General features: G+C 42.2%; 98 protein-coding genes. 34 read left to right on the forward strand and 64 right to left on the reverse strand.

Going from position 1 to position 115,343, the window contains the following annotated elements; translation table 11 throughout:
• Positions 1-972: RagB/SusD family nutrient uptake outer membrane protein (locus HMAT_RS16900; protein ID WP_104384051.1), on the forward strand; the 972-nt coding region annotated here is incomplete at its 5' end.
• A gap of 76 nt (positions 973-1,048) precedes the next feature.
• On the opposite strand, the gene HMAT_RS16905 is transcribed toward HMAT_RS16900, so the two are convergent.
• The 4 genes from HMAT_RS16905 to HMAT_RS16920 form a co-directional block, all read right to left on the reverse strand.
• On the reverse strand, positions 1,049-1,414 hold the full coding sequence (locus tag HMAT_RS16905) for a hypothetical protein (RefSeq protein ID WP_158655972.1): 366 nt from the start codon (positions 1,412-1,414) through the stop codon (positions 1,049-1,051).
• 26 nt (positions 1,415-1,440) lie between these two features.
• Positions 1,441-2,184 carry a MauE/DoxX family redox-associated membrane protein gene (locus HMAT_RS16910; protein WP_104384053.1) on the reverse strand — a complete coding sequence of 248 codons (744 nt, stop codon included), beginning with the start codon at positions 2,182-2,184 and terminating at the stop codon, positions 1,441-1,443.
• A gap of 578 nt (positions 2,185-2,762) precedes the next feature.
• Positions 2,763-3,851 carry a hypothetical protein gene (locus tag HMAT_RS16915; RefSeq protein WP_104384054.1) on the reverse strand — a complete coding sequence of 363 codons (1,089 nt, stop codon included), beginning with the start codon at positions 3,849-3,851 and terminating at the stop codon, positions 2,763-2,765.
• Positions 3,848-4,540 carry a hypothetical protein gene (locus tag HMAT_RS16920; protein WP_104384055.1) on the reverse strand — a complete coding sequence of 231 codons (693 nt, stop codon included), beginning with the start codon at positions 4,538-4,540 and terminating at the stop codon, positions 3,848-3,850. The genes HMAT_RS16915 and HMAT_RS16920 overlap by 4 nt, the downstream gene beginning before the upstream one ends.
• A 460-nt stretch (positions 4,541-5,000) precedes the next feature.
• On the opposite strand from HMAT_RS16920, the gene HMAT_RS16925 reads away from it, so the two are divergent.
• From HMAT_RS16925 to HMAT_RS16935, 3 genes are all read left to right on the forward strand, one after another.
• Positions 5,001-6,041, forward strand: a complete 1,041-nt coding sequence (locus HMAT_RS16925; RefSeq protein ID WP_104384056.1) for a hypothetical protein — start codon at positions 5,001-5,003, stop codon at positions 6,039-6,041.
• A 17-nt stretch (positions 6,042-6,058) separates the two neighbouring features.
• The gene (locus HMAT_RS16930) at positions 6,059-6,367 is read left to right on the forward strand and encodes a hypothetical protein (protein WP_104384057.1); all 309 of its coding nucleotides are present in this window, start codon (positions 6,059-6,061) and stop codon (positions 6,365-6,367) included.
• 203 nt (positions 6,368-6,570) lie between these two features.
• The gene (locus HMAT_RS16935) at positions 6,571-7,245 is read left to right on the forward strand and encodes a porin family protein (RefSeq protein WP_104384058.1); all 675 of its coding nucleotides are present in this window, start codon (positions 6,571-6,573) and stop codon (positions 7,243-7,245) included.
• Between the two features lie 71 nt (positions 7,246-7,316).
• On the opposite strand, the gene rpsJ is transcribed toward HMAT_RS16935, so the two are convergent.
• From rpsJ to rpsL, 4 genes are all read right to left on the reverse strand, one after another.
• Positions 7,317-7,622, reverse strand: coding sequence for a 30S ribosomal protein S10 (rpsJ, locus tag HMAT_RS16940; protein WP_028070501.1), 306 nt, complete (start codon positions 7,620-7,622; stop codon positions 7,317-7,319).
• A gap of 128 nt (positions 7,623-7,750) precedes the next feature.
• A complete protein-coding gene (gene fusA / locus HMAT_RS16945; protein ID WP_104384059.1) occupies positions 7,751-9,874 on the reverse strand; it encodes an elongation factor G in 2,124 nt (707 codons plus the stop codon).
• 133 nt (positions 9,875-10,007) lie between these two features.
• Entirely contained in the window at positions 10,008-10,475 is a 468-nt protein-coding gene (rpsG, locus tag HMAT_RS16950) for a 30S ribosomal protein S7 (protein WP_077437603.1), read from the reverse strand.
• Positions 10,476-10,494: 19 nt separating this feature from the next.
• Entirely contained in the window at positions 10,495-10,908 is a 414-nt protein-coding gene (gene rpsL / locus HMAT_RS16955; RefSeq protein ID WP_002993550.1) for a 30S ribosomal protein S12, read from the reverse strand.
• Between the two features lie 822 nt (positions 10,909-11,730).
• Here rpsL and HMAT_RS16960 point away from each other — a divergent pair.
• Entirely contained in the window at positions 11,731-12,141 is a 411-nt protein-coding gene (locus tag HMAT_RS16960) for a hypothetical protein (RefSeq protein WP_104384060.1), read from the forward strand.
• A 51-nt stretch (positions 12,142-12,192) separates the two neighbouring features.
• On the opposite strand, the gene rnr is transcribed toward HMAT_RS16960, so the two are convergent.
• From rnr to fsa, 3 genes are all read right to left on the reverse strand, one after another.
• Positions 12,193-14,325, reverse strand: coding sequence for a ribonuclease R (gene rnr / locus HMAT_RS16965; protein ID WP_104384061.1), 2,133 nt, complete (start codon positions 14,323-14,325; stop codon positions 12,193-12,195).
• A gap of 208 nt (positions 14,326-14,533) precedes the next feature.
• Positions 14,534-14,962: a Fur family transcriptional regulator gene (locus tag HMAT_RS16970; RefSeq protein ID WP_104384062.1), complete on the reverse strand. Its 429-nt coding sequence runs from the start codon at positions 14,960-14,962 to the stop codon at positions 14,534-14,536.
• A gap of 130 nt (positions 14,963-15,092) precedes the next feature.
• Positions 15,093-15,752 carry a fructose-6-phosphate aldolase gene (gene fsa, locus HMAT_RS16975; protein ID WP_104384063.1) on the reverse strand — a complete coding sequence of 220 codons (660 nt, stop codon included), beginning with the start codon at positions 15,750-15,752 and terminating at the stop codon, positions 15,093-15,095.
• Between the two features lie 178 nt (positions 15,753-15,930).
• Here fsa and HMAT_RS16980 point away from each other — a divergent pair, with 178 nt between their 5' ends.
• Positions 15,931-17,151 (forward strand): MFS transporter, encoded by a 1,221-nt coding sequence (locus HMAT_RS16980; RefSeq protein ID WP_104384064.1) that lies wholly within the window; start codon positions 15,931-15,933, stop codon positions 17,149-17,151.
• Here HMAT_RS16980 and HMAT_RS16985 read toward each other — a convergent pair.
• From HMAT_RS16985 to HMAT_RS17015, 7 genes are all read right to left on the reverse strand, one after another.
• Positions 17,148-17,603 (reverse strand): aspartyl protease family protein, encoded by a 456-nt coding sequence (locus HMAT_RS16985; protein ID WP_233789409.1) that lies wholly within the window; start codon positions 17,601-17,603, stop codon positions 17,148-17,150. The genes HMAT_RS16980 and HMAT_RS16985 overlap by 4 nt on opposite strands.
• A gap of 153 nt (positions 17,604-17,756) precedes the next feature.
• Positions 17,757-18,695: a malate dehydrogenase gene (locus tag HMAT_RS16990; protein WP_104384065.1), complete on the reverse strand. Its 939-nt coding sequence runs from the start codon at positions 18,693-18,695 to the stop codon at positions 17,757-17,759.
• Between the two features lie 231 nt (positions 18,696-18,926).
• Positions 18,927-21,257, reverse strand: a complete 2,331-nt coding sequence (locus HMAT_RS16995; RefSeq protein ID WP_104384066.1) for a BamA/TamA family outer membrane protein — start codon at positions 21,255-21,257, stop codon at positions 18,927-18,929.
• A complete protein-coding gene (locus tag HMAT_RS17000) occupies positions 21,223-26,514 on the reverse strand; it encodes a translocation/assembly module TamB (protein WP_104384067.1) in 5,292 nt (1,763 codons plus the stop codon). Before HMAT_RS17000 ends, HMAT_RS16995 begins: the two co-directional genes overlap by 35 nt.
• Before the next feature lie 393 nt (positions 26,515-26,907).
• Complete coding sequence (locus tag HMAT_RS17005; RefSeq protein WP_104384068.1) at positions 26,908-27,282, reverse strand: DoxX family membrane protein; 375 nt, start codon at positions 27,280-27,282, stop codon at positions 26,908-26,910.
• A gap of 23 nt (positions 27,283-27,305) precedes the next feature.
• On the reverse strand, positions 27,306-27,608 hold the full coding sequence (locus HMAT_RS17010) for a DUF4342 domain-containing protein (RefSeq protein ID WP_104384446.1): 303 nt from the start codon (positions 27,606-27,608) through the stop codon (positions 27,306-27,308).
• Positions 27,609-27,798: 190 nt separating this feature from the next.
• Positions 27,799-30,435, reverse strand: a complete 2,637-nt coding sequence (locus HMAT_RS17015; RefSeq protein ID WP_104384069.1) for a valine--tRNA ligase — start codon at positions 30,433-30,435, stop codon at positions 27,799-27,801.
• A 381-nt stretch (positions 30,436-30,816) separates the two neighbouring features.
• Here HMAT_RS17015 and HMAT_RS17020 point away from each other — a divergent pair, with 381 nt between their 5' ends.
• The gene (locus HMAT_RS17020) at positions 30,817-32,544 is read left to right on the forward strand and encodes an LTA synthase family protein (protein WP_233789411.1); all 1,728 of its coding nucleotides are present in this window, start codon (positions 30,817-30,819) and stop codon (positions 32,542-32,544) included.
• Between the two features lie 4 nt (positions 32,545-32,548).
• Positions 32,549-34,474, forward strand: coding sequence for an LTA synthase family protein (locus tag HMAT_RS17025; RefSeq protein WP_199768692.1), 1,926 nt, complete (start codon positions 32,549-32,551; stop codon positions 34,472-34,474).
• Between the two features lie 6 nt (positions 34,475-34,480).
• Here HMAT_RS17025 and HMAT_RS17030 read toward each other — a convergent pair whose 3' ends face one another.
• The 4 genes from HMAT_RS17030 to HMAT_RS17045 all read right to left on the reverse strand — a co-directional run bounded on the left by HMAT_RS17030 (position 34,481) and on the right by HMAT_RS17045 (position 41,326).
• Complete coding sequence (locus HMAT_RS17030) at positions 34,481-35,557, reverse strand: hypothetical protein (RefSeq protein WP_158655973.1); 1,077 nt, start codon at positions 35,555-35,557, stop codon at positions 34,481-34,483.
• A gap of 287 nt (positions 35,558-35,844) precedes the next feature.
• A complete protein-coding gene (gene odhB, locus HMAT_RS17035; RefSeq protein ID WP_104384073.1) occupies positions 35,845-37,083 on the reverse strand; it encodes a 2-oxoglutarate dehydrogenase complex dihydrolipoyllysine-residue succinyltransferase in 1,239 nt (412 codons plus the stop codon).
• 63 nt (positions 37,084-37,146) lie between these two features.
• Positions 37,147-39,888, reverse strand: coding sequence for a 2-oxoglutarate dehydrogenase E1 component (locus HMAT_RS17040; RefSeq protein WP_104384074.1), 2,742 nt, complete (start codon positions 39,886-39,888; stop codon positions 37,147-37,149).
• A gap of 181 nt (positions 39,889-40,069) precedes the next feature.
• Positions 40,070-41,326, reverse strand: coding sequence for a deoxyribodipyrimidine photo-lyase (locus tag HMAT_RS17045; RefSeq protein WP_233789412.1), 1,257 nt, complete (start codon positions 41,324-41,326; stop codon positions 40,070-40,072).
• Positions 41,327-41,790: 464 nt separating this feature from the next.
• On the opposite strand from HMAT_RS17045, the gene HMAT_RS17050 reads away from it, so the two are divergent.
• The 3 genes from HMAT_RS17050 to HMAT_RS17060 all read left to right on the forward strand — a co-directional run bounded on the left by HMAT_RS17050 (position 41,791) and on the right by HMAT_RS17060 (position 45,039).
• Positions 41,791-42,660: an NAD(P)-dependent oxidoreductase gene (locus tag HMAT_RS17050; protein ID WP_104384076.1), complete on the forward strand. Its 870-nt coding sequence runs from the start codon at positions 41,791-41,793 to the stop codon at positions 42,658-42,660.
• Positions 42,661-42,826: 166 nt separating this feature from the next.
• The gene (locus HMAT_RS17055) at positions 42,827-44,665 is read left to right on the forward strand and encodes a UbiD family decarboxylase (RefSeq protein WP_104384077.1); all 1,839 of its coding nucleotides are present in this window, start codon (positions 42,827-42,829) and stop codon (positions 44,663-44,665) included.
• Between the two features lie 38 nt (positions 44,666-44,703).
• Positions 44,704-45,039, forward strand: coding sequence for a HopJ type III effector protein (locus HMAT_RS17060; RefSeq protein WP_104384078.1), 336 nt, complete (start codon positions 44,704-44,706; stop codon positions 45,037-45,039).
• Positions 45,040-45,174: 135 nt separating this feature from the next.
• On the opposite strand, the gene HMAT_RS17065 is transcribed toward HMAT_RS17060, so the two are convergent.
• The gene (locus HMAT_RS17065; RefSeq protein ID WP_104384079.1) at positions 45,175-45,636 is read right to left on the reverse strand and encodes a VOC family protein; all 462 of its coding nucleotides are present in this window, start codon (positions 45,634-45,636) and stop codon (positions 45,175-45,177) included.
• Between the two features lie 227 nt (positions 45,637-45,863).
• On the reverse strand, positions 45,864-46,439 hold the full coding sequence (locus HMAT_RS17070; protein ID WP_104384080.1) for a Crp/Fnr family transcriptional regulator: 576 nt from the start codon (positions 46,437-46,439) through the stop codon (positions 45,864-45,866).
• 239 nt (positions 46,440-46,678) lie between these two features.
• Between HMAT_RS17070 and asnB the strand changes: the two genes are divergently transcribed.
• The 3 genes from asnB to HMAT_RS17090 all read left to right on the forward strand — a co-directional run bounded on the left by asnB (position 46,679) and on the right by HMAT_RS17090 (position 51,134).
• On the forward strand, positions 46,679-48,367 hold the full coding sequence (asnB, locus tag HMAT_RS17075) for an asparagine synthase B (RefSeq protein WP_104384081.1): 1,689 nt from the start codon (positions 46,679-46,681) through the stop codon (positions 48,365-48,367).
• Positions 48,368-48,597: 230 nt separating this feature from the next.
• Positions 48,598-50,163 (forward strand): M20/M25/M40 family metallo-hydrolase, encoded by a 1,566-nt coding sequence (locus HMAT_RS17085; RefSeq protein WP_104384083.1) that lies wholly within the window; start codon positions 48,598-48,600, stop codon positions 50,161-50,163.
• Between the two features lie 2 nt (positions 50,164-50,165).
• Positions 50,166-51,134, forward strand: a complete 969-nt coding sequence (locus HMAT_RS17090; protein ID WP_104384084.1) for a polysaccharide deacetylase — start codon at positions 50,166-50,168, stop codon at positions 51,132-51,134.
• Here the strand turns inward: HMAT_RS17090 and HMAT_RS17095 are convergent.
• The 3 genes from HMAT_RS17095 to HMAT_RS17105 all read right to left on the reverse strand — a co-directional run bounded on the left by HMAT_RS17095 (position 51,131) and on the right by HMAT_RS17105 (position 54,925).
• Entirely contained in the window at positions 51,131-51,736 is a 606-nt protein-coding gene (locus HMAT_RS17095) for a CDP-alcohol phosphatidyltransferase family protein (protein WP_199768693.1), read from the reverse strand. The genes HMAT_RS17090 and HMAT_RS17095 overlap by 4 nt on opposite strands.
• Before the next feature lie 124 nt (positions 51,737-51,860).
• Complete coding sequence (locus tag HMAT_RS17100; protein WP_104384086.1) at positions 51,861-54,038, reverse strand: DPP IV N-terminal domain-containing protein; 2,178 nt, start codon at positions 54,036-54,038, stop codon at positions 51,861-51,863.
• Between the two features lie 158 nt (positions 54,039-54,196).
• Complete coding sequence (locus HMAT_RS17105) at positions 54,197-54,925, reverse strand: DUF1080 domain-containing protein (RefSeq protein WP_104384087.1); 729 nt, start codon at positions 54,923-54,925, stop codon at positions 54,197-54,199.
• 185 nt (positions 54,926-55,110) lie between these two features.
• On the opposite strand from HMAT_RS17105, the gene folB reads away from it, so the two are divergent.
• The 3 genes from folB to HMAT_RS17120 all read left to right on the forward strand — a co-directional run bounded on the left by folB (position 55,111) and on the right by HMAT_RS17120 (position 57,010).
• Complete coding sequence (folB, locus tag HMAT_RS17110) at positions 55,111-55,479, forward strand: dihydroneopterin aldolase (RefSeq protein ID WP_104384088.1); 369 nt, start codon at positions 55,111-55,113, stop codon at positions 55,477-55,479.
• Between the two features lie 81 nt (positions 55,480-55,560).
• Positions 55,561-56,286, forward strand: coding sequence for an AAA family ATPase (locus tag HMAT_RS17115; protein WP_104384089.1), 726 nt, complete (start codon positions 55,561-55,563; stop codon positions 56,284-56,286).
• A 280-nt stretch (positions 56,287-56,566) separates the two neighbouring features.
• Positions 56,567-57,010: an Hsp20/alpha crystallin family protein gene (locus tag HMAT_RS17120; protein ID WP_104384090.1), complete on the forward strand. Its 444-nt coding sequence runs from the start codon at positions 56,567-56,569 to the stop codon at positions 57,008-57,010.
• A gap of 113 nt (positions 57,011-57,123) precedes the next feature.
• Here the strand turns inward: HMAT_RS17120 and HMAT_RS17125 are convergent, their stop codons facing one another.
• Positions 57,124-57,561, reverse strand: coding sequence for a thioesterase family protein (locus HMAT_RS17125; protein WP_104384091.1), 438 nt, complete (start codon positions 57,559-57,561; stop codon positions 57,124-57,126).
• A 122-nt stretch (positions 57,562-57,683) separates the two neighbouring features.
• Here HMAT_RS17125 and HMAT_RS17130 point away from each other — a divergent pair, with 122 nt between their 5' ends.
• The 4 genes from HMAT_RS17130 to HMAT_RS17145 all read left to right on the forward strand — a co-directional run bounded on the left by HMAT_RS17130 (position 57,684) and on the right by HMAT_RS17145 (position 61,456).
• Complete coding sequence (locus tag HMAT_RS17130; protein ID WP_104384092.1) at positions 57,684-58,187, forward strand: RNA polymerase sigma factor; 504 nt, start codon at positions 57,684-57,686, stop codon at positions 58,185-58,187.
• A complete protein-coding gene (locus tag HMAT_RS17135) occupies positions 58,177-58,818 on the forward strand; it encodes a hypothetical protein (protein ID WP_104384093.1) in 642 nt (213 codons plus the stop codon). The genes HMAT_RS17130 and HMAT_RS17135 overlap by 11 nt, the downstream gene beginning before the upstream one ends.
• Positions 58,819-58,932: 114 nt before the next feature.
• Positions 58,933-60,588 (forward strand): AarF/ABC1/UbiB kinase family protein, encoded by a 1,656-nt coding sequence (locus HMAT_RS17140; protein ID WP_104384094.1) that lies wholly within the window; start codon positions 58,933-58,935, stop codon positions 60,586-60,588.
• A gap of 79 nt (positions 60,589-60,667) precedes the next feature.
• On the forward strand, positions 60,668-61,456 hold the full coding sequence (locus tag HMAT_RS17145) for an SDR family oxidoreductase (protein ID WP_233789413.1): 789 nt from the start codon (positions 60,668-60,670) through the stop codon (positions 61,454-61,456).
• A 127-nt stretch (positions 61,457-61,583) separates the two neighbouring features.
• Here the strand turns inward: HMAT_RS17145 and HMAT_RS17150 are convergent, their stop codons facing one another.
• Together HMAT_RS17150 and HMAT_RS17155 are read right to left on the reverse strand one after the other, a co-directional pair.
• Positions 61,584-62,177, reverse strand: coding sequence for a YceI family protein (locus tag HMAT_RS17150; RefSeq protein WP_104384096.1), 594 nt, complete (start codon positions 62,175-62,177; stop codon positions 61,584-61,586).
• Positions 62,178-62,284: 107 nt separating this feature from the next.
• Positions 62,285-62,872, reverse strand: a complete 588-nt coding sequence (locus HMAT_RS17155) for a Crp/Fnr family transcriptional regulator (RefSeq protein WP_104384097.1) — start codon at positions 62,870-62,872, stop codon at positions 62,285-62,287.
• Positions 62,873-63,147: 275 nt separating this feature from the next.
• On the opposite strand from HMAT_RS17155, the gene HMAT_RS17160 reads away from it, so the two are divergent.
• Entirely contained in the window at positions 63,148-63,687 is a 540-nt protein-coding gene (locus tag HMAT_RS17160; RefSeq protein WP_104384098.1) for a GNAT family N-acetyltransferase, read from the forward strand.
• A 20-nt stretch (positions 63,688-63,707) separates the two neighbouring features.
• On the opposite strand, the gene HMAT_RS17165 is transcribed toward HMAT_RS17160, so the two are convergent.
• The 7 genes from HMAT_RS17165 to HMAT_RS17195 form a co-directional block, all read right to left on the reverse strand.
• Positions 63,708-64,109, reverse strand: a complete 402-nt coding sequence (locus HMAT_RS17165) for a DUF1634 domain-containing protein (RefSeq protein ID WP_104384099.1) — start codon at positions 64,107-64,109, stop codon at positions 63,708-63,710.
• 60 nt (positions 64,110-64,169) lie between these two features.
• Positions 64,170-65,003: a sulfite exporter TauE/SafE family protein gene (locus tag HMAT_RS17170; RefSeq protein ID WP_104384100.1), complete on the reverse strand. Its 834-nt coding sequence runs from the start codon at positions 65,001-65,003 to the stop codon at positions 64,170-64,172.
• Between the two features lie 227 nt (positions 65,004-65,230).
• Entirely contained in the window at positions 65,231-68,338 is a 3,108-nt protein-coding gene (locus HMAT_RS17175; protein ID WP_104384101.1) for an efflux RND transporter permease subunit, read from the reverse strand.
• Between the two features lie 21 nt (positions 68,339-68,359).
• Positions 68,360-69,451, reverse strand: coding sequence for an efflux RND transporter periplasmic adaptor subunit (locus HMAT_RS17180; protein WP_104384102.1), 1,092 nt, complete (start codon positions 69,449-69,451; stop codon positions 68,360-68,362).
• Positions 69,441-70,769: a TolC family protein gene (locus tag HMAT_RS17185; protein ID WP_199768694.1), complete on the reverse strand. Its 1,329-nt coding sequence runs from the start codon at positions 70,767-70,769 to the stop codon at positions 69,441-69,443. Before HMAT_RS17185 ends, HMAT_RS17180 begins: the two co-directional genes overlap by 11 nt.
• Before the next feature lie 160 nt (positions 70,770-70,929).
• Entirely contained in the window at positions 70,930-72,330 is a 1,401-nt protein-coding gene (locus tag HMAT_RS17190) for a HAMP domain-containing sensor histidine kinase (protein ID WP_104384103.1), read from the reverse strand.
• Entirely contained in the window at positions 72,327-73,013 is a 687-nt protein-coding gene (locus HMAT_RS17195; protein ID WP_199768695.1) for a response regulator transcription factor, read from the reverse strand. The genes HMAT_RS17190 and HMAT_RS17195 overlap by 4 nt, the downstream gene beginning before the upstream one ends.
• Positions 73,014-73,185: 172 nt before the next feature.
• Here HMAT_RS17195 and HMAT_RS17200 point away from each other — a divergent pair, with 172 nt between their 5' ends.
• Complete coding sequence (locus HMAT_RS17200) at positions 73,186-75,699, forward strand: phosphocholine-specific phospholipase C (protein ID WP_104384104.1); 2,514 nt, start codon at positions 73,186-73,188, stop codon at positions 75,697-75,699.
• Positions 75,700-75,795: 96 nt separating this feature from the next.
• On the opposite strand, the gene bioD is transcribed toward HMAT_RS17200, so the two are convergent.
• From bioD to bioB, 6 genes are all read right to left on the reverse strand, one after another.
• A complete protein-coding gene (gene bioD / locus HMAT_RS17205) occupies positions 75,796-76,428 on the reverse strand; it encodes a dethiobiotin synthase (RefSeq protein WP_104384449.1) in 633 nt (210 codons plus the stop codon).
• A gap of 128 nt (positions 76,429-76,556) precedes the next feature.
• Positions 76,557-77,387, reverse strand: a complete 831-nt coding sequence (gene bioC / locus HMAT_RS17210) for a malonyl-ACP O-methyltransferase BioC (protein ID WP_104384105.1) — start codon at positions 77,385-77,387, stop codon at positions 76,557-76,559.
• Between the two features lie 15 nt (positions 77,388-77,402).
• Complete coding sequence (locus HMAT_RS17215; RefSeq protein WP_104384106.1) at positions 77,403-78,110, reverse strand: DUF452 family protein; 708 nt, start codon at positions 78,108-78,110, stop codon at positions 77,403-77,405.
• Complete coding sequence (locus HMAT_RS17220) at positions 78,107-79,264, reverse strand: 8-amino-7-oxononanoate synthase (protein WP_104384107.1); 1,158 nt, start codon at positions 79,262-79,264, stop codon at positions 78,107-78,109. The genes HMAT_RS17215 and HMAT_RS17220 overlap by 4 nt, the downstream gene beginning before the upstream one ends.
• Positions 79,264-80,550 carry an adenosylmethionine--8-amino-7-oxononanoate transaminase gene (bioA, locus tag HMAT_RS17225; protein WP_104384108.1) on the reverse strand — a complete coding sequence of 429 codons (1,287 nt, stop codon included), beginning with the start codon at positions 80,548-80,550 and terminating at the stop codon, positions 79,264-79,266. Before bioA ends, HMAT_RS17220 begins: the two co-directional genes overlap by 1 nt.
• 41 nt (positions 80,551-80,591) lie before the next feature.
• The gene (gene bioB, locus HMAT_RS17230) at positions 80,592-81,671 is read right to left on the reverse strand and encodes a biotin synthase BioB (RefSeq protein WP_104384109.1); all 1,080 of its coding nucleotides are present in this window, start codon (positions 81,669-81,671) and stop codon (positions 80,592-80,594) included.
• Positions 81,672-81,813: 142 nt separating this feature from the next.
• On the opposite strand from bioB, the gene HMAT_RS17235 reads away from it, so the two are divergent.
• Complete coding sequence (locus HMAT_RS17235; RefSeq protein ID WP_104384110.1) at positions 81,814-83,298, forward strand: PLP-dependent aminotransferase family protein; 1,485 nt, start codon at positions 81,814-81,816, stop codon at positions 83,296-83,298.
• On the opposite strand, the gene HMAT_RS27785 is transcribed toward HMAT_RS17235, so the two are convergent.
• The 5 genes from HMAT_RS27785 to HMAT_RS17255 all read right to left on the reverse strand — a co-directional run bounded on the left by HMAT_RS27785 (position 83,295) and on the right by HMAT_RS17255 (position 87,803).
• Positions 83,295-83,408 carry a MepB family protein gene (locus HMAT_RS27785; protein WP_104384111.1) on the reverse strand — a complete coding sequence of 38 codons (114 nt, stop codon included), beginning with the start codon at positions 83,406-83,408 and terminating at the stop codon, positions 83,295-83,297. The two genes, HMAT_RS17235 and HMAT_RS27785, sit on opposite strands and share 4 nt — an antisense overlap.
• Positions 83,409-83,589: 181 nt before the next feature.
• Positions 83,590-83,739: a hypothetical protein gene (locus tag HMAT_RS27455; protein WP_233789415.1), complete on the reverse strand. Its 150-nt coding sequence runs from the start codon at positions 83,737-83,739 to the stop codon at positions 83,590-83,592.
• Positions 83,740-83,772: 33 nt separating this feature from the next.
• The gene (locus tag HMAT_RS17245) at positions 83,773-85,743 is read right to left on the reverse strand and encodes a transglutaminase domain-containing protein (RefSeq protein ID WP_104384112.1); all 1,971 of its coding nucleotides are present in this window, start codon (positions 85,741-85,743) and stop codon (positions 83,773-83,775) included.
• A gap of 235 nt (positions 85,744-85,978) precedes the next feature.
• Positions 85,979-87,238 (reverse strand): carboxypeptidase-like regulatory domain-containing protein, encoded by a 1,260-nt coding sequence (locus HMAT_RS17250; protein ID WP_104384113.1) that lies wholly within the window; start codon positions 87,236-87,238, stop codon positions 85,979-85,981.
• Complete coding sequence (locus HMAT_RS17255) at positions 87,225-87,803, reverse strand: RNA polymerase sigma factor (RefSeq protein WP_104384114.1); 579 nt, start codon at positions 87,801-87,803, stop codon at positions 87,225-87,227. The genes HMAT_RS17250 and HMAT_RS17255 overlap by 14 nt, the downstream gene beginning before the upstream one ends.
• 81 nt (positions 87,804-87,884) lie before the next feature.
• Here HMAT_RS17255 and HMAT_RS17260 point away from each other — a divergent pair, with 81 nt between their 5' ends.
• Together HMAT_RS17260 and HMAT_RS17265 are read left to right on the forward strand one after the other, a co-directional pair.
• Positions 87,885-89,750: a VWA domain-containing protein gene (locus HMAT_RS17260; protein ID WP_104384115.1), complete on the forward strand. Its 1,866-nt coding sequence runs from the start codon at positions 87,885-87,887 to the stop codon at positions 89,748-89,750.
• A gap of 278 nt (positions 89,751-90,028) precedes the next feature.
• The gene (locus HMAT_RS17265; RefSeq protein WP_158655975.1) at positions 90,029-90,439 is read left to right on the forward strand and encodes a hypothetical protein; all 411 of its coding nucleotides are present in this window, start codon (positions 90,029-90,031) and stop codon (positions 90,437-90,439) included.
• Between the two features lie 131 nt (positions 90,440-90,570).
• On the opposite strand, the gene pstB is transcribed toward HMAT_RS17265, so the two are convergent.
• Genes pstB through HMAT_RS17285 form a run of 4 tightly spaced genes read right to left on the reverse strand, consistent with a single transcriptional unit; the run spans position 90,571 to position 93,902 of the window.
• On the reverse strand, positions 90,571-91,317 hold the full coding sequence (gene pstB / locus HMAT_RS17270; RefSeq protein WP_104384117.1) for a phosphate ABC transporter ATP-binding protein PstB: 747 nt from the start codon (positions 91,315-91,317) through the stop codon (positions 90,571-90,573).
• Positions 91,307-92,164 (reverse strand): phosphate ABC transporter permease PstA, encoded by an 858-nt coding sequence (gene pstA, locus HMAT_RS17275; protein ID WP_104384118.1) that lies wholly within the window; start codon positions 92,162-92,164, stop codon positions 91,307-91,309. The genes pstB and pstA overlap by 11 nt, the downstream gene beginning before the upstream one ends.
• Positions 92,154-93,044, reverse strand: coding sequence for a phosphate ABC transporter permease subunit PstC (gene pstC, locus HMAT_RS17280; protein ID WP_104384119.1), 891 nt, complete (start codon positions 93,042-93,044; stop codon positions 92,154-92,156). The genes pstA and pstC overlap by 11 nt, the downstream gene beginning before the upstream one ends.
• 6 nt (positions 93,045-93,050) lie before the next feature.
• Positions 93,051-93,902, reverse strand: coding sequence for a substrate-binding domain-containing protein (locus HMAT_RS17285; protein WP_104384450.1), 852 nt, complete (start codon positions 93,900-93,902; stop codon positions 93,051-93,053).
• A gap of 231 nt (positions 93,903-94,133) precedes the next feature.
• Between HMAT_RS17285 and HMAT_RS17290 the strand changes: the two genes are divergently transcribed.
• Entirely contained in the window at positions 94,134-95,453 is a 1,320-nt protein-coding gene (locus tag HMAT_RS17290) for a hypothetical protein (protein WP_104384120.1), read from the forward strand.
• Positions 95,454-95,723: 270 nt separating this feature from the next.
• Here HMAT_RS17290 and HMAT_RS17295 read toward each other — a convergent pair whose 3' ends face one another.
• Positions 95,724-95,927 (reverse strand): hypothetical protein, encoded by a 204-nt coding sequence (locus HMAT_RS17295; protein ID WP_104384121.1) that lies wholly within the window; start codon positions 95,925-95,927, stop codon positions 95,724-95,726.
• A gap of 537 nt (positions 95,928-96,464) precedes the next feature.
• Positions 96,465-96,959 carry a hypothetical protein gene (locus HMAT_RS17300; protein WP_104384122.1) on the reverse strand — a complete coding sequence of 165 codons (495 nt, stop codon included), beginning with the start codon at positions 96,957-96,959 and terminating at the stop codon, positions 96,465-96,467.
• 176 nt (positions 96,960-97,135) lie between these two features.
• Here HMAT_RS17300 and HMAT_RS17305 point away from each other — a divergent pair, with 176 nt between their 5' ends.
• Positions 97,136-98,182 carry a fatty acid desaturase gene (locus tag HMAT_RS17305; protein WP_104384123.1) on the forward strand — a complete coding sequence of 349 codons (1,047 nt, stop codon included), beginning with the start codon at positions 97,136-97,138 and terminating at the stop codon, positions 98,180-98,182.
• Here HMAT_RS17305 and HMAT_RS17310 read toward each other — a convergent pair.
• The gene (locus HMAT_RS17310) at positions 98,154-98,657 is read right to left on the reverse strand and encodes a helix-turn-helix domain-containing protein (RefSeq protein WP_104384124.1); all 504 of its coding nucleotides are present in this window, start codon (positions 98,655-98,657) and stop codon (positions 98,154-98,156) included. The genes HMAT_RS17305 and HMAT_RS17310 overlap by 29 nt on opposite strands.
• A 539-nt stretch (positions 98,658-99,196) precedes the next feature.
• Positions 99,197-99,379 carry a hypothetical protein gene (locus HMAT_RS17315; RefSeq protein WP_104384125.1) on the reverse strand — a complete coding sequence of 61 codons (183 nt, stop codon included), beginning with the start codon at positions 99,377-99,379 and terminating at the stop codon, positions 99,197-99,199.
• Positions 99,380-99,636: 257 nt separating this feature from the next.
• On the opposite strand from HMAT_RS17315, the gene HMAT_RS17320 reads away from it, so the two are divergent.
• Positions 99,637-100,524, forward strand: coding sequence for a sugar phosphate isomerase/epimerase (locus HMAT_RS17320; RefSeq protein ID WP_104384126.1), 888 nt, complete (start codon positions 99,637-99,639; stop codon positions 100,522-100,524).
• 118 nt (positions 100,525-100,642) lie between these two features.
• Positions 100,643-101,461 (forward strand): universal stress protein, encoded by an 819-nt coding sequence (locus HMAT_RS17325; protein ID WP_104384127.1) that lies wholly within the window; start codon positions 100,643-100,645, stop codon positions 101,459-101,461.
• 21 nt (positions 101,462-101,482) lie between these two features.
• Here HMAT_RS17325 and HMAT_RS17330 read toward each other — a convergent pair whose 3' ends face one another.
• From HMAT_RS17330 to HMAT_RS17340, 3 genes are all read right to left on the reverse strand, one after another.
• Positions 101,483-102,961 (reverse strand): FAD-binding oxidoreductase, encoded by a 1,479-nt coding sequence (locus HMAT_RS17330; RefSeq protein ID WP_199768696.1) that lies wholly within the window; start codon positions 102,959-102,961, stop codon positions 101,483-101,485.
• A 24-nt stretch (positions 102,962-102,985) separates the two neighbouring features.
• Positions 102,986-103,426 carry a hypothetical protein gene (locus HMAT_RS17335; protein WP_104384128.1) on the reverse strand — a complete coding sequence of 147 codons (441 nt, stop codon included), beginning with the start codon at positions 103,424-103,426 and terminating at the stop codon, positions 102,986-102,988.
• Between the two features lie 62 nt (positions 103,427-103,488).
• Positions 103,489-103,992, reverse strand: coding sequence for a GNAT family N-acetyltransferase (locus HMAT_RS17340; RefSeq protein ID WP_104384452.1), 504 nt, complete (start codon positions 103,990-103,992; stop codon positions 103,489-103,491).
• A gap of 401 nt (positions 103,993-104,393) precedes the next feature.
• Here HMAT_RS17340 and HMAT_RS17345 point away from each other — a divergent pair, with 401 nt between their 5' ends.
• Positions 104,394-105,689, forward strand: a complete 1,296-nt coding sequence (locus HMAT_RS17345) for a DUF5009 domain-containing protein (RefSeq protein ID WP_233789417.1) — start codon at positions 104,394-104,396, stop codon at positions 105,687-105,689.
• Between the two features lie 105 nt (positions 105,690-105,794).
• Positions 105,795-106,841: a glycoside hydrolase family 18 protein gene (locus tag HMAT_RS17350; protein ID WP_104384129.1), complete on the forward strand. Its 1,047-nt coding sequence runs from the start codon at positions 105,795-105,797 to the stop codon at positions 106,839-106,841.
• 123 nt (positions 106,842-106,964) lie between these two features.
• Here HMAT_RS17350 and HMAT_RS17355 read toward each other — a convergent pair whose 3' ends face one another.
• From HMAT_RS17355 to HMAT_RS17370, 4 genes are read right to left on the reverse strand one after another with little or no spacing between them, the layout of a single operon-like run.
• Positions 106,965-108,116, reverse strand: coding sequence for a Gfo/Idh/MocA family protein (locus HMAT_RS17355; protein WP_104384130.1), 1,152 nt, complete (start codon positions 108,114-108,116; stop codon positions 106,965-106,967).
• 20 nt (positions 108,117-108,136) lie between these two features.
• A complete protein-coding gene (locus tag HMAT_RS17360) occupies positions 108,137-109,198 on the reverse strand; it encodes a sugar phosphate isomerase/epimerase (protein WP_104384131.1) in 1,062 nt (353 codons plus the stop codon).
• Between the two features lie 57 nt (positions 109,199-109,255).
• On the reverse strand, positions 109,256-109,828 hold the full coding sequence (locus HMAT_RS17365) for a gluconate 2-dehydrogenase subunit 3 family protein (protein WP_104384132.1): 573 nt from the start codon (positions 109,826-109,828) through the stop codon (positions 109,256-109,258).
• Positions 109,829-109,832: 4 nt separating this feature from the next.
• Positions 109,833-111,512: a GMC oxidoreductase gene (locus HMAT_RS17370; RefSeq protein ID WP_104384133.1), complete on the reverse strand. Its 1,680-nt coding sequence runs from the start codon at positions 111,510-111,512 to the stop codon at positions 109,833-109,835.
• Between the two features lie 232 nt (positions 111,513-111,744).
• Here HMAT_RS17370 and HMAT_RS17375 point away from each other — a divergent pair, with 232 nt between their 5' ends.
• Complete coding sequence (locus HMAT_RS17375) at positions 111,745-112,593, forward strand: AraC family transcriptional regulator (RefSeq protein ID WP_104384134.1); 849 nt, start codon at positions 111,745-111,747, stop codon at positions 112,591-112,593.
• 319 nt (positions 112,594-112,912) lie between these two features.
• Here HMAT_RS17375 and HMAT_RS17380 read toward each other — a convergent pair whose 3' ends face one another.
• Positions 112,913-113,557 carry a DUF6624 domain-containing protein gene (locus tag HMAT_RS17380; RefSeq protein WP_104384135.1) on the reverse strand — a complete coding sequence of 215 codons (645 nt, stop codon included), beginning with the start codon at positions 113,555-113,557 and terminating at the stop codon, positions 112,913-112,915.
• A gap of 388 nt (positions 113,558-113,945) precedes the next feature.
• Here HMAT_RS17380 and HMAT_RS17385 point away from each other — a divergent pair, with 388 nt between their 5' ends.
• Positions 113,946-114,791 (forward strand): TlpA disulfide reductase family protein, encoded by an 846-nt coding sequence (locus HMAT_RS17385; protein ID WP_104384136.1) that lies wholly within the window; start codon positions 113,946-113,948, stop codon positions 114,789-114,791.
• The last annotated feature ends 552 nt before the right edge of the window (positions 114,792-115,343 follow it).

Below are 115,343 nucleotides of genomic sequence, written 5' to 3' on the forward strand. Positions count from 1 at the left end.
AAAGGAGCTGCACTCTTTTTTCGTGCTTATCAGTATTTGCAGGGAATGTGGATATTTGCCAAGTCCTGGGATCCACAGACCTCCGACACTGATCTAGGAATTGTGTTGCGGCAGACTTCAGACCAGTCGGTACCTTCGAAACGCAGTACGGTATCAGCCTGTTATCGCCAGATCATCGGGGATTTAGTAACAGCGGCAGGAATACTGCCTGATCTCGCTGAATCACCTATGCGTCCTTCAAAAATAGCCTGCTACGGAGCATTGAGTAGAGCCTATCTCTCTATTGGAAAGTATGATAGTGCGTTCTACTACGTAGATAAAGCCTTAGCAATTAAGAATGACTTAATAGATTACAACGATTTTTCTTCCACAGATCTGTTAAAACCTTATCCTTTAACTCGTTTAAACAAGGAAACCGTTTTTTATGCTCAGCTGACAACATCCTACCCTAATCTACATCCCAGTTATGGTCTGGTGGATACCACGCTGTACGCCAGCTATGGGGATAATGATATTCGCAAAGCACTGTTCTTTAAAGCTAGAAATGGATTCCATAGTTTTAAGGGCAATTATACTTCCGCTTTCAACCTATTCGGCGGAATAGCCGTCGATGAGCTATTTTTAATACGGGCGGAAACTAATATCCGACTGGGAAATGTCGATCGTGGTTTGGATGATCTCAATACCTTACTGATGAAACGAATAAAAAAGGAAGAATTCACTTCATACGTCGGACTTAACCAGGAGGATGCGCTCAGGTTGATAAAGAAAGAAAGGCGGAAAGAGTTACTGATGCGCGGGCTGCGATGGATGGATATCAAACGCTATAATAAATATGATGGCGAAAATCTTAAGTTGCTGCGATATATAAATGGGACGAAGTATGAGTTGGAGCCTAATTCCAATCGGTATGCTTTACCTTTGCCTAATGATATTATTCTTCTGACAGGAATGGAACAAAATCCCTTGTAAAATTTAATCGAATGCCCCGGAAGTGATCCCCGGGGCATTCTTGCAGTAGATTTATTTTTAGACTGCATTTCCAAGCCTATAGCTTATTGATTGGCGATATAGGTTGGCTGCTAGGGTCACTTGCCGCCGTATTTTTCGACGGAATGAATTGCGAACCAACCGCGTTCGCATTCAAGGTAATCCTGCTTGGATTTAAAGAACGAGAACCGGGGGTACCCGTAAGATCGGAAGCGTCGGCTTCCATGGCACAGGCTGCATTATTTCCAGACCCGCAGTCCTCATCATTTGTTTCTTCAGTCCAAAGTGATTGATTTTGCACATCTGACGAAGAACTGGTGCTTCCGTGAAAATAAAGTGTTACAGGAGCTAAACTTTTTCCTGTATAAGCCTCAGCACCTTTAAATGCTGAGAATCCGATAATCATGGCTCCTCCTAATATCATGTAGCCATAATTGTTTAAAAATTTGGTTAGCATGTAGCTACCCTCCTTTCTGTACTGCAAGCCAGCGATTGGTTGGTAAAAATACTGGCCTGCAAACTTTTGGTAAATAATTGTTGTCGGTACGGTTCTGTGTACCGATCGTATCTGAATGCCAGGCTGCCTACTATAGGCCTACTGACGGCGTTATGTGCTGGATCATAATAGAGACTGTCTGGCGTATACCACATATCTTTTGATTTTGTACCGCGGATATCCCGATAGCTGATGGCGCCGATTGCTATAAAGGCAATCAGAAATAATGCTATGCTCTTTTTACCTGTCATTACTCGCTCACTATATTTGGCAACTTTGGGATGCAACATTAATCCCGCGATAGAAAGCCCAAGAATCACGATATTTATCAATAGATGCGCAGTCCAGGAAATACGGCTCGGAAAGCTTGTGCACATACAGGGTTTCTGTGCATAAACATTGAATAAGCCTAATCCAATATAGATCGTAAAAACGATGATCAATAGGGTGGAGGCTCTCCATCCCCACACACGCAGTCCGACTGATGGTATGGCTAGCAATATCCCTACCGCGATTTCCATAAGCGGAAGTAACCAAAAGAGTATTGGAGCCAGATAACTGATTACTGGCTGCTGCTCGAGGGCGATCCGAAACGCGCTCAGCTGCCAGATCTTGTCCATACCTGCATAGATCCAAAAAAGGATCATTACCGACCGAAGGATCATATATATGATGCTGCTTGTTTTATTCGCTTCCATAGCTTTAATTATTTGTACTGTGGTATTTATTATTTCTTTCCGCTGTTTTATTATTTCCTGTTAGGGTTTTATTATTTATGCTTAGTTTAGGCTAACTATTTAGTTTAGCTCCTTTATTGTTTATGCTTTGCTCATACTAATTATTTGTATTTCTCTCCTAACTATTTATATCCCGGGCTTAATTATTTGTATTGCCGTGTTAATTATTTTTGAATGGGCTTTTATTATTTCTATGCTTCTTTAAAAACAGGGCGCCGTACCTGCCCCTCCATTAGGTACAGCGGCCTGCCTGAGCGCCAGCTTCTACTTTCTCGTACGCCTTAAATCAAAGGTACCACGGAAAATAGGCGAGCGTAGGTGTAACGAAATGACTAATTCGGAGAGTTTACCCGCCTCTATTTGGTTTAAACAAAGAGTGGGATGTAGTGAAGGGGTAATATTGTGGCAAAAAGGTTAGGTGTGGCTTCTTGGTAAAACCGTCGGTTTTGGGATTGTAATGGCTGTATTTGATAGATAGAACGAATGTGTTGAGGGGGTGTAACGCTAACATACCCCTAGTTTTTTTAATTCTGTGTATTTTATTTATTTAATTCGGGAAATTGTTCATTCAGCTCGGCAAGCATGGTGTTTAATACTCTACGGATACGTACAGCTGCATGAAATTCAGCACTTTTGTCCATCCTTGTCAGGCTATGGGCAGAAAGTAAGGTGCCCTCCCTCGTTTTGATGAGTTTGGAAAACTCCTCGGCAACTTCTTTTTTCTCAGACGAGCGCATGATATTAGCCTTGACAGCGATGTGCATCCAGATCTTGAGCTCCTTGCCATTGAAATTGCTATGGATAAATCGTTGTGAATGATCATGCAATGTTGAATGCGGTTGCGTATTTTCGGCCTGAATGTACTCGCACATCAACTCAAGCAAACTCCTTCGATTGCTATCATACGCAAAGTTGGGAATGCAGGAGAAATGTTTTGGAAAGCGTAATAGCGCATCCATAAATGAGGGATCTGAAATGTACAGCTCTTTCCAGCGGTTAAAGAATCCCATGTGGTTAAAATTGAAATTGACCATCACTACTAAAAACCGGTAATGCCAGTTCTTACCTTGGCGCTTGTCTTGCGCCAACTGCCGTAGCGATTCGACCAATTGGATCAGATAATCTTGATGTCGGTATTGAATATAAGGGATCTTGCCATTTTCAAATAGACTGTCCATGGCTGAAAGAATTTCACCAAGATAAACTTGTGGTATGTCTTTTTGGGCAAGACTATCGAGGATATAGGGAATATTGATGTAGACATATGCATACATCCTTTTGCGGTAATGGCTTGGTAAGAATGTAGCAGGATCGATGTCTCTTTTAAATAAAAATTCAATACGTTCGAGCAAGTCTTCCAGCGCTACTAACGCCGTACGGTCTTCGATATTGTTATCCCTACAGAAGCTATCGAGTTTTTGGTGTAGACGAAGTAATTGGGTATGGTATAGACGCACAGCCTGGCTGGCGGAGTCGACATTACTGATCTGCCGGAAGGCCTGTAATGACAGCGCAAAATTATCGGAGCAGGCCACTGAAATCTCGTGTAAATGTGCCTGTGCTCCCTTGCTTTCCAAGTGATCCAAAGCTTCGATAAGCAAAGTCAGGGGCTGTAAACTTACGATCATCTGTACCTCCTTTTTATATCTTTGTGGTACCAGGGCCAGCCATAGACTCCGGGATGCATTTGCAGCAGGAGTGTGTCTCCCTCATTGGTCTGCTCATGTAACCGTGGATTGACGTTTATGGCTGCTGTTTGCTCTTGCCCTTCATGCTTGAACGAAAACCATAATTCATGGATGTCACAACAAGGAGGACATTTTTGGATGACAATGGCAGGTATGCGTACAGCTTTCGCATTTGGGATATGCTGACAATTGGCCATAATCAGCAGCATACGTATATACCAGATACAGGCAAGGATCATAATCGGGAATTGGATCCCATAAAGTTTGAAAAGGTTTATCTTTCTCCAAGAAAATAGATGTGCTAACACACAGACGATGAAGGCTATTGGTATGCCTTTTTTTACAGCTGTCCAAAATGGCTGGGAACTGATCAATAGCTGATAGGGGAGGCGATCAAATAATGCTATGCTGCTAAGCTGGATACAGGCAAAAAAGATAAAGAAGAGCTGCATCACGCGCTCTTGGTTTCGGATCTCTAAAAAGGGGATAAGCACGACCAGTACACCAATGCTATATACACGTTGGTCATGTGTCCGCGCCCAAAAAAGCCCGTATAAGGTAATCAATACAGCAATCGTAATAAATATATAATTGCGGCTAAATGGGAGGACTGTTTTTGTTGTTCTCATGATCTATGGGTTTATAATCAGTGAACTATTACTTTTCAAAAATACCGATAACGACAGGAAATTTTTGCTGAATACCGCCTTAATTTCAACGAAGACCTGTTTTTTACAACGAAGGCTGATTTCTTTACAACGAAAGGTGCATTTTAAACAATAAAGGTTGAAAATTTTCATCCAACAGAGTAATTATTTAGGTTAGAGGGCGGAATGAAAAAGCCGATTTTTGAACTGGGAATATTGTTTAAAATATAAATGGCTAAATTTATATAGTAAACATTTCTTCGTATAGGGAAATTTTTAATAAAAGTCCTTAAGCAATATCTAGCCATATATGCTTGAAGGGACCTTGGTATGTTGAAAAGTAATTTATAATAAGGTAAACTCTACCCGAATGAGAAAGAGCAAGCAAACTGGATGCGCATGTATGTTTGGATAGAGCTTTGATAAAATAGTATTGGAGTATATGAAAAGTATCGGTCAGGACAAATATCAAGATAGTAAAGATTTGACTGTAAATTACCCGGATGTAATCTGGCTATTGATCGCGTCTTTCGTCTTTGGCGGTGTTTGCTGGTATTTGGGTTATCAGGGGGCTTTAGCTGATCGGCTTGCAAACTGGTCAATCATCTCTAGCTATCTATTTTTTGTGCTGATGGTGGCTATCACTTTTCTCTATATACGTTTGGTTATAGTGTTACTGGACAAAAGGCAAAATTGGTTGACCGATCCGGAGAAACGCATCGGTACACAACTGTTTTTTTGTTGTGTATTGCCCACACTGTTTTTGTTCTGGATTATCGGTCCAGATTCAATGGCTAAGGATGAATGGCTTTTATTTCCTCTAATGGTCATATTTAGTGGGGTTCTGGTCTTGAATATGTGCTATACAGTGTATTTTTATCTCGCCAATTATCAAAGCCAAAAAAAGCTACTTGTTGAATTGAACGAAGTAAACCATCAGCAGCAATTAAAGATAACAGATCTTGAGGAACAAATTGATCTGTTATCTCCGGATCTGGAAGAGGTGAGGGAAATCCTGGAAGCTGAGACGGGAGATAGAGATCCTGATTCCATGGATGAAATAGATTTAGTTCTGGTCAAATCCATGGATCCGGAGCAGGAAGTATTCTTGCTCAATAATAAAATCTTGTCCCAGAAGATTCTGTATAAAGATTTAGGAATTTTTACTTTTAAAAATAGTATCGTCAGCCTTTATTTAAAAACTGCGATGCACGACAATCTTACTTGTGGTGAACAACGTAGCCTAAAGGAAGTCGTAAATAGTACAAAAGGATTCGTACAAAAGATAGATCGGGATAAGGCGATACCGTTTGGTATGATCCAGTCTTGTCATCAACTGAAGCGTGGCAGGTTACGTATTGTGCTCAAGCTTCCGTTTGAAGGGCGTTATAATTTTGAGGTGTCTGATAAGATTGTTAAGCATATCAAAGAATGGATCATGTTGCAGGTACCAATAGAAAAGGAAAGATACAATAAGAGATAAACTTTAAAAGATAGATTATGGAAAAAGCAAAGGATAATACCTGGAAATGCCGTGCTACTGGTAAAGTTGGATTTCCTTCTTTAATTGAAGCCCAATGGGCAATGCTTCATTTTAAGTTCAAATCACGGGTGAGAAACAAATTAGACGGCAGACGTATCAAACATCGGATGGGAAAAGATGCCTGCAAAAGGGCTTATTATTGTAAGTTTTGTAAAGGATACCATATTACCAAATGGGATAAAGAACACTTTAGCATCTACAAAACTAAGGCGGAGTCTTGGAAGATACCGGATGTATTAGGAAACTGGAATTATTTGATTGAGTAGAATCAGTAGATGGTTTTGGTTAACACTCGCAGCTTCTACTATGTGAAAATTTTTGATTAAGTCTTTGAATAGGTGTTGAGTCTAAATTACAGGCGGATAGAATAATCTATAGCGAATCATTTACGAAAATTATTTTGCTTAATTTTCTTGTTGTGTTTCGGGATATTATATCTTATTTTAGCTCTATATTTAATTTGTTTTTAATGAAAAGAAAATTACTCTCAATTGCAGCAGCATTATGTTTTATTGCTGGAGCAAAAGCACAAACTTCTTATGGTATTAAAGCTGGTGCTAACTTTGCTAAAATGAAAGAATCCGCACAGGGTTTTTCTTATACTTCTGATGCTGCAACATCATTTTATGTGGCAGGTTATGCTGACATCCCACTGGCAAATAGTTTTAGTATTCAACCCGGAATTTCATTACAAGGGAAAGGAAGTAAAATTTCATTGACAAAAATGGCGGAACTTGCTGGTATAAGTGGAGTGTCGGGTAGTGTAAAGCAAGATTTGATGTACATTGAAATACCAGTCAATTTTGTATATTCTATCCCAACAGGAAATTCTGGAAATGTCTTTTTTGGGGCCGGCCCATATGCTGGATTTGGAATTCATGCTAAAGTTAAAGCTGATAATATCTCGGGATCTTTTGAAGATGATTTTTTTGATATAGACGGGAAAGAAAGTGGAAGCTTTGGTGATTTCGGCTACAAAACCTTTGACGCAGGGTTAAATGTTTTGGCAGGCTTTAAGTTCACCAATGGTTTCTTGATTAATGGTGGTTATGGTCTAGGATTAACAAATATTGCTAAGGAAACTAATGGCGAAGGTAGTCTAAAAAACCGCGTATTTTCAGTAGGAGTTGGTTACCAATTCTAAGTAAAAAAATATAAAAATAAAAAAGGGCCTTTCGTAAGAAAAGCCCTTTTTATTTCAGTGACTGAAATCTATCACACTTTGATTTCTACTTCAACACCTGAAGGCAATTCAAGTTTCATCAATGCGTCAACAGTTTTAGCGTTTGATGAATAGATATCCAACAATCTTTTGTAAGCACACAATTGGAATTGCTCACGTGCTTTTTTGTTAACGTGTGGTGAACGTAATACCGTATAGATTTTTTTCTCAGTAGGCAATGGAATAGGACCACTAACAACTGCACCTGTAGGTTTTACTGTTTTTACGATTTTCTCAGCTGACTTATCAACCAAATTGTAATCGTAAGATTTCAATTTAATTCTGATTCTTTGGCTCATTTTTATTTATTTAAAATGATTGCTAATTAGAGCTATTCACAACTAGCAATCGGTGTGTATTTTTTGATTAAAGAACAAAGAGAAAAGACTAGCGTCCTTTATCTTTGTTCCATTATCGTTGTTTTATATTATTCCACAGAACCTTTGATTCTGCCTTTTGATTTTGCGATTACTTCTTCAGCAACGTTACGTGGAGCTTCTGAGTAGTGATCAAATTCCATTGTAGATGTTGCACGACCTGAAGTGATTGTACGTAATTGTGTTACGTAACCGAACATTTCAGAAAGTGGAACCAATGCTTTGATTACCTGTGCACCGTTACGTGAATCCAAACCTTGCATTTGACCACGACGACGGTTCAAGTCACCCATTACATCACCCATGTTTTCTTCTGGAGTCAATACTTCAACTTTCATGATTGGCTCCATCAATACTGGAGAACATTTAGGTAATGCCTCACGGTAAGCCATTTTAGCTGCCAATTCGAATGATAATGAATCTGAATCGACTGCGTGGAATGAACCATCAATCAAACGAACTTTCATGCCAGAAAGAGGGTAACCAGCTAAAATACCATTGCTTAATGAAGCTTCAAATCCTTTTTGAACGGATGGGATATATTCTTTAGGAATCGCACCACCCACAATTTCGTTTACGAATTGAAGTGCTGATTTTGTTGTATCGTAATCTGCATCGATAGGAGAGATAACAACTTTGATATCCGCGAATTTACCACGACCACCTGATTGTTTTTTGTATACCTCGCGGTGCTCAGTAGTACCATTGATCGACTCTTTGTATGCTACTTGAGGAGCACCTTGGTTAACCTCAACTTTGAATTCACGTTTCAAACGGTCGATCAAGATCTCTAAGTGAAGCTCACCCATACCAGAGATAACTGTTTGACCAGTTTCTTCGTCAGATTTAACAACGAATGTAGGATCTTCTTCAGCCAATTTACCAAGACCAATACCTAATCTATCAACGTCAGCTTGAGTTTTAGGCTCAATCGCTAAACCAATTACTGGCTCAGGGAAAGTCATAGACTCTAATACGATAGGCGCTTTTTCGTCACAAAGTGTATCACCAGTTTTGATGTCTTTGAAACCTACAACCGCACCGATATCACCTGCTTCGATAAAAGGAATAGGGTTTTGTTTGTTGGCGTGCATTTGGAAGATACGAGAGATACGTTCTTTGTTACCTGAACGTGTGTTCAATACATAAGAACCTGCATCTAACTTACCAGAGTAAGCACGGATGAAACATAGACGACCTACGAATGGGTCAGTCGCAATTTTGAAACCCAAAGCTGCGAAAGGCTCGCTAACAGATGGTTTACGTTCAATTTCTTCACCAGTATCAGGATTAGTACCTTTTACAGCCTCTACATCAAGAGGTGAAGGCAATAATTCCATTACTAGATCCAACATGGTTTGAACACCTTTGTTTTTGAAAGATGAACCACAAACCATAGGAACGATAGAGTTGTCCAATACTGCCGCACGTAATGCATTTAAGATTTCACGCTCAGTCAATGAATCTGGATCTTCGAAGAATTTCTCCATCAAAGACTCATCATAACCAGCTACTGCTTCTAATAATTTCTCACGGTATTCAGCAACCTCGTCCAACATATCCTCAGGAATTGGAACTTCAGTAAAAGTCATTCCTTTATCATGCTCATTCCAAACGATACCACGGTTGTTGATCAAGTCAACTACACCTGTGAACGTATCTTCAGCACCGATAGGCAATTGTAACGCTACAGCATCAGAACCCAACATATCTTTTACTTGTTTTACAACTTTCAAGAAGTCAGCTCCCGAACGGTCCATTTTGTTAACGAAACCGATACGAGGTACTTTATAACCATCAGCTAAGCGCCAGTTTGTTTCAGATTGAGGCTCAACACCATCAACTGCTGAAAACAAGAATACCAATCCATCCAATACACGTAACGAACGGTTTACCTCAACCGTGAAATCCACGTGTCCAGGTGTATCGATAACGTTTACTTGGTATTTGTTGTTACGGTAGTTCCAGAATACAGTTGTTGCAGCAGAAGTGATCGTGATACCACGCTCAGCCTCTTGCTCCATCCAGTCCATTGTTGAAGCACCTTCGTGAACCTCACCAATTTTATGGTTTACACCTGAGTAATAAAGTATACGCTCAGTTGTTGTAGTTTTACCAGCATCGATGTGTGCAGCGATACCGATATTTCTAGTGAATTTTAAATCTCTTGCCATAATATTTTTAAGCAGCTGGCCTTACGGGCCTTATGTGTTTAAATGTAATGTTAAATAAGTACACCGACCTTGATAAAAGAGTGTTCGTTTATCGGAGGTCGGTGTAATCATATTTTTTTGAATGTCTTCAAAATTAGAATCTGAAGTGTGAGAACGCTTTGTTAGCTTCCGCCATTTTGTGCGTATCTTCTTTCTTCTTAACAGCAGCACCTTCACCTTTAGAAGCTGAAATGATTTCTCCTGCTAATTTTTCGAACATTGTTTTTTCACCACGTTTACGAGCGTATGAAATTAACCATTTCATACCCAAAGCAATTTTACGCTCTGGACGAACTTCCATAGGAACTTGGAAGTTAGCACCACCTACACGGCGTGATTTAACTTCAACAGCAGGCATAACGTTGTTCAAAGCTTTTTTCCAAGCTTCTAAACCGCTTTCTTGTGTTTTTTGTTCTACTAATTCTACTGCATCGTAAAAAATATCATAAGCGATGGATTTTTTACCATCTACCATCATATTGTTTACGAAACGTGTTACCTGAACGTCGTTAAACTTTGGATCAGGTAAAATGATTCTCTTTTTCGGTTTTGATTTTCTCATTTTTCTTTCCTCCGTTTAATTATTTCTTTTTACCCTTTGCTGGAGCTGCAGCTGCTTGTCCTGGTTTAGGACGCTTAGTTCCGTATTTAGAACGACGTTGGTTACGACCTGCTACACCTGAAGTATCTAATGCACCACGGATGATGTGGTAACGCACACCTGGTAAATCCTTAACACGACCACCACGGATCAATACGATCGAGTGCTCTTGTAAGTTGTGACCTTCTCCAGGGATGTAAGCGTTGACCTCTTTACCGTTTGTTAAACGTACACGAGCTACTTTACGCATTGCTGAGTTTGGTTTTTTAGGGGTAGTAGTATATACACGTGTACATACACCTCTTCGCTGTGGACATGAGTCCAACGCTGGTGACTTACTCTTATCAACCAGAGCTACTCTACCTTTTCTAACTAATTGTTGAATAGTAGGCATTTACCTGTTTTTGTTTATAAATTTGATACCTAAATTATTTTAAGTTCGCAAAGATACTGATTCCGTTTTGAATATTAAATAGTTAGTGTATAAAATTTAGATTATTTTTTCCAAATAGAAGTTCTCTTTTCCCTGAGGCGGAAGCATTTCCCCACATGGTTTGACAAGTTCGCGCTCCTTCTTCTGTATATTCTCCTGGGGCTAGATGATTTAGTCAGGTGGAACTTTCATTTACTCTCCTGTCGAAATCATTTCGACACACGACTAAGTCATTTTCCCTTGTGGCGATATGGTTTTGTCAGGCGCCGGAATGATTTAGTCGCCTGTCTGTTCCGTTTTTTCCTTGGTCTGGATGATTTAGTCAGGTGGAATTTTCATTTCCCCACATGGAAAAATAGCTTCGACACTGGTTTGGCTCAATCCGACACGGCGCTGAATTCATGTTTTACTTGGCGAAATGGAATAAACACCCGGGAGATTTCATTTGATACTTACGCAGCTCTCATTCATCTCTTGTAAAATCCGGATACGGTATGACGACAATCGATAGCTTTTCCTTGCTAAATAGGATGTTGCCAAATAAGGACAATATTAGTAGTGTTGTCAACCCAAACTGTGCAAAAATAGTAATGTTTTATATTGTTGCTCTATGGCATCCTTACATATTGATTACTAGTTCTTCTATGTTTTTTTACGCAATTATTCTTCTACTGGTTTTCCAGTATATTTTATCTTTTTGCGTGTTTATGCATCTTTTTGGCAGGACGTTTGTCAAACACGGATAGATAATTAACAGTAAAAACAAATTAAAGTATTCAAGTTATGAAAATTAAATTAATGTATGCAATGGTATTGGCGCTTGTGACTCTTGCGTTTGTGGGATGTTCTAAGGATAAAGATGAGCCGATTCAAACAGGTGGGAGTATTGATGCGGCTGTAGGTACGTATAAGGGTAGTTTGGATATCGTAGGAGTTGGTGAGAAGTTTAATAAGACCATTAAAGTAACTAAAGTGGGGGATAACCGTATTAAAGTTGAGGTGGAAGATAGTTCATTGAAATTACCTCCTCGGGAATTTAACGTAACAAATAATGCAGATTATTCAATACAATCAGCAGCTACAGAGCCCGGAGCAATGTTTTTGTATGAGGTTAAAAACAAGACAGTTAGTTATTTGGCTAAGCCATTAGCCGAAGGTGAAACAACTTTTAAATTTGATGGTGCAAAGCAATAGAGTTAAAACATAAAAAGCCGCACCAAAATATTTGGTGCGGCTTTTTATGTTTTAACTCAACAACGTAAAATCTATCTGCCGTTTATCCAGATCCACTTTCTTTACACGGATTTGAACCTCATCACCCAATTGGAATTTCTTTTTCTTCCGCTGGCCGATAATGGCGTAGTTCTTCTCATCCAGTACATAGAAATCATCTGTGATATCACGCAAGCGCACCATACCCTCACACTTGTTCTCTTCAATCTCCACATACATACCCCATTCGGTCACACCTGAGACAATACCAGTGTATTCGGTGCCAATCTGATCTTGTAGGTATTCCGCTTGTTTGTATTTAATGGAAGCACGTTCCGCTTCAGCTGCCTTTTTCTCCATTTGCGAGGAGTGCTCTGCCATTTTCTCATAATGCTCGGCATTGACCTTTGTACCACCATCCAGGTAGAACTGCAAAAGACGGTGTACCATCACATCCGGATATCGACGGATAGGGGAAGTGAAGTGGGTGTAATAGTCAAAAGCCAATCCATAATGGCTTGTTTTCTTCGTTGTATAGATAGCCTTGGCCATTGATCGTACCGCCAAAGAGGTCAGCATATTTTGCTCCTTGCTGCCTTCGATCTTGGTCATGATAGCATTAAGCGATTTCGCTGTTTCCTTGTCTGTTTTAATGGTCAGCTTATGGCCAAAGCGCGCGGCAAATTGCGAGAATGTGGTCAAAGTTTCCGGATTAGGCACATCGTGGTAACGGTATACAAACGTTAATTTGTTTTTACCGCGACCTTGCTTACCGATATATTCGGCCACTTTACGGTTGGCCAGCAACATAAAATCTTCGATCAGCTTGTGGGCATCTTTACGTACTTTGGTGTATACGCCCGTAGGTTTGCCATGCTCATCCAGGGTGAATTTAACCTCCTCACTTTCAAAGGCAATCGCACCATTTTTAAACTTGCGCTCGCGGAGGATATAAGCAAGCTCATTTAATTTTAAGATCTCATGGCTGAAATCACCGGATTTCGTCTCGATGACTTCCTGCGCTTCTTCATAGCTAAACCGTCTGTCCGAATGGATAATCGTACGGCCGAACCATTGCTCATGAATAGTAGCTTTCTCATCCATTTCGAATACCGCCGAAAAGCAAAGTTTGTCTTCATGTGGGCGTAATGAACAGACCCCATTGGACAGGCGCTCCGGAAGCATCGGAATAACACGGTCGACCAGATAGACTGATGTCGCACGGTTAAAAGCCTCCTTGTCCAGTTCGGTATCCGGTAGCACAAAATGGGATACATCGGCGATATGTACGCCGATCTCGTAATTGCCGTTCTCCAGCTTTTGGAAAGATATGGCATCGTCAAAATCTTTGGCATCTGCAGGGTCAATCGTGAAGGTCGTGACCCCTCTGAAATCACGTCTCTTGGCGATTTCTTCCTTGCTGATTTTTTCCGTGATTTTATTGGCCTCTTCTTCTACCTTTTTCGGGAATTCCAATGGGAAACCGTAGTCCGCCAGGATCGCATTCATCTCGGTGTTGTTTTCGCCTTTGACCCCAAGGACATGTTTGACCGTTCCTACAGGGTTTTTACTGCCACTTGGCCAGTCAATGATCGAAACCACCACTTTCTCCTTGTCCTTGGCGCCGTTTAGATTGTCCAGGGGGATAAAGATATCATGGAGCATCTTGCGGTCATCCGCGATAAAAAAAGCGAAATTATTTGAGATGCTGATCGTTCCGGTAAAGTCCGTTTTGGCCCGTTGTAAGATTTCGACAACTTCGCCTTCTTTTTTGCGGCCACCTTTCCTTTTCTCAAAAGTGTGCACCTTGACAATATCCCCATGCAGGGCCTGTCTTAGTTTACGCGGCGCAATATAGATGTCGTTCTCAAATTCATCTTCCGGAATAATATAGGCGGAACCATCTGCTGTCATGTCCACCCTTCCGGTGACATATACTTTAAGCTGCTTCAGGTTAAATTTTCCACGTTCTGCCTCTATAAACAGTCCGCTTCGCACATTCTCCTGTAAAATATCGGCAATAGCGACTTTGGAATCGTTGTCCGTCAGGTTCAATTTGGAAGAAACTTGCTTATAGTTGAGTGGTTTGTTTCCTGACTTTTCGAAAATATCGATGATCAGTTGTGTCAATACCTCTTTATAGGGATTTTCTTTTCTTGTCTTCATTCGTGTTATTGTTTACTCATTTGTTTTAGCCTCCAAAGGCATTTGCAGAGCTGCTCGATCACTCATCTGTATGATCGACATTGTTGATACAAGGTACAAAAAAAACCGCATTTTAACCGTACGATAGCCGAGCTAATCGGAGCAAAATCCGATTACCAAACTATAGACAGATCAGGGGAGAAATTGTTTTGGAACTGTACGGTATGATTTATTTTTTACAATGATTGCATACGCCGAGTGCATTTACGGCAATCGCTTCCAGGCTAAACCCATCGGGGATAGCTACTTTTGGTAATGTAATTTCATCCAGACAATAGACCGAATTGCATATCCGGCAGATAAAATGTACATGCTGGTCGTGATGGTCATGTTCGGAACAGTTGGTGGAACACATGGCGTAGGTCGCGGTTCCGTGTAAATCAAAGATCTTGTGGATAATGCCTTTTTCCTCAAAACTGGCCAGTACACGGTATAATGTCACACGGTCGATATCCTTGCCCAATAGTTTCTCCAATTCAGGCTGGGAAATGGCCGAATCTTTCGTTGAAATAATTTCAAGTACCCTTAACCGTGGTTGGGTAACTTTTAAACTATTCCGTTTCAGGATTTCTGGATATGCTGTATTGGATTGTTCCATGGACTCTTTTGTTAAACCTTAGATCAATTACAAAAATAAGCAATTTATCCACATAAGAAAACCGATAAGGTTAAGATTATTGTCATCTTCCCCCTATCGGTTTAAAACCTATACCGAAATATAGTCTATTTTATTTGCCTGCAGCTTTCGCGTGGTCAGCTAAAAATGTTGCTAAACCGCTATCTGTCAATGGGTGTTTCAATAGGGATAAAATTGCCGATAATGGACCCGTCATCACATCTGCACCGATTTTAGCACAGCCCAGGATGTGCGCGCTGTGGCGTACAGAAGCGGCTAAGATCTGTGTTGGATACTGGTAGTTATCATAGATCAAACGGATATCTTCGATCAATGCCAGTCCATCTGTAGAGATATCATCCAAACGGCCAATAAAAGGAGAAACATAAGTTGCACCTGCTTTTGCTGCCAATAAAGCTTGACCAGCAGTGAATACCAATGTACAGTTTGTTTTAATACCTTTTTTGCTGAAATATTTAATTGCTTTCACGCCATCTTTGATCATAGGAACTTTGACCACGATCTTGCTGTCAAGAGCTGCCAATGCTTCTCCCTCTTTGATCATTTCGTCATAAGTAGTAGAAATAACTTCAGCACTCACGTCGCCGTCAACAATAGCACAGATTGCTTTGTAGTGGTTGATTACGTTCTCATCACCGCTGATACCTTCTTTAGCCATTAAGCTTGGATTGGTCGTTACACCATCTAATACGCCTAAGTCTTGGGCTTCCTTGATTTGCTCTAGGTTCGCTGTGTCAATAAAAAATTTCATTTTGTATGTTGTTGAATGATAATTATTTGATTATTTTAACGTTCAAAATAATAGGTGCAAAGTTATTGATTATATTCCAGTATTACACATTGATTTCAATGAATTGCATCATTATTTTTGCAAAATAGAATCTCTTCTCTTTCTTTTTTGTTATACTTTTATAGTATTATCTTTCAATATGCAGGTTTTTAGGTCTCTCCATTATAGAAACTTCCGTTTACATGTGATAGGACAAGCAATTTCCCTAATGGGAACTTGGATGCAGCGGATAGCGATCAGCTGGCTGGTGTATGAGCTGACAGGCTCGGTGTTCTGGTTGGGGTTCGTTCAGTTTATTTCCTTATTGCCCTCGTTGGTAATGTCCCCATTTATCGGAAGCTTCGTCGATAAACACAAAAAATATAAATTGGTGTTATTGACGCAGATCGGCCTGATGATACAGGCTGGTGTACTGACCTTGGTAGTTTACCTCAAATGGGAGAGCGTCTTGTGGCTCTCGGTACTAGGACTCATACAAGGGGTCATCAACTCGTTTGATGTGCTCGGTCGGCAGTCGTTGATGATGTATCTGGTCGGCGACCGCAAGGATCTGCCGAACGCCATCGCGCTTAATTCGACCATTTTTAACGGTGCACGGATGCTGGGCCCTGCTATTGGGGGGATTTTATTGAGTACCTATGGCGAACTGGTCTGTTTTGCCCTGAATTTTATCAGTTTTGTGCCCGTCATTATTACCTTGTTGATGATGCAGGTGGATGAGACCAAGGTACAGCTCAGCAAAGGGAGCAACTGGGAGGGACTGGTCGAGGGATTTCGCTACCTCAAACGTTCACCACATATTTCTTCCCTGATTATTATTATGACGTTCTCCAGTTTGATCGTCATCCCTTATACCTCGCTTTTGCCGGCCATAGCAAAAGAAATGTTCCATGGAGACGAACGTACGTTCTCCTGGTTTGAAAGTGCTGCTGGACTAGGTGCCATGATCGGTGCATTTAATATGGCCCGCCTGAAGTCAGGGACTAACCTGCGTTATCAAGTAATGGGGGCCGCGGCACTGATGGGACTGGCCTTACTCTTCCTGGCGCATTCAAGCATGTTGCAGATGGCACTCGTTTATGTTATGCTGGTTTCCTTTGCGATGATGATGCAGAATTCTAGTATTAACACCTATATTCAGACACATGCCATACCAATCTACCGGGCACGGGCGATTTCATATTATGTGATGGCCTTTCAGGGGATTTTTCCGATAGGGACATTGATGATTGGCTCCCTGGCAAGCTACTATGGCCTCCGGACAACCTTATACCTGATGGGCGGATTGGGAATATTAATAGCCATACTCTATTACACCTATCTGCGGATGCATATCCATAAAAGGCTTTTTAAATTCTAGTGACTCTTAATTTTTCGGTCACGTAAGCGTAATGTCTGCTTGGCGTAATCAATGACAGCACCATAGTCGGCAAAAATATCACCGCCTAGTACACCGATCACCGGTTCCAGCTCCATTTGCCCGTAGGCGTAATTGATGGAGCTTAAATCCAATACCGCGGTTTTCAATTTATTGATTCGCCATGTACCGATATACAAGCTGGGGATTTCCATTGTAAAACTCTCCATGGAGTTGGTACCGAGACCTGTTGAAAGGGTTTCCGATGGTTCCAACAGTAATTGATCTTCCAGAAGGTGGCCCATTTGGGTTTTGTCAAATACGGTTTTGGATGCTCCCGTGTCGATTACCATCTTAAAACTGCGTTCATATAGCGTTACATCAACTAGAATATGTGTTCCTTGTCCCTGAAGGTCCAGAAGTTGAAAAGGTACTGTTGTCATATTTCCAAACATAGCCAAAAATTTAATTAAAAAAAACTTTGGCGCAAGCTTACTGCTCCTTTGAACGTAAAATCCGGGATGCAGCATGAAAAAATGATCGGCAAACCAGACATAAAAAAGGCCGTTATTCCAATAACGGCCTTTCCATTCGCTGCTGTATGTTGATTACAACGCGTTTATTTCTTTTAATACATTATTCATGGTACGTACCGCATCGGCACTTTTGCCGAATTTTTCCTTATCCTCTTCATCCAGTTGCAGTGGAATAATACGGTCCCATCCTTTTTTGTTGATAATGACCGGAACACCGAGATTGATATCTTCCTGACCAAATTCACCTTCGAGGTAAACGGAAGCAGTAAACAATTTACCTTGGTCACGTACAATGCTTTCGACCACTGCAGCGGTAGCAGCTCCCGGCGCGTACCAGGCAGAGGTGCCGATAAGGCTTGTTAAAGTTGCTCCACCAACCATTGTCTTATGCACAATCTCTGCCTGTTCTTCGGCGGTTAGAAAGTTGCTGACCGGAATGCTGTTCCACGTGGAGTGCTTGATCAGCGGAATCATCGTGGTATCGCCGTGACCACCAATGACAATAGCATTGAGGTCCGCGGCTGAAGCATTTAATTTTTCACTCAATTGATACTTGAAGCGTGCGGAATCCAATGTTCCACCCATTCCGATAATCCTATTTTTAGGCAAGCCACTCGATTTGAGCGCGAGATAGGTCATCGTATCCATTGGGTTAGAAACAATGACAATAATGATATCCGGAGAGTGCTTTACCAAATTCTCTACAACCGATTTAACGATATTGGCATTTGTTCCGATCAATTCCTCGCGGGTCATTCCCGGCTTGCGGGGAATACCTGAGGTAATGACAGCAACAGTAGAGCCCGCAGTAGACAGATAGTCATTGGTTACCCCTTTGATCTTGGATTCAAAGCCCAGTAAGGCTGCCGTTTGAGCCATATCCTGCGCTTTTCCTTCCGCAAATCCTTCCTTGATATCCAATAACACAATTTCCTCGGCGACATTTCGACGGATTAAATTGTCTGCTGTAGTTGCGCCTACAGCTCCAGCACCAACAATAGTTACTTTCATATGTAAATTATTTGTTTTTTAAAGGCCATATGGAATATCCAGTCCATTTTTACGAATGCTTGTACTGTTTTTCTACATGGATATTTCATGAGCATTTATGTGGATTAGTAAATAATGCTTGAATTTAACGAATTATTGTCAGTAAATCAATCAATTTCACCGGAATAACTTGATTTTTCAACGTCATAAAATGATAGTGGTTGAAACATGACCTAGAGATGTCGCCTGAGGCTAGAATGGATAACCAATAGCCAGATTGAACATCAGGTTGTCTTTCCGCCATTGCGAACTGCCGAAATCAATGTCCTTAAATACCCAGCGTTCCCCTTTTGGTAGGTAGGGAATACGGAAAGGAATTGAAAAATCAGTCCGGATGATCAGGAAAGTAAAGTCGAAACGCAAGCCAGCGCCACCGCCCACAGCAAGTTCATTCAAAAAGTTCTTGCTGAATTTCGCACCGGGCTTATTCACATCTTCGCGTTGCAGCCAGACGTTACCCGCATCAATAAATGCTGCCCAATGTACAAAACCAGCCAGCTTAGCCCGGTATTCGGTATTCAGTTCCAATTTGATATCACCAGTCTGGTCTGCATAAAATAAACCATTGCTCAATTTTTCCGGAGCAACCGTTCCGGGACCGATAGCGCGGGCACCAAAGGCGCGGATACTGTTCGGACCACCGACATAATATTGTTTCAAATAGGGTAGGGATCGCGAGTTTCCATAGGAATAACTCAATCCAAGACTTACCCTGGAAGCCAGTTGCGAATTCTCTGATAATTTAAAGTAATGTCTTCCATCACCACTTAATTTAATATACTGGGAGAAGTATGCGTCAAATAACTTGAAAGTCTTGCCTTTATTGAAATCCGCACCTTTGATTAAGCCAAGGATATTGCCCGAGAGATCCAGATTACCTTTGAAATAGAATGTATTTTTCAGGTGCTGCTTCATTGTATTCTGAAAAGTGAAGTTGTAATTGGGGCCAATCGTAAACTGTGGGTCGATCGCATGCCGTAAAGCGGGGATCGTATCCATTTGCTTTTGATAATTTTCCGAAATACCTTTAGGTTGTACATAGGTAATTTCCAGCAAAGCGAGATCATGCTGCTTTTCCTCTGACTCTTGCCAGATATAACCATAATCCAATGCAATAGAATTCAGTGTATATGCTTTACGACGGTTGAGGAACTCGTATCGGCCCTTCACATAGGTCTTAGGAATAAAACGGCGTGAAGGATTAATATGGCCAAAAGGAGAGAGTATCCTCGGAAAAGTTACTGTAGCTTCCATTCCGTAGCGGTAATAACTGGAATTTAGATCCGCATTTCCACCCGTCTGTGTTTCATATCCGCCAAAGACATTGAAGCTCAATTGCTCTGCACCCTTAAATGCATTGCGCAACGTCCAGTTGACGTTGACCTCTGTACCATTGTAGACTGATGCCATTTTGCCCAATAGTTCTACCCGTAATGATTTTTTGGGGAGTGGCGTTAGATAATAGTATACATCCAGTGCATTAGGTACTTCCTTACTATCCACAAAGTTGTTCTTCACAAATTTCCAGCTGTTCAGGTTCACCAAATGACTAATCGTTTGGTTGTGCGCAGTACGGTTGTAGGTGTCACCTGGTTTGAAGAAAATATGGTTTGCGATAACGGGCTTTCGAAATGTATGATTACGATCTATAAAATAGTAGCTGCTGTCAAATAACTCTGCATTTCGGGTCGACCGCTGGTAGCCCGAACTGGTCTCTGTGTAATTCGGGAAAATATAAATTTTATTTATTTTAGACGGAACTTTCGCTTGCGCAGGGGTCTCTTTTTTCACCGTAACGTACATATCGACCCTGTTATTCCGGTGTGAACTGTCTACTTGTACAAGAATATAATCTGGACTAAAATAATAATAACCTTTATTTTTAAGGTCATTGTCAATACGATCACGCTCATTCAGCACAACATCCAGACTGTAGTTTTTTCCTACCTGCAGCAGGCTTTTATCCGAAGATGAACGAATATCCCGCCCCAGCTGTGTGCTGCTGTCAATGTCAAATTTGACCGATTGAATTCGGTAGATCAGGTTAGGCTTTGCTGTGTAATTGACAGTTGCTTTTTTCTCTTCAACCAGCGTATCTGATCTGACCTCCGCATTGAAAAAGCCGATATTCTCCAAGCGGTTTCGTAAAAGGTTCTCGTTATATTCACGGTTGACATCACTCAACAAAACCGGCTCTTCGCCGATTTTCTTGAAGAACCTTTTGATCATATTTTTATTGGCAGAATCACCGGCCATATTATTAAAATATAGCTTGAACGGAACGCCCGCCAAACGTTTATTAGGTTTGGGCATCAAAGCGGATTGGAGATAGGTGGAAAGCTTTTCCTTATTCTCCTTTGAAATGGTATCCGAATCGATGGTCACATTACCTTTGACATATAGGCTTTCCCCTTCTTTCAAATTCTTCGTGGAAGAACAGGAAGCTATTACTGTCGCCAATGTCAATATTCCGATAGCAAATCTCAGTTTAGCTCGCATGATAACTCCTTTCCTCATCTTCATTTTTAATCGCTGTCGTTCTAATCGTATCTAAATTTGTTTTTGGACCAGGATTTTTTGGTGCATTTTTACTGGAGTCCAATTCTTGTTTACGTTTTTCTTTTTCGCGTTCTTCAATACGTTTTCTATACTCCGGACTATGGAGCATCAAACTGTCTCTAATAACAGTACGGACACTGTCCCGATAGACCGAATCTGTTTCCATCCGTTCCACATTGAAGCGTTTTCTAAATCCTTTGCTATCGGTATCATAGTACTCTCTAAGTTTTTTAGAGCTCATCCAGATCTCTTTAAACTTATTGTAATCCATATTGATAATAAATCCGATACCGGTCTCTACATATTGCCCCTGAAGGGTCACCTGGTATTGGTTTTTACGATACATACGGGCAAAATAGCGGCCATCTTGTGAAAGTTGGTAATCCAATTGAATATCTCCGGCAATATTATTGGACGCTTCTCCGGGCCGGGTATTACCTTCCACTTCAAAATTGGAACCAATAGTAATCTTTAAACGGTCATTCAAAAGCATTTTTGAGACGCCGATATTTAGATCTGTTCTTGTCTGTCCGGCACCGGTAGCATAATCTTCCTCAGAGGTCAGGTTGAAATCCAATTCTACACCAGTAATCAATTCTGAAGCGAGACGATTCAGCTGACCGCTCAAGAATGAACTGATACTATTTCTAACGATGGCTTCCGTACCACCACCACCGGATAAACTTTCAAATGGATTCGTCGACATAAATCGTCCCAATACAATGAGGGAGAACACCTGTTTGTTGAGTTCAGACGGATTTTCACGGAGGGTAGTCAGCGCATTGTTTACCTTGCTGACCACATCTTGAGAGACAATAGAGTTATTCTCATCCAGATCGATATCAAAACCTAATTGTGGCTGGAAGAGCTTGTCCGTAATTTTTAGTAAAACATTGAATGGGACACGTTGTTTATACAGATTTGCATTTTCAGATCCCAATTGCGTTGCCACCAATTCTAAAGTCGGCGCTTTGATTAGATATGCTGCTGTAATATTCAGCCGTGCGTCCAATGGATCTCCATTCCAGGTAATCGTACTTCCTTTTTGGAAGGTGAAATCCTTTTTCACGGGGCCAAAACTAAAGGAATAACTTCCTTTATCTACAGTAAATGTTCCAGACAAGGTAATCTTGCTGCTGGCATCTATACCGGCGTTTAATTCAGCCTGACCTTGAATGTTAAGGGCATCTTGCGATCCTGCATCTAAGAGTATCTTAAATTTAGCCTCTTTGTCTGTCTGTAGATTCAGATCCACATCTATCCCTGTCAATTTTGTAACCGTCATAGAATCCAATTTGGCAAATACATTCGCACGGGTGGTATCGCTCTTATCCACAAATTCTACGACCCCCTTACGGTCAGCGATCCCTGGATTCTCATTTGGCATGACAAAGGTAAAATCGGTATCGTCAAGTACTTTGATTGTTCCATCGACTACAGGCTTGTCCAGATTTCCTCTGATCCGCAGATTGGATGTCAGGTACATCTTACCATAGAACATGTCGTTGTCCGTCTGGGTTGAGTTGAGCACCTCAAAATTATCGGTATTCACATTCAGATTGAAATCAAAATCAGTGTAGGTTTTTGTGTCGATCGAACCCGTAACTTTGGCGATATTTCCTTTTTTGTCTTCCAATGCAAATTTGGGAAAGCTAATGCCACTATTATCAAAATGCACCGTCTCGTCTTTTGCTTTGAAAAGGGCATTTAACATAGCAATATTGAATTGGGCATCTTTAAATTTCACGTCACCATCTATACGAGGTTTCGAAGGTGAGCCTGTAATTTTCAATTGACCTTCCAGGTTTCCTTTCGACTCTTTCAAATAACCCAAACTAAAGGCTTGTACGGTTTGCATGCTCAATGGTTGGATATCCAATGTGAAATCCAGACTGGATTCTCCGTTCGGTGGACTAATGAAATCACCGTTTAATACCACATTATTGCCATTTTCACTGATACTAACATTTGCGCTATAGGTATTTTCTTTTTCGTTGTTGACTTTAATATTCACATTTCCAACGGTATCTTTCCCAACATAGAATTTATCGATGAGCAGATCCGAAACAAATACTGGACTACTTTCCAGGCGTGATATTGTTGCCTGGCCGTTGATGCCGCCCCCTAGATCCATGATGTCGCTTTCAAGCATTTTGCTTAGGGTCTCGATACGGAAATTTTTAAAGGAAATATTAACCGGTGAATTTAAGACACTGTCTTGTGAGGATATACTTAATTCTTGCCCTTTACTGCTCAGGACAAAATCTTTTGCCTGAATACCTGTACTACCAAATTTAAGTACATTGGCCGGATTTACGTTCCATTTGTCGTAGTTAAGCATTAAGCCATCCTGATGGAGATTGAACACAAATGCACCGTTAGCTACACGCATATCTCCACCCAAATGATACTGTTCTTTCTCCTTTTTATCTTTTATCCACAGGCCAAAATCCAGGTTATTCTGTATCACAGAACCACTAAATACCGTATTGACAAGTTCGATATTACTGACCTTGATCTTATTGATCAAAGCCGAGTAGTAAAGTGTGCTGTCCAGGGTATTTACATCCAGGGTAACGTTGTTTATCTCTGTTCCATTGTAGACTATTTTCGGCGCATCCAATTTGGCCAATATTGTTTTCGTAGCACTATTGAACATTCCATCCAGTGTAATATCTTTCATTTCGGTCAATTCCGGGACAAAATCCTGTACAAATTTAGTACGGGTCAGCTGCGCTGAAAATTCGATATTCTGTGGTTCATAAGGTGGTACCTTGACAGGTTTTCCGGGTTGGTAATAGACCTGCAAAATATCTTGAACGGCATTCGGTAGTTCTAGTATCTTATATTTCCCGACCAAGTGGGCATTGAAAAATGAAGATTTTAGCAGTAGCAAATTTCTCGATGTATCCGATTTTGCAATTAGGGATATGCTATCCAGGGAATAGTAAGCTTCGTTATAGGCGATGGAAGAGTTGGTGATATGTGCCTCCCCATTGAGAAAGTTTGGATCCGCCGAAGTAAAATGCCCGACCATCTTACCGTGGTATTTGAAATCGTCGGCCATCAGCTTCAGATTTTTCAGATTGATGGTATCCACCTGCAATTCAAAATCTACCTTCGGATAAGTGGATTTCATATCCGCTGTAGCGTCGAGTTTCAGCTTAATATTGGGATCCGGACTCACTACTGATGCTTTGATATCACCTTTATCGGCAGTCAGGTTCATGTCGATATTCTGATACCGATAGCCCATGGCGTCCATACGGTTTACTTTGCCATCGAAATTGGCGACCAGTTTCTTGGGGTCTGTTCCATGTCCTTTTATTTTTCCTTCAAAGGAAAGGATGCCTAATGTACTGTCCATTTTCATGATCTTGCCAATATCAAAATCACGGATGCTAACAAAAGCATCGTAGGTTGTATCTCTGCCCGCCATACTGACTTTACCGTCAAATTTAGCTGTACCCTTTTCCGTCACCAACGAAAGATTGGTGTCAAAAGCAGTCATGCCACCTTTAAACGTTCCTGTTAGTCCGATTGTATTCGGCAGTTCGATGCTGCTAGGTAGCATGGACTTGGCAACGAGTTTTTCGATATCGGATCGACCTGTCGTTAGTTTTTTCAGATTAAGATCCATGGACATCTTATTTACGTCCGGTAAACCTTTGAGTCGCATACTGGCGATAACACGTGTATTGGATAGCGTCTGGAAATCAATATTGGGAATATTTAGGTCGTTGAGTTTACCTATGACACGGCCATCAATATTAAACTTTTTATCCATCAACGGCTTCATAACCTGCATGGTATCCAAAAAGGGAGCAAAGTAGTAAATGTCACGCATATCGACATGGCTCTTTTTGACGGTTGCATTGACATAGATCAGTTCCGGCTTTTTGCTAATGATATCCAGTGAAGGATAGGTGACTTTGAGGTAATCGCGAATAAGCGTGCGCGGTGTTTCCGCGTATAGGTTTTTAATTTCCGCCCCTGTATTCGTATACTTAAAGTCGCCTTTGAGCTGTTTGATGACCAGACCGGAGTGATCGGAGGCAGTCAGCTCATTCAGTGATCCGCTGATCGAATCGGCACTGTAATATAGATCCGTCAGATTGGTTTTTATCCCCGGAATTTTAATGTTGAAATAATCAAAGCCTTTCATGCGGGCCTGATTGTCATCCCGATAAGCCAGAGCAGTATTATTGATCGTGATGTCTTTGGCAGAGACGATCCACTTGATCTTTGTGGTATCCGTTGGGGCATTGCCCGTAGGCGTAGGCTGCGTTTTCTTCGCTATTTTTCCAAAGAGCACCTCATTGTCGGAGCCATCGAGGTGGATGGTTTGAATATCAACTAGCTCCTTGTTTAAATCAATCTTGTTGATATCTGCTCTTAGATTTTTGATGTTAAACTTTGTTTTAAGCGAGCTGGATTGATCCTCATAGCGGACAAGGATATTGGCAAGGTCGGCAATTTGTATTCCCACATCTGGAAGAAGGGTCGTGGTCTGTGCGGTTTTGTCCGTAATGCCAAAGTCTTTGACGGATGGAGCGGTGCCGTCCACGACAGGTTTCCATTGTTTTACGGTTGCACTCAAGCCGTCTATTTTTACCTTGGGCAGATTGAAGGCCATGTTTTTGGTCAGGTCAAACTTCTTGATATTGGTATTTAGCGTACCCAGATAAACATCAGCACTGGTTCCGATCACATCGTCAGCATAAACGATATGAAATTTATCCAGTTTTATTTTATCGAGATTAAAGAGTAGGGCCGAAGTCGTATCGGCAGTAGGTTTGCTCTCCTTTTCAGAGCCAAATGCTTTGACGATATAATCGAAATTAAAGGAACTGTCCGGTAACGTTCTTCGAATTTTTGCGGTGATCCCCTCCGCTTCGATACTTTGGATTTCTACAGTGTTTTTCAGTAGTTTGAGCATGTTGATATCCACAGCAATGCTTTTTCCGGCAACAAGCGTATCCTTGCTCTGATCTTCCAGATAGATATCCTGTAACACTAATTTTTTCGGAAAATCAATATTGATATAGCCGATTTTTACGGGAGTACCTATTTTTCCTTCGACATAATGAGTTACTTTTCCAGCGATATAGTTCTGAACGGAAGGTAGTCTGATTAAAAATACAACTAGAATAACCAGCGCAATTATTACTCCAATAATCCACAATATTGTTTTAAAAGCAATTCGGGTAAATCTGTTCAACGTATAATTTGATTTAAGTATCTATTAATAAAAATTAAAACGGAAAAAAGTTTGTAAAGTTTTTCAGATATTAAGTTATATCCCCGCCACTTCAACAAACTAAGATAAATTTGCTTGTATATGCAAGTTTAATTTCTGCTACCTATAGTTTAATTTGCGCTACACATGCGTATATGCAAACCTTGGACAGTTCCTCTCCTCACGGCAAATTCCATGCTATTGAGGAGATATCCTACAAATACATCAAATAATTGACCAAACCATTTTGGGAGTATAAAGTTTTTTATTTTTTAATTTTATGCTAACAAAAACATATAATGCCTATTTATTTCTTAACAACAGGAGTTTCTACCTGACAGGATTCTTCCGTTTCTGTTTGGATCAACACAACAATTACGCCATCAGTTTTTTGTATTTCCCCCAGTTTTCAAATACCACCCATAGCCAAATGACGAAAAGCACGGCCCAGATAATTAATCCCGTTTGGCTATAAAAAACCATGTTATGTGTGAAAATGCCAATGAGTATCGGAAAGATAACCAGTGCCCCTACAGTTCTTGTCTTTGGGAGGATAAATAATAAGCCGCCTAACAGTTCGATGATTCCGACCAATGGCATCAGCCATTTTATCGTGCCAAAAGCCTGAAATACCTTCTGCATATCGATGTCCATTGGTGGTATAGGCATATAATGAAGGAGCTTATCTAGGCCTGCATTAATAAAAAGTAGTCCGAACAAAACACAGAGAATATTCTTTATGATTTTCATGATCGTAAATTTTTAAGGTCAAATTAGTTGACAGTGATCGTAGTCGGTGGCTCAGTAGGGTCATCCTGTTTATCCTCTTCCTTCTTTTCGCTGTTTCGCTCCACCGTAATTGTACACTCGGTGAGTAAAGCTGCTACGGCACCTATTGCAGCAAATACCGGCGCCAGGATCAGTCCGATTGCCCCCACAGTAACCGGAAAACTCATGATTTCTTTACCATGTTTGTCCGAAATACTGATTTTATTCACATTGCCCTCTGCAATAACTTCTTTGATTTTCTGCAGTAGGTTTTCACCGTTGATTTGAAATGTTTCCTTGAATCCCATAATAATATAATTTAAGTTCGCTCTTATAAAGTTATTCATTTTTTTATAGGAATTCTTATAAAGTTAAAAATCAACGGATACTTCAGCGCAGAGACATCCGTGATGCGCCGAGGCATCGATGGAAGCAGTTGTCCTCCTAAAAAAAAGTCCCGCAATTTGCGGGACTTTGGAGAACTATCATGTTATGATTTTAACCCAGGGTAGTTAAGCTGTCCTGAAGAATCTTAATTTTAGCTTCTGCATCGGCTTTCTTACTTTTTTCGTTTTCGACGATTTCTGGTTTCGCATTTTGTACAAAGCGCTCGTTTGAAAGTTTTTTGTCTACAGATACCAAGAATCCTTTCAGATAATCCAGCTCTTTTTCGATACGCTCACGCTCAGCATCGACATCGATATTATTTTCCAATAACACATAGCATTCATCTTTTCCTGCCAGGAAGCTTGTTGCTCCGGCTACTTTTTCAGTTACAAAAGTGACCGACTCCAAGTTGGCTATTTTCGTGATGATCGCGATGTATTGTGCGAGGTCAATGTCAGACTGTTGGTTGATCGCCAGAGGTAATGCTACTTTTGGTGAGATTCCTTTCGAATTACGGATATTACGCACCTCGGAAATGATTTGTTGTGCTACAGCAAAATCTTTGATGACCTGTTCATCAAATGCGCTGACTTTTGGGAATTCAGCAACAATGATACAGTCTTTCTCTTCTTTTGCACCGAATAGTTCATCATGCCACAGTTCTTCCGTTAGGAAAGGCATAAACGGATGTACCAATGTCAATATGCGCTGAAAGAAAGATTTTACTGTTTCCAGGGTTTCCGAAGCGATAGGAGAACCGTAAGCCGGTTTGACCAGTTCAAGATACCAGGCACAGAAATCGTCCCAAACCAATTTATAGGATGTCATCAGGGCATCCGATAGACGGTAATGTTTGAAGTTCTCTTCAATTTCAGCCAATGCCTGATTGAATCTTGCCTCAAACCATGACGCCGAAATTTTATCTGATTCCGAAGCTGGAGCATCGCTAATCTCCCAGCCTTTTACCAAACGGAAAGCATTCCAGATCTTATTGGCAAAGTTACGGCCTTGAACACAAAGCTCGACATCAAAAGGCAGGTCATTCCCAGCAGGAGCTGTCAATAACATTCCCATCCGTGTTGCATCGGCACCATATTCATTCATTAGATCAATAGGATCAGGTGAATTGCCTAAAGATTTTGACATCTTGCGGCCCAGCTTGTCGCGTACGATACCTGTGAAATAAACATTTTCAAAAGGTAGCTGTCCACGGAATTCATAACCCGATACGATCATACGTGCTACCCAGAAGAAAATAATATCAGGTGCAGTAACCAGATCCTGAGTAGGGTAGTAGTAGTTAATTTCTGCATTTTCAGGCTCATTGATTCCGTTAAACACAGAGATAGGCCACAACCAGGCTGAAAACCAGGTGTCAAGCACATCTTCATCCTGGCGTAAATCCGCAAGTGTTAGATTCGCATTGTTCGACTTCTGTTGAGCCAGAGAAAGCGCTTCTTCGGCGGTTTGAGCAACAACAAAATCGTCGTTACCGTCACCATAGAAATAAGCCGGTATCTGATGCCCCCACCACAATTGCCTGGAAATGTTCCAATCCGTTACATTTTCCATCCAGTTGCGGTAGCTATTTTTGAATTTAGTCGGATGGAATTTAATGGTATCATCCATGACATTATCCAGCGCAGGTTTTGCCAGGTCTTCCATTTTCAGGAACCATTGGTTGGAGATCTTTGGTTCAATAACCGCACCGGTTCGTTCCGATGTGCCGACATTATTCGTGTAGTTCTCTACTTTCTCCAGCAATCCTTTTTCTTCCAGTTCCTTTTCGATCTCTTTACGGACTTTGAAACGATCCATACCGGCGTAATGTAAGCCGTTGTCATTTAATTTTGCTTCGTCTGTAAAGATATCTACAAATTCCAGATCATGCTTTTTGCCGAGTTCGTAGTCATTGACATCGTGCGCCGGAGTTACTTTAAGACAACCCGTACCAAATTCCAGATCAACATACTCATCCTCGATGATATTCACTTTACGGCCTACAATCGGTACAATTACCTGTTTTCCTTTTAGCCAGGTATAACGTTCATCATTTGGATTGATACATACGGCCGTGTCACCGAATATCGTTTCAGGACGCGTGGTCGCAACAACAATATATTGATCTGATCCTTCAACTTGATATTTCAGGTGGTATAATTTTCCGTTCTTTTCCTTGTAAACAACTTCCTCATCCGAAATATTGGTTTTTGCTTCCGGATCCCAATTGACCATGCGGTAACCACGGTAGATTAATCCTTTATTGTAAAGGTCGACAAATACACGGATTACCGATTGATACAATTCAGGGTCCATGGTAAAACGGGTCCGGTCCCAGTCACAGGAAGCACCTAGTTTTTCCAATTGTTTTAGGATAATGCCACCGTATTTTTCTTTCCATTCCCAGGCGTGTTTTAGGAAATCCTCACGCGATAAGGACTTTTTATCAATGCCTTGCTCCTTTAACATAGCGACGACCTTAGCTTCAGTGGCAATGGAGGCGTGATCAGTCCCCGGTACCCAACAAGCGTTTTTGCCCTGCATACGTGCGCGGCGAATCAAAACGTCTTGAATGGTATTGTTCAGCATATGACCCATGTGCAATACGCCAGTGACATTCGGTGGCGGCATTACAATCGTATAAGGTTCACGTTCGTCAGGAGTGGACCGGAAAAATCCGTTCGCTTTCCAATAGCTGTACCATTTTTCTTCAGCTTCTTTTGGATTGTAAGTTTTCGCTATGCTCATTTTAAATTCTATATTCAATTTTTTAAGGAATACAAAAGTAAGGAATTCTATGTTATTTTCCTTGTTATCATTGATCTTGTTATTGATTGTAGATCAAAGACCAAGGATAGGGCGCAATACTCAAACCTTAATACTTTTTTAATCTTTTCTTCATATTACTAGTCAATTAGCCTAGTTTTAATGTAAATTAATGTAAATTTGCCTGTTTTATTTTTACACGAAGGGATGCAACGATTTGCGAACGAACTTAGAGCGTTAACACAATATTTCTTGTTTTGGCTAATTATCTGTTTTATAGATAGATTTATTTTTATTTTTGCTTTTTTTGAAAAAATAGGGACGGATCATCTGACGGAGGTTTTTAAAATTTATTTCCATGGATTGAGCCTTGATTTTTCGGCAGTATCCTATATCTGTGCCCTTCCATTTCTCGTGTATTGTATTCTGGAATTTTTTCCAAAAGTTCAACCAAAACGGACTATCCTTGATGTTTATACCGTTGTTGTACTTGTTTTATTTTTCGTAACCAGCTTTATTAATGTCAATATCTATCGCGAATGGGGCGACAAAATCTCGAAACGTGCCATTGATGCTTTCTTGGCTTCACCTTCTGGAGCGGTAGCTTCAGCAGAATCTACGCCGGTTTTTCTTCCGATATTAGGTATGTTAGTGGGCATATTCTGTGGCTATTTTCTCTATCGTTGGATGTTCAAAAAGGTGCATTTCTATAATGTTAAATCGCCGGTTGGTAATTTTCTCAAATTGGCAGTAGGTGTTTTTGTGCTTTTTACCTTTATCCGAGGAGGATATGGCCGGGCAACACTAAACCCCAGTAAAGCTTATTATTCCGAAGTTACCTTTTATAACCATGCAGCGGTGAATACACAGTGGTCGCTTTTGCGTGACTTTTTTACGAAAAGTACCAAGTTAAAAAGCCCTTATGATTTCTATGGGTCGGATGATAGGGCTATTCAGGAACAGCTAAAGCCCGCTTTTCAGAGCAAGCCCGATTCTGCAGTTGAGGTATTATCCACCACACGTCCGAATGTTGTGATCATTATGCTGGAAAGTTTTGTCGGCGATCTTATTCAATCTTTGGGCGGCGAGAAGGGAATTACACCGCATATGGAAGAACTGATCAAAGGCGGGATTTTGTTTGATCATATCTACTCGGCAGCTGACCGTTCGGATAAGGGGATGGTTGCTATTTTGAGCGGCTTCCCGGCCCAAGGACCGGAAAGTATCATTAAATACATCGACAAACATGAAAACATGCCTGCTATTGGGCAGGAATTTGATCACGCAGGCTATGAAACCTCATTTTATCATGGCGGACAAAGTGAATTTTATAATTTCAAGTCCTATATGCTGACACACGGTATCTCCAGAGTGGTTGATAATGGCAGTTTTGGACTGGATGCCGAAAGGGCTTCTTGGGGCGTGTATGATCATGTCGTGTTTAATCAGATGATCAAGGATTTTAACAAAGAAAAACAACCGTTTTTCTCAACGATCTTTACCTTGATCAATCACGAACCATTCGAATTAAAGCATGGTTACAAATTTGGCAGTACCAATAACGCGGACAAGTTTAGAAGCACGGCCAATTATACGGATTCAGCTGTTTTCGATTTCATTGGCAAAGCGAAAAAGGAAGCATGGTATAAAAATACGCTTTTTGTCATTGTTGCGGATCATGGTCATCGGTTGCCCTCGGAAAAATGGGAGCTTTATCACCCGAATAGATTTCATATTCCATTGATCTTTTTTGGCGATGTAATTAAGCCTGAATATCGGGGCAAAATCTTCAATCGCATAGGAAATCAAACAGATTTAGCAACTACATTATTGACGCAGCTGAAGCTCCCAACAAATAGATATCATTGGAGTCGCGATTTATTCAACCCAACGACTCCGCAGATTGCATTTTATAATTCCAAAGATGCCTTTGGTGCAATCACACCCGAGCAGGCGGTATCTTTTGATAATGTCGGCCGAATTATCAATTATCGGGCTAACAAAGACTATCCTGCCGCTAAAACGGACAGTATCTTGAATATTGCCAAAGCATATTATCAACAGGTCTATCGTGAATTTCTAAAATATTAACAGGATGAAATTAAGAGGAATACTAGCACCCTATATTGCAGTTGCTATTCGCTTTGCTTTTCTTTTAGTCGTTTATGCTTTACTACGTTGGGGATTCTACCTCGTCAATGCCTCCTTATTCCCCAATGTAAATGCGGGAAAACTGTTTGTGATGTTTGGCGGTGGCGTACGTTTCGATATCGTGGCCTTGCTCTATTTGAATATCCTCTATATTGTCATGCAAACAGTGCCCGGACCGTTCACCTATCATCAGACTTATCAACGGATTGCTAAATGGATTTTTGTAGTGGTCAACTCAATAGGAATAGCACTGAACCTAATTGATTATGCCTATTACCCATTTACACTAAAACGCACAACAGGCACCGTATTAAGTCAGTTTTCAAATGAAACCAATCTTTTTAAATTGGCATTTGATTTTTGTCTTGATTACTGGTATCTCCTGCTGGTATTTGCACTGCTCGTTTATGGCCTGTCCAAGTCGTATCAATTGATCCAACTGGAAAAACCGAAACGTTATTCCTGGAAATCTCTCCTGGTTCAGGTTCCCTTCTTTTTATTGACCGCTTTTCTTTTTATAGGTGGTGTCCGTGGCGGATGGGCACATAGCACCCGTCCGATCACTTTGAGCAACGCCGGTGATTATGTAGACACCCCCGAGGAAATGAATATTGTGCTGAATACACCATTCAGCATCCTGAAAACCTTAAAGGCGGTGAGCCTCAAGCCGATGAATTATTACCCGGAGCAGGAGCTGACCAAAATATATGACCCGATTCATCTTCCGCAGACGGATAAGCCTTTCAACAAAAAGAATGTTGTTGTCCTGATTTTGGAAAGTTTCGCAAAAGAGCATTTTGGCGAGCTGAATAAAGATATTCAAGGCGGAAAATATAAGGGATATACCCCTTTTCTGGATTCTCTGATTCGCCATGGCTATACTTTTACGGATACCTATGCCAACGGCCGGAAATCCATCGATGCCTTGCCGTCGGTCATTACGGGTATTCCATCCATCGGTGAACCATTTGTGCTATCGGTGTATTCCGGTAATGAAACGACCAGTCTAGCCAAACTTTTGAAAAAGAAAGGCTATGAAACCGCTTTTTTCCATGGTGCTCCAAACGGAAGTATGGGCTTCTCGGCTTATATGAAACTGGCGGGAATCCAACACTACTTTGGCAAAAACGAATACAATAACGATCAAGATTTTGATGGTATCTGGGGAATCTGGGATGAACCTTTTCTGCAGTTTACGGCCAATAAGATCAACACGTTGAAACAACCTTTTTTTGCGAGTTTCTTTTCGCTGTCTTCACATCATCCCTTTAAGGTACCCGAAAAATATCAGGGGAAATTTCCCAAAGGACCGCTGCCGGTACAGGAGCCGATCGGCTACACCGACAATGCCCTGCGTGAATTTTTTGCGACGGCCTCTAAAATGCCCTGGTTCAATAATACCTTATTTGTAATCTGCGCCGATCATGCTACCGTAAGTTACCTGCCGGAGTACCAGACTACAGCGGGCGGGTTTCAGATTCCGATTATATTTTATGCCCCTGGGGAGGGATTGGTCGGCAAAGCAGATAAGTTGGTCCAACAAATTGATATTATGCCCACGGTCTTAAATTACCTCCATTATGACGAACCTTATTTTGCATTTGGCTCGGATGCTTTTAAACCGGGAAGGGATAATTTTGTGCTGAACAATAATGCAGGAAGCTATAATTTTTATTATAAGGATTATATGATGTCTTATGATGGCCTTAAGCCGGTATCGCTTTATAATATGAAGCAAGATCGGTTGATGAAACAAGATTTACTCAAGCAACATCCTGCCATCTTGGATACCATGGAGACCAAGATGAAAGCTTTTATTCAGCAATATAACAATCGCATGATTGAAAATAAGCTAACCTATAAAAAATAGGTCGGCTTACTCCCCTTGCTTTTTCTGAAATTGCGCCCTGATACTCCTGTCGATAACAAATAGGATGAGGTCATAGACGATATAGATCAGAGGTAGCGTAAATAAGACCAGGAGGATATAGCCCCGGACATTATGCTCAAAGATGCCATTGATTAAGTAATTTGCCAGACTGGTCCAAAACCAGCAAAAGCCGTAAAATGACGCCGGTACAATAAGATTTCCTAGCAGCAGCGCATAACGATAAGCACCTGTTTTGTATTTTTTGTAGATATACCTGATGTGCAAATAGAGCAGTACAATGGATCCGATTAGGGCAAGGACTTCGGGATGGATCCACAGGAGTGCCTGTGCGGGAAACGATATTTTTTCGCCTACTTCGATTGTAAAACTGCCCTGTTTTCCGGGGGATTCAATGATCCAGTGAACGAGCGTGTCAGTTTGCTCTTTCGGGGTTCCCAAATTCTGCGCATAAGCCTTCATCTTATTTCCCGGGTGCAGGTATAGGTCAATAGGACCAAAGGACGACCAGTATTTGGAGGGAAACAGGAGGTATTCAATTTGGTATTTCGTCAGAATATCCCTTCGATCAAAGCCCATAAAAGCACGATACTGAACCTTGATGCTGTTTTCACCCTTGTGAAGCTTGGCCGTAAAATAAAATGCGTCACTCAGGTTAATTCGTTCCCATTCCGCTTTTCCATAGCTGATCTCATAATAACCATCTTTGAACCGTAGGAAAGAGAATTTTATGTCCGATGGATCCAAAGTGAGGGATTTTATCTCTTTTTGGTTAATGATCACCTTTTCTAATCCATCTAAATTGAGGGCAAGGAATACCAAAGGGAAGTCCATGTCTTCCTCCGCATGGATAATATATTCGATATTGAATTGGCTCTTATCATCATAATCCAGTGAATCGCGTACGATATGAATGTCTATTCGTTCGTGAAGTACTTTTGCTTTACCCGCAGGAACCAATTGCGCTGTGATGCTATGTGGACCAAACGGATTGGCCATATTGGCCGAGAGTGTCAACACAGCGAGCAAAAGAATTATCGTCAGGCCTATTATCTTTCTGTTCATAATTGTTTATTTAATGCATCTACCGTTCTGCTGGTCAAAACATGAACCTCGTTAGCTTATTTAATTCGCTGATAATCTATTATCAAACAAATATCCACAGTTGAAAGTATAAATTAAAAAGAAGAAATGAAAACCCTAATGTAGATTCGCGGCGGCAAATTTGGAAAAAGGTACGTCGCAAGGTTTATGTGGCGCGGGACAGGGAGCAATGATTGATATTCGCAAAAAGAAAAGACCTATACGACAATCGTATAGGTCTTTTCTTTGTTATCATATTTTGGTAGCAATTATACACCCAACAATAAACGAGCTGGATCTTCCAATAATTGTTTTACACGAACCAAGAAGCTTACTGACTCACGACCATCAATGATACGGTGGTCATAAGAAAGCGCGATATACATCATCGGACGGATCACAACCTGACCATTCTCCGCGATTGGGCGTTGAATGATGTTGTGCATACCCAAGATAGCCGATTGCGGTGCATTGATGATAGGCGTTGACATCATGGATCCAAATACACCACCATTGGTGATGGTAAATGTACCACCTGTCATTTCGTCGATCGTCAATTTGTTGTCACGTGCTTTACCTGCCAATGTAGCAATCGCTTTTTCGATTTGCTCCAATGACATTGCATCTGCATTACGGATAACTGGAACAACCAGACCTTTAGGTGCAGAAACTGCTATTGAAACGTCAGCAAAATCAGAATATACGATTTCGTTATCTTCGATACGGGCGTTTACAGCAGGCCATTCAGCCAATGCTGTGGTAACAGCTTTTGTAAAGAAAGACATGAATCCAAGACCGATTCCAAATTTCTCTTTGAAAGTATCTTTGTATTTAGCACGTAGATCCATGATCGGTTGCATATTGACTTCATTGAATGTTGTCAACATCGCTGTTTCGTTTTTAACGGCAACTAAGCGTTTTGCGATCGTTTTACGTAATGAAGATAATTTCTCACGACGTTCGTTTCTAGAACCCGCCACAGGAGCAACTGTCGCAGCTGGAGCCGCAGCAGGTTTTGCAGCTGGCGCAGCAGCTTTAGCAACAGGTTGAGCTTTCTCTGCATCTTCTTTTGTGATGCGGCCATCTTTACCTGTTCCTTTTATAGTTGAAGGATCAATTCCTTTTTCTCTCAAAATTTTTGCAGCAGCAGGGGAAGCCGTACCAGCAGCATAGCTGTCTGGATCTTCGTCTTTTGCAGCAGCAGCCGGAGCAGCAGTTGATGATGCCTCAGCAGCAGGCGCGGCAGCCGGAGCTGAACCACCAGCCGGAGCTTCACCTTCTTCAATTGTACAAACGACAGCACCGATTTCTAAAGTATCACCTTCTTGTGCAATGATTCTTAAGATACCTGCTTTTTCAGCTGGTAATTCAAACGTTGCTTTGTCTGATTCCAGTTCGGCGATGTTTTCATCCATCTCCACATAATCGCCATCTTGTTTCAACCATTGTGATAAGGTTACCTCCGTGATTGATTCACCTACGGTTGGTACTTTAATTTCTAAGCTCATATATAATGTTCTTTATTGACAATTGCGTCCTATACATAAGACGCAATTGATTTTAAATTGTTTTTATTCGAATGATTTATTTAAGATCTCTGCTTGTTGAGCAACGTGTTGTTTCATATAACCTGTTGCTGTACTTCCGCTTTCTTTACGCGCTACGAAACCTGTAAATGCAATCTCAGTACCCATCAGTTTGCGGCAGTAGTAAGACCATGCACCCATGTTCTCATTTTCCTCTTGTACCCATACAAACTCTTTGGCTTTATTGTATTTTTTACGGATTGCCTTTAATTGCTCTGTTGGAATTGGGAACAATTGTTCGATACGGACGATCGCAACATCCTTACGTTTATCCGCTTCTTGTTTTTCCAATAGGTCATAATAAACTTTACCGGAACAGAACAATACGCGTTTTACATCTTTTGCAGCAACATTTGCGTCGTCAATAACTTCTTGGAATACACCTTCTGTGAAGTCCTTCAATGGAGATACCACTTTCGGGTGACGCAACAAGGATTTTGGTGTAAATACCACCAATGGCTTGCGGAATTCACGTACCAGTTGACGGCGCAATAAATGGAAGTAGTTGGCCGGTAATGTACAGTTTGCCAAGACCATGTTCTCATTCGCACATAATTCCAGGAATCTTTCAATACGTGCCGAAGAGTGCTCAGGGCCCTGTCCTTCCATACCATGTGGAAGCATCATGACCAAACCGTTTGAACGTTTCCATTTTGTTTCCGCACTTGACAGATATTGATCCACGATGATTTGAGCACCATTGTAGAAATCACCAAATTGTGCTTCCCAAATTGTTAATGAATTTGGATTGGAAGAGGCATAACCATACTCAAAACCCAAAACAGCATATTCTGAAAGTAATGAATTATAGATGGAGAATTTATCACCCCCTTTGATATTGGCTAAAGGAACATATTTTTCTTCAGAATCTTCCAGTGTCAATACCGCATGACGGTGTGAGAATGTACCACGTTGTACATCCTGGCCGGAGATACGAACACGGTTGCCTTGATCCAATAAAGTCGCATAAGCCATTAATTCACCCATTGCCCAATCGTATGCGTCATTGCTGATCATTTTAGCACGATCTTCGAATAAACGCGTGATCTTACGGAAGAATTTCTTGTCCGCAGGTAATGTCGTGATCTCTTTCGCTAGTTTTAAGAATAAATCTTTTGCAACTTTAGTTTTATCTGTCGTTGTTAAAACCTCTCCTTTTTTTGCCGGACGTAGTCCTTCCCATGCACCTTTAAACATCGGAATATCTTCAGTCAATACTTCAACTGTTTTTGCTTCCTCAAATTTAGTCTGCAATTCGGCCTTAAATTCTTTTTCTATACTTTTTGAATACGCTTCATCAATGCTTCCTTCGGAGATTAATTTTTTTGCGTATACTTCTTTCGGATTCGGATGTTTTTCTATGATTTTGTACAACAAAGGTTGTGTGAACTTAGGCTCATCTGCCTCGTTGTGACCAAATCTTCTGTAACATAATAAGTCGATAAATACGTCTGTTTTGTATTTTTGACGGTATTCAACAGCTAGGTTAATCGCATAAACTACAGCCTCAGCATCATCCCCATTGACATGAAATACGGGTGAAGAAGTGATTTTTGCGACATCAGTACAATAGGTGCCTGAACGAGCGTCTTTATAATTCGTTGTAAAACCGATCTGATTATTGATAACGATATGTACTGTACCACCAGTTTTATAGCCGTCTAGTTTGGACATTTGAGTCACCTCATATACCACGCCTTGACCCGCGATTGCAGCATCACCATGAATAATGATCGGCGCAATTTTCGATGAGTCACCATCGTATTTGAAGTCGATTTTAGAACGGACCATACCTTCGACAATTGGATCTACTGTTTCCAAATGGGAGGGGTTGGGTGCCAAACTCAGGTGAACGGATTTGCCATCGTTGGTTTTTACTTCAGAAGAGAAACCCAAGTGGTATTTTACGTCACCACCGAAGTTTACTTCAGGATCGTCTGCATAGGTTTTACCTTCAAATTCCGAGAAGATGGATTTGTAAGATTTACCCATGATATTGGTCAATACGTTCAAACGGCCACGGTGTGCCATACCGATAACAAACTCTTGGATGCCAATTTCCGAACCTTTTTCGATAACGGAGTCCAATGCAGGGATTAAACTTTCTGCACCTTCCAAAGAGAAACGTTTTTGACCTAAAAATTTAGTGCCTAAAAAGTTTTCAAATACAACGGCATGGTTAAGTTTGTTCAGGATTCTCTTTTTGGTATCCAAAGAGAATTTCGGTACATTGCGGTCCGCCTCCATGCGGTCCTGTAACCATTTTATCTTTTCTGGATTACGGATATATTTGAATTCTGCACCAATGGAACGGCAGTAGGTATCTTCAACCAGTTGACGGATATCTTTTAATGTTGCTGGACCTAAGCCAACTTCAACACCTGCATTGAAAACTGTGTTCATGTCTGCTTCAGCAAGACCAAACGTTTCCAATTCCTTTCCAGGGTAGTACTTACGTCTTTCGCGAACAGGATTGGTGTGTGTGAAGAGGTGGCCGCGATCACGGTAACCATTGATCATGTTCAGCACATTGATTTCTTTCAATACGTGCTCAGGAGTAGCTTCGCCTACTGAACTTGTCGTTCCACCAGCATTTTGACCGAAATCAAAACCTTCAAAGAATTTTTGCCATCCGAAATCTACCGATTGGGGATCTTGCTTGTACGATTGATATAAGCCATCGACATAAGCCGAATCAGCATTACTCAAATATGTCAGATTGTCCATTTACAATTAAAACTATGAAATTTGTCAAAGTTATGAATAAAAAAAGAGTTTCTAATACTGAAATTGAATAATTTAATCAATAAATCTATCCAATTCTTAACATTTTTAGCAGGATTTAAAAAGGGGTTATTATGCCCTACAAATTTCTTTTGTTTTGAAATTATTTATTTCTGCCGAAGATTTATTTAGCAAATAATTCATCCAATTTTGGAAGGCCATTAGGGAAATTTGTTTTGATCAATTTTTGCCAGTCCAAGGCCTTATTGTCCTTATCACTGGTCCCCACACCGGCGATATGTGACCATTGGCCATATACTGTAGCTGGAGAATAATCCAATAGTTGTTCTTCAAACCAGGAGGCGCCCTTTAACCAATTGACCTGATATTCATGCACCAGGTAACTTGCCGCAATCAATCCGGCTTGGTAGGGAATGAAACCTGTTTTTTTGAGCTGTATCATCGTGCTATTGATAAAGTCATGGTCTGTCTTTCCGGATTTCCACTTCTCAAATAGCTCCTCATTTACTGTTAATGCCGGAATATCGACCGCATTGCTATTTTTCGTGCCCAAGGGCTTGAAAAATATATTGGGATATTTTTTGAGCATAAAACGGAAATAATCCCGCCAAAGTAAGCCATCTATTATTTTTTCGAATCGTTTGTCCTTTTTTCCTTCCCCCAATTTCTTAATGTTGTTATAAAGAAGGATTGGAGATAAAGCTCCAGCAGCAATGAATGGACCTAATATGACCGGATCCTGCTCTGTCTCCGGGTAAGTGGACAAAACCGAATGCATAATACTCAATGCCGTGTCTTCGCCGCCCAATATATAGATGTCATCAACAGACTTAATCTCCTCGTCCGAATAGCCCAGGTCTTTTAGCGTCGGGATCTTGGTGTCTTCCAGATGTGGCGGGGTCAGGAAATTGGACGGAAATGGTATCGGTTGGCGTACCGAGCTCTCGCGCTCTACCTTTTTCTTAAAAACGGAAAATCCATTTGGAATATCCTTGATCGGAAAAGGAAGGTCCTCTTTATGGTAAAGGGTGTGGCCAATAAAGTGGCGAAGGTTGATTTTGGCGCTCCACAACTCACTTTCTACTTTCTCCGAGATAGAAGTCTCGCGAAGGGCAACCTCCCGATGGTGGTAGACTTCGTTGACCTGGTATTTTTGAGCAATCCGCGGGATAATATCCTCAGGCTTGCCAATATAAGTCAGCAGGTCACTGCCATGGCTTTTTAATTTCTCTTTTAGGGCAGTGACTGCTTCGATCACAAAAGCAGCACGCAGCACACCTGTATTTAATGTACCAAATTGATTGCGCTCAAAATAACGGGGATCAAAACAATAGACCGGAATGATGAAGGAACTCTTCTCAGAGGCTTGATAAAAAACTTCATTGTCATGAAGTCTTAAATCATTTCTAAACCAGATCATTGTAGCCCTTTTGTCCATAGAGGTGAAGATAAATACTTTTTAGTGCAGCCTATTTTCAGAAGATTTACAAATATATAAGGATATTGTGTTTGTGAAAATATTTGGCCAGGAATTGACATAAAAAGGACAAAGAAGTGGTTTTAGACAAAATTGCGGCGAGGGATAAATCCGGAACAGTGTCCTTGCCGGTTTTTAATTCAGTGATAGAAAATGGCTTAACTGACCGATGATCATTCCTTTGCCGGAAAAAACAAGGTATTTCAACAGAAAAATAAAAATAGTGTTAAACTTATTTGATGTTTCTCTGTTCTAAAATCAGGGAATTATGATATTAGTTAGTCAGCGTTTTGGAAAACAAAACCATCTGGAGCTTTCACAATCTATTGGACAGCTCGAATGGGATAGACCGATAAAATCAACTCATTTATGCCATTGAAAGCGAGTGCTCAGAAATAATTATAAGGATGAAAAAGGTTTTAATCAGTGGGCTAAATACCTATTTAGGACGGCGGGCGTCATGCTATTTACAAACAAAAGATTTTGATGTTACAGGTTTGGTGCGAAACTTATCCATTTTTAATAAAATTGTGAAAGAGAAGGTAACAGCTAAACTTTTTGAACTCGATCTCTTACGAAAGGGACCCGCGTATGATAATTTTCAGATCAGTGACTTGAACTTTGGGATTTATTTTACACAGGTACCTTCGCTCGATAATGATATTCAGCTTCAACTGGAGCTGCTGGGACTCCGTAATTTTGTTGAAATCTGTAAGCGGGCGGGCAATAACCGGGTGATTTATGTGGCCCGATTGATGGATGAGCATTTTTTGGACCCTGTTCGCAACCTCCTGGAGGCTTTGCGGGTGCAGTATACCATCGTGGTCAAAAGTAGTGTCATTGGAAAAGAAAGTGTATTAAATCGAATTTTTAGCAAACTGGCCAAAAAACAGACCGTATTCTATTGGAACTGGGTAGCCTCCCTGAAATTTCATCCTTTACCCCTGCTGGATGTTTACCGCTGGCTTCGGGAAATGCCCTGGGAGAGTAATTTTATTTCTGAGGTGATTTACCTCGGCGGACATGAAGAAGTGACATTTAGAAACTTATTTTATCAATTTCTTAGTTCCACTTCCAATTCACAAAAACGGGAGATCGGAGTGAATAAATTCTTTGCGAAATTACTCCTAAGCCGGTTTAACGATATCAATAAGGAAGATATTGATGAATTTAGACGGGTGCTTTATTATGAAAAAAATGTAGACAACTCAACCTGGCAGAAAGTCCAGACCTTTGAATTCACCCCATTGAAAGCCTATGTCAGCATGGATACCTGATTGTTTGATACCTAATATCCGATCATAGTCGGGGGTGATCCCTTTGTTTGATTTTCCGGTCCCTGCTGCGCTACGCATGGGGATGTTTTTTCTGGTGTGAATAATTATTTACTTCTGATTTATTCTGTTAAATTTGTGGATTAACGCGTTGATACAGATTTAATATATGGGATACAATAGTCTCGCAGCATGTGTTGCGGATCTTGAGAAACATGGTCATTTAATCCGGATTAAAGAGGAAGTTGATCCTTACCTGGAAATGGCTGCAATTCATATGCGGGTGTTTGATGTAGCCGGACCGGCACTGTATTTTGAGAATATCAAAGGCTCGGAATTTCCCGCCGTATCCAATTTATTTGGAACGTTGGACCGGTCGAAGTTTATGTTCCGTGATTCATTGGGCCATCTAAAAAAACTGGTAGATGTCAAAATGAACCCGGGTGCTGTGTTAAAAAAGCCATTCCAGTACATCGGTTCATCCATGACCGCCTTGGGTGCCCTGCCCTGGAAGAAGAAATCAGGGGCTCCGATCCTCCATGGTAAAACAAGCATTGGTAAACTTCCTCAAATTGTCAATTGGCCGATGGATGGTGGGGCTTTTGTTACCATGCCTCAGGTATATACCGAAGATGTAAGTAAGCCCGGGATCATGCAGGCCAACCTGGGCATGTACCGAATTCAGCTTTCAGGCAACGATTATATCCCGGATCGGGAAATTGGACTGCATTATCAGTTGCACCGCGGAATAGGTATCCATCAAACGAAAGCCAATGCGCTCGGCGTGCCACTTAAGGTAAGCATCTTTGTGGGCGGTCCGCCGGCGCATCCTTTGTCTGCGGTCATGCCGCTACCCGAAGGACTTTCTGAAATGATCTTTGCCGGTGCATTAGGGAATAGAAGGTTTCGCTATTTCTATGATCATGAAGGTTTTTGCATTTCTGCAGATGCAGATTTTGTTATTACGGGTACAGTATATCCCAATGAGAATAAACCGGAGGGGCCTTTCGGTGATCATATTGGCTATTACAGCCTTACCCATCCTTTTCCCCTGATGAAAGTGCATAATGTATACCATAAGAAAGATCCAATCTGGTCTTTTACCGTGGTGGGGCGACCGCCACAGGAGGATACAAGCTTCGGAGCACTGATTCATGAGATCACAGGGGCTGCGATCCCGCAGGAGATCTCCGGACTGCACGCTGTCAACGCAGTCGATGCGGCAGGAGTACATCCTTTATTGTTTGCGATCGGATCGGAGCGCTATACTCCTTATCAGACGGTGGACCGCCCGCAGGAAATTTTAACCATTGCCAATCAGATTCTCGGAAAAAATCAGCTGAGTTTAGCCAAATACCTTTTTATCTCAGCGCATGAGGATAATCCCAAATTGGATATCTACGATATTCCGGGATTCTTCGGTCATATCCTGGAGCGCATTGATCCGACAAGAGATCTCCATTTTCAGACCAATACAACGATAGATACCTTGGATTACTCGGGTGATGGATTAAACGCGGGATCAAAGGTGGTATTTGCGGCTGCAGGTACCAAGAAAAGAGCGCTAGCGCGCGAACTGCCGGCAAATTTTGATCTGCCAAGACCTTTCAACCGAGCGAAGTTTGTTATCCCGGGTGTATTGGCGGTAGAAGGAGCAGCCTTTACGAACTATGCGGATGAAGCTACGCTGATCAGGGAATGGTGCCTTGCCGCTGAAGGGTTGGCCTGGGAAGGTTTTCCATTGTTGGTATTGTGCGATGACGCTGGTTTTACCGCTGAGACAGTCAATAATTTTGTCTGGACAACCTTTACACGCAGTAACCCCGCATTTGATATTCATGGCATTAAGAGCTTTACTGCTTTCAAACATTGGGGCTGTGAAGGGCCAATTATTATTGATGCACGTAGCAAGCCACATCATGCCCCGGCATTGATTAAAGACGCGGCTGTGGAGAAACGTGTTGACCAATTGGGAGCCAAAGGGGGCTCGCTACACGGAATAATTTAAGGACAATTAAGCAAAATAAGTATAGACAATTTAATCTGATGAAAACAGAAGAATTATTAGCAAAGTCAAAAGATAATCAGCTACAGTTTCAGGATGTACTGGATCATATTGCAGAAAACTACCATTATAGTCCAGCGGCATTTCACAATGGGAACCTGAAAAATACGGCTACGGAAAATCAGGGAAGCGCAAAAGTATTGTATTTTGCCAAATACCAGGATCTTTCAGTGGCAGACACCTTGTTTTTGTTTGCCGAGCACTATCAAAATGTGTTGGATAACCCAACAGGCGAAGGGCATCAAAATATCCGGCAGTTTATGGCGAATGGCTGGAACGGTGTTGTTTTTGATGCCGATGTCCTGAGCGCTAAGTAAAATCAGGTAGGTAGCTTTGCCGTTTAGTCGAATGCAAACCAATATCGCTCAGGAGGGTGTTGTAATTATAAAATAGAAATGGGGCTTCCGATGAAGCCCCATTCTCATATGCTGATCTATCGCATCACAATTTTTTTAGCCTTTACTTTCGCAATCTTCATCTTTGCTGCCGCCGAAATAGACCATCCAGCAGATGCCAAACTGATCTTGGAATGCGCTGTATAGCTCCGCGAAAAATGTTTCACCCAAAGGCATTTCCACTACTTTTGCGTTGACGCTGAGGGCTTCATAGAGTGTTTTGGCTTCATCGCCGTTGTCACACATCAACATCACATAAGTATTGTTGCCCTGTACATAGTGCTGGCCGAAAGCAGGAATGACGTCTGCTCCCATAAGCATGCTCTCGCCATTGATTGAAATGGCCGTATGGCAGATCTTGTTTTTGGCTTCATCCGGAACTGGAGGCATTTGCGGATCTGCCGGAATATCGCCATAACGCATGTATCCCGGATTTTTTGTTTTAAAGACTTTTTCGTAAAACGTGAAAGCTTCTTCACAGTTGCCGTTGAAATTTAAATAAGCGTGTAATTTTGCCATGATTTCTAATTTTTGAATATATCGATTATTTTTTTAGCGTTGATCTTTTGCTCTTTGATGATTTCAAAAGATCAACGCAATACCTTATTTTCTCAAATTTTCTTTCCTATAGCATAGTGACCAGGAGGACTATCTTCGGAAGTGAAGATAAAATTAAGCGGAACTTTCGATAAAAATCTTGCCCTAAGGCAAGATTTGAAAATAGACTTTTGTCGATGGAAAAACCATTAATTGCCGTGAACAATTTCTTTGCGGATGCGGCTTAAAGAGGTGTCTGTGATGCCCAGATACGAAGCAATATGTTTCAGTGGAGCCTGCTGGATCAGGATGGGTTTTTCTTTTATCAGGCGCAGATAGCGGCTAGTAGCGGGCTCGGTAATCATCGCGATAGCTCTATTTTTGCTGTGAACCAGTTCCTGCGCCATCCATGAACGTCCCCATTCCCTAAATTCGGGGATGCGATGGAATAATTCCTGATGATCTTCAAATCGTATTTTCCAAAGCTTTGTGTCCGCAAGCGCCTGTATATTTTCCACTGTGGGGGTACGCTGGAAAAAAGATGCGACCTCGATCACCACGTCGTTATCACTACAAAAACCGATGGTGACTTCGTTGCCTTCGTAGTCGTGTAAAAAAGACCGAGTAAGCCCATGTTCTATTAAATAATAGGCATTGGACACCTGTCCTTTGCTTAAGATAAAGTCGCCTTTTTTTATTGTAATGGCCTGGTGCTTCTCTTTTATGGAATTCAGTTCGTCCGGCGTGATAGCGAGGCCACTGTAAAAAGTTCCTATTAGATCCATTGTCCTTTGGTTTATTTGATTACCTAGTGAATTTAAAGATAAATCTTGAAATGTGTTGTTAATATAATGTGTGATTATTGTAAACAAAACGCTGTTTTATTGCTAATTTGATTTGTTTGAATAATTATTATTGATAAAAATATAATAAAATTTAAAAATTATTATGAATTTAGTTTTTAATTGTTTTACTTTGTATCAATAACATAATGTAAAAACGAAATATTTAAAATTTTCATAATATGTGTGGAATTATTGGCGCTTTTGAATTGAAGCAACCTGCAGACTCATTGAGACCCCAAGTATTGGAAATGTCAAAACGTATTCGTCACCGTGGTCCAGACTGGTCTGGTATATTCACTGGCGAGAAAGCTTTATTGGCACATGAGCGATTAGCCATCGTTGATCCGAAATCAGGTAGTCAACCTTTGTACAGCCCGGATGGTAAAGTAGTACTGGCTGTGAACGGCGAAATCTATAACCACCATGAATTAAGAAATAGTCTTCCGGATTATGAATTCGCAACACAAAGCGATTCGGAAGTGATATTGGCACTTTATCTGGCCAAGGGACCATCGTTTGTCGATGAGCTGAATGGTATCTTTGGCTTCGCACTATACGATTCACGTGATGATTCATTTTTTGTTGCCCGTGACCACATGGGAATTATCCCTTTGTATTATGGAAAGGACGCACAGGGACAACTGTTCGTGGCGTCTGAATTAAAATCACTGGAGGGTTTCTGTGAGACGATTGAACAATTTCCTCCGGGACATTATGTATATAGCAAAGAAGGTACGGCCCCGCAGCGCTGGTATCAACGGGACTGGGAAAGTTACGCTACGGTAAAAGACAACGAGACTGATATTGCTGTTTTGCGTAAAGCACTGGAAGATGCGGTACATCGCCAGTTGATGTCTGATGTACCTTATGGCGTATTGCTGTCGGGCGGACTTGATTCTTCAGTGATTGCTGCCGTGACCAAAAAGTTTGCGTCCAAACGTATTGAAACAGACGATAAAGAAGACGCTTGGTATCCACAATTGCATTCTTTTGCCGTGGGTCTGAAAGGTGCGCCGGATTTAATCGCTGCACAAAAAGCAGCGGATCATATCGGAACAATCCATCATGAAATCAACTTTACCATTCAGGAAGGCCTGGACGCTATCCGTGACGTGATCTATCACTTGGAAACCTATGATGTCACGACTGTACGTGCTTCAACACCGATGTACTTATTGGCGCGTGTGATTAAATCCATGGGGATTAAAATGGTGCTTTCTGGTGAAGGCTCTGATGAGCTTTTTGGTGGCTATCTGTACTTTCATAAGGCGCCTAATGCACAGGAGTTTCACGAAGAAACAGTCCGTAAGCTGAAAAAACTGTATCTCTACGACTGCTTACGTGCCAATAAATCGCTGGCAGCCTGGGGCGTCGAAGGACGTGTGCCTTTCCTTGATAAAGAATTTATGGATATCGCCATGCGTATCAATCCATCGGATAAGATGATCCGTGATGGCCGAATGGAGAAATGGGTCGTGCGTAAGGCTTTTGAAGATTATCTTCCGGAAAGCATTGCTTGGCGCCAAAAGGAACAGTTTTCGGATGGGGTCGGATATAGCTGGATTGATACCTTAAAAGAACAGGCAGAAAACAAGGTTTCAGATCAAGAATTTGCTGCCGCTGCGGCACGTTTTCCGATGAATACGCCAAAAAATAAAGAAGAGTTTTTGTACCGCACCATCTTTGAATCACATTTCCCGTCTACTGCTGCCGCTCAGACCGTCCCATCGGTAAAATCTGTTGCTTGTAGCACGCCAGAAGCACTGGCATGGGATGCTTCATTCCAGAACCTGAACGATCCATCGGGTAGGGCTGTAGCCTCCGTACATCAGGAAAGTTATGAGAAATCCAAAGTCGAAGCCGTGTAACTAATCAACCAATATCATATAATGTGGTAATAGGGGTATCCGTGGATATCCCTATTTTTTTTGCGCTGTAAATCCCGAAAGTATGATCCCGGCTTCGGTAAAACATAGGCTGTTGAGGAATTGCTTTTGCATAAACAGTGCCATGCGTATGTTTTTTTGAATTATCTTTTGTAAATTTCGGAAAACCAGTCCTGCCAAACCTACAGGATGTTGAACGAATTAACATACGAATGAAAGAATATAGGAAACAAAGCAATCTGAAGTCTTTTGGACTGGCATTTTTGCTGTTGAGCAATACAGCGATATTTGCGCAAGATAAGGATGCCGTCGTTGCTAGCATTGTCCAGGAAGCCCAGGCTAATTCGCAGCTCGAAAATTATGCGTTTGAACTTGTCGATATGATCGGCCCACGTCTGGTGGGAAGCCCGCAGATGCAACAGGCACACGAGTGGGTGGTCAAACAGTATACCGCGCTGGGGGCGGATGCGCGTAATGAAGCTTATGGTGAATGGCGCTCCTGGGAGAGAGGGACCTCCCAGGTGACCATGACTTATCCGCGGATTAAATCGCTCGAAGGAACTCAGCTGGCTTTTAGTCCGACGACGAAAGAAAAAGGCGTGGAAGCTGAGGTGGTGGCGATGCCATTGTTTCGTTCTCAAGCTGACTTTCAATCCTGGCTAAAGGCAGTTAAAGGTAAAATTGTCCTGATCGGGATGAACCCTATTTCAGGCCGATCCGATGCCAACTGGAAGGAATCGGCTTCTGCCAAAGCTTATGAAAAATATCAGGCGCTCAAAAGTGAGCAGTTCAGACAATGGGAGCTTAGTATGTCTTATACAGGGAGTACGCGACGGACTTTGCCGTTGGCCCTGGAAGCCGCCGGCGCTGTAGGGGTGATCGATTCTTATTGGACCGAACTGCCGGGTATTACGCGCATTTTTGATGCAAAATCCAAACATGTTCCGGTATTCAATATTGCTTTGGAAGATTATAGCCTCCTTTATCGCATGGCTGAACGTGGTATCAAGCCACGTATACTTTTGCAGGGAAAATCCAGGGAACTTGGAACGGCCAAGACGTATAACAGTATTGCTGAGATCAAGGGGAAAGAAAAACCAAATGAATATGTGGTATTGTCCGCGCATTTGGATTCCTGGGATGGAGCTTCAGGGGCAACGGACAATGCAACCGGGGTCATCACGATGATGGAGGCTGTTCGTATCCTGCGAAAAGTGTACCCTGATAACAAAAGAACCATTCTGGTGGGCAACTGGGGCAGCGAGGAACAGGGGCTGAACGGCTCGTCGGCTTTTGTCGAAGATCATCCCGATGTCGCTAAAAATATTCAGGTGGTTTGGAACCAGGATAATGGGACCGGACGCATCGTGCGCATCGCCGGAAGTGGTTTTGAAAAAGCTTATGAATACATTGGCCGTTGGCTGCAATATCTACCCGAAGAATTTCGTAATGAAATCCAGACCAGTTTTCCGGGTATGCCTGGGACCGGGGGGAGTGACCATTCTTCTTTCGTCCAAAAAGGAATTCCGGCTTTTGGTCTTTCCTCCACCTCCTGGGATTATGGAAAGGTAACCTGGCATACCAATCGGGATACGTACGATAAAATTGTTTTTGATGAAGTCCGGCAAAATGCGATTATCGTTGCGGTGTTGACTTACCTGGCCTGCGAGGAACCGAGCTTGGTATCGCGCGACAAAATTGTGCTGCCCGTAGATAAGACAGGTAAACAAATGTCCTGGCCGACAAATTTACAATCCAAAAGAACAAGTGGTAATTGACGATGAAACAGCTTTTATTTGCGATCGTATTGCTTTTTTTCCATAGCTTCACTTTTGCCCAGGTTCCCTATGGGGACCTGGAGAATTATAAAAGGGAGTGGGTTGCCTTACAGGGAAATGCAGGACCTCTGGTCGGGATACGAAGTTTCACGGCCAAGGGAAGTAAATACTATCTAACGGTAGATCCTTTGACACTGGAGACCCGTATTGTGGACAGCAAGCTGCTTAAAGTACATAGTAAAGATTCGATACAGGTCAACAAAAGCTTAAATGGAACGGTATATGCAAGTTGCTTTTCCATCGTGAGAAAAACCGAAAATAACCTGCAGGATGCGGGCCTGAATTTTAGGTTGCCAAAAGAATCCGGAATTAATCTGACAATTGATCTGTGCCCCTCCCATAAACCTTTGGACAAGGATATTTTTGAGGATTTGCTGTCCGCGTTTAAGGGTTTGGACAGTACGCTGCCATTGGCGGTGTCCGTGTCGGGGAAATGGCTGCTAAATCATCCGGATGACTTGGCCTGGCTGAAATCTTTGGACAGAAAGGGTGTCAAGATTACATGGATTAACCACACTTATGATCATGTTTTTAATAAGAAGCCGCTGGTATCCAATTTTTTATTGTCGCCGGGTACAGACCTGAATTATGAAATACTGGCCAATGAAAAATTGATGCTGAGGAATGGACTTGTGCCTTCTGTCTTTTTCCGCTGTCCGGGGTTAGTCTCCGATCGTGCCGTCATCGAGAAGCTGCTTTCTTACGGTTTGATCGCCGTCGGATCCGATGCCTGGCTAGCCAAAGGGCAACAGGCGCACAATGGCAGCATTGTGCTGATCCATGGAAACGGAAATGAAGAGCTGGGGGTGCGCGATTTTATCAGGTTGCTCCAAACAGAATCCGGCGCCATTAAAAGAAAACATTGGACGTTGTACAGTCTTTCTGAAGGATTGGAGCATTATCCAAACTAGCCATTCAATAATTTATGTTTCTTTATCGTCTTTCCCTTGCGTAACCGGATAGCATGATAAACGCTCGGAATATCGTTTGACCAGTCTCTTAGAATAAGGATAATCGCAATAATTTCCAGGCGGGTGAGGACGCCCAGCCAGATGGTTATCTGAAATAAAAAGGTGGATTGACAATGTAACAGAAGTTCAATCAGCAATGCAAACAAGAACAAGGTCCACACTTTGGCGCCAATGGAATGGGTCGCAATTTCTTTTTTGAATTTTGCAAAGCTAACGATATAAGTCAATGCCTCCGAACCGAGCAAAATGAATATCAGCAGTGCGTTGTCCTTGAAAAATAAGGGACAGCTGAGGTAGGTCGCCAAGGTGATGCAGATGAAGAAGATAAGATCCACGCTGGAGTCCCACCTCCGTAGCATTTGGGTAGCTATGTGTAGTCTTCGGGCAATAATACCATCAAAGATATCACTCAGTAGACCGACTACAAGGAAAGAAATCGCATAGTACTTAAAATTGTCAAATTTAAGCCAGTAAAATACCAAGAGCAATAATCCTAGGAAAAGACGTAGGAGGATGAGCGAAAAAGGGATGTGTTTTTTCAAATTTAGCAATGCTGGTTGTTTGTGATCTACTGTTTTTTTAAGATATGGTCTATTAAAGATAATGATTTTGCCCTAAAAAGAGAAAGGCGCCAATCGGAAAGAAAGGCGCCTTTTATATGCTCGTCTATTTTTTAAGGTGCTGATTAAAATAATCGGCAATTTTCTCGTACATATGAATGCGATCCTTGCCCATTACGTTATGTTCGTGGGTAGGGTATAAGAAATAATCGACCTGTTTTCCCGCTTTAATGCATGCTTCCAGAAATTCCATGCTGTTTTGTTGTACAACGACCGGATCCTGTGCGCCATGGATGATTAATAAACGTCCTTTCAGTTGATCCGCTTTATTTAGTAAAGACGTCAATTTATATCCTTCAGGGTTTTCCTGTGGAGTGTCCATATACCGTTCACCGTACATAACCTCATAAAATTTCCAGTCGATCACCGGCCCCCCGGCGACTGCTGCTTTAAAAATATCGTTATGATGCAACATAAATGACGTCGTCATAAAACCACCAAAGCTCCAGCCGAAGATGCCCATGCGTTGTTGATCGACAAAGGATTTTGATTTCAGAAATTCAATTCCTTTTAGCTGATCGGCCATTTCATTTTGCCCAAGGTTACGGTGGGTAGCGGTATAAAAATCACGGCCCCGGTAATTGGTGCCACGATTGTCCATGGTAAATACGATGTATCCCTGTTGCGCCATATAGAGATCAAAGTAGCCTGCACCACCCAGCCATTTGTTGGAAACCAGTTGGGAATGGGAGCCACCGTACAAATAGTACATGACCGGATATTTCTTGGCCGGATCAAAATCATTTGGATAGATAATGCGTCCGGTCAACGGGTATTTGCCATCTGCCGAAGTCAGTTGGACAAATTCTATTTTTGGATTATTGATTTTTCCGTTGAACGGATTGTCAGCTTTGACGAGTACAGTTCCTTTGCCGGATTTGACTGCTTTGACCTGGATCATATTCGGCGTCTTTAGGTCGCTATATTGGTCATAGATATATTTTCCGTCATCACTCAGCGAAGCTTGGTGTATGCCGGGCTCGTTTGTCAGCTGAACCGTTTTCCCGGATTTAAGGTCCACCTCAAATAGTTGACGGTCCATGCCATTGTTGGTAACACCGATATAGCTTACTTTGTTTCCATCCGCAGAAAAATCCAATAAGTTGTCCAGCACAATATCTTGATAACCTAATTTTTTGATCAGTTTTCCTTCTGTATTGTAGAGGTAAAGCTGGTTGTAGCCTTCCTTGTCGGATTGGTAGAGAAATTGATCTGGCTTGTTGGGTAAAAATGTGAGCGGATTTTCTGGTTCTACCCAGGTTGTGGCATTTTCCTCAAACAAGGTTTTGACCAATGCGCCGTTTTCGGCATTGTATTTATTAAACTTAAGGTCATTTTGATCCCGGTTGAGAACACCCACATAGATAAATTTACCCGAAGGGTCCCAGGTTACGCAGGTCAGGTATTGCTCACTGTGGTCTCCGGTTTGTAGTGTTACCTTTTGCCCTGTCACTGTATTATAGATAACTAAATTCACCTCTTCTGACTTTTGCCCTGTCATCGGGTATTTTATCCATTTGATCTCGGCAACTTTGGGGCTCCATTGTGGCAGTGGATAGTTGGCAACCATAGTCTCATTCTTGCGGTAGTAGAGCAACTTGTCATTTTGGGCATTCCACCACATTCCCTTTTTTATACCAAACTCCTGACGGTGGGTATAATCGCTTCCATTGACGATACCTTTGTCGCTATCACTGGTAACTGCTGTCACTTTTCCATTCTTGTCAACGATAGCAATGTTATTGTCGACAAGATAAGCTATTTTTGAAAAATCTGTACTCAATTCACGGTTGGCTCCCTGGCTATCGTTGCCGATAAAACTTTCGATGCTTTTTGATTTGATGTTGTAGGCTACGGTGTACACCTTGTCCTTTCCGTTTACCTGAAGCAACAACGAATTACCATCCCGCCATTTGTAGTCGTAGGGAAACATTTGCAAATGGAATGTTTCGTTTGGAATTGCGGCTTTTAAAGCTGCTTCCAGTTCTGTTTTCGACAGCACGCTTGTTTCAGACCAGTTGTTTTCCGCGCTTTTGGAGAACAGGTTTTGATACGATTTATCCAGGTAAGAGAAGCTGTTTGATTTTGGGATCCAGGAAGTGGCAGGAATGGATGTCGGTGCGTAGGTGCGCGGTCCAAATACCGTTTCTTCCAAATTAAGGTTTCGTTGGGCATGGCTGGTTAGAGCACTTGCCAACAAGAAGAATAGCGCAATTCTTTTCATTAGAATATTTTATTTTTAATGATGCTGTACCTTTCAAAAGCGTTTTTTTGTCGCTATGATGGTATTTGCTTTAAATTTTATAGGGCTAAATTAGGTAAATAGCCCTATAAAACCTAGTACAGAATTGTTGCTTGTCTAACTGAAATTGTTGCCTGTGCCTATAATTTGCGGAGCCAGATGTTTCTGAACTGTACCAGATCACCATGATCTTGTAGGATAATAGGACCCGGGCCATGGCTCACCTGTTTCGGTAGTCCAATGTATTCCGTTGTACCGTCAATCTGAGTGTTGTTTTGGACGATGACGCCGTTGTGAAGAACAGTAACTGTACCTTTGCTGATCAATAGACTGTCTTTATTAAACTGAGGTGCTTTGTAGATAATGTCGTAAATATGCCATTTGTCCGCTACAATAACCTGCGCCAGTGGTGGACGCTGCTTGTAAAGGCTCCCGGCACCGCCATTGACATAGGTTGGATTATTGTTGTTATCGAGGACCTGGATTTCATAGAGGCCCTGCAAGAATATACCGCTATTGCCCCGGCCCTGACCTTCGCCTTTGATCAGGTCCGGACTTTTCCACTCAATGTGGAGCTGAAAGTCGGTGAAATGCTCGGTTGTCTCTATATTTCCGCTTCCGGGTTTTACTTCAAGCGTATTATTGGCTACCGTCCAATTTGCTTTACCCTTTTCGCTCTTCCATTTGCTCAAATCCTTGCCGTCAAAAAGTACAATGGCATCACTCGGGATTCCTTTGTCAAGCGTTATCGTAGGTGGGACAGGACTATAATATTCTGTGTCGCTAGCTTTCATATTTGTTTGGGCATAGACTGCGCTGGCGCCGCATAGGATCGCCATCGTTAGTGCCGAAGGTAAAGAAAAGTTCATCTCTTGGGTTTTTGTTGTATTTAAACTTAGGAAAATTTGTTTTTATATACAATTATAATTTCAGAATTGGGCATATCCCACTGCCTATGTCGGCGTATTGAGAATGTTTGCATGGGCTGGACATCATGGTATTCGTCTGGGCCATTGTTTTTTTTTGATTTGGAACAATTTGCTTAGGTTTGTGCATGGCAACCATTTTACAGACAGTATCATTGAAAGAGGCGCGATTCTACGCGCCAATTGGCTATTACGAAGAAGAGCAGATTCTCGGAAATGAATTTTTTGTGTCCATTGATGTCTGTTTTCCTTTTCATAATACGGAAACCGAGGATTTGCGCAATACCTTAAACTACGAAGAGTTGTACCAGATTACAGCAAAGGTGATGCAGCCCCAACGGAAATTGCTGGAATCTGCCGCCGCAGAAATTCTTGAGCAGATTAGAAATACTGTATCACATGCCGAAACAATCGAAGTTGTCATTCGAAAGTCAAACCCACCTTTCGGCGGAGACTTGTCCTTTTCGCAGGTCAGTCTCAAATACCTGAAAGATTAATTGTTAAACTGGACCAGCAGAAGCTCGGAATGCTTGCTTAATTTTGCGGATCCATTGTATTTAAAGTATTAAACTGATTAAATGAATATTTACGATCTTGTTATAGCCGATAAGGAAAAGATAGCACTAGCGGATGTTTTTTTAGCGGCGGATAGCCGGCAGAAGCTCCTGCAGCTGATCAAGGAACATCGTTATATCCGCGAACTCTCGGAGTATGGCCTGCCTGTAAGCAATAAGATTTTACTGCACGGTTATTCTGGCTGTGGAAAGACAACAACGGCAAAAGCGCTGGCGACAGCACTCGACAAGCCCATCTATGTGTTGAATTTAAGCAACCTGATCTCGTCCCGTATCGGTGAAACTTCGCAGCATATCAAACAGGTCTTTGATAAGGCTGGTCGTGAAAAAGCTGTGCTGTTTCTGGATGAGTTTGACCAGATTGGGAAAGCTCGTATCAGTGAAGAGAAAGATGTGGGTGAGATGCGCCGTCTCGTGAATACGATTATCCAGCTGATCGACTATTTTCCGGCTCAAGCAGTACTGATTGCGGCAACCAATCATCCCGAAATACTGGACACAGCGATTATCCGGCGATTCCAGCTTCGCTTGGCTTTTGAATTGCCGACTCAGGTACAGTTGGATGCGTATTACGATAAGCTATTTTTGCCTTTTCCGCAATATGACGCGCTGGTATCACGTATCTATGGGATTTCTTATGCCGAAGCAAAAGATTATACTTATGATGCCGTTAAATTCCTACTGATTGCGGCGCTCGAACAGACAGAAAAGCAGGGACAGGAAAGCTAAAGCCCTATTTTGAAGTTTTGTCAAATTAAATTCTTCTGAAAACAGTTTGTCTACTGTGACGTTAATGCTATAACGGATAATGGGACATCGGCCCGTACCAATGACAAAAGCGTTCAATTTTAAAGCTATTTTAAATATTGATATGTCAATATGTCTTTTGTTTCTGTGGTTAAATGACATTTTGTCTTTGTTTTGCGAATGGTACGTGAATTGAATATTCCTTACAAAAGAGTTAGAAAATAAAGCTTAACAAAAAATAAAAAAATTAGGAGGACAAAAAATGGCATTAATTAAATTCCCTACAAAAAGTTTAAACACCGATGCAGTAAACCCATTTGTGAATACCGTATTTGACAATCTGTTCAACGACAATTTTATCTCAGATCGTTTGGTATCACGTGTTCCTGCAGTAAATATCTCGGAATCTGAAAAATCATTTAAGATTGAAATGGCCGCTCCGGGGTTGGATAAGTCAGATTTTAAAATCAATGTGGATAAAAATTTGATCACGATTTCAGCAGAAAAAAAAGACGAACAAACAAGTGAGGACAAATTGTACAGCAAAAAAGAATTCAATTATAGTTCGTTTTCAAGATCATTTACTTTACCCGAAACTGTTGACTATAGCAATATTGAGGCAGCTTACGAAGGTGGAATATTGATCTTAACTGTCGGTAAGAAAGAAGACGCGATCATTGCGAAGCGTTTGATCGAAGTAAAATAGTTTATATAACGGGCACCGTCTGACTTAGGGTTGACGGATGTTTCATAAGATAGTTTTTAGGTTTAGTTTATGTTTTAATCCCCCGGCATCCATTTAGATTCCGGGGGATTTTTTTATCCAATTTCTTCGTATCCTGTGGCACGTGGCACTTTATCCAAATAGGGTTCCATTTCTTCGGGCAGTTTGGTCAGCTTTCGTCGTTTTAAATCAAGCCAGGCGCCGTCAACGTTGACCGTACAACACAGTGCTCCATCCTTGCGGTAGACCTGATGTACAAAAGAAAATCGGCTGTTTGTCTTATTGTATTTGGTTAATTCGACCTTTACCTGTACATACTCGTCGAGATGTACTTCCTTGGAGTAGATCAGCTCTTCCCTGAATAGAATCGGTCCGATCTGAAACTCGGCGAACTTATGCAGCGAAAAGCCCATTTTATTTAACATATTGCTCCGTGCCTGTGCACAGATATCCGCATAAGCAGAATGGCGCATGTGTCTATTGGCATCGATTTGAGCCCAAATAACCTGACCCTCGTAAAATATATTTTCCATAATTATTATCCTGATTTGCCTCCTTTTTATGAACAATTTACATATTTTTAACTTAAGCTGTAACACTTTGTTTGTTTGCTATACTTATCACCTGAAAAGATCTTAAAAGTAAAATTTACCCAGTGGCCCATTCGGAAACAGAATTTCTTCGGTTGATTGACGAAAATAAAGGAATTATCGTCAAGGTGAGCCGTATGTATATGGATGACCATGAGGGGCGGCAGGATCTTTATCAGGAAATTGTATATCAGCTCTGGAAGTCCTACGCCTCATTTAAGCAGCAAAGTAAGTTTTCGACCTGGATGTACCGTGTCGCATTGAATACCGCGATGGTATTTTTAAAAAAAGAGAAGAAACAGCAGATTTACGATAGCCTCGAGGAACGTCACGATTTTCCGGAAGAGTCCTATAATCCGGATAAAGATGAGCAGCTAAAAATATTCTATCAGGCAGTACATGAATTAAACGCTGTGGAAAAAGCATTGATCTTTTTATTTCTGGAAGGCCAGAGCCACCGCGAAATAGCCGCGCATTTAGGAATATCTGAAGTGAATGCGCGGGTTAAATTAAATCGTACCAAAGAGCGGATTCAACAAATCATTAAAAAATACAATTATGAATTTTGATGAATTAAAAAAATCTTGGCAAGAACAGCCTATGGATGAGGATTTACAAAATCCAAACCTTAAACATTATAGGGAAGTCGGCAATATCATGGCCAAACTGAGACGCAATATCAAACGTGAATTTATTTCCTGGGTGGTCTGCATGTTTTTTCTGATCGCCGTACCTATGCTACCTATCTATAAAATCTCCGGGTATGCGGCTTTTGCCTATTACTTTTTTATTGTCCAAATCTCCCTGTCAAGCCTGCTTTACTACCGTAGATTTTATTATCTAATCAAAAGTGCCAGACAGATTGATCTGCTCGCGTCCCGTGAACATCTCCTGAAGTTGTATTATGACCTTAAATACGCCGTAGAGACCTATCGTATTGTAGCCTATGTGATGATTCCCCAGGGCTTATTTCTTTACCTCATTATGATTGGCCAAAATAGGGCCGTCGCCTGGTTTGAAAAATTATACCACTTCAAAGAAACGTTACAACAGGATCCCAACTTTATTTTATGGATCATCTTGTCTGCAATTATTTCGATTGTAATTATTGTATTGATTACTGAAATTATGATCCGTGTCTATTACGGGGATTACGTCAAACAGATCAAAGAAAATTTGGATCAGATGGAAGCAGAATAGCTTGTTTTTGGACGGCTGAAATCTGTTGGAAAAATGAATTTTTACTTTCAGCAAACCCTGATGCGAAAAAGGTAAGGTTTTTGTTCCGTATCTTGTTTTCGAAAACCCTTGTCCATGATATACAATCCGACCAAGAAATTACAGCGAAGTTCCCAGATATTAAGCATATTGGCAAAATATGGTTTCAAGGATGCTATTGCCCGGCTGCCATGGAAGGGGCCAAGATCGAGCTTAGAACGTAATATTGATGTCGATAAGATTAGTGTATACACACGTATTCGAATGGCTTTGGAGGAGCTTGGGCCTGCTTTTATCAAGTTAGGGCAGTCTGCTTCCACACGCGAAGGACTGCTCCCGAAAGACCTTGTCGAGGAACTCAAACGCCTGGAGGACAATGTGCCGCCCTTTGAAGTCAACATCCAGGAGTACCTTGCAGAGGAACTGGGATTAGACGGTATAGAACAATTTGAGACCATCGATACCGAACCCTTTGCTGCAGCATCTATCGCACAGGTTTATCGGGCAACCTTAAAAGACGGAACTAAAGTCGTTTTAAAGGTTCGTAGGCCCGGAATAGATGAGGTCATGCGTGTTGATCTTGCGCTCATGCGGGATATCGCCAAGATCCTGACCATGTACAACGATGCCCTGGAGAATCTTAATCTTTCGCTGATTGTCGAATCTTTTGCAATGACCCTGCAGGAAGAAATGTCACTGGTCATAGAAAGGCATAACATCGAACGCTTTGCCAAGAATTTTAAAGGCAACAAACTGATCAAAGTGCCCAAAGTCTATCCTGATCTTTCTACCGACCGTGTGCTCTGTATGGAATACCTCGACGGATTCAAAGTGACAGATGTTGCTGAAATCAAACGGCGAGGAATGGACGTGGAGACCTTAGTGAAAAATGGGATCAACCTCTACCTGGAACAGGTGATTATCCATGGTTTTTTTCATGGCGATCCGCACCCCGGTAATATGATGGTTATGCCTGATGGCCGTATCGCCTTTCTGGACTTTGGCAACATGGGGAAATTGCTCGGAATTGACCGACGGCAGCTCGAAGAGTTTATTCAGTCCGCTATTTCCGAAGATGCAGTTCGGCTCGCCGACGTTATTGAAGATGTGGCTGTCGTGAGCCATATCCCTGACCGAAATCAGTTTGAACGCTCGCTTTACGAAATATTCGACATGATCGATAATGTTTCCCTCGGTGATCTTAGTCTCGATCTGCTGTTCAATAAACTCTGGAAAATCATCGGTGACAATCGTTTGTATTTTCCAGAATATATCTATCAGCTTATGCGTGGCATCTCACTGATGGAAGGTATCGGCCGTCAGCTTTATCCTGATCTGAATATCATGGAAAGCATTAAGCCCTTTGCGCGTCGGATTATGATGGAGCGGCTTTCGCCAGAAGCTATTTTCAAGAAAGGAAAACATAAGATCGAATCTTTCGCACGGGATGTGGAAAAGCTTCCAGAGGACATGCGCGCCTTAGTACGCCTTTTTCGTACCGGGAATTTTACGCTTAACCATCGCTTGATCAGTGCACGTTCGTTCAATGCCATTCTCCGTAAAGGGGTAAACCGGATTGTGATCGGTATTATGTTTATGTCCCTCAACTTATTGGGAGGAATGGTTATTGTCGCACGTATTGAACCTCAATGGCTGGGGATCCCTGTTTTTGCCTGGATATGTCTGGGGTCGGCATGGGTCTTTGCGGTTTATTTGTTTATCGCCATGATCAGGGCGAAGGATAATGATTAAATGGCTTGTTGGCATTAACCTATTTTTTTGAATGATTTGTACAATGAATAATCTCGGATAACGTAATAGCACAATACATATGATGGAAATCAATCTCATTGGAAAAAAGGCCCTAATCGGCGCTAGTTCTGCCGGTATCGGCGCGGGCATTGCCCGAGTGTTGGCATCCTGTGGAGTTTCAGTTACCCTAGCGTCACGCAGTGAGCAGAAACTGAAGCATACGTTGGACAGCTTGGATACTTCAAAAGGGCAGCGGCATCAATATATCTTGGTCGACTACAATGATCACGAGGCCTATAAGGTAAAAATAGATGGCTATTTTCAGTCAAATAAAGTGGATATCCTGGTCAATAATTCCAATGGGCCACAGGCGGGGACGATTGACCAGAAAAACCTGGCGGACTACCAGCATGCCTTCGAACTTTTGTTCCAGAATCATTGCTATACGACTTCCTGCGCATTACCCTATATGTTGGCAAATCAATATGGACGGGTGATCAATGTATCGTCCTCTACAGTTAAGGAGCCTGTGTCCAACCTGGTTTTGTCCAATACCATCCGCACCGCATTGATCAGCTGGAGCAAATCGCTTTCGGACGATGTCGCAAAAGATGGCGTAACAGTCAATAGTATCTTAACAGGGTTATTCGATACCGAAAGGATTCAATCGTTGACCAATATGGATGCACAGCGGTTGGGTATTTCGTATGAGGAAGCGCTACAGTTACGCCTAAAACAGGTGCCGGCAGCACGCCTGGGTAAGCCTGAGGAATATGGTTATCTGGTGGCCTTTATTTGCTCGGAGTACGCCAACTATCTCACGGGGACCAATATCCCCTTGGACGGCGGTATGTTAAAAGGGTTGTAAGGTAAAAAAGAAATTCGCCCGAGAACGGGGAGCTTCTGACTAAGTAGCTGTAAGCTTTTAAAAAAGTGGCTATCCAAAATCTTGGGTAGCCACTTCTCCTCAGTCTGTGTGATTTAAAAATCTTTGTTTAGTTCAATACCAACTCCGTATTGACGATAATGTCCACATCCGAAGCAACAGCTTCTACACCCGAAGGTAACTTGTCGTTGTATTTTATACCAAAATCATGGCGGTTAATTTTAGCTTTTGCTGTAAAGCCTGCACGTGTTTTTCCCCAAGGATCCGTAATAACACCACCATTTTGAGTGACATCGAAGGTTACTTTCTTCGTTACGTCACGGATGGTCAAATCTGCTACCATGATGTATTTACCTTTCACCTTGGCATTTTTGAAGGTAACTGATTTTAAAGTCATTTTTGGAAACTTCTCTGCGGCAAAGAAATCATCCGTTTTTAAGTGATTGTCACGTGCTTCAATGCGGGTATCAATGCTATTGACATCAATGGAGAAATTTACTTTTGCATTGTTGAAACTTGTTGCGGTTGCGGTTTCTACTGTTCCCTCCACTTTGGTAAACTGACCGTCAACGAAGCTGATTCCAAGGTGTTTTACATCGAATCTTGCATTGGTATGTCCGGGGTCTGCCGACCATTTTACTTGTGCTACAGCAACATTAACCATTAATACTGCTACTGCCAGAAATTGGAAAAATCTATTCATGTTGTTTTCTATTTGTTTATTTATCAAACGTTTAATTGTTTAGAATGTTTGTTTGAACAAGCTTTTGCAAAGGTGGGATAATCTTAAATAGAAAAAATTGATGTAGATCAAGAATTTCGATTGGGCTTTAAAATTTGTCTTTTTAGACGGCTCAAAAACTCTTGTGTGACCCCGAGATAGGAGGCCAGTTGCATATTTGATATCCGCGGATAGATTTTAGGATACCTTTTGATAAAATCCAGGTAGCGTTCCTGGGCCGTAAAACCTATGCTTGATATGATACGGTGCTGGGAGGCGATTTGTGCCCGTTGGGCCATAATTCTGGAAAGCTTCTCATAGATCGGATGGTCCTCGTACAGTTTGTCTTTATCTGTTTTCGATAAGGTAAGTACAACCGAATCTTCCAGGGCCTGGATATTCTGCAGGGCCGGTTCCTGAGAATTAAAACTGGCAATATCACCCACCCACCAGTCTTCGATGGCAAACTGTAGGATATGTTCGATACCATCGGCTGTGACATAGAATGACTTAAACAGCCCGCTGACGACATAGGCCTCGTAGTGACAGATTTCACCGGCCCTTAAAAAGTATTCCTTTTTCTTGATTTTTCTGACATGATAACGCGATATAATATCATTTAATTCTTCTTCGCTGACATTGATGCGCTGCTTGACAAATTCCTTGAATTGTTCCATTAGAGTGTAAAATACGAAATTTTGCACTGCTAATTTAATAAGCCGGTTGATTTCAGCCAATTTTAAAACAAAATAATTTATGCTGCCGAGGATAGGATAAAAAATAGCTGTATTTGCTGGATACTAATAATATGAAGACCCAGGAATCCATTGATTGAACATTTTGGTGTAATATTTGAACAAAGGAAATGGAATTCAACTTGGTTTCATCAATAATTGGTATCTTTTATTGAAATTTTAAATTTTGGTAGAAGTCCAACGTTAAACATGTTCTAATGAAGTTTGTAGCACCTAATAAACTTGAAAATGATAAGGTCGTATTAAAATTGATTGGCCCGGACGATTTTGATGTCCTGTATCAAGTGGCCAAAGATCCGTTGATATGGGAGCAACACCCGAATAAAGACCGCTGGAAAGAAGATGTCTTTCGTTCTTTTTTTGATGCGGCACTGGAAAGTAAAGCAGCTTACCTTATTTTGGATAAAGCAACGGGCGAATGCATAGGAAGCACCCGTTACTATGGTTTAAATGAGGCTGAAAAGTCTATTTTTGTTGGCTTTACCTTTTATGCAAGAGCCTATTGGGGGGCGGGAATAAATCCTTTGGTCAAGGAAATGATGTTTGACTTTGCCTTTAATTTTGTGGATAGGATCTATTTGCATGTAGGCGCCGAAAATTACCGTTCACAAAAAGCGGTAGAACGTTTGGGTGCGAGCAAGGTGGCTGAAAAAATGGTCTCTTATGTCAACGAGCCCGAACGCAAGAATTTTGAATATGCCCTGGATAAGTCCACATGGCTCAGAGCCAAGCGATAAACAGCTGTTTTGTAGCTGAATTATCCCTTGACACCACTCAATATGCTGCCGATAATAACAGTCAAGACAATCAATGTAATGATGATATAGAGTTTATCTTTTTCAATAACAAAACCGAAGAGGGAGCCAATTACCCGTACAATCGGCGTACAAATCAAGAGCAAAACCCCAAGTTGTATAATTTGGGGGATATTTTTGTTGAATACACCAACGATGATCCCATGGATGGTGGTATTGGATTTTCCCTCACCGATAAAGTCTCTGTAGTTGGGAACTGAATCCTGTCCATGGACAACCAGATACCAGATGCCGCCGATCACCAGGATGGAGGAGGCCAGGATAACGCCTATGCGTAAAATTTGTCCCACCAAAAGTGAGATATCCTTATCACCCCAATAGTTTTTTGAAAATACCTGTTTCATCTGCAAATTGCCTACGTCATAGACGAACGCATTATTTCTCGTCTTTAAAGACTTACCCGCTTAAAATTTTTGTTGAAAACCATTAAAAATCATCTCCAGTGCAACCAATGTGATGGCTACAGCGAAAATAATACGTAAGGTCTTGGGGTTCATCCGTTTCAAAAGCTTAGACCCAGTAATAGCGCCACAAAGTACACCAAGAATGACGGGAAAGGCAATCCCCGGATCCATATAACCACGTTGTAAATAAACCACAGCTGAAGCCGCCGCTGTCACGCCGATCATAAAATTACTTGTTGTAGTACTTACTTTAAACGGAATTTTCATCATGCTGTCCATGGCGAGTACTTTGAGGGAACCTGAACCTATGCCCAGTAGTCCCGAGAGCACCCCGGCAATGCCCATCAATGAAAAGCCACCAACGACATTAGTCAATTTATAGGGAACAAGCTTGCCTTCCGAGGGATAGGTACTGTTCAGTTTTAACTTTTCGGCCAAAGCCGAACCACCGGACAGCGCATGTTCATTTTTCTTGCGCACCGTCATTGCAGCCGAAAAGATCAATACCACACCAAAGATAATGGCAATGGTGTTGGTGGGCATGTAGATCGCGATAACCGCACCAATGACAGCGCCGATTGTAGTTGCGATTTCCAAAAACATCCCGAGCCGAATATTGGTGATCCCTTCTTTGACATAAGCCGTGGCTGCACCCGAAGAGGTTGCTATTGAAGCCAGTAATGCTGCCCCAATGGCGTAACGGATGTCAACGTGAAACAGGAGGGTCAGCAATGGAATGACGACGACCCCTCCCCCCAAGCCAGTCAGCGAACCTAAGAGTCCTGCTACAAATGCACCCAAAAGAAGGATGAGTGTAAAGGTGAGAATAGTCATATGTTTTGTGTGTTAATCCAGCGGTATCAGATAAACCCTGGAAGATAATTTGTGTAAACTTAAGGGCTTTTTGTTGTTTTTGAAACTTTATGACCCGAATAGATACAAATGTTACATCAATAGTTGCCCCATTGCATCCGGCGAAAGAGATGCTGCCTGACACCTCACGGCGTAGGCAGCATCGGCGACCACTAGGGGTCTATGTATAATATATAAAATGGACACGATTAATCTGTGAAGCTTTGTTGTGTTTTTTCTGTCCGGTTGAACATATCATAGATGATCGGAAATATCAGCAGGGTCAGGATCGTTGCGGATATCAGTCCACCGATAATGACAATCGCCAGTGGCTTTTGTGATTCCGAACCTATACCCGTGGACAACGCCGCCGGCAATAGTCCAATGGAAGCCATTAATGCAGTCATGACGACGGGGCGCGTACGGGATTTGACTCCTTTGTAGATAGACTGATCGTTGGGGAGCCCATCTTTCTTGTTCTGATGGAATTCGGAGATCAGAATAACCCCATTCTGTATACATATCCCAAATAAGGCAATCATGCCTACGCCTGCGGAGATGCCGAAATTCATGCCAGTTACGTGTAGGGCAATAATTCCGCCGATCAGCGCAAAGGGAACGTTGGCCAGGACAAGCAGAGAATCTTTGATATTTCCGAATAAGATAAACAGTAAAAAGAAGATCAAAACTAAGCTGATCGGTACCACTTGGGCCAGGCGATGTGTCGCCCGTTGCTGATTTTCAAACTGCCCTGTCCAGCCAATGGAATAACCATCGGGCAATTTGATCTTGCTGACCTTCTGCTGGGCTTCGGCAATGGTACTTCCCAGGTCGCGATCACGAATGGAGAATTTGATGCCGATATAACGTTTGATATTATCCCGATAAATAAAAGCCGCGCCGTTGTCCTTTTCGATCGTAGCGATGCTTTTTAATGGAATAAGCGTACCATCCCCACAGGGAACCATCAACTGGGCAATGTCTTTTTCGGTCTTCCGATATTCTGGTGCATAACGCAAGCGAATATTAAATTTACGTTCCCCATCGTATAGGACGGATGCCGTCTTTCCACCGAAAGCCATTTCCAGGACTGCCTGTGCATCTGCCGGCAGTACGTTAAATGCAGCCATACGTGTTCTGTCAAGGATAACACTGACCTCGGGTTGGCCGATGTTCAGGATAATGCCCGGTTCCTTGATGCCCTGAATGTCCTTGATCTGCGCAAAGACCTCTTTGGACAGACGGTCCAGGGTGGCGAGGTTGTCACCAAAGATCTTAATTCCATTTTCAGCCTTAAATCCGGCTACGGCTTCGGCAACGTTGTCCGAAATAGGCTGCGAGTAGTTGTAGGTGATGCCTTGGTACTGCTTGAGTTTATGATCCATTTCTTCAATCAGCTGATCCATGGTGATTTTTCGCGTCCATTCTTCCTTGGGTTTCAGGGCCACGGCAAATTGCACAAAACCAAATCCATTTGGATCCGTTCCATCATTGCTACGTCCGGTTTGTGATAACACACCTGTTACCTCCGGAAAAGATTCCAGTGTTGTTTTTAACACTTTGGTTGTTTTGACCGATTCCTTGAGCGATGTGCTCATCGGCATTTCGGCGGTGACCCAGAGCGATCCCTCATTCAGGGTAGGTAAAAACTCAGTACCCAGGAATTTTGAAGAAAATAGTACAACAGCCAGAATTGCCAATGCCACCGTTAAACTCAAACGTTTGTTACGAAATGTAAATCCAAAACCTTTGGCGACGATTCTGTTCCAAAACTCCACAAAGGGATTGTGCCGCTCTTTAACATTCTTGTTTAATAAAATATGGGACAGAGCCGGCACCAGGGTCAGCGTAAATAACAATGCGCCCAATAAGGCAAATCCTAATGTAAATGCCAAGGGTGAAAACATCTTGCCTTCTACTTTCTGAAAGGAGAATATCGGGATCAATGAGGTGATGATAATCAGTTTGGAGAAGAAAATGGCTTTTCCCAATCCAATACCTGTCTGTTTGATCCAGCCCGCTTTAGCCATCTTATTGAATTTTTCCATCCCCAATTTATGGGCCTTATGATCCAGCATCACAAATATCCCCTCCACCATAACCACGGCGCCATCGATGATAATTCCGAAATCTACCGCTCCCAGCGAAAGTAAGTTCGCGCTCATGCCGGCCAGTTTGAGACATAGGAAAGCAAATAGTAGTGCAAGCGGAATGATAATGGAAACGATTACGGTGGTGCGCCAGTCGGCCATAAAAAGCAATACCATTAAGGTGACAAGCACAATCCCTTCGATCAGGTTATGCATGACCGTGTGGGTTGTGAAATCCATTAGGTTGTCGCGGTCGTAGAACGTTTGCATTTTAACATCCTTGGGCAATATCTTGTCGTTCAGTTCGGCAATCTTTTCTTTTACGGCCGTCAATACTTCCCGGGGATTTTCGCCTTTACGCATGACGACGGTACCGGCAACAACATCGTCACTTTTTCCAAAACCTGCCTGTCCGACCCTTGGCATGGAACTTTCTTTTACCTCGGCCACATTTTTGACAAACACTGGATTTCCACGTTCGTTGATCACGGTAATGTTTTCGATGTCACTAATGGAATTGACCAGACCGATACCACGAACGACATAAGATTGGCCACTTTTTTCGATGACATCACCACCAACATTGAGGTTGCTTTTGCTGACAGCATCGTAGACCTGTAGGGGGGTAAGATTATATTTGTCGAGCTTGATGGGATCGGTACTGATCTCATAGACGAGATCCTGTCCGCCAAACACATTGATGTCGGCGACACCGGGGACACCGCGCAAGGCGCGGTCAATGACCCAAGTTTGTAGGGTCAGAAGATCCCGTGAGTTGCGCTGGTCACTGTGTAAGGTATACCTGAATATTTCACCGGTAGGACCGTAGGGTGGCTGTACCTCGGGATCAATATCCTCCGGTAGACTGACCGAGCGCAGCAAGTTGTTGACCTGATTGCGCGCAAAGGTGTCATCCACACCGTCGTCAAAAATAATTTTGACAATGGAAAGCCCAAACATAGTGGTACTGCGGATACTGGTTTTCTTCTGAACGGTACTCATGCCCAGCTCAATGGGCGTGGTCACAAAACGCTCAACCTCTTCGGCGCTCCGGCCATTCCATTGGGTGATGATGGTAATCTGGGTATTGGTGACATCTGGAAATGCTTCAATGGGCATGCTTTTGAAACTGATAAAACCAGCAATAGCCAAGATACCGACCCAAATAAAGGTAAACGCTTTATTTTTTATGGAAAAGGCAATGATATTTTTAATGAATTTGTTCATTCTCGTAAATGCTAATGCTGATTAATTATTCAGGGCTCTATAGATCAAAAGTTTATTGTTAACGATCACTTGCTCACCTTCCTGTAGACCGGTACTGATGTACGTAGTTTCTTCATTTTGTTTCAGTGGTTGGATCTCATGGATCTTGATGTCATTTTGCGATTTATAGACTAAGACAAAATACTTGTTCTGATCAAAAATAACCGCATCTGAAGGAATGGCAAGGGCCTGTGTATTCGAGTGATGCAATACCTTGATCGTCGCTTTACTGTCCGGAATAAGCAGGCCATTTTTGTTGTCCAGAACAACACGGGCTTGCATGGCATTGGTTTGCGGATCGATGATCTTAAAAATCTTGTCGATGCTGCCTTCAAACTTTTTGTCGGGGTAGCTCAGCGTGGATACAATGGCCGGCATGCCCATGCTGATCTTATCGATATCCGTTTCATTGACATTGAGGATCGCCCAGACATCTTTGGTGTTGGCAACATCAAAGATGTTGTCGCTGCGGTCACTGCGCAATTGCATATCCTTATTGATATTTTTTTGAACGATATATCCGTCAATAGGGGATACAACCGAATAGATATTGCCCGTACGCACATTGTAGATCTGGCTGACAGCTTCTGAACGGCGCAGCTGCTCCTTGGCTTTCGTCAACTGTCCCTTGGCCTCCAACATATCTTTGTCGGTGCTCAGTTTACCATTGTACATATCCTCAGCCACGCGGTAATTCTTTTCGGCCAGCAGCACATCTGTCTTTGCGTCCGATAAATCTTTCTGTATACCGGCGACTTCTGTGCTTCGGATCGTTGCGAGTACCTGCCCCTTATGGACATAATCCCCTAACGATACATTGACGGACACGACATTCCCGCCAACCAATGGAAAGATGTCAATGTAATTGTTCTGATCGGCCGATATCTTACCAAAGAAGTTCAGTTCCTCCGTTACATTTTCTTTTTTTACAGTAGCAAAACTCGTCGATTTGAGCATTGTTTCGCTGATTTCAAAGCCTTTGACAATCGTTGAATTGTCCTTTTCTTTGTGATGCTGGCAAGCGCATAAGAATACGATTGCAGCGGTGCTTAGGAGAAGTTGTTTAGTTGACATGGCTTGAATTGAATATAGGTGTTTGCGCCAAGTAGTTCAGCTGCTCGGCATTGAGGATAATTTCCTTTTTCATATCGTAAAGTTTGAGGATGGATATTCGGTAGCTATCCATAAAATCGGTAAATTCAACAAGGGAGATATTGCCTTTTCTGAAATTGCTGAATACGCCATCGTAGACCACTGCAATATTGTGGAGATCATCGGCAGTGATGCTGAAGTATTGATTATATTGATTTTCCCAAGACTGATAGTTGGAACGGATCTGTGATTCCAACAGTTGCCGTTGTACCTCGATATTCTTTTTCGCTTCTTCTTCGGCATATTTGGCCTTGATGATATTTCCTTTGTTTTGTTTCCATAGTGGCAGCGGAATGGCTGCTTTCAGATTCAGTTCATTGTGAAACGTTCCGCCGTTTTGGCTGTATTCTATGCCTAGATTAATATCGGGCGTATTCAGGGACTTTTGCCATTTTGTAAATAGTTGTGAACTTTCTGCAGTTTTTAATGCAAATTGATAGTCCGCATTATTTTCCAGTGCAAGATCGAACACTTTGTCAATGCCCATTGTCGGTTTGATTGCCAGTTCCCGATCTGCTTCGGTGTCCGATAGATTAGGGAGTACATCTTCCTGATTGGAAAGTAGAACTCTTAACTGCTGCTGCATACCGATAATGGTATTGGTGGCACTTGTTTTTTCATTGGTAAGATCGATGGCCATGGTCTGCAATCGAACCTGATCCCGAAGAGATACGTTCCCCTTTTTTCCTTCTTCTTTGTATGCGGTCAATAGGCTGTTAAGGTAATCGAGTTGTATATTGATATCCGCCAGTTTATGTTGTTCGAAATACAGGGAATAAAAAGTTGTCCGTAACTGTGCACGCAGGCTAGCCAGTAATTGGCTGAATTGCAATTTGGAGAGTGCTACATTTGAACGGGCAAACTCCACCTCATTTCTTTTTTTTCCGCCTAGATAGAGCAATTGGGAAATACTGGCATCTTTTGATGCTCCAACATGAAATGCCTTTTTATTTTGTGGATCATAGCCATTAACAGCGACCTCCAACTGAGGAAGCTCCCAGATCTTGGCTTGAATGACATCGGCTTCGGCTTGACTGATATCATATTGCTGCGCCAATAATGAAAGATTGTTCTTGCGAAACGCTTCTTCACATTCAAGAAGCGTCATCTTGATGCCGGCAGATTGCAACATTGTTTTGGTCGCTGTATGCTCTGGTTGACTAAGGGCTGTTACCGCTTTCTGTTGAGCAAAAGCCGCACTATTGAGAAGCAATAAAAAAATGATGGTTCTTTTTGTCATGTTTATCAAAACTTGTGAAACAAAATAACCGGTCGAATATTAAAAGCTGCTTAATAAATGCTTAAAAAAACCTTAAAATTTGAGTGCTTGACGACAAATACAAGCTTGTCGGATTGAAATTAGCAGAGAGGAAAATATAAAAGAAGTTTGTTGGAGTTGCCTAATGGGCATCGGATAAGATGTTCGTGTTTTTAGTGGTTGGTATTGAAAATTTGAGGACAAATATATGGGTCGACTGTTGTAGATTGGCTTTGTACTCGATGTATGCCTGATGTGAGTCCATAATGCGTTTAACGATCCGTAGGCCCAGGCCCGAGCCGGTGATTTCTGAGGCATTCTCTCCACGGCTGAAGGCTTCAAAAATACGCTTCTGATCATTTGTGCTGAGTGGAGCACCGTGACTGCTGACCACTACTTTGAGCTGGTTCGTAGACTCATGGATTACAACAGCGACCTCAGGACGATAGGAATAGAGTGCTGCGTTTTTGAAAAGATTGACAAAGGCTATTTCAATCAATTGGGCAGAGCAAAAAAGACTGAGCTTAGGGTCGTCGATGCCTTTGATAGAAAAATCGAGCTGCAGGTCAGGAAAGGCTTTTATTACCTTTTCGTAGGCCATAAAAATAATCTCGTCAATGCGTTCTTCCTGATAAGTGGTCTGTAGTGTTGCCAAGTCAAATTTTGAAAGCAGCATCAACGAGTTTGTTACTTCCGAAAGATGCTGTGTTTCCTTCGAGATATTGTCAAGTACATGGCTGACCTCTTCATCAAGCTGATGTTGGTGGCGGAGGTTCTCAAGTTGAAATGACATTCTGGCCAGGGGTGTCCGCAGCTCATGCGAAGCACTGGAATTGAATTCTTTTTGGGATTCAAATGCATTGGACAGCCGCTTCAACATGGTGTTGAATGCTTGCGTCAATACCGCGATCTCGTCCGTATTTCCGGCATATTTAACCGGATTGGTCAACTTACTGGCATTGATTTGCGTAATGTCTTTTTTTAGTCTGTCTAAAGGACTTAATAGACGCAGAATAAGGTTGTAACTAAAAAACCAGATCAGCAAGGCACTCAGTAAAAATAAGATGGTTAATACGATGGCTAGGTGGTCCAATTTTTCGTTGCCCGAATAATCCTGGGCCTTTACCAAAAGATAATAGGCCTGTTTATTGATCAGATAATATTTGCCCAATATTTCATATTGGTCCTGTTTATAGAAGATACGTTTTTCATTTTCCAGTCGGTTGATAATACGCTGGTCCCAGGTAATGGTTTTGTCTTTTACCGTACTGAAAATAAGTTTTTTGTTCTTGTCCAGGATAATGACGTCCTCATAAAAAAGGCCATCTTCAATATCTTGGAAATAGGTTTTATAAGATTCACGGTCAAAAGAAGGGGTATTGGCAATATAATGTGAAATATAGTCCAGTTTGTCAACCAGGCGCTGGCGAAATTGATCATTCCTGAAATCGACACTGGCATAATAGATAATGAGCATCGCGATTCCAAATAAAATGGAGAAAGCAATGCTAAAGCTGATCGCTATTTTCTTTTTTAAAGTCATTTATCGGCAGCAAGGTAATAGCCAAATCCGGGCCGGGTGTGGATAAGCTTATTTTCAAAACTCTTATCAATTTTTTTACGTAAAAAATTAATGTAAACTTCGATGGTATTTTGTGTTGTCTGAAATTGATTCTGCCATACTTCTTCAGAAATGTGCTGCTTGGACAAGGTGCGTCCATTGGCCTGAGCCAGGATCAGCAGTAACTGAAATTCTTTCTGTGTGAGGTTGATTTCTTCGTTGGCCCGGAGCACACGCGCTTCTTCGGGATAAATAACCAGATCATCGATGACCAATGCTTTTGAACTGTTGTTTTCCTTATACTGCTGCCGCCGCAGGAGTGAGTTGATGCGCATCAGCAGCTCATCCAGGACAAAGGGTTTGACCAGATAATCGTCTGCTGCACGGAGGAATGCTTCCTTCTTGTCGTCGATATCATCATAGGCTGAAAGAATGATGATCGGGGTCAGCGCATCATGGCTTCTTATCTTCTTACAGATTTCAAGACCGTTGATCTTTGGGACATTGATGTCCAACAGGTAAAAACCATACTTTTTTTGATGCGTCTGTGCCAGAAACTCAATGCCGTCAAAGGCCTGGTCACAAGTAAAGCCCTGACTTAATAAAAAGGATTTGATTTCGGTTGAAAGCACCCTGTCATCTTCGAGTAGCAAAATGTCCACCATAATGTATGCATTGTCGTTTCGTAAAAGTAAGCAAATTTTGCCAACCACATCAAGAGTAACTTTAGGATAGCTCCCTTTCGGTATAATAATTTAGTAACATAAGATTTACACGAAGAAATATGAAACAAAAAGAAATCTAAGTAGATTCAAATCGAAATTATAGATAAACATTATGGAAAGCAGAAGAGAATTTCTTCGAAAGACCTTGTTATTTTCAGGAGCGGCTGGTATTGCGAGTTTTATGCCGGCTTCCATTCAAAAAGCCTTTGCAATAGATCCCGCACCGGGGAGCAGTTTTCTGGATGCGGAGCATATCGTGATCCTAATGCAGGAAAACCGTTCTTTTGATCATACCCTGGGGAGCCTATCTGGTGTACGTGGCTTTAATGATCCACGTGCCGTACGCCTGCCCAATGGTCTGCCTGCCTGGTATCAGACGGACAAATCGGGTAGGGTATTTGCACCTTTCCGCTTAAATCTCAAAGAGAGCAAGGTGACCTGGATGGGCTCGCTTCCACACAGCCGGGCAAGTCAGGTTGATGCCTTTAATCGGGGGAAATACGACCAATGGTTGACGGCAAAGCAATCCGGGAATAAGCAGTATGCCGCCATGCCCCTGACACTGGGTTATTTTAACCGCGAAGACTTACCTTTTCATTATGCCCTAGCAGACGCTTTTACCGTATGTGATCAGAATTTCTGTTCGGGTATGACCAGTACAACCCCCAACCGTTCGTTCTTTTGGACAGGAAAGATCACCGAGATGAAGGATGGTCTGCAGAAGGTCAATATTCGCAATGATGATTTTGGTTATGGTAAAATGACCTGGCAGACTTTTCCGGAGCTGCTGGAAAAGAATGGCATCGATTGGCGTTTTTATCAGAATGAAACAAGCTGTGGCGGCGGCTTATCGGGTGAAGAACGTGCTTGGTTGTCCAACTTCGGCTGTAATCTGCTTGAATTTTTTCAGGCCTATCAGGTCAAGTTCAAGGATACCTATGTCAGCAACCTTGCTGTGCAGGTGCGTGATCTGCCCGGGCAGATTTCGGCGCTCGAAGAGCGGTCACCCGAATCGGAGGAAAAGGCAGAAAAAATCCGTGCTGATATCCGTAAGAAAAGCGAAGCGCTCGGACGGGCCGAAGCCGAACTGAAGGAATTTAATGCCGATCAGTACAATAAGCTTTCTGATTTTACCAAATCGCTGCATCAGCGTGCATTTACTATAAATAAAGGGGACGATAATTATCGTAAGCTTGAGACTTTGCAGTTTAAAGACCAAGGTAAAAAACGGACGGTCGAAGTACCCAAAGGTGACGTACTCGATCAGTTTCGAAAAGATGTTGATGGCGGAAAACTGCCTGCGGTATCTTGGCTGGCTGGTCCTAAAAACTTTTCCGATCATCCCAGCGCACCTTGGTATGGGGCTTGGTACGTCTCGGAAGTGTTGGATATCCTGACCAAAAATCCCGAAATCTGGAAGAAGACTATTTTTATCATTACTTACGATGAGAATGATGGGTATTACGACCATGTGAAACCTTTCCTGATTCCCGATCTGATGAAGAAAGATACCGGGGCCTGTTCAGCGGGGATCGACAGCGAGGTGGAAATGGTACGGCTGGACAATGAACTCAAACAGGGTATTCCGAAGAAACAGGCCCGGGAAGGGGCGGTTGGTTTAGGTTTCCGTGTGCCGATGTATATCGCATCACCTTGGTCGCGTGGCGGAAAAGTCTGTTCACAGGTATTCGACCATACGTCAACGTTACAGTTTTTGGAATATTTCTTTAATCAAAAATACAATAAGAATATCCGGTTAGATCATATCAGTGCCTGGCGAAGAACAATCTGTGGTGACCTGACATCGGCCTTTACACCTTTCGTCCAAAGACAGGAACAGCTCCCTTTTCTGAAACGGAACCAATATATAGAAACTATCTACAATGCACAGTTCAAGAAAGACCCTGGCGGATTTACGGAGATCACCGATCTGAACCGCGCTAAACAGCAGGTATGGGCGCCGCAATTCAACCGTATACAGGAAAAGGGAATTCGTAAATCGCCCGGTTTGCCTTACGGCCATGATGCGATTGGCTATGTGCAGAAAGGTCAATTTCATATGACGATGCTGGTGGATACCGCCCTGTTTGGCAAGAAGACCAGTGGTGCACCTTTCAACGTATATAGTCCGCTAGCCTATACCGATGCGGAGGGGCAAACCGAAACCTATCGAAACTGGAATTTTGCGGTTAAGCCGGGCGATCGACTCCGCTATCAATGGGATCTTAATAAGTTTGAAGGTGCAGAATATGCCTTTGAGCTGCATGGGCCAAATGGCTTTTACCGGAGGTTCGCCGGACATAAAGATGCGCCGGCGCTCGTGGCTACAGTGTCGCCGGAAGTTAAATCTCTGACCAGAGCGCCAAGCGGGAAGCTGCTGCTGACTTTGAAGAATCTTGACGTAGAGGCCATTCAGGTGGAAATCAAAAGTTTGAACTATCAGACCTATATAACAACAAAAGAAATCGAAGCCAGCAAAGAACTGGCCCTGATTTTGGATGTCGCCGAACACGGCAATTGGTATGATTTTACCATTATGGGCCTGGGTAGTGCAAATTTCGGGTTACAGCTTGCCGGACGATTGGAGACTGGCGCGGAAACCACCACTGATCCTTTATTGGCCTAGTTTTTTGTTCGGCAGTATACACAGGATAGGATTGCGGCAGGTAACGGTCAAATGGGGTTTACGGCTTGCCAAACTACATTATAAAGTGATCACTTGTTATATGACGATAAAGTTGGTTTCCGGAAACCGGGCTTGAATATATGTCCGCAGATAGCGCTGCGTATCTGCGCTAATGGTATTGTCTTCAGATAAAGGGAATGTGTTGTAAATCACTGTGTGCAGTTGAATCCTACGTCTGGCAATCGCCTCCAGGCTAAGTAGGGTATGGTTGATGCTGCCCAATTTTCCGGACGTTACAAAAAGCAAAGGATAGTCCATTTCCTTGATATAGTCTATGATCAGGTAATTCTCAGTGAGCGGCACCATTAAGCCTCCGGCACCTTCAATCAGTACAGCGTTATAACGTTGGCTTAATCGGATTGTTGCCTGCCTGATTTTTTCAAAATTAATTTCCCGTTTATCTATACGTGCCGCCAGATGAGGGGAGGCAGGGTAGCTGAAAATTTCAGGCATGGTTATTTTCTGCTTGTCCTCTTCCGTGAAAGCGATTCCCATAAGTTCACGGTGTAGGATAATATCTTCCGAAATTGATGTATTTCCTGTTTGGACTAGTTTCTGCGTTATTGTGCGTAAGCCAGCTGCATTCCATTGTTTTGCGATAAGGCCGGTTGCGTAACTTTTTCCGATCCCCGTATCTATGCCGGAGACAAAATAAATGTTGCTTTTCATTTCTTTTTTTATCATTTAATTTTTAGTATATGGCTGTTGTTAATCAGTTCTCGTATTGATTCATTGCTTGCTTGGTTTTTGACAGATTTCTCTCGATCAGCCGATGTGCATATAGGCATTTTTTCTGTTTATCGGTTCCCCCTTTTCTGTGCAATGATATAGATGGGATGGTAGGTCAGTGTAACCTGCCTTCCTACCGTATAACTTGCTGTATAGGCGTTACAATAAGCCTGTAGTTTGCCTTTTGTCCAGCAATGGCTTGTTATGCCTGTCACGCCGGTTTGTCTCAGGTGATCAAGCACCTGTAAAGGGCTGTCAAGGTATAGTGTGAGCAGTTCTTCCTCCGCGAGCAGGATTTCATAGTCCAGGGCGAGTAGTTCGGCTACAAGTTCCGATTTCGAACGATAACCGAGACCTACCGCTGTTGTTGTACTCATCTCGTGCATATTCTCCTCGCCAAAAGTGCTAAAGGCCAGCATGCCATTTACCAGGAGAGCGGAATGACAGCGTGCAAAGAAAGAATCCAGGCGTTCAAACCATTGGATGGTGGAACAGGAGGCAATCACATCCAATTGTTCGGGGAAGGGGCAGCTTTCGGCGTCATCACAGATAAAGCTGTATTGGCTTGAAGGTTGCTGCGGCAAGGACTCCTGCGGTAAATTTTGGGCTGAACGCTCCGCCGGTGACTTAACCATATCCCGAACCTGGGTTATCATCTCTGGACTGATGTCATTGAAGAAGACATGTTTTGGTAACAAATGTTGGAGCAATAGTCGGGAGAAAAGGCCGGTTCCGCAGCCTATTTCCAATACGCGGTCTGGTCTCATTGGAATAAATCGCTGCAACAGCGTGATCATTTTTTCGGCAATTTGGCCTTGGATCACTGCTGTTGAATGATAACTCGGTGCGGCTTTGGAAAATCGGAATCTAACCCGCTGTTTGTCGATCGCTATTTTCATTTTAAACTACACATTTTAAACCTGCTGCAAAAGCTCTTGAACTAATTTTTCAGGATAATGGCCCGCATCGAAAAACCTGTGCGGGGTATGATTCCAGGCGCGTTGCTGATTTTCAGGGCTAAAAATTCGGTCTTCCGTTCCGATGTAAGCCTGATCCCATTGAAAAGCCGTACTTGAATACGCTTCGACCTGCTTTTCGATAGCGATCAGCTCCTTTTGGAGGCTTTCGATATCACGCTTCGGTGCGTTGGCAAGAAACTGTTGCAACAGCTCCCTTGAGCCACACATCCGTAGCCGGAATTTATCCAGTGTCCGTTCGCTCAGTGTAGCGAGGGTACCTTTGAATACTTGGCTGGGAATACCTTTTTCATCATCGATCGGAAACGCTGTACCATTGATTGCCGTACAGGTACGGATTGGATAATTTCTGGATTTCAGTCCGGGTAATACTTGTGCGGCGGCCCATACCCCCATAGACCAGGCAAAAACCTGGATCTCCTGATATCCCCAGAGCAGGCTTTCGTCCAGTGCCAGGGAATGGTAGTCATAGGCAATGATCAGATCCCGGTCAGACCTACCGTTTGCCAAAAAGGGCTGTTCATCCATTCCCCAGCCTGCAAAAAATAACACGAGCGTTTTGTTGGGTGGGCTGGTATAATCCATCAGAATTGGATTGTCCGGGCTTACGGCATGAAGTACCGGGGAGATTTTTTTGAGTATCATAAGCTTGCTGCAAGTTGGTGGATGAGTGACGTTTTTATGCCTGCTGTTAATGAAATGCGTATCCTTGAGGTTCCTTCCGGTACGGTGGGTGGGCGGATAGGGAGTACATAAAACCCCTTCCGTTGTAGGTCTTCGGCTTTCAGTACTGCCGTCTTGCTGTCTCCGATAATCAGGGGAAGAATATGGCTTTCCGAACGACAATCATAACCTTTTGCGAGGATCTCCTGTTTGAGCAATTCGCTGTTTTTATGGAGTTGCTGACGGCGCTCTGTGAAACCGTCCAAGCGTTTTAGGACAAATAAACTCCACATGAGGTTGACCGGAGGAAGAGCTGTTGTAAACAGTAGTGTTCGCATTTTATTGACCAGATAATCGCGGATAGCTTGCCGGCAGACAAGATAGCCGCCCAGGGAAGCCAGCGCTTTTCCAAAGGTTCCGGTCAGGAAATCAATCTCAGCAATGCAATCTTGTTCTTCGGCACAACCCAGCCCCTTTAGACCGCGGACACCCACTGCATGGGCCTCGTCGACATAAAGCAGAACGTTGGCATAGCGATGTTTGAGACTGACCAGGTAAGCTAAGTCTGTGCAGTCGCCGTCCATACTGAAAATACTTTCGGTGACGATAATGATGCGCTCAAAGCGGGAAGCATACCTTGCCAATAATTCTTCGAGATGGGCGTGGTTGCCATGCCGGTAACGGAAATGCGGAGCCTTCGAAAGTCGGATGCCGTCAATTAGACTGGCATGTACCCATTTGTCGGCCAGAATGAGGGTGTCTCTATGGCAGATAGCAGGAAGGATACCCATGTTCATGTGATAGCCACTGTTAAAAACCAGTGCGTTTTCAGTCCCAAACATCATGCTGAGCTGCGTTTCAAGTTCTGCGTACAGCATATGGTTGCCTGTCAACAGGCGTGAAGATGAGGCGCTGAAAATCGCATTGTCCTTATCGAGCAACTGAAGGAATTCTTCGCGTAGCGCGGTATCTCTTGCGAGATCCAGGTAGTCGTTTGAGGAAAGATTATAGCTCGCTTGCTCTCCCTTTCGTATGGTATTTCCCTGTTGAGTAATCCAGGGGAGCTCACGGCTATTGCCTTGTTTTTCGAGTTCATGGAGCTCATCCGCGAAGCTATGTAATCGATTTTTTTCCATTAATTGATTTCTTTGACAACCCGGAGCAAAGCCTGTGTTAACCTGTCTAGCTCCGCTGTACTAATAATAAAGGGCGGCATGATATAAACCAGTTTGCCAAAAGGCCTGATCCAGACACCTTGCTCAATAAATCGTTGTTGTATGTGGGCCATGGAGACTGGGCTTTTCATCTCGATGACAGCGATGGCGCCCAGCACCCTTACATTTTCCACCTGAGGGAAGTCTTTTGCCGGAGCAAACGCTTGCTGTAGCTGTGCTTCGATGGATTTTACCTTTGCTTTCCAGTCTGTGGACAACAATAATTTGACCGACGCATGGGCTACCGCACAGGCCAGCGGATTAGCCATAAAAGTTGGGCCGTGCATAAATGTGCCGGGATAACCATTGGAAATCGTTTCTGCAATAGCAGTAGAGGTAATGACGGCCGACAAGGTCATATATCCACCTGTCAATGCCTTGCCGATGCAGAGGATATCCGGTTCTACAGCGGCATGTTCGTAAGCAAAGAGCTTTCCCGTGCGGCCGAATCCCGTGGCAATTTCATCAAATAGCAATAGGATGTTATGCTCTTTACAAAGTTTAGCTGCCCGGCGCAGGTATTCCGGATGATAAAAACGCATTCCTCCGGCACCCTGGACAATGGGTTCAAGGATTAGTCCGGCCAATTCGTCCCGATGTGTCCGGATCAGCTCTGCCAGGGAAGCAATATCGCTCCCGTCCCAGGATTCATCAAACCCGATCTTGGGGGCTTCTGCAAAATAACGTATTGGAAGGGTATTGCCGAAAATGCGGTGCATTCCGGTTTCAGGATCGCATACGGACATGGCATTCCAGGTGTCACCATGGTAGCCTGAACGAACGGTGACAAAATTAGTTTTGTTGACCATGTTTTGCGCTACCCAGTATTGTACGGCCATTTTAAGTGCCACTTCCACGGCAACGGAACCGGAATCGGCGTAAAATATTTTTTCGAGCGAAGGTGGAGTGATCTCGAGAAGTATTTTACCCAGCGCAATCGCCGGTTCGTGTGTCAATCCGCCAAACATCACATGGGACATGCTACCGAGCTGGGCAGTTACCGCAGCATTTAATACTGGGTGGTTATAGCCATGGATGGTACACCACCAGGATGACATCCCGTCGATAAGCTGCTGCCCATTGTCCAGTTCAATCGTACAACCCTCGGCGCGACGTACCTTGTAGGCCGGTAGCGGATCTGTGATGCGGGTATATGGATGCCATAAATGCTGTCTGTCGAAATCGTCCGTAGCGTTGTATTGTGTCATTATTTTTATTTTGTTTTCAAAAGCTGAACACTGACTTTGTTTTATTTCTCCTGTTGTTTGGCAAGGTTTCGTTCAATGCTATGATCGGGTCTCGACCATTGCGGGCGTTCGCCCAATGCATGATATTGAGCGGCTTCTGCCGCGATTGTTTCGGGCTGGCTTTTTTTCTCAAAGGGCTGTTGCGGAATCAGGCCCAGGGTTTTGAACATCGCGAGGTCTTCATTGATGTCGGGATTGGGGGTCGTAAGTAGTTTGTCGCCTGCAAAAATCGAGTTGGCACCCGCAAAAAAGCATAGTGCCTGTCCTTCGCGGCTCATGTTACTACGGCCTGCGGATAGACGGACCTGTGTCTGTGGCAGTAAAATACGTGCGGTAGCAACCATACGTACCATTTCCCAGATGGATATTGTTTCCATCGCTTCCATCGGTGTGCCCGCGACAGGAACCAGCGCATTGATTGGTACCGATTCAGGTTGTGGTAGGAGAGCGGCAAGTGTAATCAGCATATCCGCACGGTCGGCTATGGTTTCGCCCATACCTATAATACCGCCGCTGCATACAGTAATATTGGTTTTACGCACATTTTCGATGGTCTCAAGACGGTCACCGTAACTTCTGGTCGAGATGATTTCTTCATAATATTCTGCAGAAGAGTCCAGGTTGTGGTTATAGGCATAAAGTCCGGCCTCCGATAGCCGTTGTGCCTGATTTTCGGTCAGCATTCCCAAGGTGCAGCATACTTCCATGTCGAGTCTGTTGAGTGTACGTACCATATCCAATACCTGGTCAAACTCAGGCCCGTCTTTGACATTACGCCAGGCAGCACCCATGCATATCCGCGAACTGCCGCCAGCCTTGGCGGCCAGGGCCTGTACTTTGACCTGCTCAACGCTCATCAGTCGTTCGGCCTTCACATCAGTATGGTACCGCGCCGCCTGGGGGCAGTAGGCACAATCCTCCGGACATCCTCCTGTTTTTATGGAAATCAATGTGGAAACCTGTACTTTATTCGGGTCATGGTGACGGCGATGGACCGTCGCTGCTTCGTACAATAGTTCCATAATCGGCTTGTTATATAGGGCGACAACTTCGGCTTGTGTCCATTTTCTTTCAATGCTCATGTTCTTCTGTTTGATCGTTTGTAAATCAGTGTGTTGTTGTGATAAAATTACCTGTGTTTTAAATTTTTATAAACGTATTTTTTTGGATGAATTGCAAAGATTACAGTTTAAACATTAACTTTGGTAGTCCGAAATAAACATAATGAGTAGTCCGGTAAGTATAGCTTTTCATTCAATTATTAAGATTGATCGCCGCAAGGAGGATGCTGTTTATATACAGATCGTCTATCAATTTATTAATGCTGTCAAACGCAACCTGCTGGAGGAGGGGGATCTTCTCCCGGGAAGCCGAAAGGTCGCTACGGAACTGAAGGTGCACCGGAAAACCGTTGTCGCCGCATTAGCCGAACTGCAAGAGCAGGGCTGGGTGGAGATTCTGCCAAACCGAGGTACCTTTGTGAAAAACCCCGAACGTGTTGCTAATGCAGCTTCTCCGGCTGCAGCTTTTCGGCAGCCTCCGGATCGGGCTCCATATCCTTTTAGACGGGAATTGATTCTGGATACGCCTGTGTTTGAGACTCCCGAAAAATATTATTTTACGGACGGCACCCCAGATTACCGGATCATAGAGACCGAAGAACTGGTACGTTTCTATGCATCGATGGTGAAACGGAAAAAGAAGAGCGATGAATTGCCGGCCACGGCCGACGGGAATCTGTTTTTCAGGGATCAATTGAGTTATTATCTCAACCTAACACGTGGGTTTCATCTCTCCCGCAACTTTTTACTGCCCATTGCCAGTCGGGAACAGATCTTTTCTATTTTATCACGTTTATTGATCCAGCAGGGAGATATCGTGCTGGTCGAAAGTCTAAGCTATTTTTTGCCGAATATGATCTTTAGCCAAGCCGGCGCCAGATTGAAAACAGTACCTTTGGATGCTGCCGGGATGGATATTGATTACATCGCGGCACAATATAAACCCGGTGAGATCAGATGTGTGTATATCAATACAAAATGTCAGTACCCGACCACTGTAAGCCTTTCGGAAAAAAGAAAAATACAACTGCTGCAGCTGGCCGAGCAGTATGATTTTATCGTGATCGAAGATGATGTTGATTTCGAGTCTTCGTTGATCAAAGGTAAAGAGGAATCCCTTTTTCGGAAGAATGGCGGTCAGCGTGTCATTTACACAGGTAGTTTCGGCCGTTTTCTAGATCCTGGTTTTCAAATGAATTTTTTGATTGCCCCACAGGATCTTTTGGAAGAAGGGAAAAAATACCTCAATCTTTTTGGGAAACCCAATTTTATGATTGAAAAAACATTGGGTGAAATTATCCATCAGGGTGATATATTTCGTTATCAACGCAAATTTCAAAAAATAGTCGCTGAGCGAAAAGACTTATTTGCACAATTGCTGCATAACCATTTTGGAGATAAGATCACCTTTGAGGTTCCGGTTTCGGGATTAGCCTTTTGGGTCCGGTTTAATTCCAGTTTTTCACTAACCGCCTTGCAGGAAAGAGCAAAGGAAAAAGGTGTGTTGCTGCCCAGTAATTGCTTGTATCAGAACAGGGCCATCACTGCTCTCCGGTTAGGTTTTGCCCATCTCGATGAAAGGGATCTATGCGAAGCAATTCAGCTGCTGCATGAGGCTTATCAGGAACTAACCCAGGATATGCGTTAATTTTTCCCTGACGTCTGGATTGGGGGCTCATCGTCAATTGTAAATGGGATTGTCTGACCTTGGCTGCCGCGTTTCCAGAAAGTAACGAACTGTCCTGTCTTTTTGAACATCAAATCCTACGCAAGTCTCCTTTCGGAAAAGGGGCGGAGATCCATCGAAGATTGATTTGCTGTCGCAGTGAGCATCATGGCGGAGAAACGAAAATAAAAAAGACAAGAAAAAGCCCGGAGAGGAATCAACCGGGCTTAGAGATTATATAAGGGGAATAATACTTGCTTAAAAAGTGAAGACCTAGTCTTCATCGGTGATAATGTCATCACCATCTAACTCGAAACCTTCACCGAGGAAGGTATGTTCTAGTTCGAATAATTCTGAATCTTTAATCATTTTATTTCTTCTTTTTTGATATTCAAATTTATCATCTTTATTTAAGCTTATCATCAATATAACATGAAGTTTTTGTTAAGGAGGTGATTAGATTTTCTTTAGTGAAATATCCAGTTTCTGTGCTTGGATGATCCGGCTAAAAAACTCCTTTAGATCAAAATATTCTTCAGGCAGAAACAGTGGTTTGTTGAATTGGGTTGCGCTTTCAATAAGCAGGACACTCGGATCTGCATTGCTGACCTTAAAAATATAGCGGGCTGCACGTTCCGGTAAAGCCATACTGATATTTTTTAATTTTGTTTCGGGAGCGTAGGAATATCCTTTTGGCAGTTTTATCTCCATGTAACTTTCCTCCTGGATCAGGGAGCCAAAATCAATCGGATAATTACGTTCGGTCAGGTTAAAAGGATTTTTGGAGGTTTTGCTATCTAAATAGGGGTTAAATGCCAGTTGGTCATTCTGTAGATTGGCAAAATTTTCAATTTCAATTTCAAACTCTTCTGTTAGCGGTTTGTCCAGGGAATCCCGATTGGATACCTTAAAGCTGTTGATTTTGATCCGGTTGTTTTCCTCATCCCATTTTTCGTAAAACTCCTCTTCAGAGTTGCTTTCCTGTAGGCGTTCACGCATTCTTGATGCCATATAGCCATTCCGAGAGGTTGTCCATTTTCCTTTGAGCATGCCGTTCTCCATTAATTCACCGTAAAAGAAATTATGCTGCGAGGAAGACAGTTTTGATTCCAGTTTTACCCAGTCGGATTCGCCAGTCAAAGGAATAGAACGGCCTTGATAATTGACACATTTTAAGGGAATATTTCCGAATGGTTCATAGGGTGAAGTGGCATCCAATAAATAATATTCCTCGCCAAGTTTTACCTGGGCAACGACATGGTTGAATTCCGATATTGCGGGCGCATACAATCCTGCATAACCATTGTCGCGAGTTGATAGGATAACCGGGATAGCCTCCAGTTGCGCGTAACGAAGCGCATTGACCAGTCCAAGATTGATGTCGGCGCTATTGCCCGTTCTTTTCTCCAGCGCTTCCTTGATGTTTTTTGCATAGATGGAGTGCTTGTTGTTCCATTTGATCTGTTTCTGGAAGTAGGCGTAGAGACGCGAAGCCTTTCCGATGTCATTGTTTGCCCCCCGCAATACAGGTTCAATAAAATCCTTCAATGCACCTTTTCGTTTAACCTGGCCACCAAAACTTTCGTCTGCAACCAATTTTTCCCGTACATTCTCCCAGGTGAGGGAGAAGTCTTTTGTGGGTCCCATTGGGATACTATACCGTCCGAGTTCAAAAAATAGAATAGACCGGAAGTTTTTCGAAGAGGTCATATAGTCTTCACTGTGGAAGGCCGGAATATTCTCCATGATATAGGTCGTTCTATTGCCCAGAATGTCACCGATTTCACTATGCAGCCCTGTGTTATAATTATCTGTTTTGCGGTCTTTAATAGGAAAGCCTCCCTTTAAATTGGATTTATAATGACAGATTTCCGGTATGCGTGTGACATATTCACTGTAGATTTTGGGGATTTCCTCCTGAAATTCCCAGGCATTGAGATTGAAAATAAAGGGTGATTCCGTTTTATAGCGATATTCAATAATTGTTCCCTCCTGAACCTGTGGGATGGCTGCCTTGGTCAGGGAAAGGTTTTCCGAAGAATTTTCATTAAAGATATTGGCCTTTGTCATTTCAGTTTCGACAATTTTGTCTCCTTGCAGATGATAGGAGGCTCCTTTGATATCAGTGACGGTTTCACGGTCATTTCCACTTTTAAAGAGCGGGATGCTGAAGTTTGCATGCTGGTAACCTTCCTTGTTCAAAATTTTGATCCGGACGTGTTTGATAAATTCGACAACTAGGCCGGCATGTGAGGTGTAGTTGACCTGTGCGGAGCCGTATTCGCGGATCACAAATGCATTGGCTGCAGTGTCTAGTTGACCAATATCGATGGCGAAATCCTCTTTTTTTAATTTACCAAATGAAAAATCTTGGGCATGAGCCAAAAAACTGCCGAAAAGAAGCAGGCCGGTGAAAAAACCTTTCATAAAAAGTCACTATATGGTTAAGAATTATATAGCGAATGTATGAAATAATTTTAAAATTTTAGCGGATAAAATTTTGTGTTAAAATCCTTGTTTTATCAACAGGTTTAGGCTTACGGCATCTTAGAGAAAGAAAATAAAAAGGGTCGCTCACCAAAGTAAAGGTGGGCTCTGCAGCTGTGCTCGGGCAATAATTTAGCGGAAAGCTATTCGCTGAAATGGAAGGAGATGGTGGATTTTAATACGTAAAATCAAAAGTCAGTGTGACGTATCGGTTGTCTTCACCTTGCCATTTTGGGCCTGAAAGTAAAATCTCTTTGGCTTTATTGTCCAGATAATCATTTGCACTTTGTAAGATGTTGATATTGGACGGGAACCCATCTTTATCTATATAGAAACTTAGGCGTACCGTGCCTTCATACCGGCTGTTGGCTGTTTTCTTCTTGACGTAATTGTTAAATGATTTCCATCCCCAGACCGGCTCTGCGCTTTTTGTTTTCCGGGAGGACATGGTGGTGACTACCACTTCCTCAAGTGTTGCACTGGAAGGTTGTAGTTTTATGTTCAGGTTTTTGTTGCGGCGCATATTTAAGGCAACCGTATTGTAGCCCACAGCCATAATATCAACCAGCGAGTCTACTGTACTTGGCTGGATAGTGGCTTTGCCCTGAGCATCGGTATTTGTAGCCAGTTTACTGTTTGGCTGCATGATCGTAACACCCGAAATCGGCAGGCCTGTCTCTTTGTCACGTACAGTGACCTGCAAAGGGTTTCCGCTCGTTTGCGGGCTAACATTGACGCCAGCTACACGGCCGGCAAGGGCATTGAGCTGATCGCCTCTGATAATAACATTACTTCCTGTGACACGCTGTTTTGCTGTTGGCGCGTAACCGTATACCACTGCACTATCCATCAATTTTGAATCGCGTATGGATCTATCCGATTGAATGCCCCTATTCATTTCAACCGGGGCTACACGCAAGGACTGTTCCTTAAGAGCGGGGATGGCTTCCTCTTGTTTATGTTGGCGGATATCAGAAGGTTTGTTGTTGTCAGCCAAACGAGGAATATCCTGTTCTTTGAGATCGGGCTCAATAACAGTTGGGGCAGCAGTATCGGGCTGAGGGCTTAACTTTGATGACGGTGCATCAGCCGGCAAGGCTATATCAGCTGTACGGTTTGCTTCGGACGGGTTTTTCTGTTGTTGGAAATAGATAATCCCTATGCCTAAAATAGCAACCACACTGGCGGCAATGGCCAGTCGTTTCCAGTCAAAGACTTTTACTTTTGCCTCTTTTTTGTCTTCGACACGTCGTGCAATGCACGCATTGAGTTCGGAAGAAACAGTGTTGTTTTGATCCATTTCTATACCCATAAGAATATCCGCCAACATGGGATCACGTTGGGCCTCACGTTCAATGGCATACATCTCTTTGGGAGAAAGTAGGCCATTGACGTATTTCTTTAAGTACACTATGTCGTAATTACTGTCGCTCATTCCAAGCCTCCATGCAATTTTTTAAATTCCGCTTCCCATTCTGGATATAACTCTTCACTTCATTTAAGCTATATCCTGTCGAGTCGCTGATCTCTTTGTAACATTTTTCCTCCAGAAAAAAGAGTCTGACGGACTGTTGCTGTTTGTCCGGTAATTTTTCCAGACAGCCTTCCATGGCCGTCAATTGTTCTTCTTTTTCGTCGTGTTGTTCATACTGATGCAGCTCTTCGGGATATTTCACAAATTCATCCAAAGAAATTTGTGATTTGTTCTTTTTTGACCTTAAATACATCAGGCAATGGTTTTTGCTCAACACATATAGCCATCTTGGAAAGTCTTTGATTTCTTGCTTATTAACTTTGTAGATAAGCTCTTCAAAAATATTCATCACCGCATCTTTGCTCAGTTCTGGATCTTGAAGATACCGCAAACATACATAATATACCATCTCGGTATGTCGTTGATAGAGGTCGCCCAATACCTTGAGATCTGTTGTCTCCTGATACTGTTGCAAGAGCTCATGATCTTGCGTTGAATCCTTTTTTGACGACTTGAATGCGAACATTTTATTTGCTAAAAATATTTTTTTTTTCTGGTTTATGGAAATTTAATATTTGCCGCATCCCTTGACAAAAATTTGAAGGTTATGAGAACAATACTTTTTTTAATGAGCCTGCTGTTATCCGTCGGTGGATATGCTGGACAAAAATATGAAGTGAAAGGGAAAGTGACGGATGCAACGACAAAATTGGCATTGAGTGCCGTGGTCGTGACAAATGTGCAAACGAAGAAAAGCACATCCACCGATCGTGATGGGAATTACCATATTCAGGCGGAAGCAGGGAAGGCAATCCTGGAATTCAGCTATCTCGGTTATATTACCCAGCGTATCCAGGTAAAGAGCAAGGCGAAAGTAGATGTAGCTATGGTGCAGGATAACCGTACACTGGATGAAGTAGTGGTTATGGGGTATACTCCAAAAGCTATGCAGAGTGTGGTCGGATCGGTGCAGAAGGTCGCAGCATTGTCTGGACAGGCTGCAAATTTAAATGTAAGGAGAATGCCGTATGTACCAGATCAAAATCAGGAATCGTATCAAAAAATCAAAGAAAATAAGTTTATCAATCCAATGAAAGAGCCGCTGTCAACATTTGCTGCAGATGTAGATGCCGCTTCATATAGCAATGTGCGCCGGTTTATCAATGCGGGCAGTTTACCCGATAAAGACGCTGTACGTGTAGAGGAAATGATCAATTATTTTCAGTACGAGGTAGCGGGACCAAAGAATGGCGAACCCGTGAATATTGTAACCGAATTGACCAATGCTCCTTGGAATAATGACCACCAATTGATGCGCGTGACGTTAAAAGCCAAAGATATCCCAACGGACAAACTTAAAGCCTCAAACTTGGTTTTTTTGATTGATGTGTCCGGATCAATGATGGGGCCGGGGCGATTGCCTTTGGTGAAATCTTCCTTAAAAATGTTGGTGGATCAGCTGCGCGATATTGACCGTGTTGCTATTGTCACCTATGCAGGTTCGGCCGGCGTGAAATTGGAGAGTACAAGCGGTAGTCAGAAAATGAAAATCAAAACGGCCATAGACGAACTGGAGGCCGGGGGAAGTACCGCCGGTGCTGCGGGGATCAAAAAAGCCTATGCGATTGCCCGCCAAAACTTGGTCAAGGGTGGAAACAATCGAATTATTTTGGCCAGTGACGGCGATTTCAACGTAGGGGAGAGTAGCGATGAATCCATGGAGGAGTTGATTGGGAAAGAGAGCAAATCGGGGGTTTTTCTGACCGTGCTCGGCTATGGTATGGGAAACCTGAAAGATAGCAAGATGGAGATCTTGGCCGATAAAGGGCATGGTAACTATGCTTATATTGATAATATTTCAGAAGCTAGAAAAGCCATGGTCACCGAATTTGGCGGCACATTATTCACGGTGGCCAAAGATGTTAAGATTCAGGTAGAGTTTAATCCGAATAATGTTCAGGCCTATCGGCTGGTCGGTTATGAAAACCGCCTGCTTGAAGCGGAAGATTTCAACAACGATCAAAAGATGGGTGGCGATATGGGGGTAGGCCATGTGGTTACAGCGCTATATGAGATCGTTCCTGTGGGAGTCAACTCGACGATGGTGGGGACAGTCGATCCATTAAAATACCAGAAAAATTCGACGAAATACATCGAGGTCAGGCGAAATGGAGAATTGGCGACGGTCAAATTCCGTTATAAGGAACCTGAGGGTGAAAAAAGCAAATTGCAGCAGCAGGTCGTGCCGACGAAGGTTACTGATTTGAATAAGGTCAGTGAAGATTTACGTTTTGCAACTGCAGTGGCCGAACTGGGACTATTACTTCGTGATTCGGATTTTAAACAGCAGGCTGATTTTGATCGTTTGATCGCACGGGCGAAGACCGCAAAGGGAACAGACGATGAAGGCTACCGTGCAGAATTTATCCGAATGGCTGAAAATGCACGCGACTTATCGAAAGCAAAATTGTAGTTAATTTCCTGTTTAAATTTTAAAGCAATAATGTGTTGACTAATCGCTGTTCCGGGAGTTTTATTTTAAAGGTTTGTTTCATTTTAAAGCGTTGTACAGATAGAATAGCTGTCAATTTGTTGTATGTTCGGCTTGGGCAAGCGGACTTTTAAAAAAATAGGCATCGGAAAATCATAAATAAATAGATATTTTTAAGGCTGAATAATTGCTTACCATTTTGTGTGTCGGCTGAATACCAGCACAGGTTAATAAAGAGCAGATAAATAACACTATTTCGAATGAAAAATTTCCTTTTATGTTGCTTCCTTTTTATAGGAATGGGGACACCGTCACAAGGTCAGCATACGGCACTCAACAAACAGCAAACGATAGCCTATATCAACAAGCTGTATAAGATGGCTTACCACTACAAAGAAACCAAAATTGATACCGTTACGGTAGACGGGAAAGTCCTGACTGTGTTTCTGTCGACAGGGCAACATTACCGGAGTGATATTTCTAAGTCGGAACCCCTTATTATCGCAAGAGTAAAGGCCGGCTATCAGATCCGCTATAAATCGGCGGCGAATACTGAAGAAATCTTATGGGCTATCCAGACCGAAGATGATGCCAAACGTTTGCAAAAGGCCTTACAGCATCTGATCGGGATACTAAAAACAGAAAAGAAGACTGATCCTTTTGGAAGCTAATAGCTGAATAGGTTACCGTTGTTAAATTGATTTTGTGTTCTAATATGTTCGGCGATACACGAATTCGCCGAACATGAGAGAAAGCAGTGGACCTGCACACAGAAGGTGTGTTTCGGAGTTGCTGGGTGGGGTTAACCAAAATGTCCACTGATATAATTACGAGTGGTTTCGTGTTGTGGGTTGTTAAAAATCTGATGTGTATCCCCCTGTTCAATAATCTCACCGAGATACATAAAAACTGTTTTATCAGCCACACGCTGTGCTTGCTGCATATTATGTGTGACGATGACAATCGTATATTTTTTTTTCAAATGGTGAATAAGTTCCTCAATCTTTAGGGTACTCACCGGATCTAATGCCGAACAAGGTTCGTCCATTAAAATAATTTCGGGACGCAAGGCTACTGCACGGGCGATGCAGAGTCTTTGCTGCTGTCCACCGGAAAGCCGAGTAGCGGGCTTTTTGAGATCGTCTTTGACTTCCTCCCAGATATATGCTTCTTCCAATGCCTTTTGCACGGTTGCCTTGTCAGCAAGCAGATTGTTGATCTTGAGACCATAAGTGATGTTCTCGTAGATACTTTTAGGGAAGGGGTTGGCTTTTTGGAATACCATCCCCACGCGCTTGCGCAGGTCAGTGACCTCTACGTCCTTTTGGTAGATCTCGCGGCCATCCAGTTTGATATGGCCCTCGATCCGAGCTTCCGGATAGAGGTCATGCATTCGGTTCAGGCTTCGCAAGAGGGTGCTCTTGCCGCAGCCGGATGGCCCGATCAATGCCGTAACTTTATTTTCTTCAAATTCGATATTGATATCCTTCAACACCTGTTTGCTCCCAAACCAAAGGTTGAGATGTTCAGCGACCAATTTACTTTTCATTATTTCTAAACTTATACCGAATGTAGAAAGCTGTTAAATTCATAAGGAAGACTACGACGATAAGGACTAAAGCTGTACCGTAAGCGATGGGTCTGACCTCTTCGATAGACTGATGTTGTGTAGACAGCATATACAGGTGATAGGGCAGTGCCATAAACTCCTGATTAATGTTGCCAAAGGAATTGGTGATATAGAATGCCGCGCCTGTAAAGAGAATGGGGGCTGTTTCGCCGGCAGCTCTGGAGAGTGTCAGGACAATTCCCGTCAGTATGCCGGGTAAGGACGCGGGAAGCACGACGTCTTTGATTGATTCGAATTTCGTGGCACCCACGGCCAATGCTGCCTCGCGCATGCTCCGGGGAATACGGAGCAGGGCCTCTTCGGTCGTTGTAATAATATAAGGAAGAGACAAGAGGCCTAAGGTCAGTCCGGCGGATAGAATCGACGTTCCGAAATTCAGCGCCTGGACAAATAAGGCCAGACCAAAGAGACCATAGATAATAGATGGGACACCGGATAAATTACGGATAGAGGCACGGATCGTTCGGGTCAGCCAGGTATTTTCTGCATATTCGTTGAGGTAAATGGCGCAACAGATTCCAAAGGGAATGGAGAAGATAGCCGTAATCAATGTCAGAAATACAGTACCAATAATCGGGGTGAGAATACCACCCTGTGTCATGCCATTGGTAGGCAGTTTGGAGACAAACTCCCAGGACAGTATCTGGTAGCCTTTGGTAAAGATGTCGTATAGAATCACGCATAAAAAGAAGCAGACTAGTCCTGTGGAGAGGAGAAGTGTACTCCATTCGACGATCGGTGCCAGTTTTTTGAATTTATGCTGCATGATATTTTCTAAAGCGGTTAATAAAATATTCACCAATTAGATTGGCTATCAAAGTCATAAAGAATAAGACAATCGCGATGGCAAACAGCGCATAATAGTGTGTTGTCTGATAAGGGACTTCACCCATTTCAATGGCGATCGTTGCAGTAATAGTTTTGACCGAATCAAAAAATCCTTTTGGGAAGATCGCGGCATTGCCGGTTGCCATGAGTACGGTCATGGTTTCTCCGATCGCTCTTCCCAGTCCCAGCATGACTGCTGCAATGATTCCCGGCGCTGCTGCCGGGATCGTGATCTTGCGCAATGTCTGCCAACGGGAGGCGCCAAGACCATAGCTTGCTTCACGGTAGGTTTGTGGTACCGCATGAATGGCATCTTCAGAAATGGTAATGATGGTCGGCAGGGCCATAATCGCCAATAATATGGCACCATTCAACGCATTCAGTCCATTGGGTAAGTTGTTCAGATCTGCTATACCGGGGCCAACGAGCACGATCCCCAAAAAACCGATCACGACGGAAGGGATTGCGGCAAGCATCTCTATGGTCGGTTTTAAAACTGTTTTGAGCTTGGGACTCGCATATTCGGAAATAAAAGCTGCTGTCCCTACGCCAAGTGGGATGGCAATCAGCATGGCGCCCAGCGAAACAATCGAAGTGCTCACAATTAAAGGCAAAATACCGTATGCCGGCTCTGCAGCAGTGGGATTCCATTGGCTTCCAGTAATAAAATCGAGCGGTGAAACTTCCAGAAAGAAAGCAATGGCATTATAGAGCAACATAAAAAAGATTCCCCCTAGAAGCGCAAGGACCAAATATCCGGTAGACTTGAATATGATTTTGGCGATCTTATCGATGGCTATTCGTTTTTTGTACTGCATGTTATTTTAGTGGATAAGGTAATAACCTGAGTTTTCAATAATCTTCGTTCCCTCCCCTTTGGTCTCAAATTGGATAAATGACAGGACCTTGTCCCATGATTTTTCGGGAATAAACTGATAGAGGGGCCGTTGGAAAAAGTATAATCTATTTTTTATGGCTGCCGGATCTAAGGGCGATATGGCACTGGAATCTCCTCCATTTTTGATTTTCAACACCTTGATTCCTTTGTTGTCCTGAATCTTTTTGGAAATATAACCGGCACCGACATAACCGATACCCGACTTGTCAATTTTGATGGCTTCCAGTATCTGTGCATTACCGGTCATTTCCTTTGCTTTTTGGCTATAGGCAATTTTTAATTTCTTGCGAATAAAAGAATAAGTCCCCGAACTGCTCTGTCTACCATAGATATTGATCGGAACATCCTGTCCGGAAATAGATTTCCAGTTTTCGATCTGTCCACTCATGATTTTTGAAAGTGTTTTTAAATCGATTTCCGTGATCGGATTGTCGCTATGAACAACGAAAGCGGTAGCATCTTCGGCAAAAACTACGGTTTTCAGCCGCATATTTTTCTTTTGAAAGAGTGCCTGTTCTTCTTCGGTAAGCGGGCGTGAGGAGTTTGCAATATCTGCCTGTCCATTCAAAAGTGAAGTAATACCCAAACCTGAACCGCCGCCTGAAATGGCCATACTGAAGGTTGGATCCGTCTTGTTATATGCTTCGGCAAGATTAACAGCAAGGTTGACCTCGGTATCGGAACCTTTCATCTTGATGGTATGGTCATTATTGCCGCAGGAGCATAACAGGATACTGAAACTTAAAAGTACAGTAGAAATAAGACGATTGCAAGTCATGTCATTCATTCTTACTAAGTTAAACAGAAGAAGAATGATTTTGTGTTAGCGTTATGTTATCTTATTGTGAAGTCATATTTTGTAAATATATTTTTTGAGCGATGTATTCGCCAGATTTTTAGTTAATTTAGTTAGAGACGATCAGAGGATGTTTTTGTGATGGCATGATCAACAATAAACTAAAGGAGGGGAATAATTTATCCTTCCGAGGCGGTATTTGTGACATAAAAAATGGATAACAAATTTCTAATTGACGAACAGACGAAGAAAGACCTGCAGCTCAGCAGTACATTGGGACGTAGTGTTTTTGATTTCTTTAACAATACAACGACCGAAGGGGGAGATCGGGCACTGCAGTGTTTTTTTTTATCCCCAACCACTAATTTGACTTTGATCGCCGCAAGGCATAAAAAGATAAAGCGTTTGTTGCCATTCGTTGATCATTCTTTTTATTTTGATAGATCCATACTGTTGGACCTGGAAAGGTTTTTAGTGGCAACAGCAAACACCAAATCTTCACTCTATCTGTTAAATGTATTTAGAGTAAGTTCTTCAACCTATTTTTATACCAAGCGATCGATGATCGAAATCGTTGATGTGCTGTTAAAATTTCATCGCTTTCTAGCGGAGGTAATTACTGTCAACGGTGACTGGGATATCGCTGAATATTTCGACAAATCCCGATATTGTCTGCAAAGAATATTGAAAACCGAAAATTTTCACCGTGCTAAACTCCATGTTACTCATTTTAACTTTGATTTTTATCATCATATCATTCGCTGTGAGCTATTGAATGAACTTAAATCCATCTTAGGCTTTTTGTACGAAATGGATGCATATTTGGCGATAGCGAAATCTTTCAAGGATAAAACCCATTGTTTTCCTGTTTTTTCAAAAAAGGGAGAAACAGGAAAACTGCGTATTGAGGCACTATATCATCTTTTTCACCAAAAACCCGTATCCAATGATATTTTAATGGCTCGCTCAGAGCAGGTGTGGTTTCTAACAGGGGCTAATATGGCAGGTAAATCCTCTTTAATAAAGTCGATAGCGATCGCTGTTTATTTAGCCCATATCGGTTTTCCTGTGCCTGCCTTAACCATGGAAACGGATGTACTGGACGGCTTATTCACTTCAATTAATATAAACGATAACATAGACCTCGGATACAGTCATTTTTATAATGAAGGTATTCGGCTCAAAGAAATAGCTGATCAGTTACAGCCCCAATCAAATGCCTTGATCATCTTGGATGAACTGTTTAAAGGTACGAATAACGATGATGCCTCCCAGGCAATCTTTGAAGTGATGAAATTCTTTACAGAAATTGATGGCCCATTCGCCATTGTGTCTTCCCATATTGCGGAACTGGCTGAAAAACTAAAAAAGCTGGACAATATCCAATTTAAAAAATTGACTATTGAGAAGGATAAAGAAGGTTTACCTTTTTTTACCTATAAAATTAGCGAAGGTGTTGCTTATGAACGACTCGGAATGTGGTTGTTGAACAAAAGTGGCGTATTCGCTTCTTTTCAAGAATTACTGAAATAATCTTTGCCTGATGTCTTCTTGGTTTGATAAATAAGGTGTACTGTTTTTAAATCATTCTATTGTTATTATACCCAGGTAATTGCTGTTCATGCTGCGATTGCTCCCATCTGTTGCCGTAAAACCAAGATAGAGGTGGAAGATAGGCTGTTAGTGCCTTTAGGCAGGTTCATAAATTGGGAACGATCTTCGATGCTATTTCCCAATAGCAGTCCCATAGCTTAATTTCAGGTAATAGGAGCATAATGGTTCTAAAGTGGATTAACTAATGGTTTAATGGTTCTGCAATTCCTTGGTCAGTTTGAGTTTCCATTTGATTTCGAGCTTGCCGATGATGATCTCAGTAGATGTGGAAATGATCATAGCTTCCAGTCCTCTACTGATCGCGAATTTTTCGTAATTGATAGCAGGGCTATTTGCATCCTGCAGGACAGCATGTTCAAGATGATAGGAAATTGCGGCATTAAATGCCGTCATGTTTTCTTCATAATGCTAATGGAAATAATTCGTGAATTTGCTCAGAAAAGTTTGTGTAAAGCCAAATTTACTTCTGTTTTTTTCTCACTGTCTGATAGTTTTCTTTTTTTATTGCCTTTCGGAAGTGAACGTACATAAATGATATCCTTTTATTTACAAAATACAATAGCGCCAATCTTTCCGGAAGGCGCACCGTTTGCACCATTATTTACTCGTGCCATAAGTTTATTTATAATTGGTATGATTCTTCTAACAGACAAGGAGGAAAAGTTTGCGTTAACTACTATATTGATTGTAATTAGTTGATACAAAATAGGGGTATAATATGGAGATTATACGTATTCATCCGAATGAGGTCCGTGGCAAGTCCCTATAAGGTTCCTGTTATACGAGCCTGAATTTACCAGTTGGGTACTGATTGAAGAGGAGTTATGCTTATCTACATTGTTATGGAAGAATGTGGAGTAACTGCAAAAAAAAACAGGCTAAATGCCTGTTTTAATTACATAATGTCCTGTTGTATATCGCTGGTGTCAATTAAAATAAGAGTATCACGAAGACTGGAACCAATGCGACCATGGAATACATGATGGCTGTCCTTTTTTGGAGATATAGACTGATCGATAACAAGAGTTCATTATTGTCGACGCTTTCTATGGTTCCGCAATTTCCCATTGCGGAAGGATTTACTTCGGCAATTTGTCCTTGTTCGTTTTCGATTTTCCAGGTCGACATCCACATATTTCGTGGACTCCATTTATATTTTCGGTCAATAAGGCTTATGGTTGCCCCGCCTGTCCAGTTATTGTATTCGATATCACCTATTAATTCGCCATATTTATTGCGTATTTCTGTATATGGATTAAATAAGCCTTTATTTTTAAAACTATATTGATCCGAACGGATCGAGACATTCGCATCCAGTGTCCAGTCATTGGATTCCAGGGATCCAATCATCGTATCCTCGTTATACAAATTTGATTTATTTCCCAATAAATTGTTTTTCCAACTATAAATAGATCGCTTTTCCATAATTGTATAGTTTAATATGTTTATTTTTTAAATTAGTATAAGGTTGGTACGTTATGTTACATATATTTCGAAAAAAATGGAATAATTATTTTTTGTCTATTATTTCTTGTAACAGAAAGGTTAACAGGTATGTCTATTAAAAAAATCTGTACTTTTGTTTGCAAAATCACATTACATTGACACATCAAGAAAAGTCTAGTCAGATTAGAAAGGAGATTAATCTTTCTTATCAACAGCTTAAAGGGGCTTATCCCATATTGCAACGTCAGAATAGCATTGGGCTGGTTATCTTTTTAATCGCCATTATTGCCATTGTTACGGTATCAATAGGCTGGTATAAAGCGATTATACCGACTTGGGTTATGATTGTTGCGAATGCTTTTTTTATGGGCGTGCTGCATGAGATTGAGCATGATCTTATTCATTGGCTCTATTTTAAGAAACAGAAGACGATACATCATGGTATGCTTTTCATCGTTTGGATCTTAAGGCCTTTAACGGTCAATCCCTGGATACGGCGCACGCTGCATCACCATCATCATAAATTTTCAGGGACATTACATGATGTGGAGGAGCGTAGTGTGACCAATGGGGAGCGTTGGACGATCAAGCGCCTGGTGACAACACCGGATGTAGTCTTGGGTGGTCTACTGCGCTTGCATCGTATGTTTAGTGATATGGACCGGGAGGTCGAGAATGGGAACCTCAAAATTGAAACTTCATCAAAATTGAAACGGATCATGTTTCTGAGCATTGTGCCGGTGACTATTTTTGCACATCTAGTTTTGTATTTCTTTTTTGCCGATCTACTATTGCATTGGTTAAATGGATATTATGTTTTGGGGTTGAGTTTTCCACAAGATGTGGATAATATGTTGATAAGTCTAAATGTAGTTATCTATACCATTCTCCTGCCTAATTTATTGCGCCAGTTTTGTTTGCATTTTATCACCTCAAATATGCATTATTTTGGTGATGTGGAGGAGGGGAATGTGATTGAGCAGACGCAGGTGCTCAATATCTGGTGGACCTACCCGATGCAGCTGTTCTGTTTCTTTTTTGGCTGGACACACAGCATTCATCATTTTGTCGTCAATGAAACTTTCTATGTACGCCATATCGGGCGTAAGAAAGCGCAGGAAGTGTTACGGAAGTACGGTGTTCGATTTAATGATCTGGGCACTTTCAAAAGGGCTAACCGTTTTCGGGAGGTTTCGAAATAGTACTGCTTTTTTTTCGATATTCCTTAAAATTACCTCTTTGTTCAAATTCCAGTGCTCCCTCTTCGCAGTAAACGGAAAGATGTACGGAGAATTTGTTGCTTTGGCTTTTATCCACGCCCAATTCATCGAGTACCTCTGCTACGCGCTTAAACGTATTAAAGAAATCGGAATGATAGACCAGATTGTCGAGCTTTTTGCTAAGGGCAATTCTTTCCTGTACATCTGGCGATAGGGAATAAGGAGACTTGAATTCGATATCTTTTTCAAAGAAAGTTTTGGGCTGGATCTGGAGACTTTGACATAATACTAAAAAGTTGGTTAGGGTAAGGTCTTTTCCCTTTTCTATTCCGTTAAGTGTGCCTGTTGAAATCCCTGTCAGGTTTGACACATCCCGTAAAGAATAATAAAGCTCATGCCGTTTTGCGCGAAACCGTAACCCTATAATCTGAAGTTTTTCTCTATCGTTATCCGTCATACAACGAATTGAATGATAATTTGCGCAATAATATTGTTAAAATTTTGTTTAAAAATTTGCAAATATAACTTTATTCTTTATATTCGTTGTAATATGATGTTTAGACAATATTTCGCGTTATCAATTATTGATTATGTATATTTATTAATTTTGAGATTTTAAATTTATTTTAATTATAAATATCTGTTCTTTTTTTGATATGTTGTTAAAGTGATATTTTCTTATTGTCAATCCATTTAAAAAATGAAAAATTTCCCTATATCTGTTGTTCCGGGGCTAAGCTGGAACATACCAATGAAAAACAATAGAAATAAGTCGACTTGCCCAGCTCCGGTATTCCCTAGAATCCGTATTTCTCCGAAGCTGGGGTAAGTTGCACAAGATTATAGATGTAAGAATTTAGCGCGCAAGTGGCTAAGCAAATTAGATAGGCGAGTTACTTAGTCCTCGGCGGCCCACCTAATCCGTATAATTACGCTGGAGCTCAGGTAAGTTCTTTATTTCCGATGGACAGATTAGTCTTGTTTCTGCTAGCGTCTTTAATGCGCACTCATAAAATAATAGATCAAATAAAATACAATCAGTACACAAACTGCAATAATTAATGTGCGTTTGATATTGCGGCCTGCAGGTGCATCGTCTTTTTCTTCAATCGCTACATCGGGTAATTTCTCCTCCTGTTTTTCCTTGCTATGCTCGGGGGTATCGAATTGATTTTCCATCTTTTTTATTTGTTGTCCTATATGTAGAACAAGTTTGGTGGGTAAATCGTTTAATATGTTCAATTTTTTGCAAGAAAAAAGACTCCTCTGACCTTGGAAAATAGAGCGGTGTGAATAAATAAAAGTCCAAAAGCGTTGCGTTTTTTAGAGTATTTGCATACATTGCAGCTGCACTTAACACGAATAAACCTAAACAACCCGTAAACGTATGTTTACCATAACTTTCGTGTTGGATAGGTCGGTAATAAATAAAACACATGAAAAGAAGAACGCTTATCGGATCATTCATGGCTGGCTGTATGCTATTGGCCATCAATCCGACTTTTGCGCAACAGAAAGCCGCAAAAAAAGAAATTGGTCTGCAGTTGTACTCCGTACGTGAGGAAATCAGCAAGAACCCAAATTTCGATCAAATTTTACAAAAGATCGCTGCACTTGGGTACACAGGGGTGGAAGCTGCTGGTTATAATGAGGGCAAGCTATACAATCTGAGTCCACAGGAATTTAAAACCAAAGTGGAAAAAGCAGGAATGAAGGTACTTTCTTCCCATGCAACAAAAACACTGTCTGCGCAGGAGCTTGCCTCCGGAGATTTCTCCGAATCCCTGAAATGGTGGGACCAATGTATTGCTACCCACAAGGCCGCTGGAATGAAATATATTGTAACACCTTGGATGGATGTGCCTAAGACACTCAAAGACTTGGAAACACAGTGTCGGTACCTGGATGCTGTAGGTGCAAAATGCCGTGAACAGGGATTGCTTTATGGATACCACAACCACGCTCATGAATTCAAAAAGGTTGAAGATAAAGTCATGTACGACTACATGCTGGAGCATACCAATCCCGAAAATGTATTTTTCGAAATGGATGTCTACTGGGCAGTAATCGGTGATGTCAGTCCGGTTGATTACTTCAACAAATACGCCGGTAGATTTAAAGCTTTGCATATTAAAGACCATCGTGAAATCGGGCAAAGCGGAATGGTCGGATTTGATGCGATCTTTAACAATGTTAAAACAGGCGGGCTGAAATATTTGTTTGTTGAACTGGAAGAAACACACAATGATATTTATACAGGTCTTGAGCAAAGTATTGATTACCTGAAAAAAGCTCCTTTTGTACAGGCCAGCTATTCTAAATAGCCATTAATCGGGAGAAAATTGACGATGCTGAGACAATTGTCCGGTTGATAGATTTATTATTTTTCGTTAACTTGAATGTATAAAAAAGGGATTTTTTAATCGTATTAAAACGGAAAATATGAAACGGATTATTGTTGCTACAGACTATGCTGAAGAGGCGGAACATGCCCTCAAATTTATACTCGAAGTTTTTGCGGGTAAAAAATATGAGATTGTCTTGTTTTCGTTGCAGAACCCTTCGATACATGCGATGAATGCACGTCTTTCTCCCGATTCTATGTTCAAAATTTTTGAACATCAAAACAAGATTCTAACCCATAAAGCGGAGGGTATCACGCGGCAAAGTGGAGTTCCTGCTGTTCCTTATCTGGCAACGGGTTTGTTCTATGATCAGATTACAAAATGTATTCAGGAGACGGGTGCAGACCTTCTTGTCATGGGTATGGCCAAACGATCGTTTGACCAGGATATGTTGGGTAATACAACCACGGCGGCCATCAGTAAACTAAAAATTCCTATACTCTCTGTTCCGCTTGGGGCACAATTTAGCGGACTTAAGCATATCCTCTTTGCCTGCGACATCGTACGTGGGGTACAAAAAGAGATCCTTGAAAAAGTGAAAGATTTCGCGGCTGACTTTAATGCTGTATTGGAAGTGCTTAATATCCGTAAAACTGTTGAGCAACTTAACGAGGAAAAGGGAAGCGAAACCCGCGCGGCAATCGGCGACGTCATGGGCATCGTCAGCTACTACTATAAAAATGTAACGTCCAATGAGGTGGTCAAAGCTATCCGTGATGAGGTCAAGGAAAGCGATACTGATCTATTGGTCATGATCCCCTATAAATATGGTTTCTGGAGCTCACTGACGCATCGGAGCAAAACGCGCATGATGGCCTCAGGCCTGGATGTGCCGCTGCTGACCATCTCCATATAGCTGCTGGGCTGATCTTGTGGATTATTGATAGTGTCTATAAAACTTATTGTTAAAGAGTTCCGAAGGATCGTATTTCATTTTAGTTTTGAAAAAATTGTCTGCTTGTGGATAGGCTTTTCTCATTTTGTCTTTTGCGATATGTAGGCGATAGGGGAGATAGTATGTCCCCTCGTTTTTAATGGCCACATCTACCAGAAGATTCGTGAGACTATACATATCCGCCTCTTGTTGGGCTGTTTTTTTCTGATTGAATAAGAGCACAAAGCCAAATACATCTTCTCGGGCATAATTCAAATAAGCGTCATGGTCCCGATTGACAGCGCGGATGGTAATGTTCAGCAAATCCAGTTTGGATTTTAATAAAATGGGTTTTATGTCCTGAATGAAATTCATGAAATTCCGTTCAGGGATAAAGTATTCGTGCAGTAAATCCGTCGATGTGGTATCCTTGTTTTCGATCAAGGAGACCTGACTATCCATGATCTCATTTCGGGTAAATGTAAGATGCCGTGCAGGAATGGCAGAAGATGTTTCAAGATCCCAGCGGAGCCGCTTTCCATACTCGCTATTGACGCTACCCCTGAATATCAGTCTTTTGGTCTTTTCAATTTTCTTTTCCTGTCGGAATAGCGGTATCGGCGGTTCTTCTGCCCGCTCGAAATAATTGAGTGTAGCTTCCCCCAGAAAGTGTTTTTTGGAAACGCGTAACCGCCCAAAAACCAGATCTACTTTTGGATTGTCAAGAATATATTTTTTATAATACTTTGTATAATTTTCAGGCGCTAAGTTGACGTAATGATATTTTAGGGACTGATTGTTGGCAACTTTGAGCTTAACATCGAGTATAATACCGAATAGGCCATATCCACCAAGCACATGATGAAACAGTTCAGTGTTCTGTTCACGACTGCAATGGAGGACCTGCCCTTGGGCATTCATTAATGTGAAGGAAAGTACGCTGGAAGCTAAAGGTGGCGAATTTTTTTGCCATCCATGTCCATTGACACTCAGTGATCCGCCAACAGAAAATGAACTAAAGGCTTGCATCACCGCAATTGATTTACCATAACGGTCTAAATAGTGAATGGCATCAGTCCAAAGTGCGCCTGAACCGATAGTCAGTATATTATTTACCGTGTCAAGCTGCATGTGATTGTAAGGAAGCATATTGATCACTATACCATCGGGATACATCGTATGCCCGCCCATGCTGTGACGGGCTCCCGCCAACGCTATTTTTAACCCCTTCGTATTGGCATAATGCAGAATGTGCCGCAATTGATTTTCAATTGCCGACCTGTCTTTTGGTATAGCAATGATGGTATCGACGCTAGTCAGGTTGAGTGTGCTGGCATCATCCACATGCCGCGCAGGAAGCACCCTGTGATTATCTGTTTCTCGCCATTTGGTTCTAAGGAGATGGATCATGGGAAATGCAACAACCACTAAAAGAATAAGCAGGATCAGAAATGAATAACGTCTGGTTTTTTGGGTTGCCAAAATAATATAAATTTATAATAAGCTTTATTGCAGAAGTGGTAAAATTTTGTTCCAGACCTGCTGGTAAATCTTATCATCTCGAATGATGCCTTTATTTTCGTCGTAATAATTGGGAGAATCAAAGCTTCCGCCTCTACGGCGTTCGATCAGGAATATATTGAGGACAATTTTAGCTGTTCTATCGGATAAGGGACTAACCAAAAAATTGGAAATTTTTGTATCGCCTTCATTACTAAATAATCCTGTGTTTTTGTTGTATACACTTGTCTGGATAAAACCCGAAGGACGGTCTAATTTAGCAATATAATAGCCGCTTTCATGAAGAGCCTGTACAATTTTCGTATAGGCAGAATCTGCGGGAACCATGATGGTCTTGGTCCGCTCCGGATTTTGGGCTGAGGCTGGATTGATCCAAAAGAATATAGAAAGAAGCGGCAATAGCAATGTACGTGATCGTGGAGTCATACCTGTAGCTTTGATAATTACTTAAAGCTAATGATTTTTCTCTTGAAAGCCAATTGTGTGACTTAACTTATCCTTTTACCTAATATTTTTAAACTCCGTTCTACACCGTCCAGCGTAGCGATATTGGGAAGATTCGCCCATTCCTGGAATCCCATTTTTTCAAATAGCGTAATGCTCGGGACATTGTGCGCAAAGATGAAGCCTAATAAGGAATGTACTCCGAGTGCCGGAGCTTTGTCTATGCAATATTGAAGAATTTGTTTACCCAGTCCACGGCCCCGTTGCCTTTCATCCAGGTAAATGCTGATCTCTACCGTGGCATCGTAGGCCGGCCGGCCGTAGAACGACTGAAAACTCACCCAGCCTAGGATAGTGTTATTTTCGTCCTCTACCAACCAAAGCGGTCTTTTGGACGGACTATGCTCGTCAAACCATTTCTGTCTACTTTCTACTGACACTGGATTGGTGTCGGCTGTGACCATTCTTGATGCAATGGTCGTGTTGTATATGGCTACGATAAAAGGTAGATCTTCTTGTCTGGCGTCACGAAATGTTAATTGGCTCATCTTACATGTTATTTTAGAACTAAAGTCAAAAATATCAGTTTTACCATATAGTTGATGCTTTTTGTCAAAGTTTTTCCTCATGATGATTGCTCTATTGTTTTTTGACAACACACACACGATTGCTATACAGACTGATTCTGAAATATTTTGAGTAAACCCTGTTCTATTATTGGCTTTATGCAAGTTGACCTTCTCTATATGCCGTTCAAAAAACTCATTTACGTGCGATGTATTGGAATTGCCAGCTTATAAGGGCAAAAATTACACTAATTTGAACAATTTTTTCGCTTGAATATGATTTAATTTTCTCATATTAGAGTCAGCAAATCGCTTTTGTTTGCTGACTATAAACCTTCATACAAGAAAAAACCATATATGTTAGTTTATGATGGCTATATCTTGTGGTTTTTAATTCTTTAGACCTAGGGAATCATGGGGTGGCATGGGGAACTGAAGGATTGGCCTGCGTGCCTGCTGATTTTTTGGGATTTATCGATAGCATTATGGATCAACAACAACCTAAACAATCAATTCGAATCCGCTCAATGGATGTCATGCGTGGTATGACGCTATTTCTTATGTTATTCGTCAATGATTTATTCGCTCCTGGTGTTCCCAAGTGGATGCTGCATACGGAAGCGGATGTTGATGGCATGGGATTGGCAGATTGGGTTTTTCCAGGATTCCTTTTCATGGTAGGAATGGCTGTACCTTATGCAGTGGCCGCGCGGGAAAAGATGGGGGAGTCTGTGGGGCTTATCTTTTCCCATATTTTCATCCGCACGGCGAGTCTGATCCTGATCGGTGTATTGATTCTGAATGGAGGCCGCGTGGATGTCGAATTGACAGGGATGTCCAATTTTTTGTGGTTAGGCTTGTTATACCTTTGCGTGTTTATGATTTGGAATAGGTTTCCGACGACCTCTGGAAATCAGGCCTTATTTAAAGGGATACGTCTCCTTGGAATTTTCGGGATGTGTTATCTGGTCTATCGCTTTAGAGCAGCCGATGGCAAGGGGCTGGAGATCGGCTGGTGGGGAATCTTGGGTTTGATCGGCTGGGGCTATTTCGCCGCCGCCACCACATTTGTATTAAGTAGGGGACGGCTTACTGCTGTGGGATGTGCCTGGTTGTTGTTTTTTGTTTTGAATATCTTGTCACAAACGGCGCTTAAATTGCATATTCCGATCCTCGGAAAATACCTGAACGTGTTGTTATCGGGTAATGTGCCTAGCATTGTATTGGCTGGGACAATCATTGGAATATTGATCAAGCGGTACGCGGCTACGCCCAAACTACTTTTACGTTGGTTGCTGTTGATCGGGATCTTGTGGTTGCTTGGCGGCTTTGTACTGCGCTCCTGGTTTATATTATCCAAAATTCACGGTACGCCGAGCTGGGCGCTGCTATGTTGCGGCATAAGTGTACTCTTATTGCTACTTATCTATTACCTCATAGATATCCGCAAGTACCATAAAGGAATATTTGTCTTTGAGGAGGCTGGTAAGAATTCGCTGACCACCTATCTTGCACCGGATTTAATTTATTTCATCTGTTGGGGATTCCAGATTCCTCTATTTTTCTATAAGCAATCAGGCCATATGGTGCTGGCAGTCGCTGGATCACTGCTTTGGGCGTTTGCCATGCTGTGGTATGCTATTTTACTTAAAAAGATGAATATCTATTTAAAACTTTAAAACCTGTGGATGATGACTCCCTGCGATGTCGTCGATCAGCTTTCATAAGGAAGTTGGTCAGTCCGGAATTGACCTCGTTAATTTTCAATCTTTATGATAATGTCTATGAAATCCAACCATCTTACAAATTCCTTAAAGCCACTTGCCTTTAGCTTTGCAGCGTTAGTTTTATTGGCAATGATCATTTGCCCCCAAAAGAGCTATGCATTTGAAAAAAATAAAAAAGTGGTTATTGCTTACGTGACTTCCTGGTCAAGCGTGATGCCGGATCCGAGGTACCTTACACATATCAATTATGCGTTTGGTCATGTAAATGATCATTTTGACGGTGTGCGCATTGACAATGAAACAAGATTAAGAAGTATCACTGACCTGAAAAAAGCGCATCCTCAGCTTAAAGTACTGCTTTCCATTGGAGGTTGGGGAAGTGGCCGCTTTAGCGAGATGGCTGCTGATGCTACTAAACGGAAAAAATTTGCGGCCGATTGCGCGCGTGTTGTGAAAGAGTTTAAGCTTGACGGCATTGATATTGACTGGGAATACCCGACCAACTCTTCTGCCGGTATTTCCGCGACGGAATCGGATACAGAAAATTTTACGTTGCTAATGCGGGATATTCGTAAGGCCATCGGTAGGAAAAAGTTATTGACACTGGCTTCTGTATCAAGTGGTCAGTATATCGCATTCGACCAGATTAAAAACGACGTGGATTTTGTGAATATCATGACCTATGATTCGGGCAATCCTCCTTATCATCATGCGAGTCTGCATCGTTCATCTTTATCGGGGCGCACGACCTGTGCTGAGGCCGTTAAGGCGCATATCGCTGGCGGTATGCCTGCCGAAAAGCTGGTGCTTGGCATTCCATTTTATGGACGCGGAAATAAAACCGATATCAAAGGTTTTATCGACTATAAGGATCTCCTGGATTTGCAGGGCTTTGAACAAAAATGGGACGATGAAGCGAAAGCACATTATCTGGTCAACACACAGGGGGCACTCGTATTAACTTTTGAAACACCTGAATCCATCGCCATGAAATGTGATTATGTGCATGAACAGGGATTACTAGGTGCGATGTATTGGGAATATGCCGGTGATACCGAAGGAGGCATACTGCGAGATGCGGTGTATAAGGGTATTATACGTTGATATTAAGCCTTCTAAAAATCGTGAAAACCGAAATTACTGACCTATCTATAAGCTCCTTGCTTGATGATGCAGTAATTTCGGTCAGGGAATCGATTGTTGAGGTCTATGTCGTTGTGCTGATGATCAGAATGCTGTCCATTTTTGACTGGACTGTCCAGAGGCTATCACTGTTTCGATAAATTTCATTCCCCTTGCTCCGTCTGCTACCGTAGGAAAATCCAACATAGCTTCGGTAGGGCTGGTACCATTCAAGTTTGCGAGAATTGTAGCTGAAAAATTTCTGTAGATATTGGCAAATGCTTCGATATAACCTTCTGGATGTCCGGCCGGTAAGCGAGTGTTTTGCCGGGCGAGGGAGGAAAGGTATTGTTGTCCTGCACGGAATATTTGTGCTGGTTCATTGAGCCATTTTAGTAGAAGGGTATTTGGATCTTGCTGATTCCATTCTAAACCAGCTTTCTCACCGTATATCCGTATTTTTAAAGCATTTTCTTCGCCTGCCGCTACCTGTGAGGCTGAGAGCACTCCTGTCGCATCATTTTCAAATCTCAGTAGGACATTTCCGTCATCTTCCAATCGTCTTCCCACAACGACGGTCCGCAGATCGGCACATATCTGAGTTATTTTTAGTCCGGAAATATATTCAGCCAAATGGGCGGCATGCGTTCCGATATCCCCCATGCAACTGCTCAATCCACCTTTTTCGGGATCTGTCCTCCAGGCAGCAAGTGGGGATTCTCTCTCGATTAACGTGCTCAGCCAGCCCTGTGGATATTCGACCATGATTTTACGGATATTGCCAAGTTTGCCTTCGCGTATCAGCTGGCGTGCCTGTTTGACCATGGGGTATGCCGAATAGGTATAGGTGACACAAAGCAGCAGTCCTGTTTCATTGATTTTTTGCTGTAATAATTCCGCTTCTTTGAGTGTAAATGTCATGGGCTTTTCGAGCAGTACATGAAATCCATGTGCCAGGGCAAGCATGGCTGGCTCAAAATGGGCAACATTTGGGGTTACAATGCTTACAAAATGCATCCGTTCGCCAGGTGGCAGCTGACTTTCAAGCAGGATCATTTCCTGAAAATTTGCATAGATTCGATCCGTGGGGAGCGAAAGTAGTTCTCCAGATTCCTGTGCTTTAACGGGATCGGAACTTAGTGCGCCGCAGCATAGTTCGATCTGTCCATCTATACCTGCGGCCATGCGGTGTACGGCACCAATAAAAGCATTCTTGCCGCCCCCCACCATGCCCATCCTGATTTTTCTAATTTCCATAATAACTGTAGTTTAGGCTGTTACTCGTCTGATAAACCTATCAATTTTCGGTTCAGGTTGTCATCGGGACCGGCAGATGCAAAATCGTCGAACGCATGATCACTTACCCGAATAATGTAATCCTTAATATGTTGTGCGCCTTCACGGGCCCCATCCTCGGAGTTTTTAAAGGCACATTCCCATTCCAGAACTGCCCAGCCCTGAAAATCATATTGCGTCAGTTTGGTAAAGATCGCCTTGAAATCGACCTGCCCATCGCCAATGGAACGGAAACGGCCAGCCCGAGCTTGCCAATTTTGATAACCACCATATACACCTTGGCGGCCAGATGGATTGAATTCAGCATCTTTTACATGGAACATTTTGATCCGTTCGTGATAGATGTCGATGAATTGCAGGTAGTCAAGGCATTGCAGTACAAAATGGGAAGGATCGTATAGGATATTTGCCCGTTTATGATAATTGACTTTTGCCAGGAACATGTCGAAGGTGACACCATCGTGCAGATCTTCACCCGGATGGAGTTCATAGCAGAGATCCACATCGTATTGTTCGCAGGCATCCAATATGGGGAGCCACATTTTTGCGAGTGCAGTGAACCCTGTTTCCACCAGATTCTCCGGACGTTGCGGCCAAGGATAAACGTAAGGCCAAAGAAATGCACCGCTAAACGTTGCAAGGGCCTTCAGTCCGAAGTTATGAGAGGCTTTGATTGCGTAATGGAGCTGCTGTACAGCCCATTGCTGCCGCTCTTTGGGATTATTATGCAGATCTGGCGGCGCGAATGAGTCAAATAACGGGTCAAAAGAAGGGTTTACAGCAATCAGCTGCCCTTGGAGATGTGTGGACAGTTCGGTGATCTCCAAGCCGTAGGATTGTACAGTAGTCTTGAGCTGCAATGCATAGTCTTTATCTTCAGCAGCTCTCTGGAGATCGATCAATCGCGCATCCCAGGTAGGTATCTGGATACCTTTGTAACCGATCGAGGCAGCCCATTCACAGATGTCTTCCAAGGTATTGAACGGAGCGTTGTCGCCGGCAAATTGCGCTAAAAAAATAGCAGGTCCTTTAATTGTTGTCATAAATCTTTTTTTATGTAAATAAGGTTGTCCATAGGGGCGACCTTATATTTTTCTGTTTTAAGCCCAGGCTTTATCTCCTTTTTTATAGGGGACATCGCCCTCATAACGACCGGGAGCCTGGTTATAACGGAGTGCCTGTTTATAACCAATTTCAGAAGAGAAATATCCCAGGAGAGTCAGCTGTTTGAACATGGTGTAATAATGATTGGGTGCTGCTCCTTTTTTTTGTGCATACTCTTTTGCTTCTTTGTCAATAGCAGTCAGTAAGGTAAGCCGCTGCTCTGGCGTGGCTTCTACGAATCCCAGATGATGCATTTTTTTAGAGGCTGCATCCAATTTTTCCATCCCTTCGAGAAATACTTGCTGATCTGCTACCTCGTAGCAGTCATTCACCATGACTGCCATAAAAGTACCTACTTTTGCTGCTTTGGCACCTGGGCTTTTGTTTGTCGTCGGGAGTATGGTGTCTGCCACCTCATCCAAAAATACGATTTGCTGCGGAGTTAACTTGAGGCGTTCCTTAAGGTCACGTTCTTTGCTGGAGCTGCAGCCCGTTAGAAAGGCATTACCGCCAATCACGGTTCCGCCTGTAAGCAGGGCAATCATTTTTAAAAGTGTTCTTCTTTCCATTGGCTTAGCTATTGTTTTTCTTAAGCTCACTGACGGCATGATCTACCGCCCTTGCAGTCAGTGCCATATAAGTCAGTGAAGGATTTTGGCAACCGGAGGAGGTCATGCAGGCGCCATCGGTGACATATACATTGAGACAATCCCATACTTGATTCCACTTGTTGAGTACTGAGGTTTTGGGATCCAGTCCCATTCTTGCGGTTCCCATTTCGTGGATACCATGTCCCATGGCGTGGCCACTATCCCAAGTGTTCACATTTTTTACTCCCGCAATAGTCAGCATGGCTTTCATTTCTTCCTGCATATCTTTCCGCATCTTCAGCTCATTCTCTTTCAGCTCAGCATCCATGGCCAGTACTGGCAATCCCCATTTATCCTTTCGCTCTTTGTCCAGTGCGATTTTATTATCGTGGTAAGGGAGTATTTCGCCGAAAGCGGTAGCGCCGATAGTCCACTGACCAGGTTCGGTGAGCGCATCTTTGAAATCACCGCCAATATTGAGTTCGGCAACCTCTCTGCCCCAACCTTCACGACTGGCGCCACCCTGGTAACCGAAACCACGTAGGTAGTCTCTTTTGTCGTTGCCTATATTGACAAATCGGGGAATATAAAAGCCATTGGCTCTCTTACCGAATATATACCTGTCTTCGTAGCCTTCCACGATCCCAGAAGCACCGATGTTGTAATGATGGTCCATCACATTATGTCCTAGTTCGCCACTGCTACTGCCCAAACCATCGGGCCAGATGTCTGTTGCGGAGTTGAATAAGATCCAGGTGCTGTTGAGAGCCGATGCGCATAGAAAGACCACTTTACTTTTGAATTCATAGGTTTGGTTGGTCTCGGTGTCCAACACCTCTACACCGCTAGCCTTTTTTGTATTTTTATCATAGAGGACCTGCCGAACCAGCGAGTAGGGCCGGACGGTGAGGTTGCCCGTTTTCATTGCAGCGGGCAAAGTAGAAGACTGTGTGCTGAAATAGCCCCCGAAAGGGCATCCTTCCCAGCATCGATTTCTAAATTGACATTTCGACCGGCCAGGAATCAGGGCTGTTAGGTTTGCCGTTCGTCCAATGATCAGGTGTCGCTTGTCTCCATATTCTTGTTTAATACGTTTGGCTACATCCTTTTCGACGCAGTTCAGCTCCATTGGGGGGAGAAACTGTCCGTCGGGCAGATGTGCGATATTTTCTATGGATCCGCTGATGCCGGCAAATTTTTCAACATGGTCATACCAAGGGGCAATATTATTATAGCCAATGGGCCAAGATACAGCAATTCCCTCCCTTTCATTGGCTTCAAAGTCCATTTGGCTAAACCTATAAGATTGCCGTCCCCATAAAGTAGAACGCCCGCCCATGCGGTAGCTGCGCCACCAGGTAAAAGGCTTCAATTCAGTATAAGGACAGTCCTCCTCATTCACCCAACCGTCCATCACGGCCTCTGAGGCAGCCCAGCCACGATGGATAACGGGATACTTCTTTTTCTGTTCTGTAGTGGTACGTCCGCGGTGCGGGAGATCCCATGGTTCGCGTAAGGCAGATTTATAATCTTTGACATGCTCGTAGGGGCCTCCACGTTCCAGCATCAGGACTTTTAAGCCCTTTTCACAAAGCTCTTTTGCAGCCCATCCGCCACTGATGCCAGAGCCTACGACGATGGCATCATAGGTATTAGCTTCCATACTTGATTCTTACTGAGGTTGAGTTCATAATTTTATTTTGGTTTATTTTTTTATGCGATAGCCGCATACAGTTCACATTTGGTTCCCTTGTCTTATGATAAATTTACAGTATCCCCCGAGCATCTTTCAACTGCTATTTGGTTGAAAAAATATGCTATCTTGCTATTTGTTGTGTTTATAATCGTATATTATGTGTTCAGATAGCAGATGTATTCGCTAGTAGATTTTTATAATGAAAACACTGATCCAGAAAATACATGTTGAAGAACAGTATTCTTTTGCCTGTCGAACGTACAGGACACCAACTTTTGAAACCGCCTGGCATAGGCATCCCGAGTGTGAACTGATTGTGATTACAGAGGGAAATGGTACTGCACTTATCGGTGATTATATCGGTGATTATAAACAAGGAGATGTGTTTTTCCTTGGCTCGGATCTACCGCATTGGTTCCGCAAATCAAAGCCGGATGCTGTGGGGAGTGCGATTGTTGTTCATTTTCTAAAGGATTTTTGGGGAGCGGGATTTCTGGCCCTGCCCGAGATGCATGTGATCGCGGGCTTATTGAAAAATGACAGCACGGGAATCCAGCTTATGGGGGGGCTTTCGAATGAGATTGATCTTATGATCCGTCAAATTGAAAATACGGAGGGGCTTGAACGTATCCAGCTATTATTGAGCTGTATGCAGAGGATTGGGGCATCCGAGGAACAAAAAGTGATCACCATGGCTTTTGATACAATCGCAGGCCGTGAGGAAAATATCGTTATCGAAGCAATAATAGATTATTCCTTCAAGAATTTCTTAAATCCTATTTCTTTAGAAGAGGTTGCTGCCAGCACGAACATGTCTATTTCGGCATTTTGTCGCTTTTTCAAAAAGAACATTAAAAAGAGTTATTTTGATTTTATCAAGGAGCTCCGGATTGGTCATGCCTGCAAACTGTTGCGTGATACGGATCGGCCTATTTTGGACATCTGCTACAATAGTGGCTATAACAGCTGGGCACATTTCAGCAAACAATTTAAGGTGGTGACAAAAGTATCACCCTTAAAGTATAGAAAACAGTTTCGTACGGGGTAGCGGCTTTTCTAGTGCATGTCACAAGAGTTCTATAGAATCTTTAGTGCCTTTATTACAGTTTATAAAAAAGATGAAAACAGGCAAATAGAATTATAGGAGATTTTCCTATGTAAATCTATCTGCCTGTTTTTGTTTATCCAAATCCTAAAGTTAGGAGAAATGTAGCTTTGTTTCTTTGTTATCAAGCACATTGGATATATAGCCTATGGGTTTGTTCACCGAGTCTATAAAATTAATCGAAGTACATTAAGTAATAGAGTATCTCCAAAAGATACTCTAAACCCCATTTGTAGAACATGGAGAAAGAAAAGTAGGGCTTTTATCGATTAGGATACAATGTAGGCCCAGTTATTCCTTTTCTTCTAAAACTCTCTTCGTTTCTTAAAAAATGATTTTTACTTACTTTATTGAGATACTCCTCAATGCTTTCTAGATTAACCAAACTTCTTCTCTTGTTAAGGTTGTCTATATCTTCTACATCTTGGACAAATGCTTGACAGGAATCAGTACGATAAGAGACTTGGGTACCGTAAAGTTGCTTTTCACCAGCACGGATCTTTATTCTATCAACAAGATATGCATAGTAGGTGGAATGTGCATTTTTCCGTTTCACTTGAACCTCCATTTTTTTTAAAACTTGTTTTTGAAAATCTGGCCATTTATCACAATGCTGAACTATGAGCCAAAAGCTCTTACTTCCCGTCTCGCCAACCAAATCAAAACCTGGGAAACCGTATTTATCAAAAATTCTTTTAGCTTCCTTGTAATTTACTGTCGCTATACTATCAATTAGAGCCATGTGTTGCTCACTACCGGACTTAATGTTTTTAGGTGGTGATTGCATGATTTGTTGATCAATTTCGGCCATTTGGATCAATTTTTTTGAAAGAATAGAATCGCCTTTTGAGTAACAGAAAAGAGAAATAAGCGTTTGAAATGCAATTAATAAAATAAATTTCTTCATTACAATATGTTTATTTTTGAACAGTTTTACCGAATTTAATCAAAATTGTAGAAAATTTATTTTGTATATTGCTTTACAAAGTAAAAACAAACCATTTAAATAAACTTTAGAAACCATATACGCAATAAATTATAATAAATATCTTTTAATTATGATCTTTATAAACCGATTTCTTTTAATGACCTTAACGACATTTGTATGCAGGCTTGGACATTGCCAAATAAATCAAATGTTAAAAGGTGAAATCGCACATGGAGAAACAAAATCAGACAGTATCTACCTTAAACAGGATATTTTTATACCTTCAAGATATTATGAACCTGTTGTAAAATAAACTAAAATATCGAACAATACTTTTACTTTCAATACCTCCATTACCTATCCACAGATGTATTTTACTTACCTTTCAGAAGATAAGGATATTTTATCTTTTAGACCTGGTGCGTTTTTTATTGATAATAAAGATTCGAAACTCATTTTTGATTATCAGAACGGAGAAAATGGATATATATTAAATGAAACAGGTACAGAATATCGGAATAAATTCCAGCCTTTTCTTAAAGCCCATTTTAATACCGATGACAATCCGCGATTTTATATTCGTTTATCTTCAGAGAATTCCTTTAAAGTAGACTCTGTATATGCGCAATATATCCTGGCGAACCCCGATTCATATGTGGCTTTGTGGCATGTAGTGCAAAGGTTTTTTATAAAGGGGCATAGTTCCGAACGTGAAGCTACATTGAATTTATTTTCCGCTAAAATAAAAGAAACAAAACTATGGAAACTTTTAAATAACGATATGCATAATGCATTGATTAAAGAAAACCATCCATTTCCTCAAATTGAGCTTAAGAATGAAGATTTCGCATTGAAAAAAGTATATATTCCTAAAAATAAAGTGGTGGTTGTGGACTTCTGGTTCAATAACTGCAAACCTTGTTTAGCTGCTTTCCCAAAGTTAATTGATCTTTACCAGAAATACAAAGATAAGGGTTTTGAAATTATAGGAGTATCAACAGATCGAAGTGAGAGGGTTAAAAACTGGAAGAAAGTCATCCAAGACCATCAACTTCCATGGGTGCAGTATCTTGACGAAAATGCAGTTAAAGCCTCTGAAATGTATATTAGTCTATATCCAACTGCTATACTTATTGATAAAAAAGGTAACATAGTAAATAAAAAAGCTTCACTACAAGATATCGAAACGTTTTTAATAAAAGAGTTGAATTGAAACAACTGTTGGTTATAAATCATATAACTGATTTATATAATTATTAATTTAGTTCAGGTTCTCCAATTTATTTAAAATATTATTTAATTCTTTAGGCCATTCTGTTCATATATTTAAAAATAGTCCCATTTCTAAATATTAGCCTCAAGCTGTACTCGATTTGTAAACAAAGCTTAGATGCTGAATCCTTGAGGAGAAATCGAACTCTGGAAAAACGGTAGCAGAGTGGCTGCAAACTCATTTTTTGCGTCATTGATAACCAAAGCCTAAATAATTTTGTTAAAATTTTCGAACTCTAAATGGATGTGCTTTAATAGCTTGGTACATAGTTTTTTATGGGTATAAAAAAAGGAGACACTTTCTGTTAAGTGTCTCCTTAAGTGGGGTCACGGGAGGTCAATAGAACCTTTAGTGTCTTTATTAGAGTTTATTAAGAAGATAAAAACAGGCAAATAGAATTATTTGGGATTACCCAATGTAGTTCTATTTGCCTGTTTTTGTTTATCTAAATTTTAATGTTATGAGAAATGTAATTTTATTTATTATTATCAA

Source organism: Sphingobacterium sp. HMA12 (genome assembly GCF_002933815.1).
Classification (GTDB): domain Bacteria; phylum Bacteroidota; class Bacteroidia; order Sphingobacteriales; family Sphingobacteriaceae; genus Sphingobacterium.

Excerpts from the sequence above, each read along its gene's own strand:
- HMAT_RS16905 (WP_158655972.1), bottom strand. The coding sequence starts at position 1,414 with ATGATATTAGGAGGAGCCATGATTATCGGATTCTCAGCATTTAAAGGT.
- HMAT_RS16910 (WP_104384053.1), bottom strand. The coding sequence starts at position 2,184 with ATGGAAGCGAATAAAACAAGCAGCATCATATATATGATCCTTCGGTCG.
- HMAT_RS16915 (WP_104384054.1), bottom strand. The coding sequence starts at position 3,851 with ATGATCGTAAGTTTACAGCCCCTGACTTTGCTTATCGAAGCTTTGGAT.
- HMAT_RS16920 (WP_104384055.1), bottom strand. The coding sequence starts at position 4,540 with ATGAGAACAACAAAAACAGTCCTCCCATTTAGCCGCAATTATATATTT.
- HMAT_RS16925 (WP_104384056.1), top strand. The coding sequence starts at position 5,001 with ATGAAAAGTATCGGTCAGGACAAATATCAAGATAGTAAAGATTTGACT.
- HMAT_RS16930 (WP_104384057.1), top strand. The coding sequence starts at position 6,059 with ATGGAAAAAGCAAAGGATAATACCTGGAAATGCCGTGCTACTGGTAAA.
- HMAT_RS16935 (WP_104384058.1), top strand. The coding sequence starts at position 6,571 with ATGAAAAGAAAATTACTCTCAATTGCAGCAGCATTATGTTTTATTGCT.
- rpsJ (WP_028070501.1), bottom strand. The coding sequence starts at position 7,622 with ATGAGCCAAAGAATCAGAATTAAATTGAAATCTTACGATTACAATTTG.
- fusA (WP_104384059.1), bottom strand. The coding sequence starts at position 9,874 with ATGGCAAGAGATTTAAAATTCACTAGAAATATCGGTATCGCTGCACAC.
- rpsG (WP_077437603.1), bottom strand. The coding sequence starts at position 10,475 with ATGAGAAAATCAAAACCGAAAAAGAGAATCATTTTACCTGATCCAAAG.
- rpsL (WP_002993550.1), bottom strand. The coding sequence starts at position 10,908 with ATGCCTACTATTCAACAATTAGTTAGAAAAGGTAGAGTAGCTCTGGTT.
- HMAT_RS16960 (WP_104384060.1), top strand. The coding sequence starts at position 11,731 with ATGAAAATTAAATTAATGTATGCAATGGTATTGGCGCTTGTGACTCTT.
- rnr (WP_104384061.1), bottom strand. The coding sequence starts at position 14,325 with ATGAAGACAAGAAAAGAAAATCCCTATAAAGAGGTATTGACACAACTG.
- HMAT_RS16970 (WP_104384062.1), bottom strand. The coding sequence starts at position 14,962 with ATGGAACAATCCAATACAGCATATCCAGAAATCCTGAAACGGAATAGT.
- fsa (WP_104384063.1), bottom strand. The coding sequence starts at position 15,752 with ATGAAATTTTTTATTGACACAGCGAACCTAGAGCAAATCAAGGAAGCC.
- HMAT_RS16980 (WP_104384064.1), top strand. The coding sequence starts at position 15,931 with ATGCAGGTTTTTAGGTCTCTCCATTATAGAAACTTCCGTTTACATGTG.
- HMAT_RS16985 (WP_233789409.1), bottom strand. The coding sequence starts at position 17,603 with ATGTTTGGAAATATGACAACAGTACCTTTTCAACTTCTGGACCTTCAG.
- HMAT_RS16990 (WP_104384065.1), bottom strand. The coding sequence starts at position 18,695 with ATGAAAGTAACTATTGTTGGTGCTGGAGCTGTAGGCGCAACTACAGCA.
- HMAT_RS16995 (WP_104384066.1), bottom strand. The coding sequence starts at position 21,257 with ATGAAGATGAGGAAAGGAGTTATCATGCGAGCTAAACTGAGATTTGCT.
- HMAT_RS17005 (WP_104384068.1), bottom strand. The coding sequence starts at position 27,282 with ATGAAAATCATAAAGAATATTCTCTGTGTTTTGTTCGGACTACTTTTT.
- HMAT_RS17010 (WP_104384446.1), bottom strand. The coding sequence starts at position 27,608 with ATGGGATTCAAGGAAACATTTCAAATCAACGGTGAAAACCTACTGCAG.
- HMAT_RS17015 (WP_104384069.1), bottom strand. The coding sequence starts at position 30,435 with ATGAGCATAGCGAAAACTTACAATCCAAAAGAAGCTGAAGAAAAATGG.
- HMAT_RS17025 (WP_199768692.1), top strand. The coding sequence starts at position 32,549 with ATGAAATTAAGAGGAATACTAGCACCCTATATTGCAGTTGCTATTCGC.
- HMAT_RS17030 (WP_158655973.1), bottom strand. The coding sequence starts at position 35,557 with ATGAACAGAAAGATAATAGGCCTGACGATAATTCTTTTGCTCGCTGTG.
- odhB (WP_104384073.1), bottom strand. The coding sequence starts at position 37,083 with ATGAGCTTAGAAATTAAAGTACCAACCGTAGGTGAATCAATCACGGAG.
- HMAT_RS17040 (WP_104384074.1), bottom strand. The coding sequence starts at position 39,888 with ATGGACAATCTGACATATTTGAGTAATGCTGATTCGGCTTATGTCGAT.
- HMAT_RS17045 (WP_233789412.1), bottom strand. The coding sequence starts at position 41,326 with ATGATCTGGTTTAGAAATGATTTAAGACTTCATGACAATGAAGTTTTT.
- HMAT_RS17050 (WP_104384076.1), top strand. The coding sequence starts at position 41,791 with ATGAAAAAGGTTTTAATCAGTGGGCTAAATACCTATTTAGGACGGCGG.
- HMAT_RS17055 (WP_104384077.1), top strand. The coding sequence starts at position 42,827 with ATGGGATACAATAGTCTCGCAGCATGTGTTGCGGATCTTGAGAAACAT.
- HMAT_RS17060 (WP_104384078.1), top strand. The coding sequence starts at position 44,704 with ATGAAAACAGAAGAATTATTAGCAAAGTCAAAAGATAATCAGCTACAG.
- HMAT_RS17065 (WP_104384079.1), bottom strand. The coding sequence starts at position 45,636 with ATGGCAAAATTACACGCTTATTTAAATTTCAACGGCAACTGTGAAGAA.
- HMAT_RS17070 (WP_104384080.1), bottom strand. The coding sequence starts at position 46,439 with ATGGATCTAATAGGAACTTTTTACAGTGGCCTCGCTATCACGCCGGAC.
- asnB (WP_104384081.1), top strand. The coding sequence starts at position 46,679 with ATGTGTGGAATTATTGGCGCTTTTGAATTGAAGCAACCTGCAGACTCA.
- HMAT_RS17085 (WP_104384083.1), top strand. The coding sequence starts at position 48,598 with ATGAAAGAATATAGGAAACAAAGCAATCTGAAGTCTTTTGGACTGGCA.
- HMAT_RS17090 (WP_104384084.1), top strand. The coding sequence starts at position 50,166 with ATGAAACAGCTTTTATTTGCGATCGTATTGCTTTTTTTCCATAGCTTC.
- HMAT_RS17100 (WP_104384086.1), bottom strand. The coding sequence starts at position 54,038 with ATGAAAAGAATTGCGCTATTCTTCTTGTTGGCAAGTGCTCTAACCAGC.
- HMAT_RS17105 (WP_104384087.1), bottom strand. The coding sequence starts at position 54,925 with ATGAACTTTTCTTTACCTTCGGCACTAACGATGGCGATCCTATGCGGC.
- folB (WP_104384088.1), top strand. The coding sequence starts at position 55,111 with ATGGCAACCATTTTACAGACAGTATCATTGAAAGAGGCGCGATTCTAC.
- HMAT_RS17115 (WP_104384089.1), top strand. The coding sequence starts at position 55,561 with ATGAATATTTACGATCTTGTTATAGCCGATAAGGAAAAGATAGCACTA.
- HMAT_RS17120 (WP_104384090.1), top strand. The coding sequence starts at position 56,567 with ATGGCATTAATTAAATTCCCTACAAAAAGTTTAAACACCGATGCAGTA.
- HMAT_RS17125 (WP_104384091.1), bottom strand. The coding sequence starts at position 57,561 with ATGGAAAATATATTTTACGAGGGTCAGGTTATTTGGGCTCAAATCGAT.
- HMAT_RS17135 (WP_104384093.1), top strand. The coding sequence starts at position 58,177 with ATGAATTTTGATGAATTAAAAAAATCTTGGCAAGAACAGCCTATGGAT.
- HMAT_RS17140 (WP_104384094.1), top strand. The coding sequence starts at position 58,933 with ATGATATACAATCCGACCAAGAAATTACAGCGAAGTTCCCAGATATTA.
- HMAT_RS17145 (WP_233789413.1), top strand. The coding sequence starts at position 60,668 with ATGATGGAAATCAATCTCATTGGAAAAAAGGCCCTAATCGGCGCTAGT.
- HMAT_RS17150 (WP_104384096.1), bottom strand. The coding sequence starts at position 62,177 with ATGAATAGATTTTTCCAATTTCTGGCAGTAGCAGTATTAATGGTTAAT.
- HMAT_RS17155 (WP_104384097.1), bottom strand. The coding sequence starts at position 62,872 with ATGGAACAATTCAAGGAATTTGTCAAGCAGCGCATCAATGTCAGCGAA.
- HMAT_RS17160 (WP_104384098.1), top strand. The coding sequence starts at position 63,148 with ATGAAGTTTGTAGCACCTAATAAACTTGAAAATGATAAGGTCGTATTA.
- HMAT_RS17165 (WP_104384099.1), bottom strand. The coding sequence starts at position 64,109 with ATGAAACAGGTATTTTCAAAAAACTATTGGGGTGATAAGGATATCTCA.
- HMAT_RS17170 (WP_104384100.1), bottom strand. The coding sequence starts at position 65,003 with ATGACTATTCTCACCTTTACACTCATCCTTCTTTTGGGTGCATTTGTA.
- HMAT_RS17175 (WP_104384101.1), bottom strand. The coding sequence starts at position 68,338 with ATGAACAAATTCATTAAAAATATCATTGCCTTTTCCATAAAAAATAAA.
- HMAT_RS17180 (WP_104384102.1), bottom strand. The coding sequence starts at position 69,451 with ATGTCAACTAAACAACTTCTCCTAAGCACCGCTGCAATCGTATTCTTA.
- HMAT_RS17185 (WP_199768694.1), bottom strand. The coding sequence starts at position 70,769 with ATGACAAAAAGAACCATCATTTTTTTATTGCTTCTCAATAGTGCGGCT.
- HMAT_RS17190 (WP_104384103.1), bottom strand. The coding sequence starts at position 72,330 with ATGACTTTAAAAAAGAAAATAGCGATCAGCTTTAGCATTGCTTTCTCC.
- HMAT_RS17195 (WP_199768695.1), bottom strand. The coding sequence starts at position 73,013 with ATGGTGGACATTTTGCTACTCGAAGATGACAGGGTGCTTTCAACCGAA.
- HMAT_RS17200 (WP_104384104.1), top strand. The coding sequence starts at position 73,186 with ATGGAAAGCAGAAGAGAATTTCTTCGAAAGACCTTGTTATTTTCAGGA.
- bioD (WP_104384449.1), bottom strand. The coding sequence starts at position 76,428 with ATGAAAAGCAACATTTATTTTGTCTCCGGCATAGATACGGGGATCGGA.
- bioC (WP_104384105.1), bottom strand. The coding sequence starts at position 77,387 with ATGAAAATAGCGATCGACAAACAGCGGGTTAGATTCCGATTTTCCAAA.
- HMAT_RS17215 (WP_104384106.1), bottom strand. The coding sequence starts at position 78,110 with ATGATACTCAAAAAAATCTCCCCGGTACTTCATGCCGTAAGCCCGGAC.
- HMAT_RS17220 (WP_104384107.1), bottom strand. The coding sequence starts at position 79,264 with ATGGAAAAAAATCGATTACATAGCTTCGCGGATGAGCTCCATGAACTC.
- bioA (WP_104384108.1), bottom strand. The coding sequence starts at position 80,550 with ATGACACAATACAACGCTACGGACGATTTCGACAGACAGCATTTATGG.
- bioB (WP_104384109.1), bottom strand. The coding sequence starts at position 81,671 with ATGAGCATTGAAAGAAAATGGACACAAGCCGAAGTTGTCGCCCTATAT.
- HMAT_RS17235 (WP_104384110.1), top strand. The coding sequence starts at position 81,814 with ATGAGTAGTCCGGTAAGTATAGCTTTTCATTCAATTATTAAGATTGAT.
- HMAT_RS27785 (WP_104384111.1), bottom strand. The coding sequence starts at position 83,408 with ATGTTCAAAAAGACAGGACAGTTCGTTACTTTCTGGAAACGCGGCAGC.
- HMAT_RS27455 (WP_233789415.1), bottom strand. The coding sequence starts at position 83,739 with ATGATAAGCTTAAATAAAGATGATAAATTTGAATATCAAAAAAGAAGA.
- HMAT_RS17245 (WP_104384112.1), bottom strand. The coding sequence starts at position 85,743 with ATGAAAGGTTTTTTCACCGGCCTGCTTCTTTTCGGCAGTTTTTTGGCT.
- HMAT_RS17250 (WP_104384113.1), bottom strand. The coding sequence starts at position 87,238 with ATGAGCGACAGTAATTACGACATAGTGTACTTAAAGAAATACGTCAAT.
- HMAT_RS17255 (WP_104384114.1), bottom strand. The coding sequence starts at position 87,803 with ATGTTCGCATTCAAGTCGTCAAAAAAGGATTCAACGCAAGATCATGAG.
- HMAT_RS17260 (WP_104384115.1), top strand. The coding sequence starts at position 87,885 with ATGAGAACAATACTTTTTTTAATGAGCCTGCTGTTATCCGTCGGTGGA.
- HMAT_RS17265 (WP_158655975.1), top strand. The coding sequence starts at position 90,029 with ATGAAAAATTTCCTTTTATGTTGCTTCCTTTTTATAGGAATGGGGACA.
- pstB (WP_104384117.1), bottom strand. The coding sequence starts at position 91,317 with ATGAAAAGTAAATTGGTCGCTGAACATCTCAACCTTTGGTTTGGGAGC.
- pstA (WP_104384118.1), bottom strand. The coding sequence starts at position 92,164 with ATGCAGCATAAATTCAAAAAACTGGCACCGATCGTCGAATGGAGTACA.
- pstC (WP_104384119.1), bottom strand. The coding sequence starts at position 93,044 with ATGCAGTACAAAAAACGAATAGCCATCGATAAGATCGCCAAAATCATA.
- HMAT_RS17285 (WP_104384450.1), bottom strand. The coding sequence starts at position 93,902 with ATGACTTGCAATCGTCTTATTTCTACTGTACTTTTAAGTTTCAGTATC.
- HMAT_RS17290 (WP_104384120.1), top strand. The coding sequence starts at position 94,134 with ATGGATAACAAATTTCTAATTGACGAACAGACGAAGAAAGACCTGCAG.
- HMAT_RS17295 (WP_104384121.1), bottom strand. The coding sequence starts at position 95,927 with ATGACGGCATTTAATGCCGCAATTTCCTATCATCTTGAACATGCTGTC.
- HMAT_RS17300 (WP_104384122.1), bottom strand. The coding sequence starts at position 96,959 with ATGGAAAAGCGATCTATTTATAGTTGGAAAAACAATTTATTGGGAAAT.
- HMAT_RS17310 (WP_104384124.1), bottom strand. The coding sequence starts at position 98,657 with ATGACGGATAACGATAGAGAAAAACTTCAGATTATAGGGTTACGGTTT.
- HMAT_RS17315 (WP_104384125.1), bottom strand. The coding sequence starts at position 99,379 with ATGGAAAATCAATTCGATACCCCCGAGCATAGCAAGGAAAAACAGGAG.
- HMAT_RS17320 (WP_104384126.1), top strand. The coding sequence starts at position 99,637 with ATGAAAAGAAGAACGCTTATCGGATCATTCATGGCTGGCTGTATGCTA.
- HMAT_RS17325 (WP_104384127.1), top strand. The coding sequence starts at position 100,643 with ATGAAACGGATTATTGTTGCTACAGACTATGCTGAAGAGGCGGAACAT.
- HMAT_RS17335 (WP_104384128.1), bottom strand. The coding sequence starts at position 103,426 with ATGACTCCACGATCACGTACATTGCTATTGCCGCTTCTTTCTATATTC.
- HMAT_RS17340 (WP_104384452.1), bottom strand. The coding sequence starts at position 103,992 with ATGAGCCAATTAACATTTCGTGACGCCAGACAAGAAGATCTACCTTTT.
- HMAT_RS17350 (WP_104384129.1), top strand. The coding sequence starts at position 105,795 with ATGAAATCCAACCATCTTACAAATTCCTTAAAGCCACTTGCCTTTAGC.
- HMAT_RS17355 (WP_104384130.1), bottom strand. The coding sequence starts at position 108,116 with ATGGAAATTAGAAAAATCAGGATGGGCATGGTGGGGGGCGGCAAGAAT.
- HMAT_RS17360 (WP_104384131.1), bottom strand. The coding sequence starts at position 109,198 with ATGACAACAATTAAAGGACCTGCTATTTTTTTAGCGCAATTTGCCGGC.
- HMAT_RS17365 (WP_104384132.1), bottom strand. The coding sequence starts at position 109,828 with ATGGAAAGAAGAACACTTTTAAAAATGATTGCCCTGCTTACAGGCGGA.
- HMAT_RS17370 (WP_104384133.1), bottom strand. The coding sequence starts at position 111,512 with ATGGAAGCTAATACCTATGATGCCATCGTCGTAGGCTCTGGCATCAGT.
- HMAT_RS17375 (WP_104384134.1), top strand. The coding sequence starts at position 111,745 with ATGAAAACACTGATCCAGAAAATACATGTTGAAGAACAGTATTCTTTT.
- HMAT_RS17380 (WP_104384135.1), bottom strand. The coding sequence starts at position 113,557 with ATGAAGAAATTTATTTTATTAATTGCATTTCAAACGCTTATTTCTCTT.
- HMAT_RS17385 (WP_104384136.1), top strand. The coding sequence starts at position 113,946 with ATGTATTTTACTTACCTTTCAGAAGATAAGGATATTTTATCTTTTAGA.